Here is a 115343-nt window from a genome sequence, read left to right on the forward strand (position 1 = left end):
TCATTCTTCTCACCCTGGCTTTCTATATACTGCCGTATCGTTTCAATCGTTGCTCCGCCTGCACTGAGCAGACAGAATATCTGACCCCAGAATGCATCTTTCATGGTCTAACTCCATTATATTTATCATCCTTTTTCTTATATCAACGGATATGTATTTATGAACTAATTGTTCTTTTCAGTATACTACATCAGGGAAGGGAGAACAAGTGTTTCTTTTATACTATAGAGATTTTTTTGAGCAGACATGCTCCGATGTGCAATTCATCTCACCACCTGAAGAGGTGAGAGAATTCTTGCTACATTTGTTAAATGTATTTTAGTATAAATTTGCGGGAAATGCAATGTAGGGGAGAACGGGTAAAAGTAAACAAAAAAATAAGAGTAAAATTAGACGCTTTGCCAATAGATTTTTAAAAAGGAAAGTTTTATACTCTACTTACAGTTAAGACATAAACATAAGTAAAAGACATAAATAACGAAATGAACGAAAAAAAGGAGGTTCTATCATGAAATTAACAAGAGAAGGAATCAAAGAGCGTGAAGCATGGGAGAAAGCAGGCATCAATCTTCCAGGATACGATGTAGAGGCAGTTACTGAGAAAGCGAAGAAGGAGCCAGGCTGGGTACATTTCGGAATCGGAAATATCTTCCGTGTATTTATCGGAGGTATTGCAGATGGTCTTCTGGAAGGGGGAGTTCTTGACAGAGGCATCACATGTGTAGAGACCTTTGATTATGATGTAGTAGATAAGATTTACGCGCCATATGACAACCTTGGCTTAAATGTCATTCTCCACGGTGATGGAACCCGTGAATACAAAGTTCTTGGGGCGCTTGCAGAAGCAGTGAAAGCACAGTCATCTGATGCTGGACAATGGGACCGCCTGAAAGAAATTTTTGCGGCTAAATCCCTGCAGCTGGTTTCCTTCACTATCACAGAAAAGGGTTATGCACTCCAGAAAGCAGACGGAACATGGTTCCCGTTTGTGGAAGCAGATATTAAGAACGGACCGGATAAGGCAACGGGAGCAATGGCAGTTCTTGTGGCTATGCTGAATGAGAGATATAAAGCAGGGAAATATCCGATCGCCCTGGTATCCATGGACAACTGCTCACAGAACGGCGCCAAGCTTCGTGAGTCCGTGCTGACTATGACAGAGGAATGGCATAAAGCGGGCTTCGTAGATGATGGCTTCGTAGATTATGTAACGGACGAGAAGGTGGTTGCATTCCCGTGGACCATGATCGACAAGATCACACCTCGTCCAAGCGAGCAGATCGCAGCAGACCTTGAGAAGCTTGGCGTTGAAGACATGCAGCCGGTGATCACAGGAAAGAAGACATACATAGCACCATTTGTTAATGCTGAGAAGCCACAGTATCTTGTTATCGAGGACAGCTTCCCTAACGGACGCCCTGCTCTGGAAAAAGGCTTCGGCGTATATATGGCGGACAGAAATACCGTCAATCTTTCCGAGAGAATGAAAGTAACCGTATGCCTGAATCCTGTACATTCCGCAACCGGCCCTCTTGGTGTGGTACTTGGCTATGATCTGTTTGCACATATGCTGAACACGAACGAAGATATGATGAAAATGGCCCGTATGGTTGCTTATGACGAGGGACTTCCGGTAGTTGCAGATCCTGGAATCCTTTCCCCGCAGGCATTTGTGGATGAACTCTTTAATGACCGTTTCCCGAATGAGTATCTTGGAGATACCAACCTTCGTCTGGCTGTAGATGTGTCCCAGATGGTAGGTATCCGTTTCGGTGAGACTGTAAAAGCATATGTGAAGAAATTTGGAGATGCTTCCAGACTGACAGCAATCCCGCTGGGAATCGCAGGCTGGCTGAGATACATGCTGGCTGTAGATGACGAAGGAAACAAATTTGAGCTTGCACCGGACCCGATGAATGAGGAGATCACAGAGCAGCTTGGCGATATCGTGATCGGAAAACCGGAAACCTTCAAGGATCAGCTGAAGCCGATCCTTTCCAATGAGAGATTGTTCTTCACAGACCTTTATAAAGATGGTGTCGGAGAGAAGATCGAGGATATGTTCCGTGAGATGATCGCAGGACCCGGAGCTGTAAAGGCAACTATTCATAAATATGTAAAATAAAACCAGGGTTACGAGAACGGTTTATGTAAGTATTTTGCATAGGAGAGTAGACAAAAATGATAGTAAAAGTAATTTTAGGTACAATGCAGAATGCAAGAAAGCTGGTAAGTATTGCAGAATCCATCCCCTATGATGTAGAATTATGTTATGGCCGTTATGTTGTAAATGCGAAGTCTATGCTTGGTGTCTTAAGTATGCCTGAGTTTGACGAGGGAGAGCTTCATATACATACAGATAATGAGAAAGAATGCGAGAAGATCCTTTTTCAGCTGCTTGATCAGAACCTTATTGTGGACACAGGAGATGCTGTGAAAAGATCCATCTATGATATCACAACCTTTGGTGAGATCCTGATCGATTTTACATCTCAGGATATCAATGAGGATGGACAGATGCTGTATGCCAGAAATCCGGGCGGTGCACCTGCCAATGGTGCAGTTGCAGCCAGCAGACTGGGAGCTCATACTGCATTTATCGGTAAAGCAGGAAAAGATATGCACGGAAAGTTCCTGAAATCTGTTCTTGAGAAAGAAAACGTGGATACCAAGGGTATGCTCCTGGACGAAAATTATTTTACTACACTGGCTTTTGTGGAAGTCAGCGAGACTGGAGAGAGGACTTTCTCTTTTGCAAGAAAACCGGGAGCGGATACGAAGATCCAGAAGGAAGAAGTGGATGTGGATGTGCTGGATCATACCCATATTTTTCATGTTGGATCCCTGTCCCTGACGGATCAGCCTGCAAGAGATACCACGTTTTATGCGGTAAAAAGAGCAAAAAACAAGGGCAGCGTGATTTCTTACGATCCCAATTACCGTGCATCTCTGTGGCCGGATGAAAAGACAGCGAAGAAGCATATGAGAAGCCTGGTTCCCTATGTGGATCTTATGAAGATTTCGGATGAAGAGACAGAACTTCTGACAGATCATAAGGATGTCCGGGAAGCAGCAGAAGCACTGTACAGCCAGGGCGTGAAAGTTGTGGCAGTTACACTTGGCGGCGAAGGAGCATATCTTTACGGCAAGGATGGCGGCTGTATGGTACCGGGATTTGCAGTGAAACAGATCGCAGACACGAACGGAGCCGGAGATTCTTTCTGGGGCGGTTTCCTGTACAAAGTCAGCACAGCAGAGAAACATCTGGACGAGCTGACCCAGGAGGATCTGAAGGAATTTGCCCGTTTCGGCAATGCAGTGGCCAGTCTCTGCGTGGAGAAAAAAGGTGCGATCCCGGCAATGCCGGAGCTTGCACAGGTGGAACGCAGAATTGCAAAGTGATCGTATTCATAAAACTGTAGCAGAGTTGAATCTAAATTGCGAAGCGATTGTGTTTATGAGTATGTCAGATTTATGAAAGGATGGGGTTTTGAAATGAATTTAAAAGATCAGATGAACGGAGTTCAGCACGTAGGTGTGCCAACCAATGATATTGAGACAACCATTAAATTTTATGAGGCACTGGGATTTAAGATCGCTTTCCAGACGGTGAACGAGGCTGCCAATGAGAAGGTTGCTTTCCTGAAGCTTGGAAATCTTGTGATCGAGACTTACGAGAACAAAGCAGCAAAAATGGAATCCGGCGCCATTGACCATGTTGCCATTGATGTGAAGGATGTGGAGAAAGTCCACGAGCTGGTGACAGCAGCCGGACTGAATACTACCAATGATGAAGTCCATTTCCTGCCGTTCTGGGAGAATGGTGTGAAGTTCTTTACTATTGAAGGCCCGAATAAGGAGAAGGTGGAGTTCAGCCAGTATTTATAAAATGTGTAAGTCAGTTAAGTCTCCTGCAAGAATGTGGGTACCTGTCTTAATGGGAATTTACAATACAGTAAAAATACGCTAGAATAGAATACTGTTAATATTCATCTAAATAAAAAAGATCTATAAGAACAGGAGTATATACATGCTGGGACTTAAACCAATAAAGACTTTACCCATAAGAGAAAAGATTGCGGCGAATCTCAGAGAGGCAATTCTTTCAAAAAAAATTCCGGCGGGGGAAATTCTGACACTGGAAAGTACTGCGCAGGAACTTGGAGTGTCCATTACACCTACAAGAGAAGCCTTTCAGATTCTGGCAAGAGATGGACTTCTGGAACTGGAGCGAAATAAACGTGCAGTAGTTCTTGGAGTGAATGAAAAAACGATCCGCGAACATTTTCAGGTGCGGGCGGCACTGGAAAGTGAAGCCTGTGTTTTGTGTTGTGAAAATAAGATCGATCTTCAGAGGATTGATCAGATCCTCAAGGTTTCCAGAGAAGAGATAGAAAAAGGTGATTTTGAAAGTTATTCAAGTCTCAATCAGACTTTGCACATGGAATTATGGACAGCAGCAGGAAATGATAAACTTAAAAATATGCTGTCAGAACTGTGGAACGGACTGTCCAGAGGCGTACTGGTAAATGAAGAAGAGTACGTAAGAAAATCTCTGAAAGAGCATGAGGAAATTGTAGAAAGTATTCGAAAAGGTGATGCTATGGAATGTTATCTGCGTATGCAGAAACATATAAAAAGCAGTTGTGAGAACTTTGTGCAACGGTATAATTAGGCTGTAGAAATTACCATTTTTCTGTAAAAAGTATACAAAAACAGAACAGATAATTTTTACAAAACGCCGAAATTGTTAATTGTTATTGACAGTTACGGCGTTTTTCACTATTCTTTATGTATACAATATAAAAAATAAAAAATAAAAAGTAAAAAAGTAAAGAAAGGCGCAATGAAATGAACGACAAGAACATAATTGTGAACAAGCCGGAACCGAAACCGGGTATACTTGAGCGTGGTGATCTTTTTGCGATCGCAGTAGGAATGGTAATCGGCTCCGGAATGGTAACTCTGATCGGACCGGCAATGGCTTATACCGGTTATTCTGTATGGCTTGCTTATCTGACAGCGATTGTCATGGGATTCTTTATGGTTTTTCCGTATATTATTCTTGGTGGGACCATGCGCGTGGCAGGAGGCCCGTATTCCATCGTAACGAACCTTTCCGGAGTCAGCACCGGAGGTCTGGTAGCTTATACGAAACTGGTAACGCCGATCCTCAACAGTTCTTTTGCGTTGGCACTGGGATTGTATTTGAATAATCTCCTCCCGGGAATTACAGTGAAAGCACTGGCAATCGCAGGTGTTGTTATCCTGTTTGTGCTGAATCTTCTGGGAATGGATATTTTTGCAAAGGTAAGCAAGATATTATCAACGGTTCTTCTGATCACAATGGTTCTGTATGTTGTTTTCGGACTTACACAGATCAGACAGCCGATCTTTGATTTTTCAGGAGATAAGATGTTTACCGGCGGCTTTAAAGGCTTTATGCTGGCGGCACTTCTTCTTATCAATTCCGCAAATGGTTACTACAATGTTCTGTGGTATGGTAAAGACGCGAAAAGAGCAACGAAAGATGTTCCGTTTGCGGCAATGTCCTGCGTGCCATGTCTGCTTTTTATTTATGTGGGCCTTGCGATGGTTACAGGTGGGGTGCTTCCTCACGATAAGGTTGCAGGTGTGGAAACAATCCTTCCGGCAGCACAGGAGATCCTTCCTGGTATTGTGTATAAACTTTTTATGATCGGCGGACCGATCATGGCAATCATCACTACTTTGAATGGTGTATTTAATGATGTACGATATCCGATCGCTCAGGCTGCCAAGGATGGATGGCTGCCGAAAGGAATTCTGAAGGAAAACCGTTTCGGAGCACCGTACCTGATCTATACCTACACACTGATCGTAGTGTTGCTTCCGATCATTTTTGATATGAGTATCGTGACGATCACAAATATTTTCCAGGTGATCACATTTTTTATGAATGTTACAGTTGTGTATGCAATTTCACGTCTTCCGAAGAAATATCCGGATACCTGGAAGAAGAACAAATTTCACCTTTCCAGTGCAGGACTTTACGTATTCTGTACCATCAGTATCATCATTTACACGATTATTTTTATAAAAGGAATTTTCAGTATTAAACTTGTATATGCAGTATCTGCTGTTATAGTTATGGTTGCATTGATCCTGATTGGTGTATATCTCACCAGAAAAGGTGGAATCCGTATCGAGACATCCATATGGCAGCCTGCAGAGGAGGAAAAAAATGAATGAATTAAATCCGTTCAAGCTGGCAAAAATGCTTGAGGAACTTGAGAACACCGTAGAATTACACAGTATTTCTGTACGGTATAAAGGAGAAAAGGTTGTTGAAGGAGCCTGGGCACCTTTCTCAATGGAAGAGCCGCAGATGATGCATTCTTTATCAAAGATCGGAACAAGTATCTGTGTTGGATTTGCGGTGGATGAGGGAAAACTTCATCTGGAGGATAAATTTCTGGATTATGTGAGAGAAGATCTTCCGGATGAATATGATGAAGCCCTGGAAAATATTACCGTATATGATCTTCTTACCATGCAGGCCGGTTCCCCGGAATGCTGTAATAATGTATGGTTTTCCAGACTGGAAAAAGACTGGGAGAAGAATTGGCTTGGACAGCCTAAGCTGAAAGAAGATATCGGAAAAGTTTTTCATTATGATTCCGGATGCAGCTATACACTTTCCAGGATCGTGACCAAAGTTATGGGTGAAAACTGTCTGTCCATTATGCAGAAACGTGTTTTTGACAAACTTGGTTTTGGAAAGATCAACTGGCTTACAAGTCCTGAGGGACATAATACCGGCGGCTGGGGCATGTATCTGACCGCAGATCAGATTTCCACACTGGCACAGCTCCTTCTCCAGAAAGGAAACTGGAAGGGTGAGCAGCTGGTGCCACAGTGGTGGATCGAAGAGATGGGACAGTCAAGAGTCGTAATTCCCGGAGATGAGAAAAAAGCACTGACTCATTATGCATATCACATCAAAGCAGGAAAAGAGATCTTTGCGGCAGAAGGAGCATTTGGACAGTATTTGGTGTGCTTCCGGGAACTTCCGGTTGCCATTGGCATTACCGCAGGTGCGAGAGAATATCTTGCGGCAGATATCTGCCTTAAATATATGAAGGAAGCAGTTTCCATACCTTGCCCGGAAGAAAAACGGGAAGAAGGAGAGAAATATCTGGAAGCAAAAATAAAAAGCCTTTCTCTGCCACAGCCGGAAGGCAGACTGAAAACTGCGGAAAAAGAACTCAGTGGATTATTTAACCGGGAGATTATTTTTACAGAAAATCCGAGAAACATTGAAAGTGCAAAGATCATTCCGGAAGGATGTAAACTGCGTCTGGAAATGATAGTCCAGGGTGAGAAAAAGATTGCTTATGCAGGATTTAAGAGCTGGAAACAGAACGATCTTTATCCGGATGATTTTACAAAGAGATATCACAGCATTGCTTATGGAATGGATCAGGAAACGTTATATCTGTCTGTGGGACTGCTCAACACTTCCTACAGGGAAGAGTATTCCTTCTGGGTCAATTCTAAAGATACCGTGATCGCGACCTGGAGACCTAACGTTACCTATCTTCCGGAACAGCCGGATATGGTATGGAAGTTTACAGGAAACTTTAAATCCTGAAGAGAAAAAACTCAAAGTATAGACCGATAAAAATATAGCAATTCCTCCAACCTTATGATAAAAGAAACGAACAACCCGCAGGATACTGACTTGCCATCAGTGGTCCGATGGGTTGTTTTTTGTTTGGAATAAGTCTACAATAGGAAACAGAAATTTTTATTATTGTGACATAGGGAAGAAAGTGTACGATGAAAATACATTACAGAATTAAAAATAATGCAATAGAGATCGTTCGGTGTTATGGTACCGATGACCGGATCGTGCTGCCGGAAGAGATCAATGGTCTTCCGGTAGTCAGTGCGGCGCCGTATGCGTTTTCTGCACATAAGGATGGAGAAGAAGATGCAGAAACCTGGGAGAGCGAAGATGTAATTTCGTTCGGAGAAGAGAGACTTCTTGCCGGAGAGGAAGTGCAGGAGATCGTTTTTCCCGATACACTGAAGGAAATCGGAAGATATATTTTTTATGGATGCAAAAAGCTGGAGCGGCTGGAATTTTCGGATACGCTGATGCAGGTGGGAACCGGGGCGTTTACGGGCTGTAGCGGGCTGAAGGAGCTTGTGATCCATCAGAAAAAAGGGCTCAAGTCCTGTGCAAAGGAGATCCTCGGTGAGCTGTGGCAGAAGATTGATGTGGATTTTCTGTATGAAAATGGTGAGGCAGGTGGAAAACGTGCGCATATGGTTTTTCCGGAGCATTATGATGAGGCGGTGGAGAATACGCCTGCGAGAATTTTGTTTACGGAGTATCATGGCTCAGGGACCAATTACCGGCAATGCTTCTACAGCAAAGAACTGGATTTCGCAGAGTATGACAGCCTGTTTGATATGGCAGTGGTAATGGATAAGCTGGAGGTTCTGGTTGATATGAGCTTTGGGCGGCTTCGTTATCCGTGGCAGCTCAGTGAAAAGGCGAAGAAGCAGTATGAGGATTATATCCAGGGAAATCTTAAGGATATCGGGGAATTTCTGGTGGAAAGCGGAAGCTTAAATGGTCTGGAGCTGCTTTCTCGGGAAAAACTCTGGAACAGAGAGGGCCTGGAACATAGTATTGATGTGGCGTCCGGGAAGAAGGATATGGAGATTTCCGCATTTCTGATGAATGAACGCAGCCGGATGCTGAAGGAAGAGCAGAAGGTGGCCGGGGAGACAGAAAATGAGAGGTGCCCTGTTAAAAGGAGAAAGAAGTTTCAGTTATGAGTGATATAGAAACAACTGAAAAAAATAAAAATAACTTCCTGCCCGGTCAGGGATCCAATCCCCAGGAGGCGGCCCAGCGTCTCCAGGACATCGGCAGCAGCATCCTCCGGGCGGCAAGAGACGAGCTGTATCTTGGCATGCGTTTTCTGGATGTGGCGCTGAGCAGCTTTATTTATCAGATGGATGGTTCGGTCAGTCCGTTTGGAACAGACGGGGCTGTGATGTACTTCCATCCGGCACAGCTTGGCGGGCTTTATAAAGAAAACAGGATTCTTGTGAATCGAGGATATCTCCATATGGTATTTCACTGCATTTTCCGGCACTTTGGGAAGCCGGGAATAGAGAAGCGTTTGTGGAATTTAAGCTGCGATATTGCAGTGGAGCATATGATCGACGGGATCTACCACCGCTCAGTCCGATATTCCAGAAGTCTTCTCCGGAGGGAAACCTACCGTCTTCTGGAAAAGGAAAAGAAGACGCTGAATGCAGAGAGAATCTACAAGATTCTGAAAGAAGAATTTCTGAAGGAAAAAGAACTGGCACAGCTTGAAAAAGAGTTCTACGTGGACGACCATAAATACTGGGCAAACCAGCAGCCCGACCGGAAACCCAATCCCCTGATGAGCAAAAAATGGGGAGATATCAGCGAAGGAATTGAGACAGATCTGGAGACCTTTTCCAGGGAGGCAGGAGCGCAGGACGGAGATTTTCTGGATCAGCTGAAAATAGAGAACCGGGAACGATATGATTATCGGGAATTTCTGCGGAAGTTTGCAGTATTTCGGGAAGAACTGACTGTAGATCCGGACAGCTTTGATTATAATTTTTATACCTACGGGCTTTCCCTTTACGGGAATATGCCGCTGATCGAACCCCTGGAAACCAGAGAAGTGAAAAAAGTTTCGGAATTTGTCATGGTGATCGATACCTCCATGTCCTGTTCAGGAGAACTGGTACAGAGATTTCTGGAGGAAACCTATGGGATCTTAAGCGACAGCGGGAATTTTTTCCAGAAGGTAAATATACACATTATCCAGTGTGATGAGAAGGTGCATTCGGATGTGAAGATCACCAGCAGAGAAGAACTGCAGGATTACATGGACAGCCTGGAACTTTACGGTGATGGAGGTACAGATTTCCGTCCGGCTTTTGCTTATGTGGAAGAGCTGATGGAAAAACGTGAGTTTGAAAATCTGAAGGGACTGGTGTATTTTACAGACGGTTACGGTATTTTTCCGGCAAAGATGCCGCCATACCGGACAGCATTTGTATTTATGGAGCAGGAGCCTGAGGATGTGGATATCCCGGCCTGGGCCATGAAGCTGGTGATCACGGAGGAAGAATTGTAAAGAATTATATCCATATCTTATGTCATGAATCTGATATTTTAATCTTTTATTTTGTATATTGCTATCTGCATATCAGTTATAGTGTAGAAAATAGGTAACAGCAGACAATGTTACGGAAAATATACAGAACAGGAGATTGTATGGCATGAGATATGGGTATTTTGATGAAGAAAAAAAGGAATATGTGATTACCAGGCCGGACACACCTGCTCCGTGGGTGAATTATTTGGGATCGCCGGAATACGGAGCAATCGTTTCCAATAATGCAGGGGGATACAGCTTTGCAAAATCCGGGGCGAACGGCAGAATCCTGAGATATATTTTTAATCAGTTTGATCAGCCGGGAAGATATATTTATCTCAGGGATAATGACACAAAAGATTATTGGTCAGCATCCTGGCAGCCGGTTGGCAAAGATCTCAGTGAGTATAAAAGTGAATGTCATCATGGCACAGCCTATACTAAAATGATGGCAGATTACAGCGAGATACATTCAGAGGTGAGATACTATGTACCGCTTGGGCAGTCCTACGAGGTATGGAATCTGAAAGTTACCAACTGCTCAGACAGAAAACGTGAGATCAGTGTGACTGGATATGCAGAGTTTACAAATAACAGCAATTATGAACAGGATCAGGTGAATCTGCAGTATTCCCAGTATATTACAAGAACAGTATTCTGTGGAGATCGTGTACGTCAGATGATCCATGCGAATCTGGACGGCCTTAAGGATGGGGAAGAGGTTGATAACAAGAACGTGTTCAACCGATTTTTCGGCCTGGCTGGAGAGAAGGTTTCTTCCTGGTGTGGTGACAGGGAAAAATTCCTTGGAAGATATCACGGATACAACAATCCAGCAGGGGTTGAAGCTGGTGTATTATGTAATGAGGGAAATTATAATGAAAACAGCTGTGGAGCTCTTTCAGCTGTAATTACTCTGGAACCGGGAGAAAGTCGGGAAATGGCTTTTCTGGCAGGAATGAAGGAGGATAATGAAGCAGCGGAGATTATAGCACATTATGCAGACTGTGAAAAAACATGCGCGGTGGAGCTTGAAGAACTGATCAGTTACTGGCACGGACAGCTTGCACATTTTCAGATCAGAACACCAAGTCCGGAATTCGATACCATGATCAATACATGGAACGCATATAACTGTTTTATGACATTTATCTGGTCACGTGCAGCATCTTTTACTTATTGCGGACTTCGTAACGGATATGGATACCGTGATACTGTACAGGATATCCAGGGTGTGATCCATCTTGCACCCCAAATGGCACTGGATAAGATCCGTTTCATGTTGTCAGCACAGGTAGATAACGGCGGCGGTCTTCCACTTGTGAAATTCACACATAATCCGGGACATGAGGATACACCGGATGATGCATCCTATGTACAGGAAACCGGTCATCCGGCATACCGCGCAGATGATGCACTCTGGCTGTTCCCTACTGTATACAAATATATTTCAGAGACAGGAAATTTTGCATTCATCGATGAAGTGATCCCGTTTGCAAACAAGGATGAAGGAACTGTATACGAGCATCTGAAAAGAGCTATTGACTTCTCCATGAACCATCTTGGCAGACATGGAATGCCGGCCGGACTTTATGCAGACTGGAATGATTGTCTGAGACTTGGAAAGGATGGGGAATCTACTTTCGTTGCATTACAGTTCTATTATGCAATGACTATCCTGAAAGAGTTTGCAAAATACAAAAAAGATGAAAAATATATAAAATACCTGGAAGAAAAACAAGAGCAGCTTGGAAAATTGATCCAGGAACTCTGTTGGAATGAAGATCGTTTTATCCGTGGGTTTACGGAGCGGGGAGAGGTTATCGGAAAGAGAACTGACCCGGAGGCAAACATGTGGCTGAATCCACAGAGCTGGGCTGTGATCAGCGGCCTTGCAACAGAGCGGCAGGCAGATCTGGCTCTTCAAATGGTTTATGAAAGATTGAATACAGAATACGGTGCAATCCTTATGGATCCTCCATATCATGCAAATGCTTTCGACGGAGCACTTGCGGTTATCTACAATGCAGGAACAAAGGAAAATGCGGGAATCTTTTCACAGTCACAGGGATGGCTCATTCTGGCAGAAGCACTTTGCGGACATGGTGAGCGTGCATTTAATTATTTCCTGGAGAATGCTCCGGCAGCGCAGAATGACAGGGCTGAGATCAGACAGCTGGAGCCATACTGCTATGGACAGTTTACAGAAGGAAAAGCAAGCCCGAATTTCGGACGATCTCATGTGCACTGGCTGACAGGAACAGCATCTACTGTGATGGTAGGATGTGTAGAAGGAATTCTTGGCATGCGTCCGGATTTCTATGGCTTACGTATAGCACCATCGATTCCAAAAGAATGGGAGAAGTTTGAGATAAGCAAGGATTTCCGTGGATGTCATCTCCATATCACTGTGAAGAATCCGGGACATGTGGAAGCCGGATGTAAAAAACTCTATGTAAATGGAGAAGAACTTCCGGGTAATTATATTCCGCAGGAGAAACTTACCGGTGAGACAGAAATTGAATTCTATATGTCATGACATAATGGATATAAATTGCGAGGAGATCACATTTATGAATACAAAGTAAAATGGAATATAAATACCGTTTTATTTTGGCAGGAAGGAGATCACAGAATGAAATATATAAAATTTCAGGATAAAAATGGAAGCTTTTCCATAGAAAATCCGGAGAATTACAGCGGTTTATATATACCTCTGGCCGGAGAAAACGGATTGAAATCCGCGATCACCCCTTCTCTGGGAGGAGACAGCAAACTGGATCAGAATCATTTTCTGCTGGAACCGGTAAGCATTGAGAATCTTCATAATAATCGAAACACCAGAAATTTCTGGTGCAAGATAAAAGGAAAAGGTTACTGGTCAGCATGCGGAGTTTCGGCAGAACAGGAATTTCAGAAATATACTGATAAACAGGATAAAAGCAGCCTGGAAGCCGGATTTATGTGGCAGAAGCTGCACAGAACTTCTGAGAAATACGGACTTCAGTCAGAGATTTTGTCTTTTGTGACAGTGAAAGGTGATGCGGAGGTCCATCTTGTAAAGATTACCAATATTGAAGAGGAAGAACAGGAGATCACACCGGTTGCTGTAATACCTGTATATGGAAGAAGTGCAGACAATCTCAGAGATCACAGGCATGTGACTTCCCTTTTGCACAGGATAAGAACAACGGAGTACGGTGTTGAAGTAAAACCGGTGCTTTCTTTTGATGAAAGAGGTCATCAGAAGAATAATACTGCATATTTTGTATATGGATCTGAAGGCGAGGGAACGGAACCGGAAAGCTTTTATCCTGATGTGGAAATGTTTATCGGAGAAGGCGGTTCTTTCCTGATTCCGGAGGTGGTCAGAGAAGAGAAAAAAGGTGTTCCGGCAGGGACAGAAATTGAAGGAAAGGAAGCTGTCGGTGGTATTCGTTTTGCATCCAGGGTTCTGAGACCACATGAAACAGCTGTATATGTTGTGACAGCGGGAATATCTGAAAAAAATCAGCTGCCGGAGGAGACTGCACGGTTTTACAGAACTGAAAAACAGGTTGCAAGAGAATTTGAACATGTAAAAAAACACTGGACAGAAAAAGTGAATGTTTCTTTTGAGACAGGTGATGAGGACAGAGATAATTATCTGAAATGGATCTGTTTCCAGCCGATATTAAGAAGAATTTACGGTTGTTCATTCCTACCGTATCATGATTATGGAAAAGGTGGAAGAGGCTGGCGTGATCTCTGGCAGGACTGTCTGGCACTTCTGATCATGGAGCCTTCTGTTGTACGTCAGATGATCGTCGATAATTACGGTGGAGTACGCATCGATGGAACCAATGCCACGATCATCGGAAACAGACAGGGGGAATTTATCGCAGACCGCAACAACATTGCCCGCGTGTGGATGGATCATGCTTTCTGGCCATTTGTGACAACGAAGCTTTATATGGATCAGACCGGGGATATGAATGTCCTTTTTGAGAAGATTCCATATTTCAAGGATCTTCAGACAAAAAGAGGAACTGCGCATGATGAAAAATGGAGCAGTGCCTATGGAGAAAATCAGAAAACAGAATCCGGTGAGGTTTATTACGGAACGGTTCTGGAACACATTTTGCTGGAAAATCTCTGTGCTTTTTATGATGTAGGAGAGCACAACGAGATGAAACTTCACGGGGCAGACTGGAACGATGCCATGGATATGGCATGGGAAAATGGTGAGAGTGTGGCATTTACCTGTGCATATGCTGGAAATATGAAGAACATCGCAGAATATCTGAGAAAACTTCAGGAAAAGGAAATGTTTGACAGGATTGAAGTTGCGGAAGAAATGGAAATCCTGTTTACCGGAGACCGTGAGCTTTATGAAAGCCCGGAGAAAAAGCAGCAGCTTCTGAGACAGTACACAGAAAAATGTGCACATGATATCAGCGGAAATACTATTGTGATCCGTCTGGACCAGCTTAGCCGGAATCTGGATGAAAAGGCAGATTGGATGATGGAAAACATCCGCAGAAGAGAATGGGTAAAAGACGGAGAAAACGGCTGGTTCAACGGATATTATGATGATCATAAACGTCCTGTGGAAAGGGCAGAAAACAGCCAGGTACGTATGATGCTTACCAGTCAGGTATTTGCGATCATGAGTAAAACCGCACAGAAAGATCAGATTGAGTCTATCTGTAAAAGTGCGGATAAATATCTTTTTGACCGTCAGGCAGGAGGATATCGCCTGAATACCAATTTCCATGAAGAAAAATTTGATCTGGGAAGAATGTTCGGGTTTGCTTATGGAGAAAAGGAAAACGGAGCGGTATTTTCCCATATGGCTGTTATGTATGGCAATGCACTGTATAAAAACGGCTATGCAAAAGAAGGATATAAAGTTCTGGAAACGCTTCTGGACGCTGCCATGGATTTTGAGAACAGCAGGATGTATCCTGGAATTCCGGAATATTTTGATAATCAGGGAAGAGGATTGTATGCATATCTTACCGGTGCTGCAAGCTGGTATATGCTGACTATGATCACAGAGGTATTTGGCGTCAGAGGAGATCTTGGAGATCTGGTGATCGCGCCGGCACTGATGCCGAAGCAGTATAATGAGAATGGACAGGCATCTCTTACTATGGAATTTGCCGGAAGAAAGCTGGAGATCTGTATCTGCAATCCGGAGAAAAAACTTCCTTCAGAATATAAAATAAAAACAGTATGGTGCGATGAAAAGGAAATGAAAAACAAACAGAGTACCTGTGTACGTATAGATCGGGAACTGCTCGAAAAGCTTTCTGTAAAAGAAACACACAGGATCAAAGTGGAACTGATGTAACCGAAATCGGTTATACATAATTGTTAAATTACAGAAACAGAAGTATCAATAGGAAAACGGCATCCCACAGTTGTAAAAAGCTGCGGGATGTCGTTTTTGATGCTGATAAAAAATATCAGCCATAATAATAAGGATGTTTACCACATGGATTTGTAATATTTGTCACGGTACTTCTTTGGGGTAAGGCCGGTGAAGTTTTCAAAGATCTGGATAAAATGACTCTGTGAAGAGAAATTCAGATAATTGGCGATATCAACGACTGCTTTATCAGAGTATCGGAGCAGGTGAGTGGCTTTTTCGATTTTTTTTTCGCGGATGTAATCACTTATGGATACTCCAAGATTCTGTTTGAATACTCTGGACAGATAACTGGGAGAGAGTCCGGTATGTTCTGACAGATCCTGAATGGTGATACGCTCCTTAATGTGACCGTAAATATAGTCCACGCATTGCATGACCGGTCTGGAAAGAATAGAGCTTTTTTTCTGGAGGATCATTTTTCCGGTAAAATCTCTGGCCATAATATGATGCAGATCTGCAATCTGGCGTACAGTGGTGCAGGAATCCATTTTCAGAATGTAAAAATCGCTGAGACGATATGCCTGTTCAGGCTCCAGTCCACCGTCAATACAGTAACGGGTGAGCATGGCAGTAGTGACAACGAAATGATACTTCAGGTTGATCAGAGGATTTTTGGAGAGGATACCGGTTCCCTTCAGATGAAGAAAAGAGTCTTCCTCGCAGTTTTTGTTTACAGCTTCCATATCACCGGCTCTTACGGCATTGTAAAAAGAATATTCCACAGAGGGAGAGCGATGAAGAGCTTCCAGTTCTGTATCTTCCAGTTCATTAGTAATCCAGTCTTGGGAAATGGACATATTGATATCCTCCTTATATGTTGATGTTTAAGGAATGTATTGGTTTCTTATATTATGACATGAATCTGACATTTTGTTAAGATTAATAATATAATCGCAGATAAAAAAATGGTATACTTTTATCATCAAAGGTAAAGCATCGGGGATGCTACAGAAAAAGGAGGATTTATACTATGAAAAAAAGAGCGGTATCTATGATCCTTGCAGCAGCAATGGTTTGTGGAATGATGGCAGCAAATGTAAGCTGTGTATCTGCAAAAGGATCGGATGAGGGAAAAGTGATCAATATTTATTCCTGGAATGATGAGTTCCGTCAGAGACTGGAAGCTGTTTATCCGGAAGTAGAGTCCACTTCCAAAGATGGTACAGTTACAAAACTGAAAGATGGTACAGAGATCCACTGGATCGTAAATCCGAACCAGGATGGCGTATATCAGCAGAAACTGGATGAGGCACTTCTCAACCAGGCTGATGCAAGTGCAGATGATAAGGTAGACATATTCCTTTCTGAGACAGATTATGTATTCAAATATACAGACAAAGATGCAGATGTTGCAATGCCTCTTACTGATCTTGGCATTGATCCGGACAAGGATCTTGCAGATCAGTATGATTTCACGAAAACAACAGCTTCTGATGCGGATGGAGTACAGAGAGGCGCCACATGGCAGTGCTGCCCGGGTGTCCTTGTATATCGTCGTGACATTGCGAAAGATGTTTTCGGTACTGATGACCCGAAAGAAGTTGGCGAGAAGATGAAAGACTGGAATACAGCTAAAGAAACAGCAGCTCAGCTGAAAGAAAAAGGATATTATACATTTGCTTCTTATGCAGACACTTTTCGTTTATATGGAAACAGCATTGAGAATCCGTGGGTAGAGTCCGGTGATTCTGTGATCAAAGTAGATTCAAAGATCATGGACTGGGTAAAAGATTCCAAAGAGTGGCTGGATGCAGGTTATCTTAACAAAACTGTAAAAGGTCAGTGGAACGATGACTGGAACAAGGCAATGAGTTCTGAGTCCAAGGTATTCGCATTCCTCTTCCCGGCATGGGGTATCGACTTTACTCTGAAACCAAACTGGGATGGAGCAGAAGGTGACTGGGCTGTTACAAATCCTCCGCAGGAATACAACTGGGGTGGTTCTTACATTCAGGCTGCAACAGGAACAGATGATCCGGAACATGTCAAAGATATTATTCTGGCAATGACGGGAAATAAGGATAATCTTCTTAAGATTTCCAAAGAATACTCTGATTTTACAAATACAAAATCCGGTATGAAAGATGCAGCTACAAATGCAGATTTCGCATCTGATTTCCTTGGTGGACAGAACCCGTTTGAGTATTTTGCACCGGTTGCAGAGAATATCAAGATCGCACCGCTTTCCGCATATGACCAGGGTTGTGTAGAGCTGATCCAGAACGCTTTCAGTGATTACTTCCAGGGTAAAGTAGACTTTGACAAAGCAAAAGCCAACTTTGAGACAGCTATTCAGGAGCGTTATCCGGAGATCACAGAGATCCAGTGGCCGGAATAAATACCACATGAGGATAATTGTTGATGCTGCAGGATCTTTGGATCCTGCAGTTTGCTGGAAAGGAAGAGCATTATGAAGAAAAAGAGCGTTAATTACGGAAAATGGGGATACATATTTATTCTTCCGTTTTTTGTGATCTATTTTATCTTTTCGCTGATTCCGCTGTTTGATACAGTGAGATACAGCTTTTTTGAATATTTCCGTTCTGGAATCAAGCAGATTGGTCCTAATTTTGTAGGACTTGCCAATTATGTCAGTCTTCTGCATTCTGACATGCTGAAATACGGACTGAATACACTGATCCTTTGGGTGATCGGATTTGTTCCGCAGATCGTTGTTGCACTGGTGCTTGCATGCTGGTTTACTGATGCCAGGTTGAAGCTTCATGGCAAGCAGTTTTTTAAGGTTGTAATTTATCTGCCGAACCTGATCATGGCATCAGCATTTGCACTTCTGTTTTTTACCATGTTTTCCACAAACGGACCTGTAAACTCCATTTTGTGTTCACTGGGCTGGATAAAGGAACCGATTGATTTTCTGGGCTCTGTTCTGGGAACAAGATCATTGGTAGGTTTCATGAATTTCCTGATGTGGTTCGGAAACACGACCATCATGCTGATGGCAGCAGTAATGGGAATCAGTATGGATATTTTTGAAGCATCGGATCTGGACGGATGCAACAGCATTCAGCGTTTCGTCTATATTACGCTTCCACTGATTCGTCCGATTCTTTCCTATACTCTGATCACTTCCATCATCGGTGGCCTTCAGATGTTTGATGTACCGCAGATCCTCACAAACGGACAGGGTAATCCGGACAGAACATCCATGACACTGATTATGTTCCTGAACAGCCATCTGAAGAGCAAGAATTATGGTATGGCCGGAGCATTGTCTGTATACCTGTTTATTATCAGTGCAATCCTCTGCTTCTTTGTATATCGTATGACTAACGACAATGATCCGGACGGATCTAAGAAAGCAGCGAAAAAGAGAGCAAGAGCAGAAAGGAGAAAAACAAAATGATGAAAGATAAGACAGCCAGCAGGATCAGAAGTATCGTGGCACATGTGGTACTTATTATTCTTTCCTTTATGTGTCTCTTTTTCTTTTATGTACTGATCGTGAATGCGTCTCATTCTCATGCAGAGCTTCAGAAGGGATTTTCTGCTCTTCCTGGAAAATATTTCTGGAAAAACCTGATGAATGTTGCAAATGACGGAAGCTTTCCGATGTTCAGGGGAATTCTTAACAGTATTATCGTGTCCGGATGCAGTGCAGTATTATGTACATATTTTTCCTCACTGACAGCATATGGTCTTTATGCCTATGATTTCAAGGCAAGGAATGTAGCGTTTACATTTATCATGGCGATCCTCGTCATGCCGACACAGGTAACTGCAATGGGCTTCCTTCGTCTGATCACAAAGATGGGATTATATGATTCCCTGCTTCCGTTGATCATTCCGTCTGTTGCGTCACCAGCCGTATTCTATTTTATGTACAGCTATCTGCAGTCCTCACTGCCGATGTCACTGGTAGAAGCAGCCAGAATTGACGGCTCCGGAGAATTCCGTACTTTCAACAGTATTGTCCTGCCAATCATGAAGCCGGCAATCGCTGTACAGGCGATTTTTACATTTGTAGGCTCCTGGAACAATTATTTCGTTCCTGCTCTGGTTATCCAGTCTAAAAGCAAGATGACTGTTCCAATCCTGATTGCAACACTTCGTGGAGCAGATTATATGAATTTTGATATGGGTAAGATTTACATGATGATCACAGTTGCCATTGTGCCGATCATTATCGTATATCTCCTTCTTTCCAAGTTTATCATCGCAGGAGTGACACTTGGAGGCGTAAAAGAATAACAAAAGGTAGCAGGTAAGATATGACAGTTAAGAAATGGAAACACAGCGGAACAAAGAAACACAGCATGTCAGACCGTGAAATACGAAACGGTCTTCTTTCGGAAAAAGCAGCAGAGGAGGGTATTGTACTGCTGAAAAATGATAAAAAAATACTCCCTCTGAATATTTCCACGAAAATAGGTTTATACGGCGCCGGTGCGGGAAAGACAGTGAAAGGCGGAACAGGTTCCGGTGATGTGAATAACAGAAGTAACATTTCTATTTATCAGGGACTGAAAGAAAACGGTATTCAGGTCGTAAGCGAGAAATGGCTGGCCAATTATGAGTCAATATACGCAGAAGCACGCCGGGCATGGAAAGAAAAAATACTGGAAGAAGCAAAGTTTGTGGAAAATCCTTTTGATGCCTATGCGGAAAATCCCTTTGCAATGCCGGAAGGCCGTGCAGTCACAGCAGAAGATACTGTCGATGCCCAGACAGCAATCTATGTGGTAAGCAGGATTTCCGGTGAGGGAAAGGATAGGCGCAGGGTCGAGGGAGATTATTATCTGAGCAGACGGGAGCGGGAGGATATCCGGTTCCTTGATGCACAGAAGATTCCTACAGTACTTATCCTGAATTCCGGCGGTCCGGTAGAACTGACAGATATTCTGGAAGAAACAGAAAATATCTGTGCTGTCCTGAATATTTCCCAGCTTGGACAAAGAGGCGGACTTGCCCTCGCCAATGTCCTTCTGGGAAAGGTAACTCCAGGCGGCAAGCTGACTGCAACATGGGCCAGAAGGTATGAGGATTATCCGTGTGCAGAGGAATACAGCTATCTCAATGGCAAGCTTGAAAGAGAAGAGTACAAGGAAGGAATTTATACAGGATATCGTTATTTTGATACTTTTGGTGTAAAACCGCTGTTTCCGTTTGGATATGGACTTTCTTACACAGAAATGCAGATACGTTTCCATGGGATGAAAACATCAGGGGATGGCGTTGAAGTTGAAGCAGAGGTAACGAATACAGGAGAAACTTTTTCGGGAAAAGAGGTCGTGCAGGTCTATGTGTCTCTTCCACAGGATGAATTAGGGAAGGAATACCGTCGACTGGCTGGCTTTGCAAAAACAAAACTTCTGAAGCCGGGGGAAAAAGAACTGCTGAAAATCAGGATCGACAGAAAGACACTGGCATATTTTTCCGAAGAGCAGCATGCCTGGATTGCTGAAAAAGGTTATTATGCTGTCTGGGTCGGAAACAGCATTGCATCGCTTACGCTGGTTGCAATGCTTGAAGTGCCGGAGAGTGTGATCCTGGATAAAACGAATATCCTTGAGAATCAGACTGATATTACTGAAGAAGTTTATGACCGCCAGAATCTTTCTGCCAGAACTCTGAAATGGAAAGAGAAGGCAGAGAATGAGAAGATTGGAAGATATATCTATTATCCTGAACCAGAGAAGAGAACAGAATGCACCTGCCAACCGGAAAATAAGATTCCTGCAAAGGATCTGCTCCCGCTGTTTTATGGGAATATTGCTGGAATCTCCAGTAATCTGGGGGCGGCAGGAATCCGTGTTCCTGGCTCTGCCGGTGAGACCACGGCTGCTCTTTATGAGCAATATGGCGTTTCCCCACTGATCATGGCCGATGGGCCGGCAGGACTGAGACTTCAGCAGAATTATGAAGTAGACAGAGAAACAGACACAGTATATGGAATCGGTGTCCTTGGATCTCTGGAAAATGGATACCTGAGAACAGATGAGACTCACGAAAACGCAGACAGATATTATCAGTTCTGTACGGCATTTCCGGTTGGAACTGCACTGGCTCAGACCTGGGATACTGCCCTTGTGGAAAAAGTTGGAATAGCAGTGGCAGAAGAAATGGAAGAATTCCACATAGATCTCTGGCTAGCACCTGGTCTTAATATTCAGAGAAACCCTCTGTGCGGCAGAAATTTTGAGTATTATTCCGAAGATCCGCTGCTTTCCGGAACTATGGCAGCAGCCATGACAAAAGGAGTGCAGAGCAGACCTGGCTGCGGTGTTACCGTTAAGCATTTTGCCTGCAACAATCAGGAAGATAATCGTATGGGCGTAGATGCACAGGTATCAGAACGTGCCCTGAGGGAAATTTACCTGCGTGGTTTTGAGATTGCAGTTAAAGAAAGCAGACCAGTGGCAATCATGTCTTCCTATAATTTACTGAATGGTGTCCATGCTGCAAACAGTGTTGATCTCTGTACAGCCATTGCCCGAAAAGAATGGGGATTTGACGGTGTGATCATGTCAGACTGGAATACAACGGTTCCGGAAGATGGAAGTATTCCGTGGAAATGCGTGACAGCAGGAAATGATATTATCATGCCTGGTAATGCAGACGACGCAGAAAATATCCGAAAAGCTTTTGAAGACGGAAAGCTTTCGGAAGAAGTTGTCAGAATGTGTGCGGGACGTATTCTGAACCTGATACACACACTGACAGCAGAATAAAAAAAATTATATAGTAGTGAAAAACTTGCCTGAATTCAATTTTCGATTTATCATTGGATTCAGGCATATTTTTTGCAGATGTCGCGCAAGGCAACCCGTTTTAGGCGGAGGATCCTGCAGGCAGTTTTTTATATGCCGTGAAAAGGAGAATACCATGAATATAAAACGAGCAAAGCAGGAGATCAGAGATTCCATAGAAGCATATCTTTTAAAGGACGAATTCGGTGAGTACCGGATCCCGGCAATCCGACAGAGACCGATCCTTCTTATGGGCCCTCCGGGAATCGGAAAGACACAGATTATGGAACAGATAGCAAGGGAATGCGGGATTGCTCTTGTTTCCTATACCATTACCCACCACACCAGGCAGAGTGCTGTGGGACTTCCTTTTATTGTAAAAAAGAATTATGGTGAGGAAGAATTTTCTGTCACGGAATATACCATGAGTGAGATCATTTCGTCCGTTTACGACAAAATGGAAAAAACAGGTCTGAAAGAAGGCATCCTGTTCATTGATGAGATCAACTGCGTATCTGAAACACTAGCGCCGATGATGCTGCAGTTCCTTCAGGGAAAAACCTTCGGAAACCAGAAGGTGCCGGAAGGCTGGGTAATCGTCACAGCAGGCAACCCGCCAGAATATAACAAATCCGTCCGGGAATTCGATGTGGTCACTCTGGACCGTATCAAGAAGATCGATGTGGAGGCAGACTTTGATGTATGGAAGGAATACGCCTATCAGCAGGGAATTCATCCGGCGGTGATCTCCTATCTGGAGCTTCGCAGAAAAAATTTCTACAGGGTGGAGAATACCGTAGACGGAAAGATCTTTGCCACAGCCAGAGGCTGGGAGGATCTTTCCCGTCTGATCCAGGTTTATGAGATCCTTGGAAAAACCGTAGACCGTGAGGTGGTCAGCCAGTACATTCAGCACAGGATGATCGCGAAGGATTTTGCCAGCTATCTGGCTCTCTATTATAAATACAGAACGGATTATAAAGTGGAGGACATCCTGAAAGGAAAGTGGGATCCCATTACTCTGGGCAAGATCCGTACAGCCTCCCTGGACGAGCATCTGAGCATTGTAAGCCTTCTCAACGGAAAGCTCAGCGAGCTTTTTACAGAATGCTATCTTACCGATGCCTACCTCACGAAACTGTATGATTATATGGTGTACTTCAGAGAAGATCAGGACAGCCTCACAGCAAAAAATCTCATGGAAAAAGCAGAGGCGGATTTTGAAAAGGACAAAAAGAGTGAGCTTCTTACAAAACAGCAGGAGCGTATACAGAAACGTGTTGTGTCATTCTTTGAAAATGCGTCCGGATTGAAATCAACCTCGGGATCAATTGGATCGGAATCAATCGGATCAGATAAAACCGGATCAGGTTCAGAGCTGGCAGGAGGCGGAAGTGCCGCAGCAGAATCGGAAATTCCATCATCAAACAGGAACTATGAGTTTGTGAAAGTCCTCTTCGAATCCGAAACCGAAGCCTACGAAAACCGAACCGACGAAATATCTCTTACTCTTCAGAACGTCTTCGACTTCATGGAAGCTGCTTTTGGGGACAGCCAGGAAATGGTGGCATTTATCACAGAACTGAATGCCAACTATTATAGTCTCTGGTTCATTCGGGAGAACGGTTCTGACCAGTATTACAGGCATAATAAAGGTCTTCTTTTTGACGACCGCCAGAAAATGCTTCTGGGCCAGATGGAGGAAGTGGAAAACATTCTCAATAATGGAATAAAATAATATGTCTTACCAATTTATTATTTACTATTGATTAAATTGGGGAATTATCGTATAATATTTACTATAAAAGTCCGGAAAATAGAGAGGGCAAATAGTCAAAATGCACAGACTGGCTGAATGGCTGCAGAGCGATCATTTGGTGCAGAACTGCATGATGACTGAGAATGGTAAATATCCACTTGTCTATATTCCGGGATTTTTATGTAAAGGAAGGCAACACAATAATAAAGGAAGGCGGCCGAAACGGACGACATGTTTACAAAGATTACAGAAGAACGAGCATTTGACGGAATATTAGCGCAGATCATAGAAAATATCCGGCGGGGAGAACTGAAGCCGGGGGACACTTTACCTGCGGAACGTGTTATGGCAGAATCACTGGGAGTTTCCAGACCTGCTGTCCGTGAAGTCCTGCGGGCACTGGAGCTGATGGGAATTGTCACAACGGTCCGCGGCGGAGCCAACTATATTACCGAGAATATGGATCAGTGGCTTTCTGCACCACTGGCCCTTCTTTTTCAGCTGAATAACAGCCATGTACAGCAGGTACAGGAACTTCGTTCTGCGCTGGAGCAGGAGGCTGCGCTTCTTGCAGCCGGGAATTGTACGGAGAAGGATGCATTAGATCTGCGTTCCATCCTGGCACAGCTGGAGAGCTCAGAGGACGAGAAAGCCCGTGCAGGTCTTGATAAGAAGCTTCATACGAAGATTGGCAGGATCGCAGGGAATCCTATGATCTACAATGTCCTGGATGCGGCAGCGCAGCTGACTGAGGAGATCATTTCCGGCACCCGAGCCTATATTATGCAGAAACATAATTCCGCTCTGGAGGTGGATGAGCAGCACAGAAGGCTGGTGGAAGCCATTATTTCCGGAGACCGGAACCAGGCGGAGAAGCTGATGCGCGAACATATGGAAACCATTGAGAAATATATACTGGAGATTGCGCAGCAGCAGGGGGAGAACAGCCTTGTATTTCATCGCTGATCCACCTGAAAAAATTAAATAAAATTTCAGTAAAAATCCCGTTAATCTGGTAAGACCACTATTGATTTTGGTAAGACCGCGTGCTATAATAGGGACTGTATTGGTAATACCAAAAAAGTTTGATATTATGGCAGCATCCTGAAGGCTTCATGACGAGACAGCATAAGATGAGACAGCGTAAGTTGGGACAGCATGAGACTAGACAGCGTAAGGTAAGATAGCATGAGGCAGGACAGCATAAGACGAGACAGCACAGGATGAAGGTTACTGTACCCCTGCAGTATCATATAAAATATGCAGCAGGCCACAGCGTGGGCGGTAACCTGCCGGAAATATCAGGAGAAAGGACTTGCGATTATGGGATATGTAAAATGGAGTTATGACACACTGAACCATTTCTGCGGAGATGTTTTTAAAGCGTTTGGCTTTTCTGAGGAAGAAGGAAGCATCATTAAAGATGTTCTTCTGACTGCTGATCTGTATGGGATCGAGAGCCACGGAATGCAGAGAATGGTTCGTTACCATAAAGGAATCGAGAAGGGGACTATTCATCCCCAGGCGAAACCGGAAGTTGTTTTTGAGACACCGATTTCTGCTGTGATAGACGGACATAACGGAATGGGTCAGCTGATCAGCCATTTTGCCATGGAAAAGGCAATTGAGAAGGCAAAGACAACTGGTGTGGGAATCGTAAGTGTACGAAATTCCAACCATTTCGGTATTGCAGGATATTATGCGAACATGGCCTGCCATGAAGGCCTTCTTGGAATGGCATGTACCAACTCCGAGGCGATCATGGTACCGACTTTTGGAAGAAAGGCTATGTTGGGCTCCAACCCGATCGCAGTCGCTATGCCTGCAGACCCGTATCCGTTTTTCTTTGACTGTTCCACAACAGTTGTAACCAGAGGTAAACTGGAAATGTATAATAAGATGGGCAAGCCTCTTCCGGATGGCTGGGCACTTGACAAAAACGGTCATGCCAGCAATAATGCACCGGATGTACTTGCAAACATCGTAGCCAAGAAGGGCGGCGGAATCATGCCTCTTGGTGGAAACGAGGAAGTCAGCGGAAGCCATAAGGGATATGGCTATGGAATGCTCTGTGAGCTGTTCAGCTCTATTCTTTCCATGGGCGTTACCTCCGACAAATGCTGTACATTCCCGGACAAGACCGGTATCTGCCATGGATTTATGGCGATCAACCCGGCGGCATTCGGAGATCCGGATGCGATCCGCAAGCATTTTTCAGAATATCTTGAGGCGCTTCGGGAGAGTCCGAAGGCAGACGGTCAGGACAGGATCTATACACACGGCGAGAAAGAGGTAGCTGCTGAAAAAGACAGAAAAGAGAATGGCATTCCGGTCAACGACAATACCATGGTAGAGCTTGCTGATCTCTGCAGTTATCTGAAGCTTGATTTTGGCTCTTATTTTGAAGGCTATGAGCTTCCGAAGGACAGTAAATTCTTCAATGGTAATTATTAATTCAGGTAATCCTTTTGAAATGAAATATATCATAATTATCCAAGGAGGAAAAGAAAATGGATTATGCAAAAGAGTCATTAAGACTGCACGGAGATTGGAAAGGTAAGATCGAGGTTGTTACAAGAGTGCCGGTTGAGAATAAAGACGACCTTTCTCTTGCATATACACCAGGTGTAGCTCAGCCTTGCCTTGAGATCCAGAAAGATATCAATAAATCCTACGAGCTTACAAGAAGATGGAATATGTGTCTTGTTGTAACAGACGGTTCCGCAGTTCTTGGTCTTGGTGACATCGGACCGGAAGCCGGTATGCCTGTAATGGAAGGTAAATGTGTACTTTTCAAAGCATTCGGCGATGTAGACGCATTCCCGCTTTGCATTAAGAGCCATGATGTAGACGAGATCGTAAATACTATTTACATGATCTCCGGATCCTTCGGTGGTGTTAACCTTGAGGATATCTCCGCTCCGAGATGCTTTGAGATCGAGAAAAAACTGAAAGAGAAATGTGATATTCCGATCTTCCACGATGATCAGCACGGAACTGCAGTCATCACACTTGCAGGTCTGACAAACGCTCTGAAGGTTGTCGGAAAGAAGAAAGAGGATGTTCGTATCGTTATGAACGGTGCAGGTGCAGCTGCTATCTCTATCTGCAGACTTCTTCTGAAAGCAGGCTTCAAGGATGTTACACTCTGCGATAGAAAGGGTGCCATCTATGAGGGACGTACAGAAGGAATGAACCCGGTTAAGGAAGAGATGAGCAAGCTCACAAACCTTCAGAAGAAACAGGGATCTCTTGCAGAGATGCTGGTTGGCGCGGATGTATTTATCGGTGTTTCCGCTCCTGGAGCAGTTACAACAGAGATGGTTAAGACCATGAACAAAGATGCCATCATCTTCGCATGCGCAAACCCGACACCGGAGATCTTCCCGGATGACGCAAAAGCAGGCGGAGCAAAGGTTATCTCCACAGGAAGAAGTGACTTCCCGAACCAGATCAACAACGTTCTTGCATTCCCTGGAATCTTCCGTGGTGCATTTGATGTAAGAGCAAGTGATATCAACGATGAGATGAAGATCGCAGCTTCCAAGGCTCTTGCAGATCTGATCACAGATGAGGAGCTTTCTCCGGAGTATATCATTCCGAAGGCATTCGACAAGAGAGTCGGACCGGCTGTCGCAAAAGCAGTAGCAGAGGCAGCAAAAGCAACAGGCGTAGCACGTATCTGATCTTAAACGCCTGATACGAACCAAAACAGCCCTTCATTAAGAAGAATATATCAGACACCCGTACTCCGTAACCCGGTACGGGTGTCTTTTTGTTTCCCAGCAGGTGGTATTACCCTTTGACAAATGTCTTCGCAGTGAGTACAATAGCAAAAGAATATGATAGGAGGTTAAGCACAGCATGAAACCATGGGAAGCTAATATACGAAAAGTAGTGCCGTATACTCCTGGCGAGCAGCCAAATGAGAGCGGCATGATCAAACTGAATACAAACGAGAATCCATATTCACCGGCTCCGGGTGTGGAGAAGGCGCTGAAGGCCCTTGATGCCGATACCCTGAGACTTTATCCGGATCCGACAGCAGGAGACTTGGTACACAGTATTGCCGCGTTCTACGGCCTGAAGGACGAGCAGGTATTTACAGGCGTTGGTTCCGATGACGTACTGGCTATGTGTTTTCTCACATTTTTTAATTCAGAGAAACCGATCCTGTTCCCGGACATTACTTATTCTTTCTATGATGTATGGGCAGATCTTTTAAGGATCCCATATGAGCGCCCGGCATTAGATGAGGAGTTCCATATCCGTAAGGAAGATTATTTCCGTGAAAACGGCGGAATCGTATTCCCTAATCCCAATGCACCGACCGGCGTGGAAATGCCTCTTTCCGAGATCGAGGAGATCGTGGCAAAGAATCCGGAGAGTATCGTGATCGTAGATGAGGCGTACGTGGATTTCGGAGCAGCATCCGCACTGCCGCTGATCGAAAAATATGATAATCTGCTTGTTGTGCAGACCTTCTCCAAGTCCAGATCCCTAGCAGGAATGCGTATCGGATATGCCTTCGGAAATCCGGAGCTGATCAAATATCTCAATGATGTGAAATATTCCTTTAACTCCTATACCATGGATCGTACTACCATCGCGGCTGGTGTGGCATCTATGGAGGATAAGGCATATTTTGAGGAATGCTGCCATAAGATCATTACAACAAGAGAGTGGACAAAGGCAGAGCTCAGGAAGCTTGGATTTTCCTTTCAGGATTCCAGATCCAACTTTATCTTTGCCACACATGAGAGCTGTCCGGCCAAAGAGCTTTTCGCAGCACTGAGGGAGAAACATATCTATGTAAGATATTTCCCGAAGGACAGGATCGACAATCATCTCCGTATCACCATCGGTACCGATGAGGAGATGAAAAAGCTGGTAGAATTCCTGACGGAATATCTGCAGAAATAACAGTTAAGGAGGTACTATGGAAGTACTGGTACAATGGTTTTCACACCACCTTGCACAGTTTATCTCTCCCGAGGGAGCTGTGTTCATCATTTCTATGATCCCGATACTGGAGCTTCGCGGCGGCCTTCTGGCAGCTTCTTTGCTGAAGATATCGGCTGCGAAGGCACTGCCGATCTGTATCGTGGGAAATATTATTCCGATTCCGTTTATCTTGCTTTTTATCCGGCAGATCTTTAAATGGATGAAAAAAACAAAGACGTTCAGAGGTCTGATCACAAAGCTGGAAAACAGAGCTATGGGAAAGAGTGACCAGATCAAGAGATATGAATTTCTGGGACTTTTGCTGTTTGTGGGAATCCCTCTTCCGGGCACAGGAGCCTGGACAGGTGCACTGATCGCCTCTCTTCTTGAGGTGGATATCAAAAAATCCTCCATTGCGATCCTGTGCGGACTTTTTATGGCAAGTGCCATTATGTATATTGTTTCTTATGGAATTGTAGGAAATGTAGTGCATTGATCGATCGCAGAGAAGGAATGTCTTTTTGATCGAGATCGGATTGAAAATAAAGAAATCCCTTACCGGATCTGTAAAATGATATGTGTTCTGTATTCCGGAAACATATCAGAGATCGGTAAGGGATTTCTTTATGTGTTTTTACATATCAGGCAGAGGTATACCGAGAAGATCCTTACATAAATCTGCGCTTCAGCATGTCCGCGTTTAAAGCGTATTTCAGAGCTGTATCCCTGGTGATACGGCCTTTTTTATATAATTCCAGAAGGCTCTGGTCCATAGAACGCATCTGCTCCTGACCGGATGTGGAGATCACGCCTTCGATCTGATGTACTTTATTGTCGCGGATCATATTGCGGATGGCAGGAGTCAGGCGCATGATCTCGAAAACAGGAATGTTGCGTCCGTCCACATCCGGGATCAGCTGCTGGGAGATCACAGCCTGAAGGACCATGGAAAGCTGGAGGGCGATCTGATGCTGCTGGGATGGTTCAAACACGTCCATGATGCGTTCGATGGTGTTGGCTGCTCCCAGAGTATGCAGGCTGGAAAGGACAAGATGACCGGTTTCCGCAGCGGTCATGGCAGTCTGGATGGTTTCATGATCACGCATCTCTCCAAGAAGGATCACATCCGGGCTCTGGCGTAGTGTGGCACGAAGAGAAGTTAGATAGCTTTCGGTGTCGGTACAGATCTCGCGCTGGCTGACGATACAGCGATCATGGCGGTGGAGATATTCCAGAGGATCCTCCAGAGTGATGATGTGGCCTTCCCGGGTATGGTTGATCCGGTCGATCAGACAGGCCATGGTGGTGGATTTACCGCTTCCAGCAGAACCGGTAACAAGGACCATGCCACGGGTATATTCGGAGATGTTCATCACATCCTCGGGAATGGAAAGCTCTGCAGGATCCGGCAGCCGGAAGGCGATCACGCGGATCACGGCAGCCAGGGAACCACGCTGCTTGTAGGCATTGACACGAAATCTAGAAACACCGGGAATGGAAAAAGAAAAGTCATCATCACCGGTTTCCATAAGACGGGATATATCGCGGTTTTCCGCAAGGCCGTAAATGGTGCGGAGTAAATTTTCTGTCTGATCAGGCATCAGCCTGTCACCACGGTCCAAAAGATGACCGTCGATCTTTTCTGCCAGGGGGCGGCCTGCGATGATAAAGATATCAGAGACACGCCGGTTGGCAGCTTCTGCTAAAAATTCAGGAATAGGGGTATCCATAGGTTTATTCTCCTTTAAATACATTCTGGTGGTTGTCAGGTTGCCAGGATCCGGTAAGCTCTGTGTTCCATTGCAGGATCTGATAAGCGGAAGAGCTTTTTTTCTGCGGGTAAAAAATCTCAAGCACTACAGAAAGCTGTTGTGTCTCGGAAATTCCAACGGAGAAGGAAAGGGTGTGACTGTGGGAATCCCAGCTGAGATCGTTCCTTGTGTCCGCAAGCTTTTGTATCATGGAAAAATATCTGGTCTCATCGGAAGCTTTTTCCCTGTATTGCTCCAGATCATCACGGATTTCTGAAACGGTTTCCGTGGCGCTTGCGCAGCCGGTGTAATAATTTTCGGTCTGTTCCATAGAATGTCTGGCTGTGTTAAGACTGGATCTGGAGCTTCCAAGAGTAAGCAGAGCAAGTACACAGAGACACAGCACAGAGAAGATAAGAAACAAGGAAGGAATGCCGACAGTTACAAAAAACGTATGCTTCTGTTTCAATGTACAGCCTCCCTTCTGTAGTCATCAACAGGAAAACGCAGGGTGATCCGGTAAAGCTCACTGCCGTTGGAAAGCTGCCGGAAAGAAAGCTCGCCGGATTTTTCTGAAGAAGAAATATCTGTTTCCAGGATCATTTCACAGGCGGCTTCTCCGGAAGAGCAGCTCTGCCAGTTACGGTCATAATACCAGATCAGGTTGGTGTTCTTTTTGATGCCCCCCGGAAGCAGGGAGAGGAACTGTTCATCGGTTCCGTCAGTGCCTTCCAGTATCTCGCCCACGGAGGTTGTGAGAGCCTGGATCTGGTTCCACTGTTCTGCCTGGAGCCGGTTTTTTCGTGCTGCCGCGAAGATCTGGATGCAGGCAGCTGAGGAAAGTGACAGAAACAAAAGGGCAAGGATCATTTCCATCAGAAAAAGGCTGGTACCGGAATTATGTCTTGATTCTTTCATGATGCCTCCTTTTTGCCAGTGCGATGAAGCAGGAATTCCGAGCGGACTCCCGTGGTACTTTCCAGGGAAAAGTGGTAAAAACCATTTTCCATTTCCGAAAACCGGAAATCGGAAAGCTGTGAGATGACGGTTCCTGCATCGGAACTGGCCTGAGAGCCTTTTGCAGTGAAAAGCTCCATCAGACTGTCATTCTTCAGGTAAATATACGTGATATATTCTTTTCCTTTGATATCGTCCCGGAAACAAAGGGCAGGAATATCATCCAGGGAACCGGAAAAGATCTCATCGCCGCGGTCGTGCTGCCGGAATTTGGTAGTCAGATAAGTTGCTGCGGTCCCAAGCTCGGAATCGGAGTCAGTCTGTTTCACAGTCTGCTGGTAAATCCGGGCGGAAAATAGCAGCATCAGTATAAGGAACAGAACAAAAACACCGAAAAGAAGAAGCGAAAAAAGAGAAGAAACGGAATGTCCGGTGTTCTTCCGGTGATTCATGAGGCATTCCCTCCTTTCGCACTGCCGGACAGAGCGATCACGCTGATAGACGGCAGGAGATTGGAACCGTTAGGAACATACTCTACTACGAATTTAGTTTTGTCATAAGTGATATGATAATCCAAGAGAAGCTGGGACAGGCTTTCGGGATATGTGCCTGTGAGGGCATAGGTACGGATGGCACCGTTTTTCAGTGCTTGTTCCAGAGCATCCTGTTCTTTGTGTACGGCCTGGTCGGATGTGCTGCTGACACCTGCCACAAACAAGGTGCAGGATAAAACCAGAAGCAGCGCCGGAAAGAGAAGAAAAAATGCTCTGAGAAATTTTGTTCTGCGGCTTTCAAAAAGTTCCATGCGGTCACCACCTTACATTGCAAAATCTGAGAGGATCCCCAGAAGCGGCATCATGACGGATAAAAGGACCAGCCCCACAAGAAGAGACAGCAGGATCACGATGGTAGGCTCCACAATGGAGACTGCCTGTGAGATCAGATCTATGGATCTTTCGGTGTACTGCCGGGAAAGCCTGCGGAAGGTTTCGTCACTGGAACCGGAATAGAAGGATATCGTGATGAGACGGCCTTCCATGCCGCCGAACAGACCGGATTCTGTAAGAGCCCTGGAAAAAGTTTCTCCGCTATCCAGGATAGAGGAAGCCTTCCGGAGTCTTTCGAGTATCACCGGCTGTGAGATCAGATCCTTTGTAAGCTCCAGGCTGGTTTCCGGGGAAAGTCCGCTCCGAAGCCCCAGGGAAAGGCCCTGGGTCAGACGACTGTAATCCATGGCAACCGGGATCTCACGGAAAAACGGGAGATGGATGACTATTTTTCGCAGCTGGCTGTGACCATTTTCCGTAAGACTGAAAAACAGGATGCAGCCAATGAGGGCTACGGCGAGGATCAGAAAAACAGAGGAATACCGGCTGATCACGTTGCCTGCATTCAGAAGTCCCCGGGAAACCCCGTTCATTTCCATTCCCATCTGGTTAAATACCTGTTGAAATACCGGCAGGACTTTTATCAGAAGGACCAGGATCACAACAGCCATCATGCCAAGCATGAGCAGCGGGTAAGTGACTGCAGACCGTATCTGTCCTGAGATTTCTTCCTCCTGTTCATAGCGGGAACTGAGACTTTCCATGATCTCATCCAGGCAGCCGGTTTCCTCACCGGTCCGGACATAGGCGGTCATGGATGTGGGAAAGATACCGGATTCGTCAAGAGCCCGGGAAAGAGAACCGTTTTCTTCCACGGAACGGATCAGGGGTGTGAGGATCTGCCGGTCTGCATCGGTCTTGCTTTCGTCACAGAGGATGTGAAGTCCTTCAGCTGTGGATATGCCGGAATGCAGAAGCATTCCCATCTGCCCGCAGAAACTGGATAATTCCCGGGCTGTCAGTTTGTTTTTCATAATAAGGTCTCCTTTAGTAGGTCAGCGCGTGAACTGTACCGTATAATTGCTTTCATCACCGATATATTCCTGGATCGCTTCATCACCATCACTGTTGGCGTCAAAGGTGGGATCCATCAGCTTCCAGGTGTCTCCGTCAAAAGATACTGCCTTTGTCACCCAGCCTCTGCCACGGATATAAACATCGATCCATGCATGCTTTACATCACCGGAATAGCCAATCTGAAGCTTGCAGGGAATGTCCTGGCTGCGGAGCATTGCAGTAGTCAGTGCAGCGTAATCAAAACAGATCCCCGTGCCGGTGCTTAAAGTATCATCTACATCAGGAAGATAACCGGCTTCGACAGAATCAGCTTTGTCATAATCGTAGGAAATATGACTGGTAACATATGTATAGAAGGTTTTCAGGATGTCGATATCGGTCATGTCTTCTTTGACAAGAGAGGCTGCCAGTTTGCAGGCTTCACTTTTGGAAGAAAAGTCCACGTACTGGTTTGGATACAGAAACGGAAGAAATTCATTCTGAAGCTTTATTGTGAGCGTTTCCGTGTAAAGGGCGGCATACTGGTTTCCATCAATCTGCTGATAGCAGGTGATGAGATACTCACCGGAGCCTTCGGAAAAAGGAAGTACCGTCTGTTCATCAGGTTCCAGAAAATAGGAATAGACCACACCGGAGGGAGCAGTAAGCTGAATGTTCATGCGGGAATCATCGGAATCGGATTCTGCAGTCAGATACCCCTGATCCTGATTGGAAATATCCAGGATCAGAGGGGAACTGCCCAGTGTTTTTTTGCCGGGGGCCTCCGGGGTGAGGACTCTGGCCGGAGAATATACCGGAGGTTCTTCATCGGAGGAAGGAGAATTTCCACAGCCTGCCAGCAGGATTCCGAAAAGCAGCCATACAAAAAAGAGACGGACTGGTAAAAATTTTGACATTGTTTCCGTTCTCCTGTTATATCATGCTTTCTTTTTGAACAGTATAGCAGATTCCGTGAAAAAAAGACAGGAGTAGGGCTCAAAATGCAGTGGAAAATGTTGACATTTCAGGGAAAAAAACATATACTATGCATATAAAGGCAAACCTGTTGAAAGACAGGGACGCAAAGCCATGGGTCTAAGGTCCGAAGGATGACTATGACAGCCGGTTGCCGCATTAAATTCCGATTTAATGACGTATTCAGATAACATCTATGAACAAGAATCTGTGTGTTAATGCGGCCGTTTATTTCGTTAGAATAAGCGGCTTTTTTGATGCCTAAAATCCGGTTTAGGTTGGAAACTGAAACGTCGGCTTTCAGAAAGGTGTGAATGATATGAAAAGAACAGATATCCATAAAATTTTTACAGGCAGGAAAAAAGCTTTAGCAGGATGCCTTGCAGCTGTTATTGTACTGGCAGGTGGCTTTAATGTCTGGCAGTCGTCACAGGTTCCGGAATTTCCGGATTTTACAGATCCGGTAGTGGAGACTACCATCACAGAGGACGACACTCCACTTGCTTCAAAACCGAAGGTGACTACCAAAACGACTTCAAATACCAAGACAACCAGAAAAAAAGTTAGGCTGAAAAAAGCGGCGACCAAGACTTATACCAAGAAGCTTCCGACTACCAATAAGAAGAGTACGACCACAAAGAAAACAAACAGAAATACAACCGTAAAAACATTAAAGACAGTTAAGACTGCAACAACACAGAAATACACAAAGAAATCAAAAACAGCCGTTCAGACACGGAAAGTAACTACAACCATTCAGACGACCACAACAGTCATGGCGGCTTCAGCTACTGCCGGCAAAGCGAATGCAGCTTCCACAAAAAAAGTAGAAAGCATCAGCATGGACAGCAAATATTCAGTAAGCAATATTGCTTCCATTGCACCGAAGATGGACAGCAGGGTGCTCAAAGCCTACAAGAAGCTTGGATTTACTGTAACGATCGATCCGTCTGTTAACTACGGAGGCTGCTTTAACGCACATTCAAGAAGCATCATCCTTCGTTTTGAAAATGAGACAATCTACCATGAACTGGGACATTTCCTTGCTTTTGTTGCGGGAAACGTAGACAGAACAAGTGATTTTGCCGCAGTTTATAACAGCGAAAAATCCAAATTTACAGGTATCAACAGAAGCTATGCAACGCAGAACAGTTCAGAATATTTTGCAGAATCAGTGCTTGAGTATGTAACAAGTCCGTCAACACTTAAGAGACAGAGACCAAAAACGTATGCAGCGATCGTGGCGGCTTTGAATAAAATTACTGATGAACGTATCCAGAGGGTTATGGATATATACGGACCGTTCTGGAGCTAAAAAAGAAGCATACAGGAACGTTGGATCTGTCCGGGAAGAGATCTCCCGGGCAGATTTTTTTCTTTTTTGTGAGAAAAGTATAAAAAAAATGTCGATAAATATTTCTTGCAATAGACTCTATAAGGTGTGTATAATGAAACATAAGCTGAAAACATGCTTTCATTCAAAAAAAGTGCAGCCATGTCAGGTTGTATCTGATTCCATAAACAACAAATATATAATTTATCAGATTTAAGAATAGAGGATTTAATATGAGAGAAAAGTATGAATCATTATCTCTGGCGGTGCTGAAGGATCTGGCAAAGGCGAGAGGGATGAAGGGAATTTCTACTCTGAGAAAACCGGCACTGATCGAGCGGATGCTGGAGGAGGACGCCAAAGAGTCCGACAGAGGAAATCCCGAAGAAGTACACAAAAGTACACCGGCAGAAAATACTGTAAAAGAAAAAAGCTATGATTCGGAAAAAACAGAATATCGTACCCGTCCGGCAGGGGAAGGACTTCAGGAGCAGCGGAAGGAATATCGTAGTGATAAGAATGATCAGGAACACAGAAGCACAAATATCCGCAGAGAGTACAACCGTGAATATAACCGGGAAGCTACAAGGGAGAACGGGAATGTCCCGTCAGAATCCACCCAGCTGGACAGTGGTGAAAAGGCTAACGGGATCCTGGAGGTCCTTCCGGATGGATATGGCTTTATCCGATGTGAGAATTATATGCCGGGTGAGAACGACATTTATGTTTCTCCTTCCCAGATCCGCCGCTTTAATTTAAAGACAGGTGATATCATCCAGGGAAATATCCGCATCAAGACCCAGGGAGAGAAGTTCAGTGCCCTTCTCTACGTATCTTCCATTAACGGTTTCCATCCGAGTGAGGGACAGAGACGGTATAATTTTGAAGATATGACACCGATCTTTCCGAATGAGAGACTTGTCATGGAGCGTGCAGGCGGTACAACGGCCATGCGTATCGTGGATCTGATCAGTCCTATCGGAAAGGGCCAGCGAGGAATGATCGTATCTCCGCCAAAGGCAGGTAAGACAACCCTTCTGAAAGACGTTGCCAAGTCTATCCTCAGGAATAACAGAGATATGCATCTGATCATTCTTCTGATCGATGAGCGTCCTGAGGAGGTTACCGATATCAGAGAGGCGATCCAGGGACCGAATGTGGAAGTGATCTATTCTACATTTGATGAACTTCCGGAACATCATAAGAGAGTTTCCGAGATGGTTGTGGAGCGTGCGCGCCGTCTTGTAGAGCATAAACAGGATGTGATCATTCTTCTGGATTCGATCACACGACTTGCCAGAGCCTATAATCTGATCATCCCGCCAAGCGGAAGAACCTTATCCGGTGGTCTTGACCCGGCGGCTCTCCATATGCCCAAAAGATTTTTTGGTGCAGCCCGTAATATGCGCGAGGGCGGAAGCCTGACGATTCTGGCAACCGCACTTGTGGATACCGGAAGCAAGATGGATGATGTTATTTATGAGGAGTTCAAGGGAACCGGTAATATGGAACTTGTCCTGGATCGTAAATTACAGGAGAAACGGGTATTCCCGGCCATTGACATCCAGAAATCCGGAACCCGAAGAGAGGATCTGCTTCTCAGCAAGGATGAACAGGAAGCGGTTTATATTATGCGAAAAGCTCTCAACGGAATGAAAGCGGATGAGGCAGTAGAACAGATCCTGAATACCTTTGCCAGAACCAGGAACAATGCAGAACTGGTACAGACTGTAAAGAAACAGAAATTTTTATAAAGTCCTTGCATTTTAGGGAAAGCTATGTTATACTTAGCAAGCTGTTTAAAATGGAATTCGTCAATTGAATACGAATAATATTAAATATATAGAGAGGTGAAAATCATGAGAGAAGGAATCCATCCGAACTACTATCAGGCAACTGTAACCTGCAACTGCGGAAATACTTTCGTAACAGGTTCTACAAAAGAGGACATCCATGTTGAGATCTGTTCTAAATGCCATCCGTTCTACACAGGACAGCAGAAGGCTACACAGGCTCGTGGACGTATCGATAAGTTCAATAAGAAATACGGCCTGAATAAGTAATTATTACGAATACAGGAAATGAGAAGGTTGAGGTTGGGAAATCTCAACCTTTCTTTAACTGAAAAATTTTTAATTTGCACAGGAGAGAATGAATGAGATCATCGAATATCGGCGGACAGGCGGTCATGGAAGGCATCATGATGCGCCACAAGGACAAATATTCTATCGCAGTGCGCCGCCCGGACCAGGAGATCGAGCTGAAGGTAGAGGATTATAAATGTATCTTCGGAAATCACGCATTTCTGAAGAAACCGATCATCCGTGGTATGGTAAGCTTTGTGGATTCTCTTGTGGTAGGCACGAAATGCCTGATGTATTCTGCGGAGATCGCAGGAGACGAGGAAGATGAGGAAACAGCCAGGAAGAATGAGCAGCTTACAGAAGAAGAGCGTTCTGCAAAGAAAGCCAAAGAGGATAAGCAGTTCAAGTGGCTTCTTTACATTACGGTAGCTACCTCCATGGTGGTTTCTGTGGCTGCTTTTATGTTTCTTCCGTATGTACTGGCCAGTCTGATCCGAGGGGCAGGTGCTTCGGAATTTCTGGTCACCATAGTGGAAGCCTTTATGAAGCTGGCACTGTTTATGGGATATATGTTCCTGATCTCCAGAATGAAGGATATCCAGAGGACATTTATGTATCACGGTGCGGAGCACAAATGTATCAACTGTGTGGAGCATGGTCTGCCTCTGACGGTAGAGAATGTGTTAAAGAGCTCCAGGTTTCATAAGCGCTGTGGAACAAGCTTTCTGTTTCTGGTCATGCTGGTAAGTATTGTGCTGCATTTTGTGTTTGTGGCGGTGCCGTTTTACTGGGTGAGACTGCTGGGAAGACTTCTCATGGTGCCGGTAGTTGCGGGGATTTCCTTTGAGATCATCCAGTGGGCAGGAAGAACAGACAGTAAATTTGCGGACATTATGAGTAAACCAGGTCTTGCCATGCAGAAATTCACCACAAAGGAGCCTGCTGCAGATATGGCAGAGGTAGCCATTAAAGCAGTTGAGGCTGTTTTTGATTGGAGAGCTTATCTGAAAGAGGAATTTGGCCTGGACATCCCATATGAGACAGAGGAGACAGAAAATGCAGACTCTTGAGTCCATTCTGAAAAAAGGTACAACAATACTGAAAGATAACGGATTGGAAGAAGCCGGGCTGGATGCCTGGCTCCTTCTGGAATTTAAGACCGGAAAGAATCGGGCATATTATTTTGCGCATGGAGATGAACCGGTGTCTGATGAGACCGCAGCAGAGTATCTTACGCTGATCGACAGGCGGGCAGGGCATATTCCTGTACAGCAGCTGACTCATCAGGCTTTTTTTATGGGCTATGAGTTTTATGTAAACGAAAACGTGCTGATCCCGAGACAGGATACGGAGACTCTGGTGGAAGAGGCATTGAAACACCTTGGGGATGTGGAAAAACCGGAGATCCTGGATATGTGTACCGGCTCCGGCTGCATCCTGCTCAGCCTTCTTCTGGAACGGCAGGATGCCTGTGGGACCGGTGTGGATGTTTCACCGGAAGCACTGGAAGTGGCAAAAAAGAATGCAGGTATTCTAAAGGTGGAGAACCGGGCGGATTTTGTGGAAAGCGATCTGTTCTCAGCACCGTATTTTTGTGAAAAAGGTGGAAAAGATAGTGGGAAATATGATATCCTTATTTCAAACCCGCCTTATATCGCAACAGAAGAAATTGAAACACTGATGGAAGAAGTCCGCCTTCATGATCCGAGGAAGGCGCTTGACGGAATGGAAGACGGGCTTTATTTTTACAGAAAGATCACCGAAGAGGCCGGGAAATATCTGAAGCCGGGAGGTTGGCTTCTGTATGAGATCGGCTGCACCCAGGGTGAGGCAGTCAGTACAATGATGAAAGCAGCCGGGCTTACCGGGGTTCAGATCGTAAAGGATCTGCCGGGCCTTGACCGTGTGGTGCTTGGACAGAAACAGGAGGAAATACATGTTTGATAAACTGGATGATCTGCTGGTACGTTTTGAAGAGCTTCTCAATGAGCTGGGAGAACCGGGAGTAACCGACGATCCGGCACATTTTCAGAAGCTGATGAAGGAGCAGAGCGACCTGCAGCCAATCGTTGACGCATATAAAGAATATAAGAAAAATAAGGAAACCATCGAGGACAGTCTTTCCATGCTGGAGAGCGAGAAGGACGAAGAGATGCGTGAAATGCTGAAGGAAGAGCTTTCCGATGCAAAAAAGAGAGTGGAGGAGCTGGAGCATGAGCTGAAGATCCTTCTTCTTCCGAAGGACCCTAACGACAGCAAGAACGTTATCGTTGAGATCCGTGGGGGTGCAGGCGGTGATGAGGCAGCACTTTTTGCAGCAGAGATTTATCGTATGTATGTGAAATACGCGGAGTCCCGCCGCTGGAAAACCGAGATGCTCAGCCTCAATGAGAACGGCATCGGCGGCTTTAAGGAGGTTACCTTCATGATCAAGGGTGAGGGTGCATATTCCAGACTGAAATACGAAAGCGGTGTTCACCGTGTACAGCGAGTACCGGAGACAGAGTCCGGCGGAAGGATCCATACCTCTACCTGTACGGTAGCGATCATGCCGGAGGCGGAAGAAATTGATTTCCATCTGGATCTCAATGAGTGTAAATTCGATGTGTTCCGTGCATCCGGAAACGGTGGTCAGTGTGTCAACACCACAGACTCCGCAGTACGTCTTACTCATATCCCCACAGGAATCGTGATTTCCTGCCAGGATGAGAAGTCTCAGCTTAAGAACAAGGATAAAGCACTTCGTGTGCTCCGTTCCCGTCTGTATGAGATGGAGCTTGCCAAGCAGCATGACGCTGAGGCAGAGGCAAGGAGAAGCCAGATCGGTACAGGTGACCGCTCCGAGAAGATCCGTACCTACAACTTCCCTCAGGGACGTGTAACAGACCACAGGATCAAGCTTACCCTTCATCGTCTTGAGAATATCCTTAACGGAGATCTGGATGAGATCATTGACAGTCTGATCGCAGCAGACCAGGCAGTAAAGCTGACAAAGCTGAATGAACAGGAGTAAGCGCTGATTACAGCTACAGCGTTCAAAAAATTATAATAAATCAGGAGGAAACGAAAATGAAAAAGACAGCACTGGTGATCATGGCAGCCGGTATCGGCAGCCGTTTTGGAAAAGGAATCAAGCAGCTTGCACCGGTAGGCCCGAAGGGCGAGATCATTATGGACTATTCCATCCATGATGCACTGGAGGCAGGATTCAACAAGGTCGTATTTATCATCCGTAAAGACCTTGAAGATGAATTCAAAAAAGTGATCGGAGACCGTATCTCCAACATTACAGAAGTTGCTTATGCATTCCAGGAGATCGACGATCTTCCGGGCAATTTTACAAAACCGGCGGACCGTACCAAGCCATGGGGGACCGGACACGCTGTACTGGCAGCAAAGAAAGTCCTTTCCGAGCCATTCGCTGTGATCAATGCAGATGACTACTACGGAAAAGAAGCCTACGTAAAGGTGCATGACTACCTGGTACAGGATCATCCGCAGGATGGCCCGATGCACATCTGCATGGCAGGTTTCCGCCTTGGGAATACATTAAGTGACAACGGAAGCGTCACAAGAGGAGTGTGCCATATTGAGGACGGCAAGCTTGTGGGCGTTACAGAGACACATAACATCTTCAAGACAGCAGACGGCGCAGAGACAAGAAATGATGATGGTACAGCAGAAACACTGGATACAAAGAGCCTTGTTTCCATGAATATGTGGGGACTGACACCGGAATTTATGGAGATCCTTGAGAAAGGCTTCGTTGAGTTCCTTGGCGGGATCAAAGAGGGAGACATCAAAAAAGAGTATCTTCTTCCTGAGCTTATCGACCAGCTGATCCATTCCGGAAAAGCAGCGGTAGATGTTCTTGAGACAAAGGACGAGTGGTTCGGTGTTACCTATCAGGAGGATAAGGCATCTGTACAGGCTGCATTCAAAAAACTTACAGATGACGGCGTTTATCCGGAAGGACTGTATCAGTAATAAAGGAGAACATTATGGGTAAATATTTCGGAACAGATGGTTTTCGTGGTGAAGCAAATGTAAAGCTTACAGCAGATCATGCATTTCGTGTGGGACGTTATCTCGGCTGGTATTACGGCAGAGATCACAAGGCGAAGATTGTGATCGGCAAGGATACAAGAAGAAGCAGTTACATGTTTGAGTATGCCCTTGCGGCAGGACTTACCGCATCCGGAGCAGATGCCTATCTGCTTCATGTGACCACAACTCCAAGTGTATCCTATGTGGTACGTACAGAAGATTTTGACTGCGGTATCATGATTTCCGCAAGCCATAATCCGTTTAATGATAATGGGATCAAGGTCCTTAATGAGAACGGACAGAAGATTTCCGCAGATATTGAAGCACGTATCGAGGCATATCTGGACGGCGAGATCGAGGAGCTTCCGCTGGCAACCGGAGAAGATATCGGCTGTACTGTGGATTTTGCATCCGGAAGAAACCGTTATATCGGACATCTGATCTCTATCCCGTGCCATGATTTCAAAAATATCAAGGTTGGGCTGGATTGCTCCAACGGAAGCTCATCCGCCATTGCCAAGAGCGTTTTTGACGCACTTCGTGCAAAAACCTATGTGATCAACAATGAGCCAAACGGGACCAACATCAACCGTGGCTGCGGTTCCACACACATTGAAGTTCTGAGACAGTTCGTGGTAGATAAAGGCCTGGATATCGGTTTTGCATATGATGGTGACGCAGACCGCTGTATCGCCGTAGACCACCACGGAAACATCATTGACGGTGATAAGATCATGTATGTGTGCGGCAAATATTTAAGAGAGAAAGGCCAGCTCAACGGAAATACAGTTGTAACAACCGTTATGTCTAATCTTGGTCTTTACAAGTCTCTGGAGCGTGAAGGCATCGACTATGAGCAGACTGCAGTTGGTGACAAATACGTTGCCGAGAACATGATGGAAAACAATTACAGTATCGGTGGTGAACAGTCCGGACATATCATCTTCAGCCGCTATTCCGCTACCGGTGACGGGATCCTGACTTCTCTTATGATCATGGAGGCATGTGTGGATCAGAAGGCCACACTCTGCGACCTTGCAAAGGAGATGAAGGTTTATCCGCAGCTTCTCCGGAATGTGCGTGTTTCCGACAAGAAAACAGCACTGGAGAACGAAAAGGTAAAAGCAGCCATTGAGGCAGCCGCAGAGGCACTTGGCGATGACGGACGTATCCTGGTACGTGAGAGTGGTACAGAGCCGCTGATCCGTGTTATGGTAGAAGCGGGAACGGATGATCTCTGCCATAAATATGTAGATAGTGTTGTTGATGTGATGGAAGCCGAAGGGCTTGTTGCAGAATAAGGAATTCCATGAAAAAAACAAAGACCGTATTGATTCTTGCAGCCGTTACAGGAGCCTTGCTTCTGGGCGGCTGCGGCAGTGAAAAAACAAAAATATATGAACAGGCCGGAAAGGATCTTTCCCAGGGAAGCTACAAGTATGCCCTGGAGGAGTACCAGAGCTCTATCCAGAACGGAGTGAAGCTGGTACAGTCCTATCGCGGGGCAGGTATCGCAAGCCTGCGTCTTGGCAAATATGAGGATGCCGTGAATAGCTTCACGGAAGCTCTGAACTGCGATAAAGTAAGCAAAAGCCTTCGTAAGGATATCCTGTCCTACCGGGCTACTGCAGAGCTGAAGTCTGGAAAATACGAGGATGCCATGGCAGACTGCCAGACACTTGGAGAAGATTTTTCCATGGATGCAGGCAGTTATTTTCTCACTGGAAAGGTTGCCCTTGCCATGGATTCCTACGAAGAAGCCGCATCTAACTTCAAACAGGCCTATGGAGAAGATTCCACCTATGATATGGCGATCGAGATCTATGCGGCATATCTGGACAAGGATATGGAAGCGGACGGAACCAGATATCTGGAAGCTGCTCTTTCTTCTGAGGCCAAGGATGCCCAGGACCACTGTGACAGAGGCCGTGTCTACTATTATATGGAAGACTACAGCAACGCAAAAAAAGAGCTTCTGGAAGCAACCAAGAAGGATAATACGGAAGCATTGCTTCTTCTGGGGATGGTATATCTGGCCCAGGATGATGTGGAAAATGCCCAGGCAATGTACAAGCAGTATATTTCTGCAGTGGGTGATTCCGCCAAGGGCTATAATGGTCTGGCACTGTGCGATATCCGAAGCGGAGATTATGATTCCGCTCTTGATAACATCACAAAGGGCCTTCCGACAGCTACCACAGACGAGATGCAGAGTCTTCTGTTCAATGAGATCGTAGCCTATGAAAAAAAGCTGGATTTTGCTACTGCACTGACCAAGGTCCAGGAATATATTGAGATGTTCCCTGAAGATTCCGCTGCAAAAAAAGAGCGGGCTTTTCTGAAAACAAGAACGTCTTCGGAGGGCTGATATGGAATATTTTGAGGAAATACAGGACAGGGTTATCCTGATCGGTGTCCAGGCAGATCGGGGGGATGACATGGAGGAATCCCTGGATGAGCTTGGAGAACTTGCGGCTACGGCAGGTGCGGCGGTTGCAGGCAGGATCATTCAGAATCGTGAGGCCGTACATCCGGGCACCTATATCGGAAAAGGCAAGATCGAAGAGGTAAAAGGTCTTCTCTATGCCCTGGATGCCAATGGTGTGATCTGTGACGATGAGCTTTCTCCTGCCCAGATGAATAATCTGGAGCGGGAGCTGGAGTGCAAGGTTATGGATCGTACCCTGCTGATTCTTGACATTTTTGCGAAGCGTGCCGTCACAAGTGAAGGCAAGATCCAGGTAGAGCTTGCACAGCTTCGTTACCGGTCTGCACGTCTTGTGGGACTACGTTCTTCTCTTTCGCGACTTGGAGGAGGAATCGGAACCAGAGGCCCTGGTGAGAAAAAGCTGGAGACAGACCGTCGTCTGATCCGGAACAGGATATCCGCACTGAAGCAGGAGCTTTCCCAGGTAGAAAAGCACAGAGAGCTGATCCGTTCCAGAAGAGCTGTGGGAAATCTGAAGACAGCAGCCATTGTCGGTTATACCAATGCAGGAAAGTCAACGCTTCTGAATACACTGACAGGCGCTTCGGTGCTTTCGGAGGATAAGCTGTTTGCCACACTGGATCCGACTACCCGTCTTCTGACACTGGATGATGGACAGCAGCTTCTTCTTACGGATACCGTAGGCTTTATCCGCAAGCTTCCCCACAATCTGGTGGAAGCCTTCAAGAGTACCCTGGAGGAAGCCAAATATGCGGATTATATCATTCATGTGGTAGATGCATCCAATCCTCAGGCGGAGATACAGATGCATATCGTATATGAAACCCTGAAAGAGCTTGGTGCTCTGGGAAAAAAGACGATCACACTTTTTAACAAGCAGGACCGTGTTTCCGGGGAAAACTTTCGGGATCTCCGGGCAGACCATACGCTGAAGATTTCCGCACGGACAGGAGAGGGGCTTGAGGAATTTAAGCAGCTTCTTTCTGAGATACTGGCAGAAGGACAGATTTATATGGAACGGCTTTTTCCTTATTCGGAGGCCGGTCAGATCCAGCTGATCCGTGAGTATGGACAGCTTCTTTCGGAAGAGTATACCGAAGGAGGGATTGCTGTAAAAGCAAGAGTTCCGCGGGAAATCTATCCGAAAGTCACATAATGTTAAAATATCCACTCAGTACCATATATAGTACCGTGAACAAAACGGGCACTATATATGGTACTTTTTATGTTGACGCAAAGAGGCGTGTCTGATACAATAAGCCTACAGCGCTTTGAACACAGATCGGGAAACGGAGTGTGTTCGTAAGCAGGCAAGTGAGGCGGAATGGAATATCCGCTTATAAATAAATGCATGAGGGAGGCATTTTCTTATGTTTCAGGTAGTAAAAAGAGACGGTGAATTAGACGAATTTAAAATGGGGAAGATCACCGCGGCAATTGATAAGGCATTTGATGCCAAAGGTAAGAATTACAGTTCGGATATGATCGATCTTCTGGGACTTCGTGTTACAGCGGATTTTCAGAATAAGATCGAGAACAACCGGATTTCTGTTGAGGATATCCAGGACAGTGTGGAGAACGTACTGATCCAGGCCGGATATTCTGATGTTGCCAAGGCGTATATCCTTTATCGTAAGCAGCGTGAGAAGATCCGCAATATGAAATCCACCATCCTTGACTATAAAGAGATCGTAAACAGCTATGTAAAGGTTGAGGACTGGCGTGTAAAGGAGAACTCAACGGTTACTTATTCTGTAGGAGGTCTGATCTTAAGCAACTCCGGAGCAGTTACCGCAAACTACTGGCTGTCTGAGATCTACGACAACGAGATCGCAGATGCACACAGAAATGCAGATATCCATATCCATGATCTGTCCATGCTGACCGGTTACTGTGCAGGCTGGTCCCTGAAGCAGCTGATCCGAGAGGGACTTGGTGGTATTGAGGGTAAGATCACTTCTGCACCTGCAAAGCATTTAAGTGTACTCTGCAACCAGATGGTGAATTTCCTGGGTATCATGCAGAACGAATGGGCGGGCGCACAGGCATTTTCATCCTTTGATACTTATCTGGCACCTTTTGTAAAGGCAGACAACCTTTCCTATCCGGAGGTTAAGAAATGCATTGAGTCCTTTGTATATGGCGTAAATACTCCAAGCCGCTGGGGCACTCAGGCACCATTTTCCAACATTACACTGGACTGGACCGTTCCGGACGACCTTGCAGAGCTTCCGGCTATCGTAGGCGGCAAGGACATGGATTTCAAATACAAAGACTGTAAGAAAGAAATGGATATGGTCAATAAGGCATTTATCGAGACCATGATCGAGGGAGATGCCAACGGACGTGGATTCCAGTATCCGATCCCGACCTACTCCATCACAAAGGAATTCGACTGGTCTGATACCGAGAACAACCGTCTTCTCTTTGAGATGACTTCCAAGTACGGTACTCCGTATTTTTCCAATTATATCAACAGTGATATGAAGCCAAGCGACATCCGCAGCATGTGCTGCCGCCTCCGTCTGGATCTCCGTGAGCTCCGCAAAAAGAGTGGTGGATTCTTTGGCTCCGGTGAGAGCACAGGCTCTGTAGGCGTTGTTACCATCAATATGCCGCGTATCGCATACCTTTCCAGAACGCCGAAGGAATTTTATCAGCGCCTGGACCACATGATGGATATCTCCGCAAGATCTCTTCACATCAAGAGAGATGTGATCAGCAGGCTTCTGGAGGAGGGACTGTATCCGTACACGAAGAGATATCTTGGAAGCTTTGACAATCATTTTTCCACCATCGGCCTTGTGGGAATGAACGAAGCGGGCTTAAATGCCTGCTGGCTGAAAAAAGACATGACAGATCCGGAAACCCAGAAGTTTACAAAAGAGGTTCTGGAGCATATGAGAAACCGTCTTTCAGACTATCAGGAGCAGTATCCGGGAGAGCTTTTCAATCTGGAGGCAACACCGGCAGAGTCCACTGCATACCGTCTTGCCAAACACGACAGAAGCCGTTATCCGGATATCAAAACAGCAGGAAAAGAGGGCGACACTCCGTATTACACAAACAGCTCTCATCTGCCGGTTGATTACACTGCGGATATTTTTGATGCACTGGATATTCAGGACGATCTGCAGACTCTGTATACTTCAGGAACCGTATTCCATGCATTCCTTGGGGAGAAGCTTCCGGACTGGAAGGCAGCGGCAGCGCTGGTACGTAAGATCGCAGAGAATTATCGCCTGCCCTATTACACCATCTCACCGACCTATTCCGTATGTCAGGAGCATGGCTACATCAGCGGCGAGCATTTCACCTGCCCGAAATGTGGAAAGAAGGCTGAGGTTTACAGCCGTATCACAGGATATTACCGTCCTGTACAGAACTGGAACGATGGTAAGACCCAGGAGTACAAGAACCGTACCCTCTATGATATTACCCATTCCCAGCTGAAAAAGGTCCACACCAGTGTGATGACCATGAAGGGTGACGAAGTGGAGATCCAGCCTGTGGAATCTCATAAATATCTTTTTACGACCAGCACTTGTCCGAACTGCCGTATGGCAAAGAAAATGCTGGAAGGCGAAGAGCTGGAGATCATCGATGCTGAGCAGAATCCCGAGCTTGTCAAGCAGTATGGGATCCGTCAGGCGCCGACGCTTGTCATTACTGACGGGGCGAAGGTTAGGAAGTATGTGAATGCTTCTAATATACAGAAGTATGTAGACGAAGAGTTGGATTGAGTTTTTTGCCAAAATAACTGTAAGTAAAAAATGGATGGCTGGACGCATGTCTGTTGGATGTGTGTCTGGCCTTTTTTATATTGGGAATTTTATGTTATGATATTTTATGTTATGATATTTTATGTTTGAGATTTGGGGCCTGGAAAAGATGGTTGACATTTCATGTCGAGATGGGTATACTTATACCTGAATTTAATGATTAAAAGCGTTACGCTTTAACGTATGAATGTATACGCGAAACGCTCCATCCCGGAAGGGCCCCGCTGGGGAAGGGATTCACTTCCACCAAATTTCATGCTAAAATAAAAAAAGAAAATAAAAAAGAATAACAGAAAAGAGGAAAATTATTATGGTAAAACAGAACATCGTCTTCGTAGAAAACACTCCAGGCAGTCTTCAGAAAGTTACAAAGATTCTTGCAGAGAATCAGATCGATATCTACGGTTTCGGCTGCTTTGACGCACCGGAGTTTGCAAACTTCCGTATGGTATGCGACAATCCGGAAAGAGCAGATGAGATCATGGCTGAGCATGGATACATGACTCGTATCACACAGGCTATCCTGGTAGACCTTCAGGATGAGATCGGTGGGTTAGACAAGCTTCTTAGTGTCATGGGCGACAGCAACGTAAACCTTCATTACATCTACACCTTCTTCCACAGAGGCCTGAAAGTTCCGGTAGCGATCATGCACTGTGAGGATCTTCTGGTTGCAGAGAGTGTTCTCCGTAACAATGGATTCCAGGTTCTGAACCGCCTGGTAGATCCGGATGGAGAAGCAGAGGCGTAATCAATCGCATAAAAGGGACAAACAGGAATGAAGTATCGTATTTTTATTGTAGAAGATGACGAAACAATCGCGAATCTTCTGAAAAAGCATCTCAGTTCCTGGGGATATGACGTTTTTCTGGCTGAGGATTTTTCCAATATACTGCAGGAATTTGCGGGGAAAGATCCTCAGCTTGTTCTTCTGGATCTGAAACTTCCATTTTATAATGGCTTTCACTGGTGTGAGGAAATCCGAAAGGTTTCCCAGGTGCCGGTGATCTTCATCTCCTCCGCAGCGGATAACATGAACATGGTCATGGCCATGAGCCGTGGAGCCGATGACTTTATTGCCAAGCCTTTTGATATGGACGTACTGGTGGCCAAGATCCAGGCAATCCTCCGCAGAACCTATTCCTTCGGAAACCCGGGAAATGTCCTGGAACATAAAGGCGCGGTTCTCAATCTTTCCAGAGCGACACTGACCTGGAACGGGGAGGAGACGGAACTGACCAGAAATGAACTGCGTATCCTGGAACTGCTTTTTTCCCAGGCAGGGAAACCGGTATCCAGAGATGCCATTATGACAAAACTGTGGGAAAGTGACAGCTTTGTGGATGACAACACCCTGACCGTAAACATTACACGCCTTCGCAAAAAACTGGAGGCGGCAGGCCTTGTGGATTTTATCATCACGCGAAAAGGTCTTGGATATATGGTGTGAGGTTTTTATGGAATCATTTCGAGCATATTTAAAACAGACAAAAATTTTTTTCATCGCCTGTGTTTTTATGGCGGCTGTGTCGACAGCAGTGATCTGCCTGTACCAGCTTCCCCTGGAGGCGGCGGTCTATCTGGCAGTTCTGTGGCTGGGAGCAGGAGCTGCCGTTTTTTTATACGGTTATGCCTGTTACAGACAGAAGGTGCAGAACTTAATCCTGGTGGAAAAAGCTCCGGAGATTAATCTGGACCGGCTGGGCGAGACCACCGATGAGGTGGAGCTTCTTTACAGGGATATCATCCGGAAACTGGACGGCATGCGGATGGGTGCGGAGACAGAACGGCAGCGTTCTCTGGAAGAAATGACCGATTACTACACTATGTGGGCACATCAGATCAAGACGCCGATCTTTGCTCTACGCCTGCTGCTTCGGGAGGAGCCGGAGGAGAACCGGGAGTCCCTGGCACAGCTTTTTCGCATTGAACAGTATGTGGAGATGGTGCTGGGCTACCTTCGCACGGAGGACATGTCTGCCGATCTGAAGCTGACCCGATGCTCGCTGGATCGGATCATCCGGGAGCAGATCCATAAATACGCAGGGATCTTTGTGTCAAAAAAGCTTTCGTTATCATATGAGGGGACAGATGCGATCGTTCTTACCGATGAAAAATGGCTTGGTTTTGTCATTGGACAGATTCTTTCCAATGCGTTGAAATATACAAGAACGGGCGGCATTGAAATCTGGCTGGAGGATGAGCGTGGAAACAGGGTATCTGAGAATCCAAATTTGAAGCAGAATACGGCCCCGGGGATTTGTAATACGGCCCCGGCAACTCTGGTCATCGCAGACTCCGGCATCGGAATCCAGCCGGAGGATCTTCCGCGCATCTTCGAAAAAGGCTACACAGGCGTCAATGGACGGGAGGACAACCGTGCTACCGGGATCGGTCTGTATTTAAGCCGGAAGATCCTGAGAAAACTGGGTCACGAGATCACTGTGGATTCCCAGGTGGATAAAGGCACGGAAGTTCGGATGAGCCTGTGGAAAAAAGATCTGGAGATGTATTAACCTTACACAAATGTAAGCTTCCTCCGTAAAATGTAAGCTACTTCGATGGCAGCCGCCGGAGAATTTTCTTATACTGAAACCATAACATAGCGTTTCGGGTAATTCTTACATCAGGTTCGATCGCTTTAGAACATGATGCACGACTCCCTGGATCGCTGTAAATACAGATAAGAAAGGAATTAGCGTATGGCATTACTGGAAGTAACAAATGTAAAAAAGATATACAGCACCCGCTTCGGCGGAAATAAAGTGCAGGCACTTTTCAATGTGACATTTTCGGTGGAAGAAGGAGAATATGTGGCGATCATGGGAGAGTCCGGTTCCGGAAAAACAACACTTCTGAATATTCTGGCAGCCCTGGACCGCCCCACATCCGGCGAAGTGCTTCTGGAAGGAAAAAGCATTACTCACCTGACAGAAAAAGAAATTTCCGCATTCCGTCGGAAGAACTTAGGCTTCGTGTTCCAGGATTTCAATCTTCTGGACACCTTCAGCCTCCGGGACAATATTTATCTTCCTCTCGTGCTGGCAGGGGAAGATTATCAGGAGATGGAGCAGAAGATCCGTCCCATTGCAAAAGCCCTTCACATCAACCAGCTTCTGGAAAAATTCCCCTACGAGGTTTCCGGCGGACAGAAGCAGAGAGCAGCAGTTGCAAGGGCACTGATCACAGATCCGAAGCTGATCCTTGCGGACGAACCGACCGGAGCCCTGGATTCCCGTGCAGCCTCCGATCTTCTTTCCATGTTCAATGAGGTAAATCGGGAAGGCCAGACCATTCTCATGGTAACTCACAGCGCGCAGGCCGCCAGCCACGCATCCAGAGTACTTTTTATCAAGGATGGCGAAGTGTTCCACCAGATCTACCGTGGCACAAAAACAAGACAGGAAATGTACCAGATGATTGCAGATACCCTGACGATCCTTACGACAGGCGGTGAGACCTATGCGTAAAGGAATGTTTGGAAAACTGGCAGTGCAGAACATCCGGAATAACCGGAGCACCTATGTTCCCTATATGCTTACCTGCATTTTCTGCATTGCCATGATGTATATGATGGAATTTCTGCGGGACTGTCCCACATTGGAGAAAGCAGTGCCCCAGGCAGCAGAAGTGAGGATGATCGTAGGAACCGGTGAAGTGGTTGTTGGAATTTTCTGCGTTATCTTTCTGATCTACAGCAACAGTTTTCTCATGAAACACAGACAGAAAGAAATCGGGCTTTACAACATTCTGGGACTGGAAAAAGGCCATATCGGAAAAGTGATGTTTCTGGAAACAATCATGACTTCGCTGCTTTCTCTGACGGCAGGGATCGGGATTGGCATCCTTGGAAGCAAGCTCTCCCTGCTTTTGCTTTTCCGTTTTCTTCATGTTCCGGCAGTGCTGGGATTTTATGTTTCCATTACAGGAATCCTGTTTTGCATCGCAGGATTTGGAGGGATTTTTCTTGTTATTCTGGCACTGAATCTTACCAGAGTAAGGATGAATAACCCCATAGAACTTCTGAGAGGCGGAAACACAGGAGAGAAGGAGCCCCGGGCAAAATGGCTCATGGCACTTCTGGGGATGATTTCTCTTGGAGTGGGATATTATCTGGCAGTAACCACGGAATCCCCAATCCAGGCAATTTTCATTTTTCTTCTGGCAGTGATTCTGGTTATGGCAGGAACGTATCTTCTTTTTACCGCAGGAAGCATTGTAATCCTGAAACTTTTGCGAAAGAACAAAAAGTTCTACTATAAAACTGGCAACTTTATCAGTGTCTCCGGCATGATCTATCGTATGAAACAAAATGCGGCAGGCCTGGCCAGCATCTGTATTTTAAGTACAGGAGTGCTCCTGCTTCTTTCTATGACTGTGTCGCTGTATTTTGGAATGGGTGACATCATGGTGAACCGGTATCCTTTTGATACGGATGCCAGGATTTCGGGCATCAGCCAGGAACAGAGTGAACAGATTCAGAAAGTTTTTGCACAGGCAATCAAAAATGATCAGGTGCCGGCAGAAAAAACAGTGGACGAAACTTATCTCGAGATCGGCTGCAGGCAGGAAAAAAACGGTATTATGATCGGACAGGCTTACAGTTACTCAGAAGATGGAAAATCCGTAGATCTGTATACGATCCGTCAGTCTGAGTATGAGAAACTTACCGGTGAAAAAACAGATCTTCACGACGGCGAGATCTTTGCCTGGTATCCGTCTGAAAAGGAAAAAGACATATTAAAAATTGATGACCGGGATTTTGCAGTAAAAAAATGGCTGGAAAAAGCACCTTTAAGTGCCATGAACAATCTGGTATCCAATATGGCGGCAATTGTTGTGACGGATTCCGATTTCGAGTATATTGACGGGCTTCGGACAAAGATGTATGAAGGTCTTGATGCCTACGAGGCTGGAAAAGATCTCACAGTTCATTTGGGTGTAGATATCCGTGGCAGCGGGGAGGAAAGGATCCGGTATGGCCAGGCTGTTTATCAGGCACTGAAAGATTACTGCAGAAGCGGTGGCTTTTCAGAGAATACCATCGTGATCGGTGGTGTCCGCCAGAGTGAGTACGAAACGTATTATGTAGATAATGGAACGACCCTGTTTATTGGAATCTTTTTGGGAGCACTGTTCCTTATGGGAACGGCGATGATCATTTACTACAAACAGATCTCAGAGGGCTACGAAGATCAGAGAAGGTTCCAGATCATGCAGAAAGTAGGTATGAGCCGCAGAGAGGTGAAAGGAGCTATCCGCAGACAGATCCTTCTGGTATTTTTTATCCCGCTTGTGATGGCAATGGTGCATATTTCCATGGCATTTCCGCTGATCCGCCGGCTCCTGCTGCTGTTCGGAATGGCCAATACAAAATTGTACGTGGGCTGCACTGCGGGAACGGTTCTGGCCTTTGCGCTGGTCTATGGACTGATCTACTCCATGACAGCCAGATCTTACTATAAAATAGTGGAAAAAGCATAAAATCGGTGAAAAAGCACAGCTGTGTTTGCTGTGAAGTATTGAAGTTTTGATATGGCAATGCTACAATAAAGGGGCGTGTCAGGAAGCAGAAAAGTTTCCGGGCACGCTCTTATTTACATGTACAACGAACTATAGCGATGCACTAATTTATTGGATCGCTGTAAGACGAGACGCTGGTGATCGCTGCACAGATCGGAGAAGCCTGCAAAGGTGCTTTTCATAGTTGCGTTTTATAACAGAATGTACATACAATGGAGGAAATCGATGAAAAGAGAAAGTTTCAGAAAAGGTATGAAGGATGGAGTTCCCATCGCTCTTGGATATTTTGCGGTATCCTTTACCTTTGGCATGATGGCTGTTGCCGGCGGCTTGAGTATCTGGCAGGCAGTTCTGATCTCCCTGACCAACCTGACATCGGCCGGTCAGTTTGCGGGACTGGACATTATTTTTGCGGGAGGCTCCATGTGGGAGATGGCAATGACCCAGCTGATCATCAACCTGAGATACTGCCTGATGTCATTTTCCCTGTCCCAGAAATTCCGGCGTGAAGAGTCCGGTATCCTGAAATACATCGCTGCTTTTGGTATCACCGATGAAATTTTCGGGATCAGTGCGGCTCAGGAGGGAAAGGTCAGTGTATTTTATAATTACGGAGCCATGTGCGTGGCAATTCCCGGATGGACTCTTGGAACTCTGGCAGGAGGAATCTCCGGAAGCCTTTTGCCGGATTTTATGCTTAGTGCGTTGAGCGTTGCCATTTACGGAATGTTCCTGGCCATCATCATCCCGCCGTCCAAAAAGAGCAGACCGGTTCTTGGGGTTGTTGCGGCATCCATGGCAGTCAGTACTGTTTTTGCGGTGACACCGGTGTTAAAACAGGTATCATCCGGATTTATGATCATTATCACAACACTTCTGGTAGCAGGCCTGGCGGCTTATTTCTGCCCGCTGGAAGAGAAAGGGGAAGCCGTTCATGAGTCATAATGTATATCTCTATATCCTGGTGATGGCAATTGTCACCTATCTCATCCGTATGCTGCCCCTTGCTCTTGCAAAAAAAGAGATCAGAAGCCCGTTTATCAAGTCCTTTCTGTATTATGTGCCATATGCCTGTCTGGCAGCCATGACCTTCCCGGCCATCCTGAAGGCCACAGACAGCATCATCTCCGGTGCAGCAGGTTTCCTGGTAGCACTTATTGCTGCATATAAGGAAAAAAGCCTGATCACAGTAGCCCTGCTGGCATGTGCGGCGGTGTTTATCGTGGAGAGGGTTCTGGTATTTATTTGAAGAGGGGATATGCGGAAATATAATACGCAGGAGGGAGCTTCGAAAAGCTCCCTCCGTTTTCATCTATTCACCTAAAAATCCAAGATCGATCTCTCCGTCAAACACCGTAGTTGCAGGTCCTGTCATATATACAAGGTTTTCATCTCTTTCCCAGGAGATGTTTAAGTCTCCGCCAAGAAGCTGTACAGTAACCGGCTTACTGCCGTCAACCTTGTCATTGAGGATGGAAGCTACCGTAACTGCGCAGGCGCCTGTGCCGCAGGCAAGGGTTTCTCCGGAGCCACGCTCCCATACACGCATCTTTACGGTGTGGCGGTCGATCACCTGAACAAACTCAGTGTTGACTCTGTCCGGGAAGCATACGTGATTTTCAAAGGACGGGCCGATCTTTTCCAGGTCAAGGCTGTCCACATCGTCTACGTAGATGATGGCATGAGGATTACCCATGGAAACTGCGGTCATGTGATATTCTTTTCCAGCGACAGTGATGGGGGCGTCGATCACCTGCTCGGTTTCGGCAACCACCGGGATCTCTTTTGCAGTGAGAATCGGGGAGCCCATGTTGACTTTTACCATGGAGGCCTTGCCGTCGCGGATGGCAAGATCCACATATTTGATACCGCTTCTTGTGGCGATGCTTAAAGAAGTTTTGTCCACAATGCCGTGGTCATAGACATATTTGGCAACGCAGCGGATACCGTTTCCGCACATGGCACCCTGAGAGCCGTCCAGATTGTACATATCCATCTCGCAGTCTGCGATCTCAGACGGGCGGATCAGGATCAGCCCATCGGAACCAATGCCAAAATGACGGTCGCTGACAAATTTTGCCACTGCGGCCGGATCCTTAACAGTCTCCTCAAAACAGTTTACATATACATAATCGTTTCCAATGCCGTGCATTTTCGTGAATTTCATAATAGTAACCTCCTCTTGTTTCTGAATATTATACTTGTTTTTTCTGTTGGAACACAAGACCCCATGGAAAAAACACGCAGGTTTTTTCCATTTGTTGCCTTTAATAGTATAGTATACTGGACAATTGTTATCGAAAAGTGAATTTTCCCTGTGAAATTCCGGTAAATTAGAAGTGGATTTTCGTATTTATGGATTTTATGTGCTTGCATTTTGTCAGAAACATGGTATCATAAAACAAAGTAATATGCATGGAGATGTATAATTATGCTGTACATTACGGATTGTGCTGTTACAAGCAGAGAGACAGTTAACGTAAAGTACATAGAATTCAGGAGGAAGAAAAAATGAAGAGAAAATTTATGGCACTTGCACTTGCAGCAGCTATGACAGTTTCTATGACATCCGCTGTTTTTGCAGCAGATGAGATCAAGAGCGCAGATGATCTGGAGGGTAAGAAGATCGGTGTTCAGCTTGGAACAACCGGTGATGCAGACGCTACAGAGGTTAAAGACGCAACAGTAGAGAGATACAACAAAGGTAACGATGCTGTTATGGCTCTGAAACAGGGCAAGGTTGACTGTGTAGTGATCGACAGCGAGCCTGCTAAGAAATTTGTTGAGAAAAATGATGATCTTGAGATCGTTGAGGGCGTTTTTGACAAAGAGGAGTATGCGATCTGTCTTTCCAAAGATAATGCAGACCTTACCAAAGAGTTTAACGAGGCTCTGAAGGAGCTGAAGGATGACGGAACTCTGGATTCCATCAGAGATAACTATATCGGTGATGATGCAGGTAAGACACCATATGAGACTCCTAAGGATGCAGATCACTCCAAGGGAACTCTTACCATGGCAACAAACGCAACCTTCCAGCCATACGAATACTATGACGGAGATAAGATCGTAGGTATTGATGTTGATATCGCTCAGGCTGTCTGCGACAAGCTTGGATATGAGCTGAAGGTCGAGGATATGGAGTTTGATGCGATCGTAAATTCTGTTAAATCCGGAAAAGCTGATTTCGGTGCTGCAGGAATGACAGTAACAGAGGATCGTAAAAAGAGCGTTGATTTCACTGATCCGTACACAACTGCAGAGCAGGTTGTTATTGTAAAGAAATAATTTTGCACAGAGGAATCAGAGGATTCTGAGCGGATAAGCTGAGAAACAGATATTCGTTGCAGGGTTCAGTAGCGAATGATCAGGTTCCGGATATCCGGGTATGTTTTCCGGATTTCGGAACCTGTAGTTTTGGAAAGGGTGGAAATTTTGAGTCTTATTGAACAGTTTCAGTTTAACTTTCTGGACGACAATCGCTGGCAGTTCATTTTGTCCGGTCTGAAAAATACCATCATCATTACTTTTTTTGCTGTACTTCTTGGTATTTTTCTGGGATTTGTCATTGCTATTGTCCGTTCTACACATGATAAGACAGGTAAGCTTAAGATCCTTAATGTGATCTGTCGTGTTTATCTGACTGTGATCCGTGGCACCCCAACGATGGTACAGCTGCTGATCGTATTTTATGTTATTTTTGCAACCATAGATCCGGGTAAGATAGTTGTTGCCATTATCGCCTTTGGTATGAACTCTGCTGCATACGTGGCTGAGATCGTCCGTTCCGGTATCATGTCTATTGATCAGGGACAGTTTGAGGCAGGACGGAGCCTGGGTCTTAACTATACACAGACTATGATCAAGATCATTCTTCCGCAGGCGGTCAAGAACATCCTGCCGGCCCTTGGAAACGAGCTGATCGTACTTTTGAAGGAGACATCCATCAGTGGTTATATCGGACTTATGGATCTGACCCGTGGCGGAGACATTATCCGAAGCCAGACCTACAGTGCACTGTTCCCGCTGCTGGTAGTAGCTGCGATCTATCTTGTGATCGTTTGCTTCCTTACCTATCTGGTAGGAAGACTTGAAAGGAGGCTGAGAACCAATGAGCGTAAGTAATGAAGTGCTTCTGGATGTACAGGGACTTGAAAAGGCCTATGGCGGCAATCAGGTTCTCAACGGGATCACCACACAGATCCGCAGAGGTGAAGTAGTAGCCATTATCGGACCATCCGGCTGTGGTAAATCTACATTCCTCCGTTCCCTGAATCTCCTTGAGGAGCCGACCGGGGGAAAAATCCTCTTTGAGGGAACCGACATCACAGATTCCAAGGTGGATATCAACCGTCATCGTCAGAAGATCGGAATGGTATTCCAGCAGTTTAATCTTTTTCCACATAAGACAGTAAAAGAGAACATTATGCTCGCACCTGTGACTCTGAATCTTATGAGTAAGGAAGAGGCTGAAAAAACGGCACTGGAGCTTCTGGAGCGAGTAGGTCTTCCGGATAAGGCAGATTCCTATCCGGACATGCTTTCCGGCGGTCAGAAGCAGCGTATCGCCATTGCAAGATCTCTTGCCATGAACCCGGACGTGATGCTGTTTGATGAGCCTACATCTGCTCTTGATCCGGAGATGGTAGGAGAGGTCCTGGAACTGATGCAGGAGCTTGCAAGATCCGGCATGACCATGGTTGTGGTAACTCATGAGATGGGCTTTGCCCGCGAGGTGGCAACCAGAGTCCTCTTCATTGATGAAGGAAAGATCCAGGAAGAAAATTCTCCTAAGGAATTCTTTGCAAATCCAAAGAATAAGAGACTTCGAGAGTTTCTTTCAAAGACATTATAAATATAAGAATATTAAAAACGGATGCTTTATCCTCCTGTGGAAATGCTGCAGGAGATAAAGCATCCGTTTTTTATAGTTACAGAATAGTGACGTAGTTATTTCACCGGCTGGTTCAGATCACTGTAGGTTACATCCTCAAAGGGGAGAGAGATGCGTTCTCTTCTGGCAGAGGAAAGGTAGATGCCCTTTACCATTTCAAGGGTTTTTCTGCCTTCCAGTCCGTCGATGGCAACAGGAAGATCCTCACGGACAGAACGGTAGAAGTCACGGATCTGCAGGTGATGGCTGCTTCCCCAGTAATCAGGGCCCACATTTGTGGTCTCATAAGTGTTTCGGATCTCGGCATAGGTGCCGTCCAGCTCGTAATAGCCCATGTCCTGCTTAAGACCCAGGCGTCCTTTTTCTCCGATCAGTTCAATATTGATCGGGGAATCGGCTCCGTAAATGTTGCAGGCATAGAGATTGTAAAGACAGCCGTTTTTAAACATGATAGCAGCGTCTGCGGCATCCTCCACTTTTACAAAATGATGAACATAATTATGAACACTTCCGTCGATCCATTCCACATCGGAATCCAGCATATATCGAACACGATCAATGCTGTGGATCGCCTGGTCGATGAGAACACCGCCGCCCTCTTTGTCCCATGTTCCCTTCCAGTCACTTCCGCTGTAATAGTCGAGCGGACGGTTCCAGGTCAGATAGGAACGTGCGGTAAGGATTTTTCCGAAATCACCCCGCTGGATCATTTCGCGGAGCTTTTCTACACTTTTTGTGTAACGGGTCTGGAAGATAACGCCCAGCTTTACATGAGTTTCTTCGGCGGTACGGATCATTCTGTCTGCATCCTGAAGACAGGTGGCAATGGGCTTTTCGGTAAGGACGTTAATGCCGGCTTTCATGGCTTTGATGGCCATGACCGGGTGCAGGAAATGCGGCAGACAGAGATGTACCACATCAATATCCTTATCCAGGATCTCATCAAAGTCCGTAGTCCAGGAACAGTTAAATTCCTCTGCAAAGGCTTTGGCAAGAGCTGGATCTTTGTCAACGGCATATGCTAATTCTACTTCATCGCTGAGACGATGGAATGCATCCGCATAAGAGACGGAAATACGGCCGCAGCCTACAATAGCAGCTTTCAGTTTTTTCATGGCTTCCTCCTTATATCATCCGATAAAAAAATTCGTCGGATCCTGATTTGTAAAAGAATAGTGGATATCAAAAAAGTATTTCATGGCTCCGTTCAGGAACGAATCACTCTGGAGCTGGGAGTAACGGACAGTCACGTTATCTACCATCCTGCGGAACCCGGTTTTTTTCAGGTCTTCCCGTACTTCATTGAGAAAATATTCGCCAAGATCCGGAATCTTTCCGCCAAGAACGATCAGAGATGGATTTACGGTACTGATCAGATTACTCAGGGCGATGGACAGCTCCCATGCCATCTCCTTTACCATAGCAAGAGCGGTTGGATCGCGGAAGGTGGCAGCCTTTCCCAGATCTGAGAAGGTGATTTCTGAAAGTGCGCTTAAGGATGGAATCTGTCCGAATTCCGGGATCCTGTTTTTCAGAGCCTGCTCCGAGATCATAACTTCCAGACATCCGTGATTTCCGCAGATACATTCCGGACCGTGAGGATCGATGGAATAATGGCCGAACTGGGTAGAGGAACCACTGGCAGTTCCAAGCATGTTTCCTTCTGTGAAAAGGGTGGCACCGATGCCGCGGCCGAAATTGAGAAAAGCAAAATTTTTCTCTTTTATATTGCCATAGACCTTTTCCGCGTAGGAATAGCAGGCGGTATCATTGAGAAGATCAACCGGGTATCCCGGGAATGCAGTCTTCAGAGATTTAATGATCTGAGTGCTTTCCATGGAAGGCAGATTCAGGGTCGTGGAATATACTTCATTGCTGGAGGCGTCGATCATGGCGGACATTACTATGCAGATGCCAAGGATACGGTCAGGAGCACAGTGTTCCAGAATGGATTCCTGGAAACAGGAGCCGGAGCATGCGACATGATTTTCGTCTTCGGAAAGCTTCCGTGATTCATGAAAGACGGAAGTACCGGCAATGTCCACAAGATAAGCTTCGACAGCATTTTCATGCCAGTTCATGACAACAACGTAGTAGCTGTTCATCCGGACCTGAAGGCAGTTCGGCTTACGTCCGATGCTGTCGGATTCTCCGATACCGTTGTCCACAATGAATCCCCGTTCGATCAGTTCATCTACAAGAGTAGATACGGTTGTTTTGCTGAGCTTCGTTTGCTTGGCAAGGTGTGCTCTGGATATTCCGGGACTGGAATAGATGGAAGTATAGAGCCGTTTCATATTCGTGTTCTTAATAACCTGCTGATTAACAAGTTTCATAGTTTCTTTTCATCTCCAATCCTTTAAAAATAAACGGTACCGAAAAATGGTAAAGTCTCCGTACTAAATATATCCTATCATAGATGCAGAAAATAATCAATATGTGGCTGTACAAAGAAAATATTGACTATTTATAGAAGGAAAAATATAAAAATACGACAATTCTAAAATGAAGAGCAATATAATACAGGCATTTTTTCGGAAGACTGGTAAAAAAACGGAGATAAATAGTACAGTGATAGAAATAATTGATTACAAATGTGCAAAATGCACAAAAAATACTCGAGATATTGTTTATTATAGAAGAAATGCACATTGAAAGACGAAAAAACGGGAAAGAATGTTGACAGATACGGCAAAGAATGCTATCCTAAATCCAAGCTAAGAACAGCAAAAAAGAGAGTTTGTAACAAGAAACACAGATGTTTTTGCAAAAAACTTTTATTTTTTGAAATATTAGTTAGGCCACTGGACAAATAAAGAGAGGTAGAGAGATGAGAATAGGCGTGATTGGATGCGGCGGAATGGGAACGACTCATTACTTATCCCTGAAAGTCTTATCAGAAAAAGAGGATGATGTTGAGGTAGTTGCCCTGTCTGACTGCAGAAAAGAATTTCTGGACAAAGCGGCATCATATTTTCCGGAAGCTGCCACATATGAATACGGAATGGAACTGATCGAAAAGGAGCAGCTGGATATTGTACATATCTGTCTTCCAAGCTATCTGCATGCAGAACATGCAGTGAAGGCACTGGAAAAAGGGATGAATGTACTGGTGGAAAAACCGGTATGTCTGACCGAAGAGGATTGCCAGATGCTTCTTGAAGCAGAAAAAAGATCCGGGAAGAAGGTTATGGTAGGACAGGTAGTACGTTCCTTTGAGGAATATAAATATCTGAAGGAAGCTTACGACACAGAAAAATTCGGAAAGCTGAAATCCATTACTATGGAGCGTATCAGCGGAGATGTGAAATGGGGATTTGAGGATTGGTTCCATAATGAAGAAAAGAGTGGTTCCGTTGTGCTGGATCTTCACGTGCATGATCTTGATTTTCTGCGTTATATGCTGGGTGAGCCGGACAGCTTCCAGGTAAAAGCCAGCAGATTTGAAAGTGGCATGATCAATCATATCATCACGGAGTATGAATTCGGAGATGTTTTTGCTACAGCAGAGGGTATTTGGGATGAGTCATCGGCAATGAAGTTCCATGCAGCGTTCCGTGCACATTTTGAGGATGCTACGATAGAATTTAACGGTGCTCAGTCACCGAGCCTGACAGTATATAAGAAAGACGGAACTGTGGAGACGCCAGAGCTCAAAGCTGAATATGAAGGCGAGAGTGATGTGGCGGGAATCAATGTCTCCAATCTGGGACCATATTATACAGAGATCAAATATTTCCAGGAATGCGTCAGAGAAGATAAACCTGTAGAGGTTGCTCCTTTGATCGAAGGAGTAAGATCCGTACAGCTTGGGATTAAAGAGTGGAATGCGGCAAAAGAGTATGTAAACACACACGAAAACAAATAATGAAATTTTCACTGAAAGGCAGTGAGAAAAATAAAAAAAGCTATTCAAAAGGAGGATATGCAAATGAAAAAAAGAGTGATTTCTATTCTGTTATCAGCAGCAATGATCTCATCAATGGTAGTTGCAGGAGGGGTAACTGCACATGCTGAAGAAAATGTAACACTGAATGTATTTGATGCACATGCTTATGGTCTGGAAGAATATGACGAGATGGTAAAAGCCTTCGAGAAATCACATCCGGGTGTGACTGTTGATGTACAGCATGCAGCCAACGATTACGACACACTGCTTCAGTCCAGAGTAAACTCCGGTGATACACCAGACGTATTTGATGCTGAGGCCGGAACAAAAGCGAAAATGTACTATGATTATGCTTACGACTGGAGCAATGATACAGAAGTTCTGGACAAGTTCAATGAGGACGCTGTAAACCTTGGAAAAGATGACGAGGGAAATGTAAAATCTCTTCCATGGACCTATGAGAACATGGGCCTGATCTACAACAAGGACTGCTTTGAGAAAGCTGGTATCGACAAGCTTCCGACAAACATGGATGAGCTGGAAGAGGCATGCAAGAGGCTGAAGGATGCAGGCATCACTCCGTTTGCACTTGCTGCAAAGGAAACATGGGTATTAGGACAGGTTGCAACACATTTCATGATCGACAAAGACAAAACAGCTGCTGAGACAGTAGATGCGATCAAATCCGGTGAGACAGCATTTGCAGATATGCCTAACTGGGAGAACCTTTACAAGTTCCTTGATCTTGCTGTAGAGTATGGTCCGGACAAGCCGCTTGAGGTTGACTGGGAGACATCAGAGAATATGCTTGCAAACGGCGATGCAGCTATGATCCATATGGGTGACTGGTGCCAGTCTACACTGGATTCCTTTAATCCGGATGCAAATCTTGCATTTCTTCCATTCCCGGTAGGCGCCGGTGAAGATGATGCAACTGTATTATCCTCCTGTAACTGGACTTATATTGTAAATAAAGATTCCAAGAATCTGGATCTTGCAAAAGAGTATTGTGAGTTTATCCTTACATCCGAAGAAGGCCAGAAATGGATGGCAGAAGGTGTAGGAGCTGTTCCTGGTGCAAAGTCTGATATGGAAGTGACCGGCGCTCTTGCAAATGATGCCAAGACCTATATCGACGCTGGAAAGACAAACGGCTGGATCCACACGATTGCTCCTGGCAGCTACGCAGATGAGTGTGGTCCGTATCTCCAGTCTTACATGCTTGGAGACATGAGCGCAGATGAAGTAACACAGCTCTTCCAGGATTTCTGGACATCAGCAGAGTAACAAGGAACTCCAGGAGCCGAAGAGAAACAGATTTGTTGATTTTGGGCTGACGGAATGTAACTGACAAAAGAGGGAGACAGGCAGCAGCTTTGCCTGTTTCCCAAATATAAACCAAAGAAAAAATGAATTTCTGGAGGGGATAGGATTGAAAAACAAAAAAACAAAGGATCTGGCAATTTTTGCATTGTTTGTCTTTCCGGCAGTCGTTTTTGTACTGTTTGCCACAGATATTCCATTTGTAATGAATCTGTACTATTCGGTATTTAATTGGAATGGAATCGGCAAGAACATGGAATTTGTAGGACTTGCCAACTATGTGAAGATCTTTACTGCTGACCCGCTTTTCTGGAAAGGTGTCAGATTTACTCTTAAATTTGCAGTATTTTATGTTGTTATCGTAAACATTGTTTCTCTCACAGTCGCTGTCGTAATGGCACGTGAGAACAAAGTGAACAGTCTTGGTCGTGCTTTTTATTATATTCCTTATATCATCAGTCTGACAGCGATCAGTCTGATCTGGAAATTTATCCTGGGACCTGGCTTTGAGGCTCTTTACAGTGTTACAGGATGGGAATTCTTTAACTGGAGCTGGCTTGGAACACCGAAGCTTGCTTTTTATGTAGTTGTTGTCATGGCAGTATGGCAGAATCTTGGTTTTTACATGGTCAATTATATCGCAGGAATCATTGCAGTTCCGGGAGAGCTTCTGGAAGCGGCAAGAATCGACGGAGCAACCTCTTTCCAGGTATTCCGCAAGATCACAATTCCGATGATCATGCCTGCGATCTCGATCTGTATGCTGACATCAATGACATTTGCGTTTAAGTTATTCGATATTATCATGGTATTTACAAAGGGCGGACCTGCGAATTCAACTGTTTCCGTTGCGTATAATATTTATAAGGAAGCTTTTGTTAACAGCAAATATGGTCTTGCTACTGCCAAATCTCTTGTATTTGTAGTATTTGTTCTGATCATTACAGCAATTCAGATGAAGATTACCAAGAGTAAGGAGGTTGAGGCATAATGAAGAAGAAACCAAAGAACCTGCGGCAGGTGAATGCACTGACGATCATTATTTTTGTATGTGCGATCTTCTGGCTGATGCCGCTGGTATTGATCTTTATAAACTCATTTAAACCCTATAATGATATGCTGCAGGACTTTCTGGCTCTGCCCAAGTCATGGAGCCTGAAGATGTATATGGAGACCTGGACGAAATTCGGTTTCCCGTCTCTGATCTTTAATACATTGCTTTATACATTCTGCACTGTCATCCTGGTAGTGCTTATGGCGCCGATGGCAGCCTATAAGCTCGCAAGAACAAAAAGCAGACTTAGCAAAATATGCTTTGTTCTGATCATCATGCCGATGATGGTTCCGTTCCAGTCTTACATGATCACCTTGACAAGACTGGTTTCCAACGTGAAACTGACTGGAACAAGAACCGGATATATTCTGGTAAGTGTGGGCTTATGTATGCCTCTGGCAGTATACATGATCCATGGATTTGTAAAAAATGTTCCTATCGATCTGGAAGAGTGTGCATGTATTGACGGCGCAGGTAAGATCCGCACCTATTTCAGCATTGTACTTCCGCTTCTGAAACCGATCCTCACGACGGTCGTTGTTTTGGATGCACTGGCAACCTGGAATGATATCATCACCAACCAGCTGATCGTTGGCGGAAACACAGTGGCAATGAATATCCAGAATGCACTGTACATGCAGTTTTCCGCACAGACAGCAGACTGGGAGCATGCACTTCCCGGAATCGTAATGTCCATGATACCGAGTCTTATCTTCTTTGTTGTGATGCAGAAGCATATTGTAGGTGGTATTACTGCCGGTGCGGTAAAAGGCTGATCTTGGTGGTATAAGTAGTATAATATGAGATAATACTGGAAGGAGAACAGAACCTATGAAAGTTGGAGTTTTGATCGAATTTACAAGCAATACAGATATTGATGCAAAATTTGCGGAGCTGAAGGAAATGGGTGTGGATAGCTGCCAGCTGGTATGTTGGGATCGTCCAACACTTCAGGACGATGCTATGGCAGAGGCTATTAATAAAGGTCTGGAGAAATACGGGATCCACGCAACCGCATTCTGGTGCGGATGGGAAGGCCGCAGAGTATGGGATTTCTATGAAGGACAGCTGACACTTGGCCTGATTCCGTCTGATTACAGAGTTGAGAGACTGAAGATGCTTATGGAAGGTTCTGACTTTGCGAAAAAGATCCATGTGACAGACCTGGCAACACACGTTGGCTATATGCCGGAAAATCCATACGACCCGAAATACGAGGAAGTATTGGTTGCATGTAAGGCTATTGTGGAAAAATGTAAGGAAAATGGTCAGAACTTCCTGTTTGAAACAGGACAGGAGACTCCTGTAACATTAAAGCGTGCGATCCAGGATATTGAGAAAGCTGTCGGAAAAGGAAATGTGGGAATTAACCTTGATCCTGCAAACCTGATCATGTACGGAAAGGCAAATCCGGTAGATGCTCTGGAGGTTTTCGGTGAGTATGTCATGGGAATTCACGGAAAAGATGGAAAATATCCAACAGATGGACATCATCTGGGTGATGAGGTTCCCCTTGGCCAGGGTAAAGTAAATTATTCTGCATTTATTGCAAAGCTGAAAGAGATCGGTTATCAGGGAGATATTACCATTGAGCGTGAGATCTCCGGTGAGGAACAGAAAAAAGATATCCGTATGGCCAAGGAGCTTCTGGATAAACTGATCGCAGAATAAGAGCTGAGGAAAAAACTATGATTATTTACGCAGGAAAAGATTATCAGGATGTAAGCAGAAAAGCAGCCAATATCATGTCTGCACAGATTATCATGAAACCGGATGCAGTTCTTGGACTGGCTACCGGTTCCACGCCTGTGGGCATGTATGCACAACTGGTAGAATGGTACAAAAAAGGGGATCTGGATTTTTCCAGGGTGACAAGTGTGAATCTGGATGAGTACAAGGGACTTTCCGGCGACAATGACCAGAGCTACCGCTATTTTATGGATCATAATCTCTTTGACCATGTAAATATTGACAAAGCACGGACCTTTGTGCCTGACGGACTGGAAGAGGATAGCGATAAGGCATGTGCACAGTATAACGAAATCATCCGGCAAACCGGAGGTGTGGATATGCAGCTGCTTGGTATCGGCGGGAACGGACACATCGGCTTCAATGAACCAGGAGATGCCTTTGAAAAAGAAACCCATTGTGTGGATCTGACAGAAAGTACCATCAGGGCCAATTCAAGGTTTTTTGAAAGCATGGATGAGGTCCCGAAACAGGCCTACACTATGGGAATCGGGAATATCATGGCTGCAAAAAAGATCCTTCTTGTGGCAACGGGAACATCCAAGGCAGAAGCCCTGTATAATTCCCTGTACGGACCGATCACACCGAAGGTTCCGGCATCTATCCTGCAGCTTCACCCGGATCTCACGGTTGTGGCAGATGAAGATGCACTGAGTATGATCCGCGAAAAAATAAAATAAAAATCCGGAATACAACTGCCGGATCAAAAAAGGATGGCTTCCGATTCCTACCTGTGCAGGAACGGAAGCCATCCTTTTTCTTTCCGCTGCTCAGTGGATTTCTTCACCGGCAGTTTTTTGTGCGGCTTTTATTTCGTTGTAACAGTATTTGATGATAGATTTTCTGGTTATGATTCCGATGAAGGAGCCCTGGTCATCTACCACCGGTACGAAGTTCTGATTAATGGCGCGATCCAGGAGATCTTCCATATTGGAATCTGCATGGACCGGTTTGTAGGTGGCACGGCGTGGAATCGCCATGATTGGGATTCCCTCTGTTTCCTTGATGTCGTGGATATCTGCACGGCGCATGCCCCAGAGGAGATCTCCCTCTGAGATGGTGCCGAGATATTTGCCGTCCATGGTGAGGATAGGAATGCAGGAGTACTTGCGGTGCTCCATTTTTTCGAGGGTCTGGCGAAGAGTTTCATCCTCAAAGATGTAGGCTACTTCGCTTTTGGGAATCAGAAAAAACAGAATGTTCACGTTATTACCTCATTTCCGCGAAAATTATAAATAAATCTGTAGGCTGTTTTAGAGAAGCTGAAGTCCGTGTGTCTCTGCAGCATCTGTGATCTCCTTCGGCCAGAGAGAGACATGTACTTCTCCGATGTGTGCTTTACGAAGGAAGAACATACAGATCCTGGACTGTCCGATACCACCACCGATGGTGTACGGAAGCTCTTTGTTCAGGATTGCTTTCTGGAATGGAAGCTCTCTTCGGTCATCACAGCCTGCTTCGGTAAGCTGACGGTCAAGTGCGTCCTCGTCAACACGGATTCCCATTGAGGAAAGCTCAAGGGCAATGTCAAGTACCGGATAGTATACGAGGATATCACCGTTCAGTTCCCAGTCATCATAGTCCGGGGCACGTCCGTCGTGGCGTTCGCCGTTGGTGAGGGTTTTGCCGACTTTCATAAGGAAGACAGCGCCCTTTTCACGGGTGATCCGATATTCACGTTCCCTCGGTGTGCAGTCCGGATACATGTCAAGAAGCTCCTGAGTTGTGATAAAGAAGATATCCTTTGGAAGGATCTCCTCGATGTAGTCATACTGTACAGCCATGTATTTCTCAGTTTTACGAAGGACACTGTAAATGGTGCGTACGGTTTCCTTGAGAGTCTCCATGGAACGTTCTTCTTTGGAGATGATCTTTTCCCAGTCCCACTGGTCTACGTAAACAGAGTGGATATTGTCCAGATCTTCATCCCGGCGGATGGCTACCATATCTGTGTAAAGACCTTCTCCGTGAGAAAATCCGTATTTTTTCAGTGCGTAGCGTTTCCATTTGGCAAGGGAGTGTACGATCTCGGCGTTGCTTCCTTCGATAGCCTTGATATCAAAGCTTACCGGGCGCTCTACACCATTAAGGTTGTCATTAAGGCCGGATTCCGGTGCTACAAATGTTGGAGCGGATACTCGAAGAAGGTTCAGCTTCTGGGAGAGTGTCTGCTGGAAGAAATCTTTTACTGTTTTGATCGCAATCTGTGTGTCATGGAGGTTCAGGTCTGCATGATAGGTTGCGGGGATTGTGATTGTATTCATTATCGGCTCCTCCTGATGATTTTTAGGCTTATTGCTCTGTGGGGTATTATAACAGAAAATGGGTGGAGTGGCAATATAATGAGAGGGGAAGTCTTTTGGGGTATCGTAGAAAAATACTGGGTATTAAATGCCTGGTGTGATATACTGAAAAAAGAATGCTTATGTTTACGACGGAAATATAAATATCCGTTTTGACGGATAGAATGGAGGGAGCTTATGGCAGGTCAAAGGTGTCAGGTTTGTGGGGGTAAGGTTGTAAATGGCAGGTGTTCATTATGTGGGATGCCTTACAGAAATGATGAGGTGTTATATCATCTGAATGAGCCCCGGGAGATACATTATAAACATGCTTCCGCCAAAGTGCGGGATATGATGCGGCAGTATGGACAGGATGCTGATCAAACAACACAACATAACGGAAACGTAAACCGGAATACGAATGCAAACCGGAATACGAACGCAAACCGGAATACGAATGCAAGCCGCAATACCGATTTGAATCGGAATCTAACCGGAAGCCGGAATACAGGTGCAGCAGCCGGACGTAAGACTGCAGCGGCAGTTAATACCAGGAATAAAACAACGGTGGGCAGAAATCGTGCAGAAGTTTTAGATCAGGGAAAAAAACAGCAAAAAAAAGATCAGAAAAGCAGTGGGGCAGGCTGGATCATATGGTTTATAGTGACACTGGCCATTCTGCTTCCGAAATTATGGGATTTTCTTACAGACTGGATCGGAACGAATTTGTGAGAATATTTCTGCAGTGAGATCAGGCAGTACTAAGTGTCTGTATTTTCGTGTATACAGAAATATCCCTTTTCTTTTCTCCTCAGCTGTGTTATACTCATGCCTAGCACAACATATAGATGAAAAACAATATATAGAGGATATAGGTACTATATATAGTATTTTGCATAGCGACTTATATATAGCACAGGGAGGGATGAGCAATGTTATATGTGATCAAGAAAGACGGGACAAGAGAGGAGTTTAATCCGCAGAAGATCGTGGCTGCCGTGAACAAATCCGCAGAGCGTATTCTTTATACTTTTTCAGACGAGGAGAAGGATTTTATCTGCCGTTTTGCCCAGGAGCATGCGGATTCCCTTGGAAAGAATGAGATCGAGATCCAGGAGATGCACAACATCGTGGAGGGGGCTCTGGAGCGTGTGAATCCGGCAGTTGCCAAGAGCTACCGTGATTATCGGAATTACAAGCTGGATTTTATCCATATGATGGATGATGTCTATACCAAGAGTCAGGCGATCCGTTATATCGGTGATAAAAGTAATGCCAATACAGACAGCGCCCTTGTTGCCACGAAACGAAGCCTGATCTTTAATGAGCTGAACAAGGAACTCTATCGGAAGTTTTTTATGAACCGTAATGAGCTTCAGGCATGTAAGGACGGCTACATTTATATTCATGACCAGTCTGCACGTCTGGATACCATGAATTGCTGTCTGTTCGATGTGGCAGCTGTTTTAAGTGGCGGTTTTGAGATGGGAAATGTCTGGTATAACGAGCCGAAGACTCTGGATACAGCCTTTGATGTTATGGGGGATATCATTCTCAGTACAGCAGCACAGCAGTATGGTGGCTTTACAGTGCCGGAGGTTGATAAGATCCTGGCACCGTATGCAAAGAAGAGCTATGATAAATATATTTCCGAATTTATGAAATACTCGGACGAGAGCTGGAGTGGCCGTGAGGAGAGAGCTATTGAGTATGCTCTTGATAAGGTCCGCAGGGATTATGACCAGGGCTGGCAGGGAATTGAGTACAAGCTGAATACCGTCGGTTCTTCCAGAGGTGATTATCCGTTTGTTACGGTGACACTTGGTCTCGGAACCGAGCAGTTTGAGAAGATGTGTACGATTTCCCTTCTTGAGGTCCATCAGGGAGGACAGGGTAAGGCCGGACACAAGAAACCGGTACTTTTCCCGAAGATCGTATTCCTTTATGACAAAGAGATCCATGGTCCAGGAAAGTGCTGTGAGGATATTTTTGAGGCTGGTGTGGAGTGTTCCTCCAAAACCATGTATCCGGACTGGCTGTCTATGTCCGGCGCAGGCTATATTTCCAGTATGTACAGGAAATACAAGAAGGTCATCAGCCCGATGGGATGCCGTGCTTTCTTAAGTCCGTGGTATGAGCGTGGCGGTATGGAGCCGGCGGATGAGAATGATACGCCTGTTTTTGTGGGACGTTTTAACATTGGTGCGGTAAGCCTTCATCTTCCGATGATCCTTGCAAAGGCCAGAGCGGAGAGCAGAGATTTCTATGAGGTTCTGGATTTCTATCTGGAAATGATCCGTAACCTGCACATCCGCACTTACGAATATCTGGGACAGATGCGTGCATCCACCAACCCGCTTGCATACTGTGAAGGCGGTTTCTACGGCGGACATCTGAAACCGAATGAAAAGATTGGCAAGATTCTGAAGCCTATGACAGCTTCCTTCGGTATCACAGCGTTAAATGAGCTTCAGGAACTTTACAATGGCAAATCCATTGCCGAGGATGGGGCGTTTGCTCTGGAGGTCCTGAAATATATCAATGACAAGGTAAATCAGTACAAGAAGGAAGATGGTTATCTTTATGCGATCTACGGAACACCGGCAGAGAGTCTTTGTGGCCTGCAGGTAGAGCAGTTCCGTAAGATGTATGGAATCATTGAGGGCGTTTCTGACAGACCATATGTGAGCAACAGCTTCCACTGCCATGTAACAGAGGATGTAACTCCGATCGAGAAACAGGATCTGGAGGGACGTTTCTGGGAGCTCTGCAATGGCGGTAAGATTCAGTATGTACGTTATCCGATCGGCTACAATAAGGAAGCTATCCGTACACTGATCCGCAGAGCCATGGATCTGGGATATTATGAAGGAGTGAACCTTTCTCTTGCATACTGTGACGATTGTGGTCATGAGGAACTGGAGATGGATGTATGCCCTGTCTGCGGTTCCAGAAACCTGACCAAGATCGACCGTATGAACGGATATCTTTCCTACAGCCGTGTCCATGGAGATACCCGCCTGAATGAGGCGAAGATGGCTGAGATCGCTGAGCGAAAATCTATGTAGATACTGGCTGCCTGATCAACTGTGGAACAGTGATCGGATGTGGAGCCAGACAGTATAAAAAATATCCCGCAGAGCTGCCGGTAAGACCAGCAGCCGTCTGCGGGATATTTTTATGTAAAGTGAAGTTTTATAGTTCACTTTGTATTCTGAGTCCGTAAAATGATCATTTAATGATAGTTCCGGTCTTCTCACGGTAGCCGTCTTTTGCATGGGCCATGTCTGTGATGATGGTACGGCGTCCGGTTCCCTTCTCCACGAAGGAAACACCTGCTTCGATCTTAGGAAGCATGGAGCCTGCCGCAAACTGTTTGCCGGCAATATATTTCTTGGCATCTTCTGTGGAAATAGTATCCAGATAAGATTCGTGATCCGTATTATGGTCAAGGCTTACTTTCTCGACGCTTGTAAGGATCATCAGAGTGTCAGCGTTCAGTTCTTCTGCAAGAAGTCCTGCTGCCAGGTCTTTCTCGATGATGGCGCTGGCACCATTCAGCTGAGTTCCCTGCTCAAGAACCGGGATTCCGCCGCCGCCTGCGGCAATGACGATCTGCTCTGCTGCAGAGAGGACCTTTACGGTTTCAATCTCTACGATCTTCTGTGGCTTCGGTGCTGCAAGGATACGTCTGTACTGGCCCTCGCCCACCTTTGTGACAAAGTTTCCTTTTTCTTCTTCAGCCTCGGCCTCTTCTGCGTTAAGAACACGTCCAATGATCTTCTCCGGCTCTGCAAATGCTTCATCGTATGGATCGATGACAACCTGTGTCAGAACTGTGCTGACCGGTTTGTAGATCCCTCTGGAGATAAGCTCAGCACGGATGGCGTTCTGAAGGTCATAGCCGATATAACCCTGGCTCATGGCGGAACATACGGACATTGGTGCAAATGTATAATCAGGATGTGCCTTACCGAATTCATTCATTGCGGTGTGGATCATCCCTACCTGCGGACCGTTGCTGTGGGAGATCACTACGCGGGTTCCCTCCTCTACCAGATCTGCGATTACCTTCGCTGCGAGTTTTGTAGCTGTTTTTTGCTCTGGAAGTGTGGTGCCAAGTGCTCGGTGGCCTAATGCAACTACTACGGTTTTTTCGCTCATAGGAAATACCTCGTTTCTCTTAAAAATTGGAATGAAATCAGTTACTGTATTCAGTAACGAGTACATCGAAAACGATGCACGAGTATTATATTTTATTATAAAAGACCTATGTGGGAAATGCAATAGAAAATCGAGTGTTTTCCGAGACAGGAAAAACCGCCTGATCCAGTCAGACGGTTTGATTCCTACTATTTTTTGAGGGGGGAGATAGAGAGTGGTTTTTCATCTATCCAACACCTATTATATAGAGAAAATATGTTTAAAATATGTCGTTAATCTAAAAGAAATGGAAAATTTATAAAGAAAGTTTAAACAAACTTTATAATTTTTATATCCGGTTGCGCATGGTTTGAAAATGTGATACATTGAAAAAGTCTTGATCCTGCATTCTGCGGGATCTGTTCACGCATCGTTTCGATGCAAAAATCCATTTTATTTTATCGAAAAAAATATTGATCATGCACCATTTGCCGGGGAGGGATGCCTTTGTCTGTGGAAAAGTAAGCTTCTGTAAAAAAAACATGTGTATAAGAAATGCCAGATCAGGCAGAAATGAGGAAGAGCCATGAAAAACAGAATATGGAAACAGATGAAGAAAGCCGGAATTGTGACAGTGCTGGCAGGAGCCATGCTGGGAGGAACAATAGAACCGGAGCTGACTCTGGGAGCAGATTTTTTGCCGGGACAGGCACCGTTTATCGATCAGAGTGTGTTCTGGAAAGACATAGAATCCGGACAGGCGGAGCTTGGGATCCGGATTCGCGGCCTGAATGAATGGCTGTCCGGGAGAAGGTTTTCGGAGGATAAGGAGAAAAATGAGAAGTGGGACGATGAACTTCAGAAGATTGAAGATCCATCGGTGGAACAGGAAGAAGAGATAGAGCAGGAACTGCCAGAGGATGATTGGCAGCAGGAAAAGGAGCCAGAGCAGGAGCTGCCGGAGGATGATTGGCAGCAGGAAGAAGAGCCAGAACAGGAACTTTCAAAGGATGAGGATGACTTGCAGCAGGAAGAGAAGGCAGAACAGGAATTGCCGGTGGATAAGGTTGTGGAAGGAATCGGAATAGAAATGGAGGAAGGATATGAGCACGTGGAGCAGCTGGCATCCGGGGAAACAGTACAGCCGGAGGATGAAGAGCAGGAGAAAACGGGTCCGCTCACACCGGAAGGAACGTCGACCGGAGGGGAAAATGTAGGGAATGAAGAGGAAGGTGAGTTTGAGGAGACGCAAAAGCTGACGCTGGTCACGTATATTTCGGAGTATTTTGTTCCGGAAACGGATTCTGTCCCGAAAAATATGGCTGCACAGCAGATTTCTGTAAGGAGCCAGAGCGGTGAAGCTACAGAGATCACAAAGCTGGAAAGCGTGCTGAACGTGGAGCAGAACGGGCAGGATGAGATCTTTTTCCGTATCCCGCTGATCTTGCGTCAGGAATACCGTTTTCCGGCAGAGAAAAGCAGTTATCCTGTGACTCAGGAGGAACCGCTTCAGAAGGACTGTACCGGTGCGGGAACCTTTCTCATGACAGAAGAAAATGGGGAAGAGCTGGTGATCGCAGAGGGAATCTCGCCTATGCTGGACGTGGAGGCTGCTGAGGCTGATATGGAATTGTCGGTAATTGCACAGAATGAAAAAATGAAAGCAGGGCAGACCATCCGTTATCAGGTAGAGATAGCCAATACCGGAAAGCTGGATCTTGCAGATATCCGTCTGACCAGCAGCCTTTCCTGTCCTAAGATCCGGCAGCTGTGGGAAGATGCAGAAGGCCTTCTGACAGAAGGGGCTGTGGCGGAATTTGCAGAATTAAAAGCCGGAGAGAGCAGGAGCTTTTATGTACAGGCGCCGCTTCTGGATGAACAGGAAAAAGATCTGGAGCACCAGGTGGAAGCAGAGGCCAGGGTGAAGGACAGAGCGGATGAAGTGATCCGGAAGAACGCCTCCACTATAAATGGTCTGGAGGCACTGAAGGCGGATCTTTCTGTAAAGAAAACTGCAGACAAAGAAACCGCTGCACCGGGTGAGACTGTGACCTATCAGATCTGTATCGTGAATACCGGTGAAAAAACGCTTCATTCGGTTGTGGGAACGGAGCGCTTTCAGGCAGCAGGGATCCATGCACAGTTTCTGGAGCAGGAAGGTGTAACGCTCAACAGCAGCCGTACAAAGGCAATGATCCAACAGATCCCGCCGGGAGAGGCAGTTTCTCTTCAGGCTGTGGTGAAGATCCCGGGAAAAACAGCGGATCAGAAGCTTTTTAACCAGGTGACGGTCACAAGCCAGGAAACCGGAGAGCGATTGATGGAGGCCTCCGCTTCTGTCATGGTAAAAGGAGAGGTGGCTATTACGCCGGAAGAAGGGCTGCCTTTGCAGGGAGATGACCAGGGTCCGGCTTCCGGTCAGATACAGATGGCAAGAACTGCGTCCACACATCCGAAGACCGGAGATGATACCAGGAGGGATTTGTGGACGCTTCTGGCAGTGACAGCTTTGGTGACTGGGCTGGGCAGCATCTGGCTCCGGAAAAAATATGCGGATATTTATGGAAAAAGCTGATGTTACTGAGAACGGAGTGAGCAGTAACAAGCTGATATTTTACAAGGCGGCCGTACCTCAAAGAAACGTTGAAAACAGGGGGGAGGTGTGCTATTCTATATGGTATGTACAGAAAATAAGAACAGTATATTTCCCGCCTCCGGTGTGCTGCCCGTCAGACCGGAAAAAGGGAAGATGGAGGAGAAAAATGAATCTTTTATCCTTATTGGAACATCTTGAATACAAATGCCTTCAGGGAAGTACAGAGCAGGAGGTTTCTTCTGTTGTATATGATTCCCGCAAAGTAGAAGAAGGGAGCCTTTTTATCTGCATCAGAGGTGCGGTCGTGGATGGACATAAATTTATACCTGATGTTGTGGCAAAGGGTGCGAAGACACTCATCGTGGAAGAAGCGGTGGAGGCACCGGAGGAGGTGACAGTGATTCAGGTAGAGGATACCCGTTACGCCATGGCCTTTATTTCAGCAGCATGGTTCGGACATCCGGCAGAAAAGCTCAAAACCATCGGTATCACTGGAACCAAAGGAAAAACAACTACAACCTATATGGTGAAATCGATCCTTGAGAATGCCGGATATAAGGTTGGTCTGATCGGAACCATCGAGGCTGTTATCGGGGAGAAGCATATCCCGGCAGCCAACACGACACCGGAATCCTATATGGTACAGAAATATTTTCACGATATGGTAGAAGCAGGCTGCGATGCGGTCGTTATGGAGGTTTCCTCACAGGGACTGATGCTTCACAGGACCCAGGGATTTGTGTTTGATTTTGGAATTTTCACAAATATTGAACCAGATCATATCGGACCGAATGAGCACAAGGACTTTGATGATTATCTGCATTGCAAATCCATGCTTCTCAGACAATGTAAGGTTGGTATCGTAAATCGTGACGATGAACACTTTGACCGCATTATCGAAGGCCACACCTGTAAACTTGAAACCTATGGATTTTCCGAAAAAGCAGATCTCCGTGCAGAGGACGCCAGACTCGTTGGAAGAAAGGGCTATCTGGGAATTTCCTATCATGTTAAGGGACTTATGGATTTTCCTGTGGAGATCGATATTCCAGGTAAGTTCAGCATTTACAATTCTCTGACTGCCATTGCCATCTGCCGTCATTTTAAGGTATCCGAGGAGAATATCATCAAAGCTCTGAAGGTGGCCAGGGTCAAAGGCCGTATTGAGATGATCAAGGTATCTGACGAATTCACACTGATGATCGATTACGCACATAATGCCATGGCGCTGGAGAGCCTTCTCGGAACACTGAAGGAATATGATCCGCACAGACTGGTATGCCTGTTTGGCTGTGGCGGAAACCGTTCCAAGCTGCGCCGTTATGAGATGGGTGAGGTTTCAGGAAAGATGGCAGATCTGACCATCATTACTTCAGATAATCCGCGAGATGAGGATCCACAGGCCATCATCGATGATATTAAGATCGGAATGGCAAAAACAGATGGAAAATATGTAGAGATCCCGGATCGTAAAGAGGCGATCGCCTACGCGATCCATCATGGTGAGCCGGGAGATATCATCGTCCTTGCCGGAAAGGGCCATGAGGATTATCAGGAGATCAAGGGTAAGAAATATCCCATGGATGAGCGTGTACTGATCCGGGAGATCCTGGAAGAAGATCAGAAAGCGTAAATGGATGATCTATGCAGATGTGATCATTGACATTTCTCATGAAAAGCTGGACCGGGATTTTCAGTATCGTGTACCTGAGGAGCTGGTGCAGGCAATAAAACCCGGAGTTGTGGTCACAGTGCCCTTCGGAAAGGGAAATACCCTTCGGAAAGGCTATGTGACCGGGATCTCCGGAACGGCAAAATATGATGCGTCAAAGCTCAAGGAGATCCGGGGAGTGTCCACAGACAGTGAGACAACAGAATCCCGGCTGATCGCACTTGCGGCCTGGATGAAGGAGACCTATGGCTCCACCATGATCCAGGCACTGAAAACAGTTCTGCCTGTAAAAGACAAGGTCCGTGCAAAAGAGAAAAGACTGATCCTTTTTACAGGGAAAAAGGAAGAGGGGCAGGCACTTCTTGGCAAGCTGGAAGGCAGCCGCTTTAAAGCACGTGAGCGGTTCCTTCGGGCAATCCTGGAGGCCGGGAGCCTGGATTATACCTATGCCTCCAAAGAGCTTGGAGCCGGCATTTCCGTTCTTGATTTTTTTGAGAAAAAAGGTCTGATAACTATTGAAAGTCAGGAAATGTATCGTATTCCCGAGGGGCTCGGCCTGGTGAAGGAGAACATGGAGCTGAGTCTGAACCAGGAACAGCTTTTGGCGGCAGAGCAGATCTTTCGGGAATGGCAGGAGCCGGACCCAAGGCCTGCACTTCTTTTCGGAGTGACCGGAAGCGGAAAGACCCAGGTTTATATGCGCCTGATCCAGAAGGTACTGGAGGAGGGAAAACAGGCGATCGTGCTGATCCCTGAGATCGCGCTTACTTATCAGACAGTCAGGCGCTTTTATGCCATGTTCGGAGATAAGGTTTCGGTTCTGAATTCCAGACTTTCCCAGGGAGAACGTTATGATCAGTTCAAAAGAGCAAAACGTGGTGAGATCCAGGTGATGGTAGGACCCAGATCCGCACTGTTCACACCGTTTTCAGATCTGGGACTGATCGTTATCGACGAAGAGCATGAACCCACCTACAAAAGTGAGAATACGCCAAGGTACCATGCACGTGAGACTGCCATTGAGAGGGCACGAATGGAACATGCCCGTGTGGTCATGGGATCAGCCACTCCGTCATTGGAAGCCTACAGTCATGCCTGTGACGGAGAATATCTTCTGGTAAAGTTAAACGCACGTTATGAGGAAAGGCCTCTTCCACAGGTATCGATCGTGGATCTTCGGGAAGAATTAAAGAAAGGAAACCGCTCGGTACTGAGTCTGGAGCTGAAGAGGGATCTGGAGCAGGTCCTTGAAAGAAGAGAACAGGCCATGCTGTTTCTGAACCGGAGAGGATATGCGGGCTTTGTTTCCTGCAGAGCCTGCGGTCATGTTATGAAATGTCCCCACTGTGATGTATCTCTAAGTGAACACAATGGCAATCGTCTGATCTGTCATTATTGCGGCTATGAGACTGTGAAACCGGAAATCTGTCCGTCCTGTGGTTCACCGCACATTGGTGGATTTAAGGCAGGAACCCAGCAGATCGAGAAGGTCATTGAAAAAGAATTCCCGAAAGCTAGGGTACTTCGAATGGATTTTGATACCACAAGGACCAAGGACAGCTATGAGAAGATCCTGGCTTCTTTTGCAAAGCATGAGGCAGATATTCTGGTGGGGACCCAGATGATCGTCAAGGGACATGATTTTCCGAATGTGACTCTGGTAGGAGTGATCGCAGCAGATCTTTCGCTGAATATGGATGACTATCACTGCGGGGAGCGTACATTCCAGCTTCTGACTCAGGCAGTTGGACGTTCCGGCAGAGGGAATCGGCCGGGGCAGGCGGTGATCCAGACATATCAGCCGGAGCATTACAGTATCCAGGCTGCGGCTATTCAGGATTATAAGAAATTTTATAAAGAAGAAATGGGGTATCGGATGCTTCTGGACTATCCGCCGGCAGCCCATATGATGACTGTTTTTGGCGCCTGCCAGGATGAAGAACTTCTGAAAAATGCCATGTATTATATAGAAGTTTTTATCCGCAGGGTAAGTCCGAAGGAAGAGCTTCACATGATCGGACCTGCAGCTGCATCGGTAGGTAAGGTAAAGGATGTTTATCGTCAGGTGATCCATCTGAAGCACAGGGATATCTGCTTTCTCACAGCAGTCAGAGAGAAGCTGGAGAAATATATAGAGATAAATTCCGGATTCCGGAAAATATACATTCAATTTGATATGAATTAAAGGAGAAGAAAAATGGCACTTAGAACAATCCGTGTACAGGGGGATTCTGTACTGACAAAAAAATCCCGGACAGTAGACAAAATGACACCGAGGATCGGGGAACTGATCACAGATATGCTGGATACCATGTATGATGCAATGGGTGTTGGCCTCGCTGCACCACAGGTAGGAATCCTGAAACGTATCGTTGTCATCGACGTAGGTGAGGGCCCGATCGTGCTGATCAATCCGGAGATCCTTGAGACAAGCGGCGAGCAGACCGGTGACGAGGGATGTCTGAGCGTTCCGGGAATGGCAGGACAGGTAACACGTCCGAACTATGTGAAGGTAAAAGCACTTGATGTAAATATGGACGAACAGATCTACGAGGGAGAGGGCCTTCTGGCAAGAGCGTTCTGTCATGAGATTGACCATCTGGATGGAAAAATGTATACAGAACTTGTGGAGGGAGAACTTCACAAGGTAACTTATGATGAAGAAGACTAAAGGCGGGATACTATGAAGATTATTTATATGGGAACTCCGGACTTTGCGGTGGCGCCTCTTGCAGCACTGGTAGAGAACGGATATGAAGTGGAGGCTGTGATCACACAGCCGGACAAACCGAAGGGCAGAGGCAAAACTATGATGCCTACTCCTGTAAAAGAAGAAGCACTGAAACACGGGATCCCGGTACTGCAGCCGGTGAAGGTAAGAGATCCTGAATTTGTGGAAGAACTGAAAAATCTTGCACCGGACATCATCATTGTTGCGGCATTCGGGCAGATCATTCCAAAGAGCATCCTGGATATGCCGAGATTCGGATGTATCAATATCCATGCGTCTCTGCTTCCTAAATATCGTGGAGCTGCACCGATCCAGCAGGCGGTGATCGACGGTGAAAAAGAATCCGGCGTTACTATTATGCAGATGGGAACCGGTCTGGATACCGGTGATATGATTTCCAGGATCGTGGTTCCGCTTGCCAAAGATGAGACAGGTGGAAGCTTGTTTGATAAGCTCGCACAGGCAGGTGCAGAGCTTCTGGTACAGACTTTACCGTCCATTTTTGACGGAACTGCAACCCGCGAGAAACAGCCGGAGGAGAGTCCGACACCATATGCTGCCATGATCTCCAAAAAAATGGGACTTCTGGACTTCAGCAAAAATGCGGAAGAACTGGAGCGTCTGGTAAGAGGCCTTGATCCATGGCCAAGCGCTTTTACCTTTATCAATGGAAAAACATTGAAGGTCTGGAAGAGCTCTGTTCTGGAAAAACAGGCACAGGAAGCACCTGGAACTGTGATAGCCGCTGACAAAGGAGGAATCCAGGTGGCATGCGGCCAGAAGGTACTCGTGCTCCATGAAGTGCAGCTGGAAGGCAAAAAACGCATGGAAGCGGATGCGTTCCTCCGGGGATATCAGTTGAAACCAGGAGACATGTTCAGAGATTCCAGGGAGTGATGAGTTATGTACGGATATGGTTATTACGGATGGGGAATGGACCCCACGATTCTTTTACTTGTGATCGGAATGCTTCTTTCTCTTGCGGCATCCGCAAAGCTGCGCAGTACCTTTGCAGTCTATAAAAAGGTACGGAGTCATTCTGGCATCACCGGTGCGGAAGCTGCACAGAGAATCCTGAGAGCAGCAGGGATCACAGACGTACAGGTGGTTCCGATCCGCGGAAGTCTTACGGATCACTATGATCCGAGAACGAAAACGGTTTCCCTTTCAGAAGATATTTATGGAAGAAATTCTCTGGCGGCTGTGGGGGTGGCAGCACATGAATGTGGCCATGCGATCCAGGATGCAATCAATTATGCACCACTGAATATCCGTTCAGCCATTGTACCTGCCGCAAATATTGGTTCCCAGCTTTCGTGGCCGCTGTTTATCGCAGGGCTGATCTTTTCCATTGATCCGCTGGTAACTCTGGGAATTGTTTTGTTTTCACTGGCAGTACTGTTTCAGCTGGTGACACTTCCGGTTGAGATCAATGCGTCTTCCAGAGCGCTTAAAATGCTGGAAAGTACAGGTATCTTAGGTGCAGATGAAAAAAAGGGTGCAAGAAAAGTACTTACAGCGGCAGCGCTTACCTATGTAGCAGCTCTGGCGGCATCTATTCTGCAGCTTCTGAGACTGATTATCCTTGCAGGAGGTAGAGATCGTGATTAGCAGCGGAGTAAATACCAGAGAACTGATCCTTGAGATCCTGTTACAGATCGAGGAGGAGGGTGAGCACAGCCATATTGCGATCCGGAATGCGCTTTCCAAATATCAGTTTCTTCCGAAACAGGAACGTAGCTTTATTACAAGAGTATGTGAGGGAACCCTGGAATACAGGATCTATATTGATTATGTCATCGATTCTTTTTCCAAGGTTTCTGTAAACAAGATGAAACCGCAGATCCGTGAGATCCTGAGAAGTGCGGTATATCAGCTGAAATTTATGGACAGTGTTCCGGACAGTGCAGTATGCAATGAAGCGGTAAAGCTGGCACAGCGAAAAGGCTTTTATAATCTAAAGCCCTTTGTCAACGGGGTGCTCCGTACGATCGCAAGAGAGATCGGTGATCTGGAGCTTCCTTCCAGGGAAGAAAACGAAGTCCGTTATCTTTCTGTGAAATATTCCATGCCGGAATATCTGGTAGAAAAATGGAAAGCAGCCTACGGAGTGAAGACTACGGAGAAGATCCTGGAGGATTTTCTGACAGAAAGACCGATCACAGTACGGTGCCGTACTCATAAGGCGTCTCTGAGAGAGATCGTCACCAGTTTGAAGTCTCAGGGAGTGACAGTAGAACAGGCTCCTTATCTTCCCTATGCACTGAAGATTTCCGATTACAATCATATTTTGACACTTGAGACCTTCCTTCAGGGAAAGATCCTGGTGCAGGATGTAAGCTCTATGCTTGTAGCGGAAGCTGCAAGTCCGAAAAAAGGTGACCATATCATCGACATGTGCGCTGCACCAGGTGGAAAAAGCATCCATGCGGCAGACAAAATGGGGGATTACGGAAATGTGGATGCCAGAGATGTAAGCCAGTATAAGGCAGATCTTATCAAAGAAAATATCCACAGGACCGGAGTGATCAATGTGGAAGCCAGAGTTCAGGATGCAACGGTATATGATCCGGATTCCGAACAGGCTGCGGATATTGTGATCGCGGATGTACCGTGCTCCGGTTATGGAGTTATCGGCAAGAAACCGGAAATCAAATACCGGGCAACTCCGCAGAAACAGGAAGAGATCGTAATGCTCCAGAGAATGATCCTGGATAAGGCTGCAAAGTATGTGAAACCGGATGGAACGCTGATCTTCAGCACATGTACCATTGCCCGGGAAGAAAACGAAGAAAATGTATTATGGTTTTTAAAGAATTATCCGTACCGGCTGGAAAGCCTGGATCCGTATATTCCGGAGGAACTGCACTGTAAGTCCACGAAGCTTGGCTATCTGCAGCTTCTGCCGGGAATACATAAGACAGATGGATTCTTTATTGCCAGATTCAGAAGGAAATAACAGAAAATGACAGATGTAAAATCCATGACCATGGAGGAATTGAAGGAATTCATGACAAAGATCGGTGAAAAGCCTTTCCGGGCGAAACAGATCTATGCATGGCTTCACCAGCAGCTGGTTACCTCCTGGGATGAAATGACAAATCTTTCCAAAAGCCTCAGGGAAAAGCTTTCGGCTTATCCGATCACAGCACTGACCCAGGCAGATGTAAGGATCTCAAAAATTGACGGAACCAGAAAATATCTGTTCCAGCTGGAAGATGGAAATGTGATCGAGAGTGTTCTCATGCGGTATCACCACGGAAATTCTGTGTGCATTTCTTCTCAGGTGGGCTGCCGTATGGGATGCAGATTCTGTGCATCTACCATCGGAGGACTGACCAGATGCCTGAAACCGTCCGAGATGCTGGATCAGATTTACCGTATCCAGGCAGATACCGGCGAACGTGTGGCCAATGTAGTTGTGATGGGAACCGGTGAGCCGATGGATAATTATGACAATCTTGTCCGTTTTGTCCGGATCCTTACCGACGAAAACGGTCTTGGGATCAGTCAGAGAAATGTGACGGTTTCTACCTGTGGGATCGTGCCGAAGATGTATGATCTGGCTGAAGAAAAGCTTCAGATCACTCTGGCACTTTCCCTTCATGCTCCAAATGATGAAAAACGACAGGAACTGATGCCGATCGCGAATAAGTATTCCATGGATGAGGTTCTGGATGCCTGCAGAAATTATTTTGACAAAACAGGCCGAAGGATCACCTTTGAGTACAGTCTTGTAGCCGGCGTCAACGACAGTGAAGAAGATGCGAGACAGCTGGCAGGCCGTATAAAAGGCATCAATTGCCATGTAAATCTGATTCCGGTCAATCCCATCAAGGAACGCTCCTATGTGAGGTCTACTCGACAGGCTGTGGAGAATTTCAAAATAAAACTTGAAAAATACGGAATTAATGTTACTATTAGAAGGGAAATGGGCAGCGATATCGACGGTGCCTGTGGACAGCTAAGAAAAAGTTACATGGAAAAAACAGAAAGCGAGAAGTGACATGAGGATATACTCAGCTACTGATGTAGGGCAGAAGCGGAAGATGAATCAGGATTACGTGTTTGCATCTGAAGGTCCGGTTGGAAATCTGCCTAATCTTTTCACAGTCGCGGACGGAATGGGCGGACATAACGCCGGTGACTATGCATCCTCACATGCAGTACGGATCCTTGTGGATGAAATCCGTGAAGATGCGGATTACAATCCTGTGAAGGTTATTCGTCATGCGATCGAAGCTGCGAACACGGAGATCAGAAACCGTGCGCAGGAAGACGAAAACCTCCGGGGCATGGGAACCACTATGGTGGTGGCGACTATTGTAGATCAGTATGCCTATGTAGCCAATGTGGGTGACAGCCGTTTATATGTGATCCAGGACGGGATCCGCCAGGTCACCAGAGATCATTCCCTGGTACAGGAAATGGTGAGAATGGGCGAGATCAGCGAAGCGGAAGCACGGAATCATCCGGATAAGAACATCATTACAAGGGCACTTGGCGCGGAGAAAACGGTGGATGTGGATTTCTTTGATCTGAAACTTGAAAAAGGATGTACGATCCTGATGTGTTCAGACGGTCTCAGCAATATGGTTGAAGATGAGAAGATCCAGGAGATCATATCCGATCCGGAAGCAGATATTGATCAGAAGGGCAGTGCGCTCCTTCGGGAAGCAAATCAGAATGGTGGTAAGGATAATATTGCAGTCGTACTGGTAGAGCCATTCACGAATGAGGTGGAAGCATGTTGAAGACGGGAATGATCATAGCCGAGCGCTATGAGATCGTAGGAAAAATCGGAACTGGCGGAATGGCAGATGTCTATAAGGCTATGGACCATAAGCTGAACCGTTTTGTTGCAGTGAAGGTCCTGAAACCGGAGTTTCGGGAAGACACCACGTTTATAAAGAAATTCAGAAGTGAGGCCCAGGCGGCAGCTGGTCTTACACATCCGAATATCGTCAATGTATTTGACGTAGGAGATGACGGCGGTGTTTATTACATTGTTATGGAACTGATCGAGGGTATCACTCTAAAGGAATACATCTCCAAGAAGGGAAAGCTTTCCATTAAAGAGGCTACAAGTATCGCAATCCAGGTTTCTATGGGTCTGGAGGCGGCACACAGCCATGGTATCGTTCACAGAGATGTGAAACCCCAGAATATCATTATCTCCACAGATGGTAAAGTAAAGGTGACAGACTTTGGAATTGCCAGAGCTGCATCTTCCAATACGATCAGCTCCAATGTAATGGGATCTGTACATTACAGCTCACCTGAGCAGGTGAGAGGCGGATACAGCGATGAGAAGAGCGATATCTATTCTCTTGGAATCACACTGTATGAGATGGTCACAGGAAGAGTTCCTTTTGACGGAGATACCACTGTGGCGATCGCTATCAAGCATCTGCAGGAAGAGATGGTCCCGCCAAGTGTGTATACACCGGACCTTCCGTACAGTCTGGAGCAGATCATTCTGAAATGTACACAGAAAAGTGTAGATCGTCGTTACAGCCGTATGGAGGATGTGATCGCAGACCTGAAGCATTCTCTGATCGATCCCCAGGGTGATTTTGTAAGGCTTACTACAGTTGACAACGATGCCAAGACGGTTGTGATCTCAGAAGAAGAGCTTGGTGAGATCAAACATACACCGAAGCAGATCACAAAACCGGAGATCACCGCACTTGAGGAAGAAAAATACGACGATAACGATTACGATGATGCAGAGGAAGAATACAGACCGAGATCCGAGCATAGATCCGGAAAGAAAAAGAAGCATCATGGTTCCGGAAGAGGCCTGACGATTGCGGCACTGATCGGAGGTGCAGTCCTTCTGATCGTTCTTGTGGTAGTGCTTGGACGTGCCGCAGGACTGTTTGGAACCGGCAGCAGCGGAGCTGCAGACAGCAGCAAGGCAGAAGCGAAGCAGGAATCAGCAGCTGACGGTCTGGCAACCGTTCCTGATCTTGTAGGCAAGACAGAGGAAGAGGCTAAAACACTTGCAAACGATGCACATCTGGGTGTCCAGATGGCCGGTGAGGAGGCATCCGATCAGGAAAAAGGCAGGATCTCCCGTCAGGAGACAGCTGCGGGAACACAGGTTGAAGCCAATACAACTGTGAAATACTGGGTAAGCACCGGAACAGCACAGGTTACGATCCCAGATCTGGATGGACGTACAGGAATCGATGCACAGCAGACTCTGGAAGATCTTGGACTTCAGGTAAATGTCCAGAAAGAATACAGCGACACAGATGACAACGGATATGCACTGGTAGATCCGGGATATGTTTACAATGTCGAACCGGCAGCAGGTACTTCTGTGCAGGCAAGCTCTTCTGTAACACTGACAGTCAGTCGAGGGGTTGATTATGGCGATAATGCTGAGGTTCCGAGTGTTGTAGGAATGACCAAGGATGATGCACTTACTACTTTAGGGAAATTTATTGATATCCAGATAACAGAACAGCAGAGTACAGAAGCTGCAGGTACAGTTATCGCACAGGATCCGGAAGCCTATGCGGCAGCAGACCCGGATCAGCCGATCAGCATTACCATCAGCTCCGGTGACAAGGCTCCATCCACAGACAGCACAGCATCTGCAGATAGTACAGCATCTACAGACAGTACAGCATCCACAGACAGCACAGCATCTGCGGACAGCACAGTATCCACAACTACATCTACAGCAGATGTCAATGCAAACACAGGCTGGAAATGTACACAGACACTGGATACCCCGTCCGGCTACAATGGAGGCGCGATCCGTCTGGAACTGATCCAGGACGTAAACGGTGAGCCTAAGGCATCCACCATCATTGATGGACAGAATATCAGCTTCCCGTATCAGCTTGATATCTCAGGTGCTGAGGGCGTTACCTCAGGAACCATCTATCTCTATGAAGAGGTAGACGGGGATTATCAGCAGCTTGGAACCTACACGGTTACATTCAAGAAAGCTGAGTGATCATGCAGGGAAAGATAATCAAAGGTATTGCCGGATTCTACTACGTATATGCAGAAGACGGTAATACATATGAATGCAGAGCCAAGGGAATTTTCCGTAAGGATAAATTCAAGCCTCTGGTAGGTGACAATGTGGACATTACAGTTCTGGATGAAAAGGAACTGGAGGGAAGTGTGACGGAGATCCACAAGCGGAAGAATTCTCTGATCCGTCCGGCTGTGTCCAATGTAGATCAGGCACTGGTGATCTTTGCCATGGATAATCCGAAGCCGAACTTCATGCTTCTGGATCGTTTCCTCATTATGATGGAGAGGGAAGGTGTTCCGGCAGTCATCTGTTTTAACAAAAAAGATCTGGCAACAACGGAAGAACTGGAATTTCTCTATGAAACATACCAGAGCTGCGGCTATCAGGTGATCCTGTCAAGTGCCCTGAAGGGAGAAGGACTCGACGAGATCGAAGAAGTGCTTCAGGGCAGGACAACTGTGGTTGCCGGCCCATCCGGCGTGGGAAAATCTTCTCTTACGAATTCCCTTCAGGAAGAAGTGGAGATGGAAACCGGTGAGATCAGCCGTAAGCTGAAACGGGGAAAACATACCACGCGCCATGCACAGATCATACCGGTGGCACAGGATACATTCCTTGTGGATACGCCGGGATTTTCCTCCTTATATATTGAAAATATGGAGGAGCAGGAACTGAAGGATTACTTTCCGGAGTTCCGAAGATATGAAGGACAGTGCCGCTTTCAGGGGTGCCGTCACATACATGAACCGGGCTGCGCTGTTAAGGAAGCCCTTGAGAACAATGAGATCAGCAGACTCCGATATGAAGATTATCTGGAGCTGCACCAGGAATTAAAAGAGAAAAGGAGATACTGAGTCATGGAATACCGATTGTGCCCGTCGATCTTATCAGCAGATTTTAACAGACTGGGAGAACAGATCAAAATTCTGGAAAAGGAAGGCGTTGAATATCTGCATATTGATGTTATGGATGGAGATTTTGTTCCCAGCATTTCTTTTGGAATGCCGGTGATCAAATCGATCCGGAAAGAATCCAACATGTTTTTCGACGTACATTTGATGGTAACAGAACCGGAAAGATATATCCGCGATTTTGTAGAATGCGGAGCAAATTCCATTACTGTACATGCGGAGGCATGTGAGGATCTGGAGCGTACACTGGAGCAGATCAGGGCAGCAGGGGTAAAGGCGGCAGTTTCGATCAAGCCATCCACACCGGTAAATGACATCAGCCATCTTCTTGAAGATGTAGATATGGTGCTGATAATGACTGTTCAGCCAGGATTTGGCGGACAGAAATACATGGACGAATGCACGGAGAAGATCCAGGAGCTTCGTGAGCTTATTGATGAAGAAGAGCTGGATGTTGACATTCAGGTAGATGGTGGTATCAATGATGATACACTGGAGACTGTTATGCGTGCCGGTGCAAACCTCATGGTCGCAGGTTCCTGGGTATTTAAGGGCGATGTGGCAGCCAATGTAAGACACATTACAGAAAAAATCCACAATATCAAAAAAGAGCTGGACTGAAAATGATCGATACAATAATAATCAGCGGGGGCAATATCCAGAATGGTTTTGCCCTCGATTTTTTAAAAAAAAGAATAGAAGAAAGCCGAGGAGAGAAAATCACTCTTGTTGCTGCAGATAAGGGGATGGAATGGTTTATGAAAAACCGGGAATTTATTCCGGATCTTGCAATTGGGGATTTTGACAGTCTTTCCGAAGAAGGCCAAAAATATATGGAAAGCCTGAAGGGACCGGAGATCATCAGGCTGAAGCCAGAGAAGGATGATTCGGATACACAGTCTGCGGTAAACCAGATGATTCGCAAGGGTGCAAAGGATATCCTGATCCTGGGAGCTACCGGCACAAGGCTGGATCATGTGCTGGCGAATCTGGGACTGCTTTCCATGGGTAAGGAACAGGGCGTTCGTATTGCGATCGCAGATCAGTGGAATTATATCACACTTGCAGAAAGTGGAACCATACTGCACAGAGAGGAGCAGTTTGGAAAATATGTTTCATTCTTTACTGTGGGAGGTGATGTGACAGGCCTCACTCTGAGGGGGTTTAAGTATCCGCTGAACGGATATCATCTGACAGTAGAAGACAGTGGCCTGACCGTCAGCAATGAGATTTCGGAAGAAACCGCAGAGATCCTGTATGAAAGCGGGCAGCTTCTGATGATCATGTCCAGGGACTGACAGTAACAATAATTGCCTCACAGTTGCGATTTCAGGCTGTGTATGGTAATATGGGACAGGAATGGCCTGAAAAACGGAAAGGCCTGTTTAAAGAGTATCTGAAAAATACTGTAAATAAATATATCGAAAGGACGTATATAGAGAGATGAAATTAGGAATCGTAGGTCTTCCTAACGTAGGAAAAAGTACATTATTCAATTCACTGACAAAAGCCGGAGCAGAATCCGCAAACTATCCGTTCTGTACTATCGACCCCAATGTGGGTGTTGTAACCGTTCCGGATGAGAGACTGAATCTTCTCGGAGATTTTTATAAATCAAAAAAAGTAACACCGGCAGTGATCGAATTCGTCGATATTGCAGGTCTTGTAAAAGGCGCATCTAAGGGAGAGGGACTTGGAAACCAGTTCCTTGCAAATATTCGTGAGGTAGATGCTATCGTTCACGTGGTACGCTGCTTTGAGGATTCTAATGTTGTTCATGTAGATGGAAGCATTGATCCGCTCCGCGATATCGAGACTATTAATCTGGAGCTTGTTTTCTCTGATCTTGAGATCCTCGAGAGAAGAATTGCCAAGGTTACCAAGACTGCACGTATGGATAAGGAAGCTGCCAAAGAGCTTGCATTCCTTGAAAAAGTAAAGGCGCATCTGGAAGAGGGACAGCTTGCCATTACTCTGGAAACAGAGAACGAAGATGAGGATGCATGGCTTGCAACCTATAATCTTCTTACTGCAAAACCGGTGATCTATGCGGCTAACGTTGCAGAGGATGATATCGCAGATGATGGGGCGAACAATCAGTATGTACAGGCAGTACGTGAATACGCTGCCAAACAGAACAGCGAGGTATTTGTGATCTGTGCGCAGATCGAGGAGGAAATCTCCGAGCTGGACGAGGATGAGAGAAAGATGTTCCTTGAGGATCTGGGACTGACAGAATCCGGCCTGGAGAAGCTGGTGCGCGCAAGCTATCACCTTCTTGGACTTATGAGTTTCCTGACAGCAGGAGAGGATGAGACAAGAGCATGGACCATCAAGATCGGAACCAAGGCACCGCAGGCAGCAGGTAAGATCCACACAGACTTTGAACGTGGATTTATCAAAGCAGAGGTTGTGAATTATCAGGATCTTCTGGATTGCGGTTCCTATGCAGGTGCCAGAGAGAAGGGCCTTGTACGTATGGAAGGAAAAGAGTACGTTGTACAGGACGGAGATGTGATCTTATTCAGATTTAACGTGTGATCACCAACGTCTGTGAAATACCGGCTGTAAGCTGAAAAATTATAACAGGTGATTTTATGGATATGTCAATTCGGTTTCCCGGATTAAATCTGGTTTTGGATCATGTGCCGAGATCCTTTGAGATTTTTGGCTTTGAGATCACGATCTATGGCGTCCTGATCGCGATAGGAATGCTTCTGGGAATCTTTTTTGTGGTACTGGAAGCCAGAAGAAATCATGAAGATCCGGATGCATATCTGGATCTGGCCATCATAACGCTACTTTCCGGTGTGGCAGGGGCAAGGCTGCTTTATGCGGCTTTTTCCTGGAGCCTTTATAAAAATGATCCGGGACAGCTTCTGAATATACGGTCCGGAGGACTTATGTTTTATGGCGGACTTCTGGGCGGTGTGCTGGGTGGTGCGGTCTACTGCAGGATCCGAAAGAAATCCTTCTGGCAGATGGCAGATCTTGCCTGCATGGGACTTCTGATCGGGCAGATAATAGGAAAGTGGGGAAGCTTTTTTAACAGAGAATCTTTCGGGGAATATGCAGACAACATTTTTTCCATGCAGCTGCCGCTGACTGCGGTACGGGCAGGAGAGGTCACCATGGCTATGCGTGAAAAGCTTCAAACCGTGGACGGTGGTACCTGGATTTTGGTACAGCCCTTGTTTTTCTATGAAAGTCTCTGGTGTCTGCTTGTGCTTTTGGTGCTTATGATGCTGCTTCGCAAAAAAGTATTTCAGGGAGAGATCTTTCTGAGATATCTGGCAGGCTATGGTCTTGGAAGAGCAGTGCTCCAGTGGTTCCGCACAGATAAAATACTGTTTCCGGGAACCGGCGTGGATGTTTCATTGGTGATCTCGGTAATACTTTTTGTTCTTTGCACCGTGGTAGTTGCAGTGAAACGCGTGATGTCCAGAAAGCGGGCAAAAGTACGGATGAGAAGGATCGAGAAAGATCAGCAGGCAGAGAAAGAAGCGGAACAGCAACGGGAAAATGTAGCAGAGAATCTGGAAACAGAGACTGTACAGGGAGAAAAAAATGGATCAGAACGAGATACAGAAGAAAGAGGAAGCTCTTCGGAAAGCGTCACTTTTGCAGCAGCTGCAGGAGGAACGGAAGAAGCTGGACAGCCAGATCAGGAGCAGGAGCGATCTTCTGAAGAATCTGGAGGCCAGCCAAAGAGTTGACCGTATTCTGGAATTATATTACGGAAACTGAGATCAAACAGATATAGGATACAGATGCTTTTGTCTGATGGATCAGAATATAGGATAGGATACCGGCATTTGGCTGATAAGAGCAGCAGAAAACTGCCCTGCAAGAAAACGTCTTCTACGACGTTTCCGGCAGGGCAGTTTTTGTGCTGTGCAGTAGAAATATATCAGTACATCTTTCGGAAATCCAGAGGAGTTGTGCCTGTGACTTTACGGAACATGGCGATAAAGTGGCTGGCATCGGAAAATCCGGAAGCGCCGGCAACATCCTGGATCTTCATATCCGGTCTGGAAAGCAGAAGCTCACGTGCGCGGCTGATGCGGTACATGGTAACGTACTCGTAAACCGAGCAGCCCATAAAACGGCGGAACAGACGGGAAAGATACTGCGGAGAGACAAAAACGCTCCGGCTCAGTTGCGCTGCAGTGATATCCTGCTGATAACCGGTTTCGATTTCTTTTATTACCGGGATCACATATCTCTGGTAGAGAGGATTATCCTGTATCTTCGGAGAAGCTGCACAGTCTGTAAAATTCATAAGAAAATTATAGCAGTCGGAAGAAAGAGATTTCATATCCGGTGTGGGCTGATGATATTTACGCAAGGTAGAAGAAATCATTTTCCGGATACTGGCTCCTTGTTCCTTTTCGATAAGGATCACTTCCTGGTTGTCTGTCATGGAAGGAATGCTGCCTGCCAGTGTTCCTGTGAAGGTGGCAAACATCGTGGTCCAGGAAGTAGACTCCCTGTGATAGGAATGAGGGACACCGGGGGCGATGAGGATGCCCTCGTTGGCTCCGAGAGTATAAAATTTTCCACGGACTTCAATGCGTCCGGTACCCTTTTCAGTCTGGAGGTAATGATAATACGGATATCCGTCCGGACGGAAGATATTAACCTGATTCCAGTGGTTCCCAAGAGATTCAAACATGAAGGGAGCACTGACCGGAGTGTTTCTGAAATAGATCGACATGATATTCACCTGTTTCTAAATGTTATATATTTTGGCGAAACATATTATACCATAATCCGGTGGATTATACTATAATGATCATAGCATAAAAAACGAAGGATCCGGCAGAAAAAACAGAATCTGCCGGGCAGGAGGAAAAAATGAAAAAATTTGATCATTCTCTGTTAAAAGATCCCCGGTATTTCAGCGACGGAAGAATGGATGCCCACTCAGATCATACATATTATCGTTGTGAGGAAGAGAGAGAAGATGGGAAAACTTCTTTCCGTCACAGTCTGAATGGTCTCTGGAAGTTCCATTATGCACGGAATTATGCATCTGCTATCCCAGGCTTTGAGGAAGAAGCATATTCCTGTAAGGACTGGGAGGACATTTATGTGCCGGCACATATCCAGATGGAAGGATATGATGCACCGCAGTATGCCAATGTCCAGTATCCGTGGGAAGGCCATGAAGAACTTCATCCGGGACAGATCCCGGAACGTTTTAACCCGGTGGCAAGCTATGTGAGATATTTCCATGTGCCGGAGAGCATGAAAGGAAAAAGAGTATTTGTTTCATTCCAGGGAGCAGAGAGCGGCCTGGCTCTGTGGCTCAATGGAAAATTTGTGGGATACAGTGAAGATTCTTTTACTCCGTCAGAATTCGAGCTTACGGAATATCTGAAGGACGGCGAGAACAAGCTGGCGGCACAGGTGTTTAAATGGACAGCCAGCAGCTGGTGCGAGGATCAGGATTTTTACCGTTTTTCCGGAATTTACAGAGATGTTTATCTGTTTACGGTACCGGATGTCCATGTATATGATCTCAGGATCCGTGCCATTCCGGATGAAACTCTCAAAAAAGCCGAGCTTGAGATCGTGACCAGTACCTGGGGAAAAGGAAAAATGAAGCTTACACTTTCCGGAAAGGGAGAGATCCTTTTGCAGGAGGAAAGATCTCTGAACGGAGAGGATACCTGTACCTGGGAGATTCAGGATCCCCTTCTCTGGAGTGCAGAAGAGCCGAATCTCTATGATCTGGAGCTGGAGATCAGTGATGAAAGCGGAAAGCTCCAGGAGATCATCCCGGAGAAAGTCGGTTTCCGCCGTTTTGAAATGAAGGATGGTATCATGACCCTTAACGGAAAACGTATCGTATTCAAGGGTGTGAACCGCCATGAGTTCAGCTCTGTCACAGGAAGACATGTGTCCCGGGAGGAACTGCTCAAAGACATCGTGACCATGAAACAGAACAACATCAATGCGATCCGTACCTGTCATTATCCGGATGCATCTCAGATCTACCGTCTCTGTGATGAATATGGTATTTACATGATCGCAGAAAACAATCTGGAATCTCACGGAACCTGGGATATAGCAGAATTTACCGGAGATCACACGGATATCGTTCCGCACAACAAACCGGAATGGCTGGGCATGATGCTGGACCGTGTAAATTCCATGTATCAGCGTGACAAGAACCACCCGGCGATCCTGATCTGGTCCTGTGGAAATGAATCCTTTGGTGGAAAAGATATCTTTGAGATGTCTGAGTTCTACCACAAGAATGATCCTACAAGACTGGTACATTATGAGGGAGTTTTCCATGACCGCAGCTACAATGCCACCAGTGACATGGAAAGCCAGATGTATCCTTCCGTAGAAGCAATCCGGGAGTTCCTTGCAAAGGATGACAGCAAGCCGTTTATTTGCTGTGAGTATACCCATGCAATGGGAAATTCCTGCGGTGCAATGCATAAATATACAGATCTTACAGATACAGAACCGAAATATCAGGGTGGCTTTATCTGGGATTACATTGATCAGTCTATTTACAAAAAAGACCGTTACGGTAAAGAATTCCAGGCATACGGCGGAGACTTCGGTGAACGTCCTACAGATTATAATTTCAGTGGAAACGGTATCGCATACGGCGGAGACAGAGATGCTTCACCAAAGATGCAGGAGGTAAAATTCAACTACCAGAATATCACTGCGCAGGTAAGTGAGGATTCTGTTAAGATCATCAACAAAAATCTTTTTGTAAATACGGACACATTCCGATGTGAAGTAACTCTTGCAAAGAACGGTCATGTTCTCCGCACAGAGACACTGGATACAGCGGTGAAGCCTTTAAGCCAACAGACCTACAGACTTCCATTTGGAAAACAGCAGCGCCCGGGCGAATATACGGTAACCGTAGCCTTCCTTCTCAGAGAAAAAACACTTTGGGCAGAGGCAGGACATGAGGTTGCTTTCGGCCAGTATGTTTATCAGGTGGAAGGATCACCGGAAGCTCCTGCGTGTGGCGTGGAGCTTGTGAGAAGCCTTCATAACATCGGTGTCCGCGGGGAAAATTTCGAAGTGCTGTTCTCCGTTCTCAATGGTGGCCTGGTTTCGTATAAATATGCAGGAAGAGAAATGATCGAAGCGATCCCGAAGCCCAACTTCTGGAGAGCACCTACAGATAATGATTGCGGAAGTCTGATGCAGATGCGTTATGCACAGTGGAAGATCGCCAGCATGTACGCAAGTCATAAGGATTACCGAAAAGGTATGTATGGTCCGGCCAATGCTCCGGAGACAACGGTTCACGAAAACAGCGTGGAGGTTGCTTTTACCTACATCCTGCCAACTACGCCTGCCAGTGAATGCCGCCTTGCCTATGAGGTAACCGGAGATGGAAGAGTAAAGACAACGCTGACCTATGATCCTGTAAAAGAGCTGGGCGATATGCCGGAGTTCGGAGTACTCTTTAAATTCAATGCGGATTATGATCATGTTCAGTGGTACGGCCTGGGACCGGCAGAGACTTATGCAGACCGGAAGCATGGCGCAAAACTCGGCATTTATGAGAATCTCGTGACAGACAATATGGCACGCTATCTTGTGCCGCAGGAATGCGGAAACAAAGAGGAAGTACGCTGGGCAAAGATCACAGACAGAAAGGGTAGAGGAATGCTCTTTGAGATGGATAAAGAAAACGGCCCGATGATGTTCTCAGCACTTCCATATACTCCTCATGAAATGGAAAATGCCATGCATCCCTATGAGCTTCCGGCAGTCCATTATACCGTTGTCCGTGCTGCAAAGGCGCAGATGGGTGTTGGAGGAGATGACAGCTGGGGTGCCCGCACGCATCCGGAATACCTCCTGGATACCAATGGAAAGATGAAATTTTCCTTTGCGTTCAAAGGTCTTTAAAATGTCATAAAATAACAGAACATAAAGTCAGAAAAAAGCTTCCGGCGACTGTCCGGAAGCTTTTTCGTTTCATAATAATGCACAGAAAATAAACAGGTTGAAAAAAAACCTGTGGATATTTCATGAAATGAAAAAAAACTTGGATATGCACTTGTTTTTTCATGGTAAATAGTTTAAAATGATTACATAAGTGGTAGAAAGTGGTGAATAGTGGTAGCGAATGGGGATGAGTGGCAGAATACACCATTTGCGCCCTGGAAACACGAAGGGGAGAATCGTGTTTCACGAGAGTAGGTGGGTTTCATGTTCATGGGCGAGTATAATCATACGATCGACGCGAAGGGGCGTCTGATCATCCCTTCCAGGTTCAGGGAACTCTTAGGGGAAGAGTTCGTACTGACAAGAGGGTTGGATGGTTGCCTTTCTATTTATCCGATGGATGAATGGGTTGCCTTTGAAGAGAAACTCCGAGCATTACCACTTACAAATAAAGACGCAAGAACCTTTTCACGTTTCTTTGTAGCCGGAGCTACAGCATGTCAGCTGGATAAGCAGGGAAGAATCCTGGTGCCGCAGACGCTGCGCCAGTTTGCTGATCTGGATAAGGATGTGGTGCTTACGGGTAATCTGAACCGGATCGAGGTTTGGAGCAAAGAGAAGTGGAGCGAGAACTGCAATTATGATGATATGGACAGCATTGCGGAAAGCATGCAGAACATAGGAATCGTCATTTGAGCATAACGCAGGTAGAAATCCCACAGGAGACGGATATGGAATTTAAGCATAAATCTGTATTACTCGATGAGACCATTAACGGCTTAAGGGTAAAGCCGGATGGAATCTATGTGGATGGCACTTTAGGAGGAGCGGGACACGCCACAGAGGTGTGTAAGAAACTTTCTGCCAAGGGGAGATTTATTGGCATAGATCAAGACCAGGATGCGATAATTGCTGCGAGTGAACGGCTGTCAGCCTTTAATCAGGTGACAATCATTCGCAGCAATTATTGTTACATGGCAGATGAGCTGAGATCCCGTGGCATTGAGAAGGTGGACGGGATCCTGCTGGATTTAGGAGTGTCATCTTATCAGCTGGATAATGAAGAGAGAGGTTTTTCTTATCGGTACGATTCTCCTCTGGACATGCGAATGGACAGAAGACAGAGCCGTACAGCCGGTGATATTGTCAACGGCTATGAGGAACGTGAACTGTATCGTATTATCCGTGATTACGGCGAAGACAAATTTGCCAAAAATATAGCGAAACACATTGTGGCTGCCAGAGAGCAGGCACCGATCCGGACAACCGGAGAACTGACAGAGATCATACGGGGTGCGATCCCCATGAAAATACAGGCTACAGGAGGACATCCGGCCAAGAGGACTTTTCAGGCAATACGTATTGAGCTCAACCGGGAGCTTGACGTGCTCAGGGATTCCCTGGACGGCATGATCGATCTCCTGGATGACGGAGGAAGGATCTGTATCATTACATTCCATTCTCTGGAAGACAGGATTGTCAAGACCATTTTCCGAAAAAATGAAAATCCCTGTACCTGCCCGCCGGATTTTCCGGTCTGTGTATGCGGAAAGAAATCCAAGGGTAAGGTGATCACAAGGAAACCGATCTTACCGGGAAAAGAGGAAATGGAAGAGAATCCGAGATCCAAAAGTGCGAAGCTTCGTATTTTTGAACGGAAAATGTAGTTGAGAGATGGAAGGTAGGCAAATGGCGAAGACAGGAAGAGGGACTACAGCCAGAAGAAATCGAAATACCGTCAGGAACAGCAGAGAAATGTATGTTCAGGGAAATGCGGTAAAACGGTTGCAGGAAGTTCCTCAGAGGACTGATCTGCCCGAGATACAGGAAAGGCGACGGCTGGCTCAGAAAAGAAAACAGAAATCCGCAGTACCTGTGACACCGGCAAAACAGGTGGTGAGCAGACAGGCACAGCGGAACCGGGAAAAGGCAATGGCCATGAACAAGGGGTTCGTTCTGTTTCTTACGGCAGTTTCCATCGCAGTACTTTTTACCTGTATCAATTATCTTCAGGTAAAATCCGAAATCACGGCGAGTATGAAAAATGTTGCAAATCTGGAATCTGAGCTTGCACAGCTGAAAGAAGATAACGATGCATATTACAGTCAGGTCACTTCTACAGTGGATATCAGCGAGATCAAGAAAAAAGCTATCGGCGAGCTTGGAATGAAATATCCTTCGGAGGATCAGATACAGACCTATACCACTGAAGGAAACAGTTATGTGAGACAGTATCAGGATGTGGACACACACAAGTAGCAGAAGTACAGTTTTTAAGCAGGTGATCGATTGAGTACAAGAAGGCGCAGGCCGGTAAAAAAAATAAATTACAGTATGAAGAAAAAGCTGGCAGTACTATTTTCCTTAGTGTTGCTGGCTTTAGTCGGTTTGGTGGCAAGAATTACCTATATCAATGCCACCAGCGGAAGCAAATATCGAAAGCAGGTGCTGAGTCAGGCTCAGCAGAAATATGAAAATCAGACACTCCCGGCAAAAAGAGGAGATATCTATGACCGAAACGGGAATATCCTGGCAACCAGCAACAAGGTCTATAATGTGATCCTTGACTGTCTGGAGGTCAATAAGGATCAGGATTCCGTGGAGCCTACCATCAAGGCGCTTGTAGAAGTTCTGGGACTTGATGAAGATGAGATGCGGAAGCTTCTCACCGACAGCGGTACAAAGGAAAGTCAGTATCAGATCGTAAAGAAACAGATCTCCATGGACGACAAAAAAGCCTTCGAAAAATACGAAGATCCGGGAGACGACAGTGAACTGACTGCCACGCAGCTGAAAGAACGTTCCAGGATCACAGGTGTATGGTTTGAAGAAGATTATCTCAGATCTTATCCGTTTAATGAGACTGCCTGTGATACCATTGGATTTACACTTTCCAGAGATGTGGCGGATGCCGGACTGGAAGGATATTACAATGCGACACTTACCGGCGTGGATGGAAGACAATACGGATACATCAACAACAATTCCGACGTAGAACAGACGATTATCGAACCGACGGATGGCAAAAGCATTGAGACTTCGCTGGATCTGGGACTTCAGCAGATCGTGGAAAAATACGTAAATACCTTTGAAGAAAAGATGGGAGCCAAAAATGTAGGCGTGATCATCGAGGATCCGAAAACAGGAGAGATCCTGGCAATGGATGGCGGTGACCGTTATGATCTGAATAACCCGAGAGATCTTTCAAACGTGTATTCCCAGAGTGAGATCGATGCCATGAACGATGAGGAGACCGTAGATGCGCTGAACGGAATGTGGAGTAATTTCTGCGTGACAGATGCCTACGAGCCGGGATCGGTTGTAAAGCCTATCGTTATGGGCTCCGCACTTGAAATGGGAGCGATTTCCGAGAGCGATAATTTTGTCTGTGACGGCGGACAGTCTTTTGGAGCGGAAGGTGCGACTACTTTCATCAAATGTGCGGTATGGCCGGATGCTCACGGGACAGAAGCTCTTTCCGATGTCATTGCCAATTCCTGCAACGATGGTATGATGCAGATCGCAGCAAAGATGGGAAAAGATAATTTCCTTAAGACACAAAGCGTTTTCAATTTCGGAACAAGAACCGGTATCGATCTTCCCAATGAGGGAAGCGGTGTGATCCATACCAGCGATACCATGGGAGAAACGGAGCTTGCATGCTCTGCTTTTGGACAGGGATATACACTGACCATGATCCAGGAGATCAATGCAATGTGTTCTGTGATCAATGGAGGATACTACTATCAGCCTCATTTGGTGACGAAGATCAAGGACAGCAGTGGCGGAATCGTAAAAACGATCTCTCCGACACTGATGAAGCAGACGATTTCCGAGAAGATATCTGCAGACATCCGTTCCTACATGGCAGCCAGTGTAGACCATGGTACCAGCCGTACCTCCAAGGTGCAGGGCTACAGCTCAGGTGGTAAAACCGGTACTGCCGAGAAGCTTCCGCGAGGCAATGGCAAGTATCTGGTATCTTTTATCGGATTTGCACCGGTAGATGATCCGGCACTTGTGATCTATGTAGTTGTGGATGAGCCGAAGGTAGATGATCAGGCAAGCAGTACGTACGCACAGTACATTGCACAGGGAATCCTTTCCGAAGCACTTCCGTATCTGAATGTACAGCCGGATGAGGCAGAGGATGGAGAAGTTCCGACTACAGAACTGTGGGAACTTTTTAAGGGAATCAGCGATTCTGCAACAGGAACCGGCGCAGACGGGCAGAAGGAGGCAATTTCCGATGAGAATGTACCAAGTCCGCCGGAAGATGAGTCGGAGGACAGTGACACCGAAGATAATAACGATATGCAGAGCGAAGGTCTCACCAACGAGGAGGCCGGTCTGGAATAGATAAAAAGAATACCCTCTCAGGGGAACGTCATATATTACAGTGACTACCTCTGAGAGGGATTTTTTTATGATCCGGACCATGGTTTATCACAGGAAAAAAATATGGGTGGTTTTTCTGATCTGCATAATGCTTCTTCTGGGACTTGTGGGAAGACTCTGGTATCTTATGAACGTCCGGGCAGAATATTATTCAAAAAAGGCTGAGAATCTTCATGAGAGAGAACGTGACATAAAAGCAGCCAGGGGAAAGATCCTGGACATCAGGGGAAATATTCTGGCAGATAACCGGACAGTCTGCACCGTATCGGTGATACACAGCCAGATCAAAGATTCGGAAAAAGTGATCCGGGTACTTTCCGGAGTATTGTCTGTGAAAGAAGAGGAAATCCGGAAAAAAGTTGAAAAAGTTTCTTCTATTGAAAGAATACAGACAAATGTGGAAAAAAGCATTGGAGACAGGATCCGGGAATATGACCTTGAAGGAGTGAAGGTAGATGAGGATTATCGGAGATATTATCCTTATGGATCTCTCGCTTCAAAAGTACTGGGATTTACCGGAGGCGATAATCAGGGAATCATTGGTCTTGAAGTAAAATACGATGAGATCCTGAAAGGAGAGCCCGGGAAGATCCTCACAGTTACGGATGCACGTGGTGTGGAGATCGACGGAACCGGAGAACGGAGGAAGGAACCGGTGTCAGGAAATACTCTGCGTACCAGTCTGGATGTTAATATCCAGGAATATGTGCAGCAGGCAGCCGGTAAAGTCATGGAAGAAAAACAGGCGGAGAGAGTATCCATACTACTTATGAACCCTCAGAACGGAGAAATCTATGCCTGTGTCAATGTGCCCGAATTTGATCTGAACGATCCGTTTACTCTGAATACAGAAGAAACAGCAGCAGAGGGAGAAAAAAAGCAGGATCTTCTGAACCGGATGTGGAGAAATCCCTGCCTGAATGATACCTATGAACCTGGTTCGACTTTTAAGATCATCACTATGGCAGCGGGACTGGAAGAAGGTGTTGTGTCAACAGAGGATCGTTTTTTCTGTCCGGGCTATAAGGTGGTGGAGGACCGGCGGATCCACTGTGCAAAGAGAACCGGACATGGTGCGCAGAGTTTTGTAGAAGGTGCCCAGAACTCCTGCAACCCGGTATTTATTGAGGTGGGTCTGCGGCTTGGGACAGACCGTTATTACAAATATTTTAAACAGTTCGGACTTTTAAAAAAAACAGGAATAGATCTTCCGGGAGAGGCCGGAACGATCATGCATAACCCCAAAAATATGGGAGAGGTGGAGCTTGCCACGGTATCCTTTGGCCAGTCGTTTCAGATCACACCGATCCAGCTTGCAACAACCGTCAGTGGGATCATCAATGGCGGAAACCGGATCACACCTCATTTTGGGATCAGCGTGGAAAGTGCGGACGGAACAAAGGTGCGGACACTGGAATATCCGGTGGAAAGCGGGATTGTGTCCGGTGAGACTTCCCGGACAGTACGTACGATCCTGGAAACTGTAGTTTCAGAAGGCTCCGGAAAAAATGCCGGGATCCAGGGGGTTTCCATTGGGGGAAAAACAGCTACCTCTCAGACACTGCCCAGAGGCTCCGGCAGATATATTTCTTCATTCCTGGGGTTTGCCCCGGCAGAGGACCCGAAGGTCCTGGCTCTTTGTATCATCTATGCACCCCAGGGTATGTATTATGGTGGGATCATTGCCGCACCGGTGGTACGCAGTATTTTTGAAAATGTACTTCCCTATCTTGGAATCGAGAGGACAGTTACGGAAACTCCATCCGGGGAAAACCGGGCAGATGGGGTTGATTAATGAGGATAAAAGCCTTATACTGTTGAAGAAGTATAAAAAAACGAAAGAATTAGAGGTGTGAGGATGGAGTTTCATGTTGTGATCCCTGTGCTGATCTCATTTGCGATCAGCCTTGTATTAGGACCGATTGTTATCCCTTTTTTAAGAAGACTTAAAATGGGACAGACAGAGAGAGAGCTGGGTGTGCAGTCTCACCTGAAAAAGAATGGCACCCCTACTATGGGTGGAGTGATCTTTCTCATTGCAACAACTGTAACATCACTGTTTTATATCAGAGATTATCCGATGATCATCCCGGTACTTTTCCTGACACTGGGATTTGGACTGATCGGATTTCTGGATGATTATCTGAAGGTAGTCCTGAAGCGTTCTGACGGACTTCTGCCATGGCAGAAAATGGCACTGCAGATCGTTGTGACAGCTGTATTTGCTTTTTATCTTGTAAATTATTCCAACGTATCCCTGACTATGAAGATCCCGTTCTGGAGCGGACATTATCTGAACCTGGGATGGTTTGCGGTTCCGGTACTGTTCTTTGCGGTGATCGGTACAGTAAACGGAGTCAATTTTACGGATGGACTTGACGGACTGGCTTCCAGTGTTACCCTGATCGTGGCAGTATTCTTTACGGTGGTTTCCCTTGGAATGAAAAGTGGTGTGGAACCGATCACCTGTGCAGTTGTGGGCAGTCTTATGGGATTCCTTCTGTTTAATGTATATCCTGCCAAGGTATTTATGGGAGACACCGGTTCTCTGGCATTGGGGGGCTTTGTGGCTGGTGTGGCTTATGCCATGCAGATGCCGCTGTTTATCATCCTGGTCGGACTGATCTACCTTGTGGAGGTATTGTCTGTTATGCTCCAGGTATCCTATTTCAAGGCAACACACGGAAAAAGAATTTTCAAGATGGCGCCTATCCACCATCATTTTGAGCTTTGTGGGTGGTCCGAGACACGGGTTGTTGCAGTGTTCTCTGTTGTAACTGCTATTATGTGCCTGATCGCTCTCCTGGCATTATAAGGAGGAACAGAAAAATGGATTTAAAAGGAAAAAAGGTTCTCGTTTTCGGAGCCGGAAAAAGCGGCATCGGAGCAGCTGATCTGCTTGGAAGTGCAGGAGCACAGCCGGTGATCTATGACGGAAACGCAGATCTTGATAAAGAGGTAGTTTTACATAAAACAAACGGAAAATACACTCCGGAGATCTGGGCCGGAGATTTTCCGGAGAGAGCGCTGGACAGTCTTGATCTCGTAGTGCTAAGCCCGGGAGTTCCCACAGACCTTCCGCTGGTAAAGAGCTTCTATGAAAAGGGCCTTCCGGTATGGAGCGAGGTGGAGCTTGCCTACCGTACAGGCAAGGGAGAGGTTCTTGCGATCACAGGAACCAACGGTAAGACAACAACTACAGCACTCCTCGGAAAGATCATGGGAGATGCCCGTGAATCTGTATTTGTTGTAGGAAATATCGGAACTGCATATACATCCAAATCATTGGAGATGAGGGAGGATTCCGTAACTGTTGCGGAGATCAGCAGCTTCCAGCTGGAGACCATTGACCAGTTCCGCCCGAAGGTAAGTGCGATCCTCAACATCACAGAGGACCATCTGAACCGTCATCATACCATGGAGGAATACATCCGTGTAAAAGAATTGATCACCAAAAATCAGGGACCGGAAGATGTATGTGTTCTGAATTACGAGGATGAAGTCCTTCGTAAATTCGGTGAAAATATCGTTCCGAAGGTGGTATATTTCTCAAGTCTTCGCAAACTGGATAGGGGAATCTATCTGGACGGAGACCAGATCATTCTCAAAACAGAAAAAGAAGAGATCCCGATCGTAAAAACCGGAGAGCTTAAGATCCTGGGACGTCATAATCACGAGAATGTAATGGCAGCAGCAGCCATGGCATATTATGCGGGAGTTTCTGTGGAGAGTATCCGCAGGAGTGTCTGTGAGTTTGTGGCAGTTCCACACAGGATCGAGTATGTGACAGAGAAAAACGGTGTTGCATATTACAACGATTCCAAGGGAACCAACCCGGATGCGGCCATCAAGGGGATTCAGGCAATGAACCGTCCGACTCTTCTGATCGGCGGCGGCTATGACAAGGAATCCAGCTATGATGAGTGGATAGAATCCTTCGACGGAAAAGTCCGTTATCTTGTTCTCATCGGTCAGACGAAAGAGAAGATCAAAGCAGCAGCAGAACGTCTTGGATTTACAGATATCATCCTCTGCGAGGATCTGAAGGAAGCTGTCCGGGTCTGTGCGGAAAAAGCTAATCCCGGAGATGCAGTTCTGCTTTCACCGGCATGTGCGAGCTGGGGACAGTTTGATAATTATGAGCAGCGCGGTGACATGTTCAAGGAATATGTGAAAGCACTGTAATAATCCGAAAAATACATACATAAGCTGAAATAAAGACCACTGTGGAGGCCATGCATGAAGGCAGGACAGAAACAGACCGGAAAGACAGATACCGTTCTCTGGGTACTGGTTCTGATTCTGGTGGTATTGGGACTCGGGGCGCTTTTTTCGGCAAGTGAATATAATGGCAGAGTACGTTTCCACGACTCTGCCTATTATTTTAAAAAGCAGCTCTTTGCCACGGCACTGGGGCTGCTTGTTATGTATCTGGCATCACGGATAGATTACCGGCTGGCTGTAAAGCTGGCGCCGGCTGCCTATATTTTATCACTTTTTCTGTCTGCTGCAGTCCTGCTTTTCGGACAGGAGATCAATGGGTCGAAGAGGTGGCTGAACCTGGGGCCGCTTTCCTTTCAGCCGTCGGAGTTTTCCAAGGTGGCAGTGATATTGTTTCTGGTGTGGCAGATCAGCAATACAAAAAGCAAAACAACCGGATTCTGGTTTATCTGCAGGACTATGATGACTTTGCTTCCGGTAGCAGGTCTGGTGGGCTCCAATAACTTGAGCACAGCGGTGATCATTCTGGGGATCGGTGTGCTGCTGATCTTTGTGGCCAATCCCAGGTATCTGCAGTTTCTCGCGCTTGGAGGTGCAGGGACAGGATTTATTGCAGTTTTTCTTGCTGCGGAGAGTTATCGTCTGGAACGCCTGGCAATCTGGCGGGATCCGGAAAAATATGAAAAAGGATTTCAGACCATACAGGGCCTGTATGCAATCGGAAGCGGAGGGATCTTTGGCAAGGGGTTCGGGAACAGTCTGCAGAAGCTGGGATTTGTCCCGGAAGCCCAGAATGATATGATATTTTCTATTGTGTGTGAGGAAACGGGGATACTGGGAGCCTTTCTGACACTTTTTCTATTTGGTATTCTGATCTGGAGGCTTTGTATTCTGGCATTAAACTGCCGGGATCTGCAGGGAACGCTGCTGTGTGCCGGGATCATGGCACATATGGCGATCCAGGTAGTCCTGAATGTTGCAGTAGTAACGAATACGATTCCCAACACCGGGATCACTCTGCCCTTTGTAAGCTATGGCGGAACTTCTGTTGTTTTTCTTCTGGGGGAAATGGGGCTGGCCTTAAGTGTCAGCAGTCACAGACATGGAAGGATCACATAGAATAACAAGTAAGAGGCCCTTTTAGGAGTGGAATACTTGAATGAGATCGATGAGATCATCGTGACCGGAGGCAGGCCGTTGCATGGAAGCGTCCGGATCCAGGGGTCAAAAAATGCGGCACTTCCGGTTATGGCAGCAGCACTCTTAAGCACCGGGACCAGTGTACTGCGGGGATGCCCGAGAATCAGTGATGTATATTTGATGGAAAAGATCCTGAAATATCTGGGGGCAGAAACCTGGTGGGAAGGTCAAGATCTTTATTTGGACTGCAGCCATGCGGACGGCACCATGATACCGGAGTGTTATTCCGGAAAAATGCGTTCTTCCGTGATCTTAATGGGAGCAATGCTGGGGCGGAGCAAAAAGGCACAGACAGGATATCCCGGAGGCTGTGTGATCGGGAAGCGGCCGGTGGATCTTCATGTCCAGGTTTTACGCCGCCTTGGGGCAGCTGTGGTGGAAAACGGCGGGATGATCCGGGCATCCTGTGGAAAACTCCGAGGTGCAGAGATGTTTTTTCAAAAAAGAAGTGTAGGCGCTACAGAACAGGGCATTCTGGCAGCGGTTCTTGCAGAGGGGAAAACAGTTCTTAACGGCTGTGCCTGCGAACCGGAAATTTATTGGCTTTGCCATTATCTTACCGGAATGGGGGCAAAGATCCGGATTCGTGAAAAAGGCTGTATCTGTATTGAAGGGGTGGAGAAGCTTGAAGCTGGCGATGACTGCATTCCACCGGACCGTATTGTCGCCGGAACCTATCTCATGGCAGCGGCGGCAACAAGAGGAGAGATCATCTTGGAAAATCCGCCTCTGGAGGAAATGGGTGGAATCCTGGATGTATATCGGAAAATGGGTGGACAATGCCGCAGGGTAGGTGGTAAACTAATAGTCAACGGAAAAAATACAGGTTTTCCCCTGGAGCTTCTGGAAACAGAAGTTTATCCGGGATTTCCTACAGACCTGCAGTCTCCTGCGATGGCGGTACTGGCCACGATCCCGGGAGTGAGCAGGATCCGCGAGAAGATTTTTGAAGACAGATATAAAACAGCTTCATGGCTCTGTAAAATGGGAGCACAGATCCAGATCCGGGATGGAGTTGCTGTGATATACGGAGGGCAGCCCCTGACCGGTTGTACTGTGGAAGCAGAGGAGCTTCGCGGTGGTGCGGCACTTGTGATCGCAGCACTTGCCGCGCAGGGGATTACCAGGATCCGGGGCTGTTGTTTCATAGAAAGAGGCTATGAACATATCTGTGAGGATCTGACCGCACTGGGCGGTCTGCTGATAAAGGACAGAGGAACTTTATGAAAACATCAAAAAAAAAGTCACTGAAAGCAGTTGGCGTACTTCTTGTCCTGCTGCTGGCAGGAATTATTTTCTTTTTTACGTATTATCAGGTAGATGAAGTGCAGGTGATGGGCAGCAGCCATTATTCTGAAAAACAGATCAGGAAGATGGTACTCAGGGGACCGCTGGCATCCAATTCTGTTTTTGCACCGCTTCTTTATACTAAGCAGAACACAAAAGATGTTCCTTTTGTAGAAGGCTATACCGTAACAAGGCTGAACCGGCACACCATCTGTGTCAGTGTGAAGGAGAAGGATATCGTTGGTTGTATCCCTTATCTGGACAGTTACATTTATTTTGACAGAAACGGTATTTTTGTGGAAGGGTCCACGGAACGTGACGAAAAAATCCCGTTTTTTGACGGGATCAAAGTCAAAAAAGTGATCCAGAACGAGAAACTCCCCATCAAGGATGAAACAGTGATGAACACGGCAGTTGCTCTTTCTACTATTTTTGCAAAAAATGATAAGGTTCCGGATCACATTGAATTTGAAGATGACGGACAGATCAGTCTTGTTTACGGGGATATCACGGTTAAACTTGGAAAGGATGAATATCTGGAAGACAAAATGACCAGAGTTCTGGCCATCCTTCCGATGATTTCCGGAAAAAAAGGAATTCTCCATGCAGAAAATGTAAATGATAATTCCAAGAACATTACCCTGGAGCAGGAACAGGATGAGAGCCAGACTTCCGCAGAAAACTGGACCGGTGGCTATGATGAGGAGGGAAATTATACCGGAGAAGGCGAATATGACGAAAATGGTAACTATGTAGGACCGAAACCGCAGACGGATCTGGAGTATGCGCAGGAAAACTGGGTGGGTGGTTATGATGAAGAGGGAGATTACACAGGCAGTGGTGAGTACGATGCCAACATGACCTATGTAGGCGAAGCCCCCACAGAAGAAACCATGGCAGAAAAAGGAAACTGGAAGGGTGGTTACCGGGAAGATGGCGGCTATGACGGAGTCAGTGAATATGACCGTGATGGCAATTACGTAGGCACTCTGGAGGATTATCGGGCCTCGGCAGAAAGCTCCGGAGACGGAACAGACTCCGAAGATCCAGATGCTCAGAGTACGGATACCGAAGATCCGGAAAATGAAGAAGATTCTTCAGACAGCAGCCTGGACAGCATCGGGAAAGAGGCTGATTACAGCAGTGATCTGGGAGACGGGTCTGAGGATTATGATGAAAATACGTACAGCGATTACAGTGATGAGTACGATTATGAGTAAAGATAAAAAAAGCTTTCTTAATGTATAGTACCGGTATTTGGGCATTTTGCCAGAGATTGTTTTGTAAATGTTTCGGTTAATAGAAACAGTGCCGAAATTTAGTGAAAAAAGTATAAAAAAACAAAATTAATGGTTGATTAATTGCCGAAAAAAATATATGATATAACTATGTGTATATGTAGCTTGGAATAGATTATTACACTGAATCGGATATCAGGTAGAAATAAAGGAGGAAGTACATTGTTAGAGATAATGACGAATGAGGCTGAGTCTTCTGCGAAAATTATTGTAATTGGAGTAGGTGGCGCAGGTAATAATGCGGTAAACAGAATGGTGGAAGAGGCCATTGGCGGAGTTGAGTTTGTAGGTGTTAATACCGATAAACAGGCTCTGACACTGTGTAAAGCTCCGACTGTACTTCAGATTGGTGAGAAAATTACGAAAGGTCTCGGCGCCGGCGCACAGCCGGAGGTTGGACAGAAGGCAGCTGAGGAGAGCATTGAGGAAGTTAAGAAGATCATCGAGGGAGCGGACATGGTTTTCGTTACCTGTGGTATGGGAGGCGGAACCGGAACCGGAGCTGCTCCTGTGATCGCCGGTGCGGCAAAAGAGATGGGTATCCTGACTGTCGGTGTTGTTACCAAGCCTTTCCGTTTTGAAGCAAAGACCCGTATGAACAATGCACTTGCGGGAATCGAGAATCTGAAGAAAGCAGTTGACACTTTGATTGTCATCCCCAATGACAAGTTACTTGAGATCGTTGACAGAAGAACAACCATGCCGGAAGCACTGCGTAAGGCTGATGAAGTTCTTCAGCAGGCAGTACAGGGTATCACAGACCTGATCAATCTGCCGGCTCTGATCAACCTTGACTTTGCAGATGTGCAGACAGTCATGACAGACAAGGGAATCGCTCACATCGGTATCGGTGAGGCAAGAGGCGATGACAAGGCTATGGAGGCTGTACAGCAGGCGGTATCTTCTCCGCTTCTTGAGACAACCATCAAGGGCGCTACTCATGTGATCATCAACATTTCCGGAGATATTTCTCTTATGGATGCCAACGATGCTGCAAGCTATGTACAGGAGCTTACAGGTGAGGAGGCAAACATCATCTTTGGTGCGATGTATGATGATTCTGTTGCAGATTATGCAAGAATTACAGTTATTGCTACAGGTCTTACAGACAATAACCTTCAGAATACACCATTTGGAAACAGAGCGTCCAATTCTGTATTTGGAAACACCAAAAAAACAAGCCAGTCACAGCCAGGTGGTATGAACCTTAACATGCCAAGCTTCAGCCTGCCGACTATGAATTCCACACAGTTTGGAACAAAGGCTCCTACAAGCACTGTTCAGAAAAAGGACATCCAGATCCCGGATTTTCTTAAGAACAGATAATAAATGAACATGATAAGATCCGGCAGAGGTTCCATCTGGAACGTTGCCGGATCTTTTTGACTCTTCGATCAAAAGAAACAGGAATGACTGCTCTGTATGGAAACAGGAGTTCCGTTCAGGATATCAGCATTCGCAGTGAAAAGTATCACATTTTGTATCACAGCAGCGATGAGCATTGGCACCGGATACATTGATGGAAGCTGCGGTGCATTTGCAGTGCTCATTGTAGGTACAGTTGTGTGCTTTGCAGTCGATGTTAACGGTCTCACACCCATAGCAGGGATCTGCGGCATTTTTTACAGAACCTTCTTCCTGAGCACGGAAGCTTTCACAGGCGGTATCATCTGCATAACGTGCATCTGCTCCTTCAACATTGATGGCTCCCCGGGAACAGAGAGAATTTTTGTTATAGTAGCAGTTGTGTGCGGAACATTTAAGATTTGTCATAAAAGTGTCCTCCTGATAATTATGATTTTACCGGAAACCGTCAGCCTGCCGGAATGCGCACCCTGTCTGATCGTCAGCACTGCGATAAAGCCTGACATATTCCGATGTTGCATAGTATGTCCGAAAGAAGAAAAAATCATACTCAAAAAAAATACATAATAATATAAAAAAACAGTTGACAAATAGCAGACACCATGGTATCCTCTTAAAGTACGTAGCGAAAAGAAAGCAGAGTTCACTCTCACCTCAGCGCTGAAGATAAGCGACTCAGGTCAATATTGCACAGTACTGCGAACGGATCAACCATCAGTGCGCAGGTGTAATTGTTTGAAGTGTGGACATCTGTCTGCGCTTTTTTTGTGCGGCTTTAGCTACATTAATGAGAAAAAAATAATTCTATCATGTTCATGGAGGTGTACAACAATTAGCGGTTTAATGATTAACGAACAGATCAGAGACAGAGAGGTACGCTTGATTGGTCCGGACGGAGCTCAGCTTGGAATCGTGTCCGCCAGAGAAGCGATGGCGAAAGCGCAGGAGGCAGGACTTGACCTTGTAAAGATTGCCCCACAGGCGAAACCGCCGGTATGCAAGATCATCGATTACGGTAAATACCGTTACGAGCTTGCAAGAAAAGAAAAAGAGGCCAGAAAAAAGCAGAAAACCATCGATGTCAAAGAAGTGCGTCTTTCCCCGAACATTGATACGAATGATTTGAAGACGAAGGTAAATGCAGCAAGAAAGTTCCTTAGCAAGGGTGACAGAGTTAAGGTTACACTTCGTTTCCGCGGAAGAGAGATGGCACACATGGCCAGCAGTAAGCATGTGCTTGACGACTTCGCAGATCTTCTGTCCGATATAGCGACTGTAGAGAAGGCTCCGAAGATAGAAGGCAGAAGCATGACTATGTTTCTGACTGAGAAACGGTAGATATCTCAGTCTTCACGGCAACAGCCGGGCAGAACGGGATGCTATATAAAATTTAGAAGTACCAAATCAAGGAGGAATTCATAATGCCAAAAATTAAAACTTGCAGAGCAGCAGCAAAGCGCTTTAAAAAAACAGGTACAGGAAAATTAGTAAGAAATAAAGCCTACAAGAGCCATATCCTTACAAAGAAATCTCAGAAGAGAAAGAGAAATCTGAGAAAATCTACTGTTGTTGATTCTACTAACGTAAAGAGCATGAAGAAAGCATTACCATATTTATAAGATAGAGAAGACGAACAGGAGGAGAATTAAGAAATGGCAAGAATTAAAGGCGGATTAAACGCAAAGAAAAGACATAACCGTACATTAAAACTGGCAAAAGGCTACAGAGGAGCCCGTTCCAAACAGTATAGAGTAGCTAAACAGTCTGTAATGAGAGCTCTTACAAGCTCCTATGCAGGAAGAAAGCAGAAGAAACGTCAGTTCAGACAGCTCTGGATCGCTCGTATCAACGCAGCAGCAAGAATGAACGGACTTTCCTACAGCAAAATGATGCACGGCCTTAAGGTTGCAAACATCGACATCAACAGAAAGATGCTTGCAGAGATGGCTGTTAACGATGCAGCAGGCTTCACAGCTCTTGCTGAGATCGCTAAGAAAGCAATCGCATAAGTAAAGTATTAAGAGACGAAGGAGTCCAGGGAATTTTTCCCTGGATTTTTTTGTAAAAAAATTCAGACAATTTGCCGAAAAACGACACAAGCTGTACAGCGGACAAGTGTCCGCGTTGTGCAATCAGACGAAAAACAGCAGATAACTAAATTTGCCCTTGAAATAAAAAATATGCGATGCTATAATTTTACCATTAAACATTAGTAACGCGACAAAGCGCAGGAGGAGAGATTATTATGAAGAATTGGAAGAAAGTAATCGGCGTTGCATCAGCAGCAGCGATGACAGCAGCTATGATGATGCCTGCATCCGTTTTTGCGGCAGAGGATGAGACATTTAAGATCGGTGTGATCGGACCGATGACAGGTGATTACGCACAGTACGGTACCAACGTATACAACGCAGCCAAGATCGCAGCTGATGAGATCAACGAGAACGGTGGATTCAACGGATATAAAGTAGAGATTCTTGACGCAGGTGATGACCAGGGAGATCCGGAGAAGGCTGTTAACGCATACAATGACCTGATCGATAAAGGAATGCAGATGCTCTGTGGAACTGTAACATCCGGTTCCTGTATCGCAGTAGGAGCTGAGGCAGCTGAGGATACATTCCTCTTCACACCATCTGCAACAGCACTTGACTGTATCACAGCAGGAACAAACGAGTTCCGTATGTGCTTCACAGACCCGGCACAGGGAACCAAATCTGCTCAGTACATTTCCGAGCACAAACTTGCAACGAAAGTAGCAGTACTTTATGATTCCGCTGCTGACTACAACTCCGGTGTACATGACGCATTCGTTGCAGCAGCTGCTGATGACGGACTTGAAGTAGTTGCAGATGAGGCTTACACAACAGACAGCAACACAGACTATTCTGTACAGCTTGCAAAGATCAAGAAGAGCGGCGCTGAGCTTCTTTTCCTTCCGAACTACTATTCCGACAATGCGCTGATCCTTCAGCAGGCATCTGAGGCAGGCCTTGACATTAAATTCTTTGGTGTAGATGGCATGGATGGTATCCTCAATGTAGAGAACTTCGATAAATCCCTTGCAGAGGGTGTTATGCTTCTGACACCATTCTCCGCAACAGCTACAGATGAGAAGAGCCAGAACTTCGTAAAAGCATACGGCGATGCTCACAACGGTGAGATCCCGAACCAGTTTGCGGCAGATACATATGATGTACTTTACGCAATGCAGCTTGCAGCTGACGATGCAAAGATCACACCAGATATGGAAAATGCAGACATCAGTGCAGCAATGAGCGCATCCATGGCAAACATCGAGCTTGACGGACTTACCGGAAAAGCAAAATGGACCGAGGATGGCGAGTGTGATAAAGAGCCGAAAGCATTCGAGATCAAAGACGGTGCTTATGTAGAGATGAAATAAGGAATTTCTGTTAACGTTAGGGGTCAGGGGACGGTCACCTTTAGTGGGAACCGTCCCCTTTTTCCCTTATCAATAAACAATTAAAAGAGGTGCGTTATGAGTTTTATATCTTATTTAAAAGACGGCATCAGTCTTGGCAGTATCTATGCGATCATCGCACTTGGATATACCATGGTTTATGGTATTGCCAAGATGCTGAACTTCGCACACGGAGATGTTATCATGGTGGGAGCTTATATCATCCTTACCTGTATCACAAGAGGCGGCATGTCACCGATCCTTGCTGTGATCCTTTCCGTTGTGATCTGTACACTGCTTGGTGTTGTCATTGAGAAGGTAGCTTACAGTCCACTTAGAAAAGCTTCCTCAAACCTGGCCGTTCTTATCACGGCTATCGGTGTCAGTTATCTGCTTCAGAACCTGGCACTTCTGATCTTCGGCGCAGATGCCAAGAGTTTCGTAGCTGTTATCAAAGTTCCGTCCATCACACTGTTTGACGGTGAGCTTACCATCAAGGGAATCACCATCGTAACCATCCTTGCATGTATCATTATCATGGTGGGACTTTCCCTCTTTGTAAAAAAGACAAAACCTGGCCGTGCCATGCAGGCGGTTTCCGAGGACAGAGATGCGGCACAGCTGATGGGAGTTAACGTCAATGCGACAATTTCCCTCACATTTGCCATTGGTTCCGGACTTGCAGCGATCGCAGGCCTTCTGCTCTGTCAGACTTATCCGACACTGACTCCGTACACAGGAGCCATGCCTGGTATCAAAGCTTTCGTAGCTGCTGTATTCGGTGGAATCGGTTCGATTCCGGGAGCTATGGTCGGCGGCATCCTTCTGGGAATCATCGAGATCTTCGGAAAAGCTTATATTTCTTCCCAGGTTGCAGATGCGATCGTATTTGCAGTCCTGATCGTCGTGCTTCTTGTAAAACCTACCGGACTGTTCGGCAAGAACATCCAGGAGAAAGTGTAAGGTGGCCGATATGAAGAATATGAAAAACAAAACAACAAAAAATAACATGATCAACTATGGAATTGTCATTGTGCTTTTTGTGATTGTACAGGCACTTTCCTCAACTGGAAATCTTTCCAGACTTCTTATGGGACTTCTTGTTCCCCTTTGTGTTTATACCATTGCATCAGTTTCCCTGAACCTGGTAGTCGGTTTTTCCGGTGAGCTGAGCCTTGGACATGCGGGCTTCATGTGCGTGGGAGCTTTTTCCAGTGCCCTGTTTTCACAGGTTGTTGCAGACTCCATTCCGCAGGTTCCTCGCTTTATCCTTGCAATCCTTGTAGGTGCGGCAGTTGCAGCACTGTTCGGTGTGATCATCGGTATTCCGGTACTTCGTCTCCGCGGTGACTACCTGGCTATTGTTACACTGGCTTTTGGTGAGATCATCAAGAACCTGATCAATGTACTTTACATTGGCGTGGATGACAAAGGACTTCACGTTGCAACAAGTGCAGCCGGTCTTCATCTGGAAGCCGGCGGAAAGCAGATTCTCAAAGGTGCCCTTGGTATTTCGGGAACAGCAACTCTTTATAAAGATATCAAGAATTACTTTTTCCTGATCGGCGTGATCCTGCTTCTTCTCACATTGTTTATTGTACAGAACCTTGTAAACTCCAGAAGCGGACGTGCTATTATGTCAACCAGGGACAACCGTATTGCAGCGGAGTCTGTAGGAATCAATATCACCAGATATAAGCTGCTGGCATTTACCATTTCTGCAGCCCTTGCAGGAGTTGCAGGTGTGCTGTATGCACATAACCTTTCTCTTCTTAAGGTTTCTGTATTCGATTACAATATGTCCATTCTGGTACTTGTGTATGTAGTACTTGGAGGAATCGGAAATATCAGAGGATCTATCATTGCAACAATTATCCTCTATGCACTGCCTGAGCTTCTCCGTGGATTCGCAAACTACCGTATGCTGATCTATGCTATCGTACTGATCATCATGATGCTCTTTAACTGGGCACCTGCAGCAAGAGACTGGAGAGCACGTATGGTAGAGAAATTCAAAGGCAAAAAAGAGAAAAAGGAGGTGGCCTGATCATGGCAATGCTGGAAGTAAATAATCTGTCTATCCAGTTCGGCGGTCTTCGTGCTGTTGACGGCTTTAATATGACCATTGAGAAGGGACAGCTCTATGGACTGAT

Annotated in this window: 99 protein-coding genes, 1 pseudogene and 1 riboswitch (1 of these 101 running past the window's edge); of the genes and pseudogenes, 83 read left to right on the forward strand and 17 right to left on the reverse strand. The window is 46.0% G+C overall.

What is annotated here, in order from left to right:
• A pseudogene (locus tag LKD46_RS10910) lies at window positions 1-101 on the reverse strand (transposase); the annotation flags it as partial.
• Between the two features lie 407 nt (window positions 102-508).
• On the opposite strand from LKD46_RS10910, the gene LKD46_RS10915 reads away from it, so the two are divergent.
• The 10 genes from LKD46_RS10915 to LKD46_RS10960 all read left to right on the forward strand — a co-directional run bounded on the left by LKD46_RS10915 (window position 509) and on the right by LKD46_RS10960 (window position 15537).
• Window positions 509-2125, forward strand: coding sequence for a mannitol dehydrogenase family protein (locus LKD46_RS10915; protein WP_022427075.1), 1617 nt, complete (start codon window positions 509-511; stop codon window positions 2123-2125).
• A 320-nt stretch (window positions 2126-2445) separates the two neighbouring features.
• Window positions 2446-3402, forward strand: coding sequence for a carbohydrate kinase family protein (locus LKD46_RS10920; protein WP_227574164.1), 957 nt, complete (start codon window positions 2446-2448; stop codon window positions 3400-3402).
• A gap of 93 nt (window positions 3403-3495) precedes the next feature.
• Window positions 3496-3888, forward strand: coding sequence for a VOC family protein (locus LKD46_RS10925; RefSeq protein ID WP_015526181.1), 393 nt, complete (start codon window positions 3496-3498; stop codon window positions 3886-3888).
• 142 nt (window positions 3889-4030) lie between these two features.
• On the forward strand, window positions 4031-4675 hold the full coding sequence (locus LKD46_RS10930) for a GntR family transcriptional regulator (protein ID WP_059086720.1): 645 nt from the start codon (window positions 4031-4033) through the stop codon (window positions 4673-4675).
• Window positions 4676-4851: 176 nt separating this feature from the next.
• On the forward strand, window positions 4852-6231 hold the full coding sequence (locus LKD46_RS10935; RefSeq protein WP_110102972.1) for an APC family permease: 1380 nt from the start codon (window positions 4852-4854) through the stop codon (window positions 6229-6231).
• On the forward strand, window positions 6224-7633 hold the full coding sequence (locus tag LKD46_RS10940) for a serine hydrolase domain-containing protein (protein ID WP_110102971.1): 1410 nt from the start codon (window positions 6224-6226) through the stop codon (window positions 7631-7633). The genes LKD46_RS10935 and LKD46_RS10940 overlap by 8 nt, the downstream gene beginning before the upstream one ends.
• Before the next feature lie 188 nt (window positions 7634-7821).
• Window positions 7822-8832 carry a leucine-rich repeat protein gene (locus LKD46_RS10945; RefSeq protein ID WP_110102970.1) on the forward strand — a complete coding sequence of 337 codons (1011 nt, stop codon included), beginning with the start codon at window positions 7822-7824 and terminating at the stop codon, window positions 8830-8832.
• Window positions 8829-10181: a vWA domain-containing protein gene (locus tag LKD46_RS10950; protein ID WP_110102969.1), complete on the forward strand. Its 1353-nt coding sequence runs from the start codon at window positions 8829-8831 to the stop codon at window positions 10179-10181. Before LKD46_RS10945 ends, LKD46_RS10950 begins: the two co-directional genes overlap by 4 nt.
• Before the next feature lie 145 nt (window positions 10182-10326).
• The gene (locus LKD46_RS10955; RefSeq protein ID WP_015526176.1) at window positions 10327-12741 is read left to right on the forward strand and encodes a glycoside hydrolase family 94 protein; all 2415 of its coding nucleotides are present in this window, start codon (window positions 10327-10329) and stop codon (window positions 12739-12741) included.
• A 96-nt stretch (window positions 12742-12837) separates the two neighbouring features.
• Window positions 12838-15537 carry a GH36-type glycosyl hydrolase domain-containing protein gene (locus LKD46_RS10960; RefSeq protein WP_110102968.1) on the forward strand — a complete coding sequence of 900 codons (2700 nt, stop codon included), beginning with the start codon at window positions 12838-12840 and terminating at the stop codon, window positions 15535-15537.
• Window positions 15538-15674: 137 nt separating this feature from the next.
• Here LKD46_RS10960 and LKD46_RS10965 read toward each other — a convergent pair whose 3' ends face one another.
• A complete protein-coding gene (locus tag LKD46_RS10965) occupies window positions 15675-16415 on the reverse strand; it encodes a helix-turn-helix domain-containing protein (RefSeq protein WP_110102967.1) in 741 nt (246 codons plus the stop codon).
• Between the two features lie 173 nt (window positions 16416-16588).
• Here LKD46_RS10965 and LKD46_RS10970 point away from each other — a divergent pair, with 173 nt between their 5' ends.
• From LKD46_RS10970 to LKD46_RS11015, 10 genes are all read left to right on the forward strand, one after another.
• Window positions 16589-17956, forward strand: a complete 1368-nt coding sequence (locus tag LKD46_RS10970) for an ABC transporter substrate-binding protein (protein WP_110102966.1) — start codon at window positions 16589-16591, stop codon at window positions 17954-17956.
• A 72-nt stretch (window positions 17957-18028) separates the two neighbouring features.
• Entirely contained in the window at window positions 18029-18982 is a 954-nt protein-coding gene (locus LKD46_RS10975) for a carbohydrate ABC transporter permease (protein ID WP_110102965.1), read from the forward strand.
• Complete coding sequence (locus LKD46_RS10980; protein WP_044961860.1) at window positions 18982-19827, forward strand: carbohydrate ABC transporter permease; 846 nt, start codon at window positions 18982-18984, stop codon at window positions 19825-19827. The genes LKD46_RS10975 and LKD46_RS10980 overlap by 1 nt, the downstream gene beginning before the upstream one ends.
• A gap of 20 nt (window positions 19828-19847) precedes the next feature.
• Window positions 19848-22307 (forward strand): glycoside hydrolase family 3 protein, encoded by a 2460-nt coding sequence (locus LKD46_RS10985; RefSeq protein WP_110102964.1) that lies wholly within the window; start codon window positions 19848-19850, stop codon window positions 22305-22307.
• A 154-nt stretch (window positions 22308-22461) separates the two neighbouring features.
• Window positions 22462-24063 carry an ATP-binding protein gene (locus tag LKD46_RS10990; RefSeq protein ID WP_110102963.1) on the forward strand — a complete coding sequence of 534 codons (1602 nt, stop codon included), beginning with the start codon at window positions 22462-22464 and terminating at the stop codon, window positions 24061-24063.
• A 252-nt stretch (window positions 24064-24315) separates the two neighbouring features.
• The gene (locus LKD46_RS10995; RefSeq protein WP_015526167.1) at window positions 24316-25050 is read left to right on the forward strand and encodes a FadR/GntR family transcriptional regulator; all 735 of its coding nucleotides are present in this window, start codon (window positions 24316-24318) and stop codon (window positions 25048-25050) included.
• 294 nt (window positions 25051-25344) lie between these two features.
• The gene (locus tag LKD46_RS11000; RefSeq protein ID WP_015526166.1) at window positions 25345-26538 is read left to right on the forward strand and encodes an Ldh family oxidoreductase; all 1194 of its coding nucleotides are present in this window, start codon (window positions 25345-25347) and stop codon (window positions 26536-26538) included.
• A 56-nt stretch (window positions 26539-26594) separates the two neighbouring features.
• Window positions 26595-27770, forward strand: coding sequence for an NAD(P)-dependent malic enzyme (locus LKD46_RS11005; RefSeq protein ID WP_015526165.1), 1176 nt, complete (start codon window positions 26595-26597; stop codon window positions 27768-27770).
• Between the two features lie 178 nt (window positions 27771-27948).
• Window positions 27949-29007 (forward strand): histidinol-phosphate transaminase, encoded by a 1059-nt coding sequence (gene hisC, locus LKD46_RS11010; RefSeq protein ID WP_022426847.1) that lies wholly within the window; start codon window positions 27949-27951, stop codon window positions 29005-29007.
• 16 nt (window positions 29008-29023) lie between these two features.
• A complete protein-coding gene (locus LKD46_RS11015) occupies window positions 29024-29524 on the forward strand; it encodes a COG2426 family protein (protein WP_059086725.1) in 501 nt (166 codons plus the stop codon).
• Window positions 29525-29696: 172 nt separating this feature from the next.
• Here LKD46_RS11015 and LKD46_RS11020 read toward each other — a convergent pair whose 3' ends face one another.
• From LKD46_RS11020 to LKD46_RS11050, 7 genes are read right to left on the reverse strand one after another with little or no spacing between them, the layout of a single operon-like run.
• Entirely contained in the window at window positions 29697-30758 is a 1062-nt protein-coding gene (locus LKD46_RS11020) for a type IV pilus twitching motility protein PilT (RefSeq protein WP_118368821.1), read from the reverse strand.
• 4 nt (window positions 30759-30762) lie between these two features.
• Window positions 30763-31248: a hypothetical protein gene (locus tag LKD46_RS11025; RefSeq protein ID WP_110102961.1), complete on the reverse strand. Its 486-nt coding sequence runs from the start codon at window positions 31246-31248 to the stop codon at window positions 30763-30765.
• On the reverse strand, window positions 31245-31697 hold the full coding sequence (locus tag LKD46_RS11030) for a hypothetical protein (RefSeq protein ID WP_110102960.1): 453 nt from the start codon (window positions 31695-31697) through the stop codon (window positions 31245-31247). The genes LKD46_RS11025 and LKD46_RS11030 overlap by 4 nt, the downstream gene beginning before the upstream one ends.
• Window positions 31694-32188 carry a DUF4860 domain-containing protein gene (locus LKD46_RS11035; RefSeq protein WP_110102959.1) on the reverse strand — a complete coding sequence of 165 codons (495 nt, stop codon included), beginning with the start codon at window positions 32186-32188 and terminating at the stop codon, window positions 31694-31696. Before LKD46_RS11035 ends, LKD46_RS11030 begins: the two co-directional genes overlap by 4 nt.
• Window positions 32185-32541, reverse strand: a complete 357-nt coding sequence (locus LKD46_RS11040; protein ID WP_022426852.1) for a hypothetical protein — start codon at window positions 32539-32541, stop codon at window positions 32185-32187. The genes LKD46_RS11035 and LKD46_RS11040 overlap by 4 nt, the downstream gene beginning before the upstream one ends.
• 12 nt (window positions 32542-32553) lie before the next feature.
• Entirely contained in the window at window positions 32554-33597 is a 1044-nt protein-coding gene (locus tag LKD46_RS11045; RefSeq protein ID WP_110102958.1) for a type II secretion system F family protein, read from the reverse strand.
• A gap of 21 nt (window positions 33598-33618) precedes the next feature.
• Complete coding sequence (locus tag LKD46_RS11050) at window positions 33619-34536, reverse strand: transglutaminase-like domain-containing protein (protein WP_186582425.1); 918 nt, start codon at window positions 34534-34536, stop codon at window positions 33619-33621.
• Window positions 34537-34665: 129 nt separating this feature from the next.
• Window positions 34666-34753, forward strand: a riboswitch (cyclic di-GMP riboswitch).
• Window positions 34754-34913: 160 nt separating this feature from the next.
• Between LKD46_RS11050 and LKD46_RS11055 the strand changes: the two genes are divergently transcribed.
• The 18 genes from LKD46_RS11055 to LKD46_RS11140 all read left to right on the forward strand — a co-directional run bounded on the left by LKD46_RS11055 (window position 34914) and on the right by LKD46_RS11140 (window position 55061).
• Window positions 34914-35909, forward strand: coding sequence for an anthrax toxin lethal factor-related metalloendopeptidase (locus tag LKD46_RS11055; RefSeq protein WP_227574151.1), 996 nt, complete (start codon window positions 34914-34916; stop codon window positions 35907-35909).
• 251 nt (window positions 35910-36160) lie between these two features.
• Window positions 36161-37681, forward strand: coding sequence for a transcription termination factor Rho (rho, locus tag LKD46_RS11060; protein ID WP_110102957.1), 1521 nt, complete (start codon window positions 36161-36163; stop codon window positions 37679-37681).
• Between the two features lie 105 nt (window positions 37682-37786).
• Window positions 37787-37990, forward strand: coding sequence for a 50S ribosomal protein L31 (rpmE, locus tag LKD46_RS11065; RefSeq protein WP_015526151.1), 204 nt, complete (start codon window positions 37787-37789; stop codon window positions 37988-37990).
• Window positions 37991-38082: 92 nt separating this feature from the next.
• Complete coding sequence (locus tag LKD46_RS11070) at window positions 38083-39081, forward strand: DUF1385 domain-containing protein (protein ID WP_227574152.1); 999 nt, start codon at window positions 38083-38085, stop codon at window positions 39079-39081.
• Window positions 39068-39955 carry a peptide chain release factor N(5)-glutamine methyltransferase gene (gene prmC / locus LKD46_RS11075; RefSeq protein ID WP_110102955.1) on the forward strand — a complete coding sequence of 296 codons (888 nt, stop codon included), beginning with the start codon at window positions 39068-39070 and terminating at the stop codon, window positions 39953-39955. Before LKD46_RS11070 ends, prmC begins: the two co-directional genes overlap by 14 nt.
• The gene (prfA, locus tag LKD46_RS11080) at window positions 39948-41024 is read left to right on the forward strand and encodes a peptide chain release factor 1 (protein WP_015526148.1); all 1077 of its coding nucleotides are present in this window, start codon (window positions 39948-39950) and stop codon (window positions 41022-41024) included. Before prmC ends, prfA begins: the two co-directional genes overlap by 8 nt.
• Before the next feature lie 56 nt (window positions 41025-41080).
• Window positions 41081-41998, forward strand: coding sequence for a nucleotidyltransferase family protein (locus LKD46_RS11085; RefSeq protein WP_015526147.1), 918 nt, complete (start codon window positions 41081-41083; stop codon window positions 41996-41998).
• A 14-nt stretch (window positions 41999-42012) separates the two neighbouring features.
• Window positions 42013-43359 (forward strand): phosphoglucosamine mutase, encoded by a 1347-nt coding sequence (gene glmM, locus LKD46_RS11090; RefSeq protein WP_110102954.1) that lies wholly within the window; start codon window positions 42013-42015, stop codon window positions 43357-43359.
• 8 nt (window positions 43360-43367) lie between these two features.
• Window positions 43368-44426 (forward strand): tetratricopeptide repeat protein, encoded by a 1059-nt coding sequence (locus LKD46_RS11095; protein WP_110102953.1) that lies wholly within the window; start codon window positions 43368-43370, stop codon window positions 44424-44426.
• 1 nt (window position 44427) lies between these two features.
• Window positions 44428-45663, forward strand: a complete 1236-nt coding sequence (hflX, locus tag LKD46_RS11100; protein WP_110102952.1) for a GTPase HflX — start codon at window positions 44428-44430, stop codon at window positions 45661-45663.
• A gap of 214 nt (window positions 45664-45877) precedes the next feature.
• Window positions 45878-48250, forward strand: a complete 2373-nt coding sequence (locus LKD46_RS11105) for a ribonucleoside triphosphate reductase (RefSeq protein ID WP_118368820.1) — start codon at window positions 45878-45880, stop codon at window positions 48248-48250.
• Between the two features lie 349 nt (window positions 48251-48599).
• A complete protein-coding gene (locus tag LKD46_RS11110; RefSeq protein WP_015526141.1) occupies window positions 48600-49040 on the forward strand; it encodes an ACT domain-containing protein in 441 nt (146 codons plus the stop codon).
• A 27-nt stretch (window positions 49041-49067) separates the two neighbouring features.
• The gene (locus LKD46_RS11115; protein ID WP_022426863.1) at window positions 49068-49739 is read left to right on the forward strand and encodes a response regulator transcription factor; all 672 of its coding nucleotides are present in this window, start codon (window positions 49068-49070) and stop codon (window positions 49737-49739) included.
• Window positions 49740-49746: 7 nt separating this feature from the next.
• Window positions 49747-50805, forward strand: a complete 1059-nt coding sequence (locus LKD46_RS11120; protein WP_114002100.1) for a sensor histidine kinase — start codon at window positions 49747-49749, stop codon at window positions 50803-50805.
• A 186-nt stretch (window positions 50806-50991) separates the two neighbouring features.
• The gene (locus tag LKD46_RS11125) at window positions 50992-51759 is read left to right on the forward strand and encodes an ABC transporter ATP-binding protein (protein ID WP_015526139.1); all 768 of its coding nucleotides are present in this window, start codon (window positions 50992-50994) and stop codon (window positions 51757-51759) included.
• Window positions 51752-53773 (forward strand): ABC transporter permease, encoded by a 2022-nt coding sequence (locus tag LKD46_RS11130; RefSeq protein WP_118368819.1) that lies wholly within the window; start codon window positions 51752-51754, stop codon window positions 53771-53773. Before LKD46_RS11125 ends, LKD46_RS11130 begins: the two co-directional genes overlap by 8 nt.
• Window positions 53774-54037: 264 nt before the next feature.
• Window positions 54038-54757, forward strand: a complete 720-nt coding sequence (locus LKD46_RS11135) for an AzlC family ABC transporter permease (RefSeq protein ID WP_118368818.1) — start codon at window positions 54038-54040, stop codon at window positions 54755-54757.
• Window positions 54747-55061, forward strand: a complete 315-nt coding sequence (locus tag LKD46_RS11140) for an AzlD domain-containing protein (RefSeq protein WP_118368817.1) — start codon at window positions 54747-54749, stop codon at window positions 55059-55061. The genes LKD46_RS11135 and LKD46_RS11140 overlap by 11 nt, the downstream gene beginning before the upstream one ends.
• Before the next feature lie 63 nt (window positions 55062-55124).
• Here LKD46_RS11140 and dapF read toward each other — a convergent pair whose 3' ends face one another.
• A complete protein-coding gene (gene dapF, locus LKD46_RS11145; protein WP_118368816.1) occupies window positions 55125-55979 on the reverse strand; it encodes a diaminopimelate epimerase in 855 nt (284 codons plus the stop codon).
• Between the two features lie 344 nt (window positions 55980-56323).
• Between dapF and LKD46_RS11150 the strand changes: the two genes are divergently transcribed.
• The 3 genes from LKD46_RS11150 to LKD46_RS11160 all read left to right on the forward strand — a co-directional run bounded on the left by LKD46_RS11150 (window position 56324) and on the right by LKD46_RS11160 (window position 58667).
• Window positions 56324-57100 carry a transporter substrate-binding domain-containing protein gene (locus LKD46_RS11150; protein WP_118368815.1) on the forward strand — a complete coding sequence of 259 codons (777 nt, stop codon included), beginning with the start codon at window positions 56324-56326 and terminating at the stop codon, window positions 57098-57100.
• Between the two features lie 144 nt (window positions 57101-57244).
• On the forward strand, window positions 57245-57937 hold the full coding sequence (locus LKD46_RS11155; protein ID WP_059086976.1) for an amino acid ABC transporter permease: 693 nt from the start codon (window positions 57245-57247) through the stop codon (window positions 57935-57937).
• Window positions 57924-58667 (forward strand): amino acid ABC transporter ATP-binding protein, encoded by a 744-nt coding sequence (locus LKD46_RS11160; RefSeq protein ID WP_021651603.1) that lies wholly within the window; start codon window positions 57924-57926, stop codon window positions 58665-58667. The genes LKD46_RS11155 and LKD46_RS11160 overlap by 14 nt, the downstream gene beginning before the upstream one ends.
• A gap of 95 nt (window positions 58668-58762) precedes the next feature.
• Here the strand turns inward: LKD46_RS11160 and LKD46_RS11165 are convergent, their stop codons facing one another.
• Entirely contained in the window at window positions 58763-59821 is a 1059-nt protein-coding gene (locus LKD46_RS11165; protein WP_022426867.1) for a Gfo/Idh/MocA family protein, read from the reverse strand.
• Between the two features lie 15 nt (window positions 59822-59836).
• The gene (locus LKD46_RS11170; RefSeq protein WP_227574154.1) at window positions 59837-61042 is read right to left on the reverse strand and encodes an ROK family transcriptional regulator; all 1206 of its coding nucleotides are present in this window, start codon (window positions 61040-61042) and stop codon (window positions 59837-59839) included.
• Between the two features lie 494 nt (window positions 61043-61536).
• On the opposite strand from LKD46_RS11170, the gene LKD46_RS11175 reads away from it, so the two are divergent.
• The 6 genes from LKD46_RS11175 to nagB all read left to right on the forward strand — a co-directional run bounded on the left by LKD46_RS11175 (window position 61537) and on the right by nagB (window position 67401).
• Window positions 61537-62574 carry a Gfo/Idh/MocA family protein gene (locus LKD46_RS11175; protein WP_022426869.1) on the forward strand — a complete coding sequence of 346 codons (1038 nt, stop codon included), beginning with the start codon at window positions 61537-61539 and terminating at the stop codon, window positions 62572-62574.
• Between the two features lie 63 nt (window positions 62575-62637).
• Entirely contained in the window at window positions 62638-63882 is a 1245-nt protein-coding gene (locus LKD46_RS11180; protein ID WP_227574155.1) for an ABC transporter substrate-binding protein, read from the forward strand.
• Between the two features lie 145 nt (window positions 63883-64027).
• On the forward strand, window positions 64028-64909 hold the full coding sequence (locus tag LKD46_RS11185) for a carbohydrate ABC transporter permease (RefSeq protein WP_022426871.1): 882 nt from the start codon (window positions 64028-64030) through the stop codon (window positions 64907-64909).
• Window positions 64909-65748 carry a carbohydrate ABC transporter permease gene (locus tag LKD46_RS11190; RefSeq protein ID WP_022426872.1) on the forward strand — a complete coding sequence of 280 codons (840 nt, stop codon included), beginning with the start codon at window positions 64909-64911 and terminating at the stop codon, window positions 65746-65748. The genes LKD46_RS11185 and LKD46_RS11190 overlap by 1 nt, the downstream gene beginning before the upstream one ends.
• Before the next feature lie 55 nt (window positions 65749-65803).
• On the forward strand, window positions 65804-66643 hold the full coding sequence (locus LKD46_RS11195; RefSeq protein WP_022426873.1) for a sugar phosphate isomerase/epimerase family protein: 840 nt from the start codon (window positions 65804-65806) through the stop codon (window positions 66641-66643).
• Between the two features lie 17 nt (window positions 66644-66660).
• Complete coding sequence (gene nagB / locus LKD46_RS11200) at window positions 66661-67401, forward strand: glucosamine-6-phosphate deaminase (RefSeq protein WP_022426874.1); 741 nt, start codon at window positions 66661-66663, stop codon at window positions 67399-67401.
• A gap of 90 nt (window positions 67402-67491) precedes the next feature.
• Here nagB and LKD46_RS11205 read toward each other — a convergent pair whose 3' ends face one another.
• Entirely contained in the window at window positions 67492-67926 is a 435-nt protein-coding gene (locus tag LKD46_RS11205) for a CBS domain-containing protein (RefSeq protein WP_021651604.1), read from the reverse strand.
• 48 nt (window positions 67927-67974) lie between these two features.
• Window positions 67975-68985 (reverse strand): aspartate--ammonia ligase, encoded by a 1011-nt coding sequence (asnA, locus tag LKD46_RS11210; protein ID WP_022426875.1) that lies wholly within the window; start codon window positions 68983-68985, stop codon window positions 67975-67977.
• Window positions 68986-69201: 216 nt separating this feature from the next.
• Here asnA and LKD46_RS11215 point away from each other — a divergent pair, with 216 nt between their 5' ends.
• Both LKD46_RS11215 and nrdD read left to right on the forward strand, forming a co-directional pair.
• Window positions 69202-69735 carry a hypothetical protein gene (locus tag LKD46_RS11215; RefSeq protein WP_022426876.1) on the forward strand — a complete coding sequence of 178 codons (534 nt, stop codon included), beginning with the start codon at window positions 69202-69204 and terminating at the stop codon, window positions 69733-69735.
• Between the two features lie 200 nt (window positions 69736-69935).
• Window positions 69936-72071: an anaerobic ribonucleoside-triphosphate reductase gene (gene nrdD, locus LKD46_RS11220; protein ID WP_015526126.1), complete on the forward strand. Its 2136-nt coding sequence runs from the start codon at window positions 69936-69938 to the stop codon at window positions 72069-72071.
• A gap of 163 nt (window positions 72072-72234) precedes the next feature.
• Here the strand turns inward: nrdD and arcC are convergent, their stop codons facing one another.
• Window positions 72235-73167, reverse strand: coding sequence for a carbamate kinase (arcC, locus tag LKD46_RS11225; RefSeq protein ID WP_015526125.1), 933 nt, complete (start codon window positions 73165-73167; stop codon window positions 72235-72237).
• Between the two features lie 565 nt (window positions 73168-73732).
• On the opposite strand from arcC, the gene LKD46_RS11230 reads away from it, so the two are divergent.
• The 15 genes from LKD46_RS11230 to lgt all read left to right on the forward strand — a co-directional run bounded on the left by LKD46_RS11230 (window position 73733) and on the right by lgt (window position 91772).
• Window positions 73733-75721, forward strand: coding sequence for a COG1361 family protein (locus LKD46_RS11230; protein ID WP_186582424.1), 1989 nt, complete (start codon window positions 73733-73735; stop codon window positions 75719-75721).
• 187 nt (window positions 75722-75908) lie between these two features.
• Window positions 75909-77375, forward strand: coding sequence for a UDP-N-acetylmuramoyl-L-alanyl-D-glutamate--2,6-diaminopimelate ligase (locus LKD46_RS11235; RefSeq protein WP_186582423.1), 1467 nt, complete (start codon window positions 75909-75911; stop codon window positions 77373-77375).
• Window positions 77376-77379: 4 nt separating this feature from the next.
• A complete protein-coding gene (gene priA, locus LKD46_RS11240; protein ID WP_114002105.1) occupies window positions 77380-79599 on the forward strand; it encodes a replication restart helicase PriA in 2220 nt (739 codons plus the stop codon).
• A 12-nt stretch (window positions 79600-79611) separates the two neighbouring features.
• Complete coding sequence (def, locus tag LKD46_RS11245; protein WP_022426881.1) at window positions 79612-80085, forward strand: peptide deformylase; 474 nt, start codon at window positions 79612-79614, stop codon at window positions 80083-80085.
• A gap of 12 nt (window positions 80086-80097) precedes the next feature.
• Window positions 80098-81042: a methionyl-tRNA formyltransferase gene (gene fmt, locus LKD46_RS11250; protein WP_022426882.1), complete on the forward strand. Its 945-nt coding sequence runs from the start codon at window positions 80098-80100 to the stop codon at window positions 81040-81042.
• A 6-nt stretch (window positions 81043-81048) separates the two neighbouring features.
• Window positions 81049-81756: a zinc metallopeptidase gene (locus tag LKD46_RS11255; protein WP_015526118.1), complete on the forward strand. Its 708-nt coding sequence runs from the start codon at window positions 81049-81051 to the stop codon at window positions 81754-81756.
• Window positions 81752-83104 (forward strand): 16S rRNA (cytosine(967)-C(5))-methyltransferase RsmB, encoded by a 1353-nt coding sequence (gene rsmB, locus LKD46_RS11260; protein ID WP_044961572.1) that lies wholly within the window; start codon window positions 81752-81754, stop codon window positions 83102-83104. The genes LKD46_RS11255 and rsmB overlap by 5 nt, the downstream gene beginning before the upstream one ends.
• Before the next feature lie 6 nt (window positions 83105-83110).
• Window positions 83111-84151 carry a dual-specificity RNA methyltransferase RlmN gene (rlmN, locus tag LKD46_RS11265; protein WP_015526117.1) on the forward strand — a complete coding sequence of 347 codons (1041 nt, stop codon included), beginning with the start codon at window positions 83111-83113 and terminating at the stop codon, window positions 84149-84151.
• A 1-nt stretch (window position 84152) separates the two neighbouring features.
• The gene (locus LKD46_RS11270) at window positions 84153-84899 is read left to right on the forward strand and encodes a Stp1/IreP family PP2C-type Ser/Thr phosphatase (protein ID WP_021651617.1); all 747 of its coding nucleotides are present in this window, start codon (window positions 84153-84155) and stop codon (window positions 84897-84899) included.
• Entirely contained in the window at window positions 84893-87118 is a 2226-nt protein-coding gene (pknB, locus tag LKD46_RS11275; protein ID WP_110102941.1) for a Stk1 family PASTA domain-containing Ser/Thr kinase, read from the forward strand. Before LKD46_RS11270 ends, pknB begins: the two co-directional genes overlap by 7 nt.
• A 2-nt stretch (window positions 87119-87120) precedes the next feature.
• On the forward strand, window positions 87121-87999 hold the full coding sequence (rsgA, locus tag LKD46_RS11280; protein WP_227574156.1) for a ribosome small subunit-dependent GTPase A: 879 nt from the start codon (window positions 87121-87123) through the stop codon (window positions 87997-87999).
• 3 nt (window positions 88000-88002) lie between these two features.
• Complete coding sequence (gene rpe / locus LKD46_RS11285; RefSeq protein WP_110102940.1) at window positions 88003-88677, forward strand: ribulose-phosphate 3-epimerase; 675 nt, start codon at window positions 88003-88005, stop codon at window positions 88675-88677.
• A gap of 2 nt (window positions 88678-88679) precedes the next feature.
• Window positions 88680-89354: a thiamine diphosphokinase gene (locus tag LKD46_RS11290; RefSeq protein ID WP_021651620.1), complete on the forward strand. Its 675-nt coding sequence runs from the start codon at window positions 88680-88682 to the stop codon at window positions 89352-89354.
• A gap of 145 nt (window positions 89355-89499) precedes the next feature.
• Window positions 89500-90597: a redox-regulated ATPase YchF gene (ychF, locus tag LKD46_RS11295; RefSeq protein ID WP_044961563.1), complete on the forward strand. Its 1098-nt coding sequence runs from the start codon at window positions 89500-89502 to the stop codon at window positions 90595-90597.
• A 56-nt stretch (window positions 90598-90653) separates the two neighbouring features.
• Window positions 90654-91772: a prolipoprotein diacylglyceryl transferase gene (gene lgt / locus LKD46_RS11300; protein WP_110102939.1), complete on the forward strand. Its 1119-nt coding sequence runs from the start codon at window positions 90654-90656 to the stop codon at window positions 91770-91772.
• Window positions 91773-91966: 194 nt separating this feature from the next.
• Here lgt and LKD46_RS11305 read toward each other — a convergent pair whose 3' ends face one another.
• Window positions 91967-92773, reverse strand: a complete 807-nt coding sequence (locus LKD46_RS11305; protein ID WP_015526109.1) for a helix-turn-helix domain-containing protein — start codon at window positions 92771-92773, stop codon at window positions 91967-91969.
• 140 nt (window positions 92774-92913) lie between these two features.
• Between LKD46_RS11305 and LKD46_RS11310 the strand changes: the two genes are divergently transcribed.
• The 12 genes from LKD46_RS11310 to ftsZ all read left to right on the forward strand — a co-directional run bounded on the left by LKD46_RS11310 (window position 92914) and on the right by ftsZ (window position 109727).
• The gene (locus LKD46_RS11310) at window positions 92914-95958 is read left to right on the forward strand and encodes a beta-galactosidase, LacZ type (RefSeq protein WP_227574157.1); all 3045 of its coding nucleotides are present in this window, start codon (window positions 92914-92916) and stop codon (window positions 95956-95958) included.
• A 303-nt stretch (window positions 95959-96261) separates the two neighbouring features.
• The gene (gene mraZ / locus LKD46_RS11315) at window positions 96262-96693 is read left to right on the forward strand and encodes a division/cell wall cluster transcriptional repressor MraZ (protein WP_227574158.1); all 432 of its coding nucleotides are present in this window, start codon (window positions 96262-96264) and stop codon (window positions 96691-96693) included.
• A gap of 35 nt (window positions 96694-96728) precedes the next feature.
• Window positions 96729-97664, forward strand: a complete 936-nt coding sequence (gene rsmH, locus LKD46_RS11320) for a 16S rRNA (cytosine(1402)-N(4))-methyltransferase RsmH (RefSeq protein WP_118368800.1) — start codon at window positions 96729-96731, stop codon at window positions 97662-97664.
• Window positions 97665-97686: 22 nt separating this feature from the next.
• The gene (locus LKD46_RS11325) at window positions 97687-98256 is read left to right on the forward strand and encodes a hypothetical protein (RefSeq protein WP_118623426.1); all 570 of its coding nucleotides are present in this window, start codon (window positions 97687-97689) and stop codon (window positions 98254-98256) included.
• A gap of 30 nt (window positions 98257-98286) precedes the next feature.
• Complete coding sequence (locus tag LKD46_RS11330) at window positions 98287-100356, forward strand: peptidoglycan D,D-transpeptidase FtsI family protein (protein ID WP_227574159.1); 2070 nt, start codon at window positions 98287-98289, stop codon at window positions 100354-100356.
• Between the two features lie 67 nt (window positions 100357-100423).
• On the forward strand, window positions 100424-102190 hold the full coding sequence (locus LKD46_RS11335; protein WP_227574160.1) for a peptidoglycan D,D-transpeptidase FtsI family protein: 1767 nt from the start codon (window positions 100424-100426) through the stop codon (window positions 102188-102190).
• Between the two features lie 63 nt (window positions 102191-102253).
• Window positions 102254-103210 carry a phospho-N-acetylmuramoyl-pentapeptide-transferase gene (mraY, locus tag LKD46_RS11340; RefSeq protein WP_118368798.1) on the forward strand — a complete coding sequence of 319 codons (957 nt, stop codon included), beginning with the start codon at window positions 102254-102256 and terminating at the stop codon, window positions 103208-103210.
• 14 nt (window positions 103211-103224) lie between these two features.
• Window positions 103225-104580, forward strand: a complete 1356-nt coding sequence (gene murD, locus LKD46_RS11345) for a UDP-N-acetylmuramoyl-L-alanine--D-glutamate ligase (protein ID WP_118368797.1) — start codon at window positions 103225-103227, stop codon at window positions 104578-104580.
• A 54-nt stretch (window positions 104581-104634) separates the two neighbouring features.
• A complete protein-coding gene (locus LKD46_RS11350; RefSeq protein ID WP_118512554.1) occupies window positions 104635-105735 on the forward strand; it encodes an FtsW/RodA/SpoVE family cell cycle protein in 1101 nt (366 codons plus the stop codon).
• Window positions 105736-105762: 27 nt separating this feature from the next.
• A complete protein-coding gene (gene murA, locus LKD46_RS11355) occupies window positions 105763-107043 on the forward strand; it encodes a UDP-N-acetylglucosamine 1-carboxyvinyltransferase (RefSeq protein WP_227574161.1) in 1281 nt (426 codons plus the stop codon).
• Window positions 107040-108323 carry a cell division protein FtsQ/DivIB gene (locus LKD46_RS11360; protein ID WP_227574162.1) on the forward strand — a complete coding sequence of 428 codons (1284 nt, stop codon included), beginning with the start codon at window positions 107040-107042 and terminating at the stop codon, window positions 108321-108323. The genes murA and LKD46_RS11360 overlap by 4 nt, the downstream gene beginning before the upstream one ends.
• Window positions 108324-108575: 252 nt before the next feature.
• Complete coding sequence (ftsZ, locus tag LKD46_RS11365) at window positions 108576-109727, forward strand: cell division protein FtsZ (protein WP_118368794.1); 1152 nt, start codon at window positions 108576-108578, stop codon at window positions 109725-109727.
• Between the two features lie 123 nt (window positions 109728-109850).
• On the opposite strand, the gene LKD46_RS11370 is transcribed toward ftsZ, so the two are convergent.
• Window positions 109851-110174, reverse strand: coding sequence for a DUF1540 domain-containing protein (locus LKD46_RS11370; RefSeq protein ID WP_118512551.1), 324 nt, complete (start codon window positions 110172-110174; stop codon window positions 109851-109853).
• A 435-nt stretch (window positions 110175-110609) separates the two neighbouring features.
• Here LKD46_RS11370 and infC point away from each other — a divergent pair, with 435 nt between their 5' ends.
• From infC to LKD46_RS11405, 7 genes are all read left to right on the forward strand, one after another.
• Window positions 110610-111104, forward strand: coding sequence for a translation initiation factor IF-3 (gene infC / locus LKD46_RS11375; protein ID WP_118368792.1), 495 nt, complete (start codon window positions 110610-110612; stop codon window positions 111102-111104).
• 83 nt (window positions 111105-111187) lie between these two features.
• A complete protein-coding gene (rpmI, locus tag LKD46_RS11380; protein ID WP_019162770.1) occupies window positions 111188-111385 on the forward strand; it encodes a 50S ribosomal protein L35 in 198 nt (65 codons plus the stop codon).
• 33 nt (window positions 111386-111418) lie between these two features.
• Complete coding sequence (rplT, locus tag LKD46_RS11385) at window positions 111419-111775, forward strand: 50S ribosomal protein L20 (RefSeq protein ID WP_015526090.1); 357 nt, start codon at window positions 111419-111421, stop codon at window positions 111773-111775.
• Between the two features lie 236 nt (window positions 111776-112011).
• On the forward strand, window positions 112012-113172 hold the full coding sequence (locus LKD46_RS11390; protein WP_021651647.1) for an ABC transporter substrate-binding protein: 1161 nt from the start codon (window positions 112012-112014) through the stop codon (window positions 113170-113172).
• Window positions 113173-113268: 96 nt separating this feature from the next.
• Window positions 113269-114153, forward strand: coding sequence for a branched-chain amino acid ABC transporter permease (locus LKD46_RS11395; protein WP_015526088.1), 885 nt, complete (start codon window positions 113269-113271; stop codon window positions 114151-114153).
• Between the two features lie 10 nt (window positions 114154-114163).
• On the forward strand, window positions 114164-115237 hold the full coding sequence (locus tag LKD46_RS11400) for a branched-chain amino acid ABC transporter permease (RefSeq protein ID WP_021651649.1): 1074 nt from the start codon (window positions 114164-114166) through the stop codon (window positions 115235-115237).
• 2 nt (window positions 115238-115239) lie between these two features.
• On the forward strand, window positions 115240-115343 hold the beginning of the coding sequence (locus LKD46_RS11405) for an ABC transporter ATP-binding protein (RefSeq protein ID WP_021651650.1). 655 nt of this gene lie beyond the right edge of the window; the window shows 104 of its 759 coding nt (coding positions 1-104); its start codon is at window positions 115240-115242; the stop codon falls past the right edge of the window.

Origin of the sequence: Blautia fusiformis (genome assembly GCF_020686995.1) — a bacterium.
Lineage (GTDB): Bacteria > Bacillota > Clostridia > Lachnospirales > Lachnospiraceae > Blautia_A > Blautia_A fusiformis.

Bases quoted from the DNA above. Each gene is read 5' to 3' on its own strand.
- LKD46_RS10980 (WP_044961860.1), top strand. From the start codon at position 18,982: ATGAAAGATAAGACAGCCAGCAGGATCAGAAGTATCGTGGCACATGTG.
- LKD46_RS11390 (WP_021651647.1), top strand. From the start codon at position 112,012: ATGAAGAATTGGAAGAAAGTAATCGGCGTTGCATCAGCAGCAGCGATG.
- LKD46_RS11055 (WP_227574151.1), top strand. From the start codon at position 34,914: ATGAAAAGAACAGATATCCATAAAATTTTTACAGGCAGGAAAAAAGCT.
- priA (WP_114002105.1), top strand. From the start codon at position 77,380: ATGATCTATGCAGATGTGATCATTGACATTTCTCATGAAAAGCTGGAC.
- LKD46_RS10995 (WP_015526167.1), top strand. From the start codon at position 24,316: ATGTTTACAAAGATTACAGAAGAACGAGCATTTGACGGAATATTAGCG.
- LKD46_RS11045 (WP_110102958.1), bottom strand. From the start codon at position 33,597: ATGAAAAACAAACTGACAGCCCGGGAATTATCCAGTTTCTGCGGGCAG.
- LKD46_RS11195 (WP_022426873.1), top strand. From the start codon at position 65,804: ATGAAAGTTGGAGTTTTGATCGAATTTACAAGCAATACAGATATTGAT.
- LKD46_RS10960 (WP_110102968.1), top strand. From the start codon at position 12,838: ATGAAATATATAAAATTTCAGGATAAAAATGGAAGCTTTTCCATAGAA.
- prmC (WP_110102955.1), top strand. From the start codon at position 39,068: ATGCAGACTCTTGAGTCCATTCTGAAAAAAGGTACAACAATACTGAAA.
- murD (WP_118368797.1), top strand. From the start codon at position 103,225: ATGGATTTAAAAGGAAAAAAGGTTCTCGTTTTCGGAGCCGGAAAAAGC.
- fmt (WP_022426882.1), top strand. From the start codon at position 80,098: ATGAAGATTATTTATATGGGAACTCCGGACTTTGCGGTGGCGCCTCTT.
- LKD46_RS11110 (WP_015526141.1), top strand. From the start codon at position 48,600: ATGGTAAAACAGAACATCGTCTTCGTAGAAAACACTCCAGGCAGTCTT.
- LKD46_RS11350 (WP_118512554.1), top strand. From the start codon at position 104,635: ATGAAGGCAGGACAGAAACAGACCGGAAAGACAGATACCGTTCTCTGG.
- LKD46_RS11070 (WP_227574152.1), top strand. From the start codon at position 38,083: ATGAGATCATCGAATATCGGCGGACAGGCGGTCATGGAAGGCATCATG.
- LKD46_RS11125 (WP_015526139.1), top strand. From the start codon at position 50,992: ATGGCATTACTGGAAGTAACAAATGTAAAAAAGATATACAGCACCCGC.
- LKD46_RS10945 (WP_110102970.1), top strand. From the start codon at position 7,822: ATGAAAATACATTACAGAATTAAAAATAATGCAATAGAGATCGTTCGG.
- LKD46_RS11335 (WP_227574160.1), top strand. From the start codon at position 100,424: ATGATCCGGACCATGGTTTATCACAGGAAAAAAATATGGGTGGTTTTT.
- arcC (WP_015526125.1), bottom strand. From the start codon at position 73,167: ATGAGCGAAAAAACCGTAGTAGTTGCATTAGGCCACCGAGCACTTGGC.
- nrdD (WP_015526126.1), top strand. From the start codon at position 69,936: ATGTTATATGTGATCAAGAAAGACGGGACAAGAGAGGAGTTTAATCCG.
- LKD46_RS11030 (WP_110102960.1), bottom strand. From the start codon at position 31,697: ATGAAAGAATCAAGACATAATTCCGGTACCAGCCTTTTTCTGATGGAA.
- LKD46_RS10965 (WP_110102967.1), bottom strand. From the start codon at position 16,415: ATGTCCATTTCCCAAGACTGGATTACTAATGAACTGGAAGATACAGAA.
- LKD46_RS11005 (WP_015526165.1), top strand. From the start codon at position 26,595: ATGGATTATGCAAAAGAGTCATTAAGACTGCACGGAGATTGGAAAGGT.
- rsgA (WP_227574156.1), top strand. From the start codon at position 87,121: ATGCAGGGAAAGATAATCAAAGGTATTGCCGGATTCTACTACGTATAT.
- hflX (WP_110102952.1), top strand. From the start codon at position 44,428: ATGGAATATTTTGAGGAAATACAGGACAGGGTTATCCTGATCGGTGTC.
- LKD46_RS11290 (WP_021651620.1), top strand. From the start codon at position 88,680: ATGATCGATACAATAATAATCAGCGGGGGCAATATCCAGAATGGTTTT.
- LKD46_RS11035 (WP_110102959.1), bottom strand. From the start codon at position 32,188: ATGAATCACCGGAAGAACACCGGACATTCCGTTTCTTCTCTTTTTTCG.
- LKD46_RS11040 (WP_022426852.1), bottom strand. From the start codon at position 32,541: ATGGAACTTTTTGAAAGCCGCAGAACAAAATTTCTCAGAGCATTTTTT.
- LKD46_RS11105 (WP_118368820.1), top strand. From the start codon at position 45,878: ATGTTTCAGGTAGTAAAAAGAGACGGTGAATTAGACGAATTTAAAATG.
- LKD46_RS11230 (WP_186582424.1), top strand. From the start codon at position 73,733: ATGAAAAACAGAATATGGAAACAGATGAAGAAAGCCGGAATTGTGACA.
- infC (WP_118368792.1), top strand. From the start codon at position 110,610: ATGATTAACGAACAGATCAGAGACAGAGAGGTACGCTTGATTGGTCCG.
- LKD46_RS11160 (WP_021651603.1), top strand. From the start codon at position 57,924: ATGAGCGTAAGTAATGAAGTGCTTCTGGATGTACAGGGACTTGAAAAG.
- LKD46_RS11085 (WP_015526147.1), top strand. From the start codon at position 41,081: ATGAAAAAGACAGCACTGGTGATCATGGCAGCCGGTATCGGCAGCCGT.
- rho (WP_110102957.1), top strand. From the start codon at position 36,161: ATGAGAGAAAAGTATGAATCATTATCTCTGGCGGTGCTGAAGGATCTG.
- rpe (WP_110102940.1), top strand. From the start codon at position 88,003: ATGGAATACCGATTGTGCCCGTCGATCTTATCAGCAGATTTTAACAGA.
- LKD46_RS11130 (WP_118368819.1), top strand. From the start codon at position 51,752: ATGCGTAAAGGAATGTTTGGAAAACTGGCAGTGCAGAACATCCGGAAT.
- LKD46_RS11325 (WP_118623426.1), top strand. From the start codon at position 97,687: ATGGCGAAGACAGGAAGAGGGACTACAGCCAGAAGAAATCGAAATACC.
- LKD46_RS10985 (WP_110102964.1), top strand. From the start codon at position 19,848: ATGACAGTTAAGAAATGGAAACACAGCGGAACAAAGAAACACAGCATG.
- hisC (WP_022426847.1), top strand. From the start codon at position 27,949: ATGAAACCATGGGAAGCTAATATACGAAAAGTAGTGCCGTATACTCCT.
- LKD46_RS11050 (WP_186582425.1), bottom strand. From the start codon at position 34,536: ATGTCAAAATTTTTACCAGTCCGTCTCTTTTTTGTATGGCTGCTTTTC.
- nagB (WP_022426874.1), top strand. From the start codon at position 66,661: ATGATTATTTACGCAGGAAAAGATTATCAGGATGTAAGCAGAAAAGCA.
- LKD46_RS11270 (WP_021651617.1), top strand. From the start codon at position 84,153: ATGAGGATATACTCAGCTACTGATGTAGGGCAGAAGCGGAAGATGAAT.
- pknB (WP_110102941.1), top strand. From the start codon at position 84,893: ATGTTGAAGACGGGAATGATCATAGCCGAGCGCTATGAGATCGTAGGA.
- glmM (WP_110102954.1), top strand. From the start codon at position 42,013: ATGGGTAAATATTTCGGAACAGATGGTTTTCGTGGTGAAGCAAATGTA.
- LKD46_RS11135 (WP_118368818.1), top strand. From the start codon at position 54,038: ATGAAAAGAGAAAGTTTCAGAAAAGGTATGAAGGATGGAGTTCCCATC.
- LKD46_RS10940 (WP_110102971.1), top strand. From the start codon at position 6,224: ATGAATGAATTAAATCCGTTCAAGCTGGCAAAAATGCTTGAGGAACTT.
- LKD46_RS11305 (WP_015526109.1), bottom strand. From the start codon at position 92,773: ATGTCGATCTATTTCAGAAACACTCCGGTCAGTGCTCCCTTCATGTTT.
- LKD46_RS10925 (WP_015526181.1), top strand. From the start codon at position 3,496: ATGAATTTAAAAGATCAGATGAACGGAGTTCAGCACGTAGGTGTGCCA.
- LKD46_RS10935 (WP_110102972.1), top strand. From the start codon at position 4,852: ATGAACGACAAGAACATAATTGTGAACAAGCCGGAACCGAAACCGGGT.
- LKD46_RS11165 (WP_022426867.1), bottom strand. From the start codon at position 59,821: ATGAAAAAACTGAAAGCTGCTATTGTAGGCTGCGGCCGTATTTCCGTC.
- LKD46_RS11360 (WP_227574162.1), top strand. From the start codon at position 107,040: ATGAAAACATCAAAAAAAAAGTCACTGAAAGCAGTTGGCGTACTTCTT.
- LKD46_RS10970 (WP_110102966.1), top strand. From the start codon at position 16,589: ATGAAAAAAAGAGCGGTATCTATGATCCTTGCAGCAGCAATGGTTTGT.
- LKD46_RS11020 (WP_118368821.1), bottom strand. From the start codon at position 30,758: ATGGATACCCCTATTCCTGAATTTTTAGCAGAAGCTGCCAACCGGCGT.
- LKD46_RS11255 (WP_015526118.1), top strand. From the start codon at position 81,049: ATGTACGGATATGGTTATTACGGATGGGGAATGGACCCCACGATTCTT.
- LKD46_RS11400 (WP_021651649.1), top strand. From the start codon at position 114,164: ATGAAGAATATGAAAAACAAAACAACAAAAAATAACATGATCAACTAT.
- LKD46_RS11170 (WP_227574154.1), bottom strand. From the start codon at position 61,042: ATGAAACTTGTTAATCAGCAGGTTATTAAGAACACGAATATGAAACGG.
- LKD46_RS11180 (WP_227574155.1), top strand. From the start codon at position 62,638: ATGAAAAAAAGAGTGATTTCTATTCTGTTATCAGCAGCAATGATCTCA.
- prfA (WP_015526148.1), top strand. From the start codon at position 39,948: ATGTTTGATAAACTGGATGATCTGCTGGTACGTTTTGAAGAGCTTCTC.
- LKD46_RS11115 (WP_022426863.1), top strand. From the start codon at position 49,068: ATGAAGTATCGTATTTTTATTGTAGAAGATGACGAAACAATCGCGAAT.
- LKD46_RS11015 (WP_059086725.1), top strand. From the start codon at position 29,024: ATGGAAGTACTGGTACAATGGTTTTCACACCACCTTGCACAGTTTATC.
- LKD46_RS10915 (WP_022427075.1), top strand. From the start codon at position 509: ATGAAATTAACAAGAGAAGGAATCAAAGAGCGTGAAGCATGGGAGAAA.
- LKD46_RS11395 (WP_015526088.1), top strand. From the start codon at position 113,269: ATGAGTTTTATATCTTATTTAAAAGACGGCATCAGTCTTGGCAGTATC.
- ychF (WP_044961563.1), top strand. From the start codon at position 89,500: ATGAAATTAGGAATCGTAGGTCTTCCTAACGTAGGAAAAAGTACATTA.
- rpmE (WP_015526151.1), top strand. From the start codon at position 37,787: ATGAGAGAAGGAATCCATCCGAACTACTATCAGGCAACTGTAACCTGC.
- LKD46_RS11310 (WP_227574157.1), top strand. From the start codon at position 92,914: ATGAAAAAATTTGATCATTCTCTGTTAAAAGATCCCCGGTATTTCAGC.
- LKD46_RS11120 (WP_114002100.1), top strand. From the start codon at position 49,747: ATGGAATCATTTCGAGCATATTTAAAACAGACAAAAATTTTTTTCATC.
- dapF (WP_118368816.1), bottom strand. From the start codon at position 55,979: ATGAAATTCACGAAAATGCACGGCATTGGAAACGATTATGTATATGTA.
- LKD46_RS11370 (WP_118512551.1), bottom strand. From the start codon at position 110,174: ATGACAAATCTTAAATGTTCCGCACACAACTGCTACTATAACAAAAAT.
- LKD46_RS11095 (WP_110102953.1), top strand. From the start codon at position 43,368: ATGAAAAAAACAAAGACCGTATTGATTCTTGCAGCCGTTACAGGAGCC.
- mraZ (WP_227574158.1), top strand. From the start codon at position 96,262: ATGTTCATGGGCGAGTATAATCATACGATCGACGCGAAGGGGCGTCTG.
- rplT (WP_015526090.1), top strand. From the start codon at position 111,419: ATGGCAAGAATTAAAGGCGGATTAAACGCAAAGAAAAGACATAACCGT.
- LKD46_RS11140 (WP_118368817.1), top strand. From the start codon at position 54,747: ATGAGTCATAATGTATATCTCTATATCCTGGTGATGGCAATTGTCACC.
- rpmI (WP_019162770.1), top strand. From the start codon at position 111,188: ATGCCAAAAATTAAAACTTGCAGAGCAGCAGCAAAGCGCTTTAAAAAA.
- ftsZ (WP_118368794.1), top strand. From the start codon at position 108,576: ATGACGAATGAGGCTGAGTCTTCTGCGAAAATTATTGTAATTGGAGTA.
- LKD46_RS10990 (WP_110102963.1), top strand. From the start codon at position 22,462: ATGAATATAAAACGAGCAAAGCAGGAGATCAGAGATTCCATAGAAGCA.
- LKD46_RS10950 (WP_110102969.1), top strand. From the start codon at position 8,829: ATGAGTGATATAGAAACAACTGAAAAAAATAAAAATAACTTCCTGCCC.
- LKD46_RS10955 (WP_015526176.1), top strand. From the start codon at position 10,327: ATGAGATATGGGTATTTTGATGAAGAAAAAAAGGAATATGTGATTACC.
- LKD46_RS11190 (WP_022426872.1), top strand. From the start codon at position 64,909: ATGAAGAAGAAACCAAAGAACCTGCGGCAGGTGAATGCACTGACGATC.
- LKD46_RS10975 (WP_110102965.1), top strand. From the start codon at position 18,029: ATGAAGAAAAAGAGCGTTAATTACGGAAAATGGGGATACATATTTATT.
- lgt (WP_110102939.1), top strand. From the start codon at position 90,654: ATGGATATGTCAATTCGGTTTCCCGGATTAAATCTGGTTTTGGATCAT.
- mraY (WP_118368798.1), top strand. From the start codon at position 102,254: ATGGAGTTTCATGTTGTGATCCCTGTGCTGATCTCATTTGCGATCAGC.
- rsmH (WP_118368800.1), top strand. From the start codon at position 96,729: ATGGAATTTAAGCATAAATCTGTATTACTCGATGAGACCATTAACGGC.
- LKD46_RS11175 (WP_022426869.1), top strand. From the start codon at position 61,537: ATGAGAATAGGCGTGATTGGATGCGGCGGAATGGGAACGACTCATTAC.
- def (WP_022426881.1), top strand. From the start codon at position 79,612: ATGGCACTTAGAACAATCCGTGTACAGGGGGATTCTGTACTGACAAAA.
- LKD46_RS10930 (WP_059086720.1), top strand. From the start codon at position 4,031: ATGCTGGGACTTAAACCAATAAAGACTTTACCCATAAGAGAAAAGATT.
- rlmN (WP_015526117.1), top strand. From the start codon at position 83,111: ATGACAGATGTAAAATCCATGACCATGGAGGAATTGAAGGAATTCATG.
- LKD46_RS11215 (WP_022426876.1), top strand. From the start codon at position 69,202: ATGGCAGGTCAAAGGTGTCAGGTTTGTGGGGGTAAGGTTGTAAATGGC.
- LKD46_RS11150 (WP_118368815.1), top strand. From the start codon at position 56,324: ATGAAGAGAAAATTTATGGCACTTGCACTTGCAGCAGCTATGACAGTT.
- LKD46_RS11235 (WP_186582423.1), top strand. From the start codon at position 75,909: ATGAATCTTTTATCCTTATTGGAACATCTTGAATACAAATGCCTTCAG.
- asnA (WP_022426875.1), bottom strand. From the start codon at position 68,985: ATGAATACAATCACAATCCCCGCAACCTATCATGCAGACCTGAACCTC.
- LKD46_RS11000 (WP_015526166.1), top strand. From the start codon at position 25,345: ATGCAGCAGGCCACAGCGTGGGCGGTAACCTGCCGGAAATATCAGGAG.